The organism is Paenibacillus sp. FSL P2-0121, from assembly GCF_037975345.1.
GTDB classification, from domain to species: Bacteria; Bacillota; Bacilli; order Paenibacillales; family Paenibacillaceae; genus Paenibacillus_AQ; species Paenibacillus_AQ odorifer.
Map to the genome: position 1 here is coordinate 57,672 of NZ_CP150245.1, position 115,343 is coordinate 173,014.

Genomic DNA, 115,343 nt, shown 5'->3' on the forward strand with positions numbered 1-115,343 from the left:
CCGATACTCAAATCGCAAGCATTAAGGAACAGTTGGGCGATACCTATAAGAAGACATTGAAAGATGCTGATGTTACAGAGAAAGATATTCGTACTTATATGGAGCGTGTGCTGACAGTTTATCAGGATATGCTGCTTAAAGTGACTGATGATGAAGTTGTCAAAGAATTCGAAGCGACTAAAGGCGACTTTACGGTTGCCACACTGCGTCATGTGCTAATTGGTCTGACAGATGCAGACAACAAAGAGCGTACCAGCGAAGAAGCGCTTAAAATAGCGAAAGAAGTTAAGGCGAAGCTGGATGGCGGTGCTGATTTCGCAGCCATCGCTAAGGAATATTCTGACGATACTGGCTCTAAAGAGGCAGGCGGAGAATATAAAGATAAAGCTGTAGGCACTTATGTGGAGGAGTTTAAGAAGGCTGCTCAGACCTTGCCTCTAAATACCATCAGTGATCCTGTAGAAACTTCTTACGGTTACCACATCATCAAGGTGGAGTCCCGTACAGACAAGACTTTTGACCAGTTAACGGATGAGCAAAAAGAAGGCATTAAGAGCTCAATTGTATCCAAGAACCTAGAAACGTTCATGGAAAAGGATCTGGAAGCCATTATTGAGAACATCAATCTGCCAAAAAGCTCTGCTGCCGCAGATGAAACCGGAACAAATAGTGGAACAGAAGCCACTACAGCTCCAAGCGCATCCCCAAGTGCTTCTCCAAGTGCTACAGATGCCGCTGAATAAACATCGGTAAATATGGACAAGCTTACCTTAGAAAAGCCATCTTCACTTAAAGTGAAGATGGCTTTTTATTTCGCAGAAACGGTTGTAGAACTACCTTTATCTTGATGCAGATATTAATACATGTCAGCTTATGTATAAGGATCTGGGAAGAGATGAATACTATGGTCAGATATTACGATAAATCACTGGGATTATCCTTTCCCATAATGGACAGTAGTAAGACCATACTTCTTAAGAAAGCGGGGCACATGTGAAATGAAAGCTACTGGAATTGTTCGCCGTATTGATGACCTCGGACGCGTGGTTATTCCCAAAGAAATTAGACGTACTCTTCGTATTAGAGAAGGAGACCCACTGGAAATATTCGTCGATCGGGACGGTGAAGTCATTCTCAAGAAATATTCTCCGATTGGTGAGTTGGGTGACTTTGCAAAAGAGTACGCGGAGTCATTGTTCGAAGGTACTGGACACATTACGATGATTGCTGATCGTGACACCTTCATTGCCCTTGCAGGCGGCTCCAAAAAAGATTATTTGGAGAAACAGGTAGGAGTGCTGCTGGAGAAAGTCATGGACAGCCGTAAGACTGTGTTAGAAACCAATGAAGGCAGTTATGAAATTGCTAAAGATCATCCGGATTTGGTGTCCTCATATGTAGCCTCACCGATCATTTCCGGTGGAGATCCTATTGGTTGTGTAGTGATGGTGAGCAAGGATGATTCGGCGAAGATGGCGCAAATGGAAATAAAAATGGCCGAAACGGCTGCCGCTTTCCTGGGCAAACAAATGGAGCAGTAATCTTAATTTAGACCCCGCTTTCCTTTTGGTAAGATATACAAAGGGCAAACGGGGTTTTGTCGTTTACACAAAACCGTTTCTACTTGTGGGCATACATACGTTATAATATAGAAATTCATCCCATCAAAGTTGTAGAAGCAGGTATTATATGAAATCTAATACACAAACATCACGATTGCTGCAAGGCGCATTTATCCTTAGTGCCGCGGCCATTATCTCAAAGCTTATTGGCACACTTCAAAAAATTCCGCTGCAAAATCTAGGCGGAGATGCTGTATTTGGTATATACAACACAGTGTATCCCTTGTATACAATGCTGTTAACGGTAGCTATGCTAGGTCTGCCTGCGGCGATCTCCAAATTTGTCGCCGAAGCTTCGGCTGGGAGACGCGATGAAGAAGGCCGCCGGATTCTACTATTATCCGCGCTAATTACAGGCATCAGCGGCTTGATTATCGGCGCCATCACCTATGCAGGTGCACCCATCATTGCCGAATGGGTAGGTAACTCACATGTAATGCCTGCCTTGCGGACAAGCGCCTGGGGTCTGGCTGTTGTCCCTGTCATGTCGGCCATACGCGGGTACTTTCAGGGGCTGCATAATATGGTTCCTACAGCCGTGTCACAGATTGTAGAGCAGTCTGTACGGGTTACAGTGATGATTATTCTTCTGTTATATCTCACTTCGCAGGGAGCAGGAGCCGAGAGCATCGCTGCTGGCGCGCTGCTTGGTTCTGCCGGAGGGGGAGCCGCAGGGCTTGTAATTATGCTGCTGTACTTGAGACGTCACCGCCGGAGGGTAAAACAGGAAACTGCTGCTGAAGTAGCTGCTGCTGTCGAAAGTCAGCGTGTAAGAGCGCTGGATGCAGGACATGGGCTAGGTTCCAAACAAGGGTTTATGGGCATTAAAGCAGGTACACTGCTGGCTTATGGAATTCCCGTAATGCTAGGTGCACTGGCTATGCCTCTTATCGGTCTTGTAGATGTATTCACTGTGCCTCGACTGCTGTCGTCTGACGGAAGTGAAGTAGCTGCGATGGCCCAGTTTGGTGTGTACAATCGGGGTTTGCCACTTGTGCAGATTATAACGATGATTGCCACCTCACTGTCTGTTGTGTTCATTCCAGCTTTGGCGGAAGCGAAGTACAAGGGAGATATGAAGCTGATTGAGACCCGCTGCAGCTTGTCGCTGCGTTGGTTCTGGCTGTTAGGTCTAGCGGCCTCAGCCGGCCTTGCAGTGCTTGCTGAGCCGATTAATATGGCTCTTTACGGCGATACCGCTGGCAGCAGCACAATGACTTGGCTGGCTTTTACCGCTGTTGGCGGTACAGTCAGCATCATCTCTGCTGCGCTCCTCCAGGGCCTCGGCTACGTGCGCGCCCCGGCCCTGCACCTTTTGGCCGCCGCGCTGCTCAAGGCGGCCCTGAACCTGCTGCTGGTTCCGCAGCAGGGCATTACCGGCGCGGCCATCGCTGGCGTGGCCGCGCATTCGTTCGCAGCAGCGCTTAACGTGCTGCTGCTGTACCGCCAGGGCCATCTGCGGCTTCGCCTCGCAGATGCCCTGGCACGGCCCGCGCTGCTCACAGCGGGCCTGGCTCTTGCCGCCGCAGCTGCCAGCTGGGGCACTGGCGCCGCGGCTACGGCCGCTGGCATCGGCGGCGGACGCACCGCCAGCTTGGCGCAGAGCCTGCTCGGGGTACTCGCAGGCTGCGTTGTCTTTGCCGTAGGCGCGGTGGTGCTGCGGCTGCTCAGCGAAAGCGAGCTTCGCCAGCTTCCGGGCATCGGCCCGTCTCTGGCGGACAAGTTCAAAAAGCTGCGTTTATTTCCATAATTAACCCGCTTAAAAGGAGGAACAGATATGAGTGCAACATTAACAGTTGTTGGTCTCGGGTCAGGTAATCCCGATCGGCTGACACTAGGAATTATAAAAAAACTGAAGGCAGCATCCGTTGTCTACGTTCGTACCCAAGAGCATCCAGTTATGGCTGCTCTCAACGAGCTTGAAATCGCCACGCAATCCTTTGATGGACTGTATGAAACATTAGCTTCGTTTCCTGAGGTCTATGCTGCAATTACTTCAAAATTGATTGAAGAGGCTCGCTCCGCCGCAGAGGGTACAGATATTGTCTATGCGGTTCCGGGGCATCCCATGGTTGCAGAGTCAGCTGTTTCACAGCTGCGTCAGCGTTGCCCGGAAGAAGGAATAGAACTGCAAATATTAGGCGGGGAGAGTTTTCTGGACGAGGCGTTTGTGCGACTGGGGTTCGACCCTATTGAAGGCTTCCAGTTATTAGATGCTTCAGGCATTCGCAGCGCTCAGCTTCAACCTGAATTGCATACTCTGATTGGCCAGGTTTATGACAGCTTTACAGCTTCGGAGACAAAGTTATGTCTGATGGAGCTGTATCCGCCCGAATATGAAGTGGTGGTGGGTCATGCCCTTGGCGTGGAGAACGAAGAAAACATTGTGACTGTTCCTCTATACGAATTGGATCGGCTTGAGGGTTATGGTAATTTGTCTCTGGTCTATGTACCTGCGAATCGTGAGGAGAAGCTAAGAAATCGTACTTTCGCTCGCTTGCATGAGATTGTCGATATTTTGCGTAGTCCGGACGGTTGTCCGTGGGATCGGGAGCAGACTCATGAATCTTTGCGTAAAAATCTAATCGAAGAAACCTACGAAGTGCTGGAGACGATTGATGAGGATGACCCAGACCATATGAAAGAGGAGCTGGGCGACCTTTTGCTGCAGATCATGCTGCACTCCCAAATGGAAGAGGAGCTGGGCACGTTTAACGTATTTGACGTCATAGAAGGACTGAATGATAAGCTTATCTTCCGCCATCCCCATGTATTTGGTGACAAGAATGCGAATGACGCTGAAGAAGCTCTGATCAATTGGGAGGGCATGAAGGCAGAGGAGAAGCGGCGTAAAGGCGTGAAGCCAGAGGAATTATCCGCCCTCAGTGGGGTTCCGCGTGATTTGCCCGCTCTTATGAAGGCGTACAAGCTTCAGAAAAAAGCATCCAAGGTGGGCTTTGATTGGGACAACGCTACGGATTGCTTAGCTAAGGTTCGTGAAGAAATAGAAGAGCTGCAAGAAGCCATCGATACTGATGCAGCCGCCGAGGATCAAATTCTGGAGCTGGGCGACCTGTTATTTGCTGTTACCAATGTTGCCCGATTTATTGGCGCAGATCCGGAAGAAGCTTTAACCCGGACCAACCGCAAATTTGTGCGTCGGTTTCAGTATATCGAGCAAAGTCTGCGAGCCAAGGGTATGAGTGTAGAAGATAGTAGCTTGGAAGAGATGGAAGAGTTGTGGCAGGAGGCAAAGACTGAGGAACGAAAAGTATAGTAATTTTCTCAGACTATGTACGGTATACGGACCTTAAGATGAGGCAATGCTGTGAAAGTAGCATTCATCTCTGATTTAGATTATGGCGAGTAGTTTAATAGTGCTATAGAATAGATTCTGCGACGATTTCTGAGAAATAACTGTTTCTTTTTTTAAAAAACGACGATTCGTGGCAGGATTTTAAGATGACATCAAGAATATCATAAAGACGAAATGACGACTTGCCCCATAATATGGCGGTGAATCTCGTTTCATTTATTTTTTCGTATCCTAGGAGGAACTTTAAATTATGAACAAGACAGATTTGGTAAACAACATTTCCGAGAAAAACGGATTGGCAAAAAAAGATGTAGAAGCAGTATTGAACGGATTCTTGGGTGAGATCACAGAAGCTTTGGCAAAAGGCGATAAAGTTCAACTGATCGGTTTCGGTACATTCGAAACTCGTAAACGTGCAGGACGTACTGGTCGCAACCCGCAAACGGGCACAACGATTGAAATTCCAGAATCAACTGTACCGGCATTTAAAGCTGGTAACAAGCTTAAAGAAGCCGTTAACTAATGCGTCTTGACAAATTCCTGAAAGTGTCCCGATTAATCAAGCGCCGTACAGTGGCCAAGGATGTGTCCGAACAAGGCCGGGTGCTGATTAACGGGCGGGAATCTAAGCCAAGTAGTGCAGTTAAGATCGGTGACGAGATTACTGTGCAATTTGGACAAAAGCTTGTAACGGTCAAAGTCGAAAAGCTAGTCGAAACGACACGCAAGGACGAAGCCGCTGGTATGTATACTCTACTTCGGGAAGAGCCTGTTGCCAAAAGCACCGGCTTGGACTGGTAGGAGTAACATAGTTAATAGTAAAAAAGAAGGCACAACTTTACATATTGTAGAGTTGTGCCTTCTTTTTTCTTTTTTTATCTCTCTTATTTTAGTGGATTGGAATGTTCTATAACTTCTTCTACTGCCATAGATTAGAGGTAAGAAGGAGGGGTACATGCTATGATCGAGCCAGGAAAGGTAAATAAACAGCATGATCTGCACATGCGCAGTCGTAAACAGCTAGAGTTGACGGGCGTGCAAAATGTGGAGAGCTTTGATAGCGAGGAATTTTTGCTTCGTACAGAACTCGGCCATCTCACCATTCGCGGGAATCATTTACATATCAAAAATTTAAGTCTGGAGAATGGACTGTTGTCCTTGGAGGGCAATGTACATTCCCTGATTTATCTAGATCCCGGATCGCAGGGCAAAAATAAAGGTCTACTCGGTAAGCTATTTAAATGAATCCTGCAGTTCAGTGGCTGACGCTGTTCTACATGATATTGGCCGGGGTGACAATGGGACTGGCCTATGACAGCTACCGGGTGCTGTCGCTCAAGTTCAATTTTCCCAAATGGCTGAATGCCATGCTTGACCTGCTGTATTGGCTTTGTGCTGCTTTGTTTGTTTTTAGAATGCTCTATGCCGGAAATCAGGGGCAATTGCGATTTTATGTCTTTTTAGGTTTATTTCTAGGAATATGGATCTATTTTTTGATCTTCAGTGTTACGGTGCGGCGTTTTGTGTTAATGTTAATTCAATCGGTTCAGTATATGTGCAGATTGCTATGGAGACTTGTGGAGATTCTAATAGGTAAACCTCTTCGCTGGCTTTGGCGCCTTATTATAGGGTTGCTAGTGCTGCTAGGTCGTATTCTATTATTCATCCTTAAGCTTCTGCTGCGTCTAACGAAGCCAATTTGGGTATTACCAGTAAGGTGGATTTCTCCATGGTTATCTCGGCTTAAGCATAGCGCCTGGATCGTGAAGATTACTGGATGGATTACCAAATGGCGGAAACGCTGACCTTTGAATTAGGGGGTACGCTGCATGAACAGATTCACTGCGGAAGAGAAAAGTAATCCCAGCAAAAATTCGGCCGCAGGCGCGAAGAGAAGAAGAGTCATGTGGATTCTCTTTGTGGCAGTATTTTTTGGCTGGGCGGGTTATACTTACTTCAATCAAAGTGCGGCAATTACGGACAAGGGCGAGCAACTCGCCAAGAAACAAAAGACTAGTGAGAGTGTCACAGCATCTTTGAATCAACTGAAATATGAAGTGTCCAGACTTAATGATGATGAGTATATTGGCCAATTAGCGCGTAAATGGTACAATATCTATCCTCAAGGGGAAACTCCTATTCGAACAGAGCAATCAGAGCAATAATACTGGCTAAAAGAGGCTTTTACTCTGTTGCCTTGCTTTGCTCTTTACTGTATAATCAAATCACCGCAGACAGGATGACCTTAATATTCGTCTGTATATTTTTAAGGGAGGATCATTTTATTCTATGGCAATTGAAGTGGGCACCAAGTTAGAAGGCAAAGTGACAGGCATCACGCATTTCGGAGCATTTGTGGATCTGTCAGGAGGTGTCACAGGTCTCGTTCACATCTCGGAAATCGCCGATAATTACGTCAAGGATGTTAACGATCATCTGAAGATTAGTGATGTAGTAACCGTCAAGGTGATCAACGTCGATAAGGACGGCAAGATCGGACTTTCCATTAAGCAGGCTGTTGACAAGCCAGCATCGGAAGTACGTCCGCCTAGAGCTCCAAGACCAGAACGTCCTAGCGGCGGAGACCGTTTCGGCGGCGGTGGCGGCAGTGGTGGAGGCGGCGGTGGATTCAATCGTGAACGGGGTGGGCGTCCATTTAAGCCTGCAGCCGGTAAACCTTCATTCGAGGATAAAATGTCGCGATTCCTGAAAGACAGCGAAGAACGGATATCTTCGATTAAGAAGAACACAGAAGGAAAGCGCGGAGGCCGTGGAGCCAAACGCGTATAATCCAATACCTGTACATCATAAATAACCGCAAGGGCATTTCGCCCTTGCGGTTTTTTTGTCGTGTCATATAAACTTGCCGACAGCATCCATGTCATTCTCACATAACTCTAGGGCAATCGCTGGCGAATGACCGCCAGGCTTGCGCCTAAAACTGCACTGGAAACAAGCTTAAGGAGAAGCAACCTACTGCGCCGCAAGGGATCGATCTATTTTTTTAGGAATAATGAACAAAGGCTTTTTTGTCGGAAATTTCTTATGACTGTCCCTCCATTTCTGACAAACTTTCTCAAATGACCCGCTATATAATGAGAACCATAAATTCTTAAACGGGTGGTGTAGGGAAATGAGTAAAAGCAATGTGGTGAATTTGCCAGAGTGGACAAGAGTGGGAAGCGAAGATAAGAAGCAGAGACAAGCCTTAGGCACGCGTATTATAGCTTGGGGTCAGAAGCAGCGATATATTCAGCTTATTACAGCGAAGAAGTGGATGCTTCTGTTAAGCTTTATGGGGTTTCTGCTAGGTAGAGCTATGATTCTGGACGAGCTGTCCCCTTTTGCTGTCGCATATTTTGCCGTCATTGTGTTTATGCGTCGAGACTCTATGTTACCTGTAGCAGGTGCTATTATAGCTGGAAGTCTCTTCACTCCGTTTCCGGGTGCCTTGGTTACTACGGCTGAACTAATTATATTTTTTCTTGTTTATAGAGGGCTTGAAAGTTTCGAACGAATAGATTTGTCTTATGCACCCCTTATGGTATTCGTATCCTCGTTTATGGTTGGCCTGTTCAAGATTGTTCTCGGACCGTCTCTTTCCTGGTACCCCTTTATGATGACAACTCTGGATGCTTTACTTGGGTTTGTTCTTACCCTTGTGTTCATTCAGGCACTTCCTCTACTAACTTACAAACAAAAGAGCAGATCGCTGAGGAACGAGGAGGTTTTATGCCTTATTATTCTGTTAGCCTCCGTAATGACAGGCCTTGTGGGCTGGACCCTTAATGGTTGGTCATTAGAGCATATATTGTCTCGTTATTTAATTCTGCTCTTTGCCATGGCGGGGGGCGCTCCCCTCGGTGCAGCTGTTGGGGTGGTGACGGGGTTGATCCTCAGCCTGGCCGATATCAGTGCTATCTATCAGATGAGTCTGCTTGCTTTTTCCGGAATGCTAGCGGGAATGATGCAGGGTGGGCGAAAGGGTGCGGTATCTATTGGCATGTTGCTAGGATCAACGATCCTTTCCGTCTATTTTACGGGTCCGGGTGATATGATGGCCTCAACATGGGAGACCTGCGCAGCAATAGTGCTGTTTCTAATAACGCCTAAGGCGATGATATCGGCGATTGCAAAATATGTACCGGGCACGTCAGATCATAGCCGATCTCAACATGAATATGCCCGCAGGGTCAGGGATCTGACTGCAGAACGGGTCACTCAATTCTCACAGGTATTCCAACAGCTCTCCAGTAGCTTTGGTCAGATTCCACGTGCCGGAGAAGTGGGCAAATCGGATCGTGAAATGGAAGATTTTATGAATACGGTCACAGAAGGCGCCTGTGCTGGATGCATTCGCCGTACCCACTGCTGGGATGCAAAATTCTATCAGACATATAGATACATGACAGATATGATGACAACTGTTGAGGAATGCCCTGATATTACGGCTGCTCAGCTGCCACCGGAATGGAGCCGTATTTGTGGCAAAACCGGAGAAGTGCTTGAGGTCATGAAGGGACAATATGATCTCTACCAACATGATATGCGGTGGAAAAGACAAATATACGATAGTCGCCAATTTGTTGCCGAGCAGTTGTCAGGCGTGTCACAGGTTATGGAAGACTTGGCCAAGGAAATTAAGCGTGAAGGACAGGCCATGTATCGGCAGGAAGCGCAAATCCGCGAGGCTCTTGAGAAATTAGGACTGTCTATTCATGGCATTGAAATTTTAAGTCTGGACCCAGGACGCGTAGAAATAGAAGTAGTGCACGCTTATAATCGCGGTTTTGATGAATGCCGTAAAATGATTGCCCCACTCCTCTCCGACATTCTGGATGAGAATATTGCTGTCATGAGTGAGACGGCGGTTCATCCCCGGGAAGGACTCTCGATGGTTACCTTTGGTTCAGCCAAAGCCTTTGAGGTAAACACGGGTGTGGCAGTTGTTTCAAAAGGTGGAGATATGCTGTCTGGCGATAGCTTCAGCACCGTAGAGCTTGGAAATGGCACTTTTGCAGTATCCATTAGTGATGGTATGGGGAATGGTGAGCGGGCAAGGATGGAGAGCAGTGCCGCACTCGGCATGTTAGAAAAGCTGCTGCAATCCGGAATGGATGAGAAGCTGGCTGTAAAGTCGGTCAACTCAATTCTTTTATTACGCTCCCCTGATGAATTCTATGCTACTGTGGACATGGCTTTAATCGATCAATATTCTGCGCAGACAACGTTTATGAAGATTGCTTCAGCACCAAGCTTCATCCGGAGGGGGAGTGAGGTCATTCCAATAACCTCTAGCAATCTGCCGATAGGAATCATTAAAGATATTGATGTGGATTTAATCAGTATGCAGCTTCGCCCCGGCGATATTTTAATTATGATGACCGATGGTATTTATGATGCGCCTGGATATGCCGTTAATAAGGAGATATGGATGAAACGGATGATCCAAGAGCTTGAGGGTGATGATCCTCAGGATTTAGCGGACAGCCTGTTGGAGAAAGTGATCCGTTATCAGGGCAATGAGATCCTTGATGACATGACTATTGTCGTCAGCCGTCTTGATCATTTCCATCCGGAATGGTCCAGCCTGCATATGCCGGGCATCGGCCGTATGGAGCGTCCGCGTACGGTAAGTTAGTTATTTTAGGTTTAGTAGGTTTTAATGTTGGGTACGCGCGAAGCGTCGTATTGCTTGTATAGTTTAAGGCACGTGCAAGATATCGTGCTGCTTGGGGGCACGCGCGAAGCGTCGTGTTGCTTGTGAGTTTGTAGCACGCGTAAGGCGTCGTGCTAATGGAGGCAGTCGAGGCGAGTCCGTGATGTGTAACTCGCCGGCCTCTACTATTCTCGTTTCAATGGTCGGTTGACTTGGGGCGGAATCTGTAGATCTAAACTGTTTACTAGTGAAGGTATGGAACGGAGAGAAAGTTTGGAGCTGTAGAAGCGGAGCGTTCGCCTTTGTCCTCGGATTCCAACCGCGTGAGGCGGTTCTAATCAAGGAATCTGAGGACAACAGCGATCGAAAGCCCAAACATTTCTCGCAGTTCCACTATTCACTACCCCCCCCTATTTGATCGAAATTCCCCCACTTAATATCGACCGTTTGAAATCTCTCATTTCTGGATATGCTAGAAACAGAGGTTCAAACAAAGGGGGAGTTGAGGGTTATGAAGCAAATTATGCTCATTACTGACGGTTGTTCGAATGTAGGAGAAAGTCCGGTGTTGGCAGCGGCGCATGCCCTGCAGGAGGGAATCACCGTAAATGTGGTCGGTGTAGTTGATTATGGTACGATCGGTGAAATCGGCAGCCGGGAGATTGCCGACATTGCCAAGGCCGGGGGAGGCCTTAGCCGAATAGTCGGAACACCACAACTGGCGCAGACGATTCAGATGATGACACGCAAGACCGTGGTTCAGACGATCCAGCAGGCGGTTAATAAAGAGGTAAAAAAGATACTAGGCGACGGCTCACTGGATCAGCTGCCTCCTGTTCAACGTTCACAGGTTGTTACAGTTGTAGATGAACTGACAGAAACAACGCCGCTGCGCATTGCACTTCTTATCGATGCTAGTGCCAGTATGAAGCCTAAACTGGGTGCTGTGGAAGATGCAATCCGCGATTTGGCACTCAGTTTAGAAGCACGGGAAGGCAAGAGTGAGATCGCTGTGTTTCATTTTCCCGGAAATAACAGCAGTGAAGATGCCAAGCTTGACCTGGATTGGACGCATGACATGTCAGGTATTCGTACGCTATTCTCTAAATTACACATGAGAGGCGCAACACCGACTGGCCCAGCTATTTTCAAGGTGCTTGAACATTATCGTTATGATACACTGGATGAACATCGTGGACGCCGACTAAGCGATGACCACGACGAAAGAGAAGGGATGATTGGTGGGTATGTCGTCTAATCCGTCCTATCCTACTGGTACCTTAATTAACGGCAAATGGCGGGGTAACCGTTATGTCGTTGAGCGGATGCTGGGAAGGGGCGCGAACGGAACCGTATATCTTGTGCAAAGAGAAGGCAGACGGGAAAGGTACGCGCTAAAAATCGGATACGATACACTTGAACTTCAATCGGAGATCAATGTACTGACCTCGCTGCAATCGCGACGAAAGCGGAATGAACATCGGGCTCGTCGTGAGAATCCATTGTCTTCTTATTTTTTGGAAGCGGATGATTTTGCGAATGGGGATAATATCCCCTTCTATGTGATGAGGTATGTTGAAGGCAAACCGCTGCATCATTTTTTATCGAAAAACGGTCCCGATTGGTTAGGCCTGGTAGGTCTTGGTCTGCTTGAAAAGCTGCGCACACTTCATGAATGTGGATTTGTGTTCGGTGATTTGAAGCCCGAGAACGTCATGGTATCTAAATACGGTGAAGTGGAACTGATCGACTTTGGGGGCACAAGCCCTATTGGTCGTAGCGTGAAGCAGTTTACCGAATGGCATGATCGTGGTTTCTGGAATGCGGGCAGTCGAATCAGCGATGAGGGTTACGATCTTTTCGCATTTGCTGTGCTGTGTCTTCGTTTGCTCAATGAAGAAGGGCTCAAAAAGGCAGCCTTACAGCTGCCGCAGACGAGAAGTGTGGACGAATTATTTAAGCTGGCTAGAAATTTACCCAATAAGAAACTATCCTCCTGGATTTGTATGGCGTTAAAAGGGGGGTTCTCAGGCTCTGCGGATGCTACTGAGGTCTGGCGAAACCATATTTATAACTCGCGCAGAAAGCGCCCGGATAGTATGGACACCCCCCGGTGGTTAAAAAATGCATTCGCATTGTCTTTGTTTTTGCTCGCCTTTACGATTTATTGGGTATTCCGTTTTTGAACTCATACATATAGTTGGAGAGAGAGGGGGGCGCATATGGAGCAAATGAATGGACTGGTGGAGTCTGTATTGGAGTCAGCAGCCGAGCATGAGCTGTGGGCGCCCCATGACACCATTGTAGTCGCAGTTTCCGGCGGCCCGGATTCTGTGGCTCTTTTGCATGTTTTACATGAAATATCTTTAAAATTTATACCGCTTACCTTAATATGTGCTCATGTGAATCATGGATTTAGGCCGGAGTCAAAGGAAGAGGCAGAGCTCGTACGTGGTATGGCTGAAGAACTGGGACTGCCCTTTGAGTTTGCGGAATTCGATATTCCCTCCTTGGCTAAAGAGAGTGGACTTGGTCCTGAGGGTACTGCACGTGAGAAGCGGTACGAATTTCTGATTGATACGGCTCACCGATATGGGGCGCGTTCTGTTGCTCTGGCTCATCATGCTGATGATCAGGCAGAAACTGTAATTATGCGTCTATTACGCGGAAGTGGCTTATCTGGACTGTCGGGTATCAAGTGGAAAAGAACAGAAAAAAAGGTGGAACTCATTCGCCCATTCCTACGTATTAACAAAACAGCACTTTTAGGGTTATGCCAAAATGAAGGTTTCACTTATGCTGAGGATGCCACCAATCTGCTGACGAAATATAAGCGGAATGCCATTCGTTTGGAAGTTCTTCCTTTTCTGGAAAAGTATAATGGCAGAGTGAGGCAATCCCTCGTACAGCTTGCGGAAATTGCGGGAGCTGAAGATGAGTATATGGAGACGTCTGCGGCAAAATGCTTTGAAGAGCTAGTTTCGGAAGGGGATGGGAAATACACCTTTAACAGAGCTTCATTTGCTGCCATACCCTCCGCTTTACAACGGCGTTTGATTAAACTAATATTAAATTATCTGTCGGCGGATTTATCTGCCCTTGATTTCCCCAAGATTGAAGCTGTACGTCGGGGAACGCTGCAGAGCTATCCCACCACCTGGAGCTTGGATTTGGGTGGAGGCCTGACTTGTGTGCGGCAATATGATAGTATCTTGTTCTCGTCCAAGCCCACGACGCCACAGGCAAGCTATACATATCGTCTGTTTTTACCGGACTCTGAGCTTAAATTGGAGGAAATAGGTAAGGTGATGTCGATGGCGGTACTGGAGAGAGAAAACTTTTTTGTACAGGGGGAGGATTATGGGAAGATGTCGGCTTGGTTTGACCGTGATGAACTGGTCTTTCCACTGACGATACGATCCCGATTGCCTGGAGATACCATAAGGATCATGGGATTAAACGGAAGCAAAAAGGTAAAAGATATTTATATTGATGATAAAATACCTGCTTCCGAACGGTCATTGATTCCCCTCGTTTGTGATGGTTTGGGCAATATTGTCTGGATTCCGGGCGTAAGACGCTCGATGCATGCCGCAGTAGGGCGGCACACGACCTCCGTACTTCTATTGTCTCTGGCAGAGCTGGATGACCACGAAGTCACGTAATGGTCGAAGTAAGTCTTTCATAGTATAACTTAGGAGGTTTCGCAAGTTGCAAAACGATATTCAAGAAGTATTGATCACCGAAGAGGAACTTCAGCAGAAAATTAAGGAACTCGGTCGAACACTGAGCGAAGAATACGCAGGTCGTACCCCTTTAGTAATTTGTGTACTAAAAGGTGCGTTTATATTTATGGCAGATTTGGTTAAAGCCATTACAGTACCTGTTGAGATGGATTTCATGGCAGTGTCCAGCTATGGAGCATCCACCAAGTCCTCTGGAGTAGTCAAAATTATTAAGGATTTGGATGTATCGGTAGAAGGCCGCGATATCTTGATCGTTGAAGATATTATTGACAGTGGTCTTACACTCAGCTATTTAATTGAGTTGCTCCGCAACCGGAATGCTGCTACTATCTCTGTGGTTACCTTGTTTGATAAACCATCAGGCCGCACTGTTAATCTTGAAGCCAGCTACACAGGCTTCGTGTTACCTGACGAATTTGTAGTAGGTTACGGATTGGATTATGCCGAGCGGTATCGGAACCTCCCATATGTTGGAGTACTGAAACCTGAGATTTATTCCAATTGAACTAAGGACTGCCTCGATCATACGGATCGGATACCCACAACTTCCTTTATTTGAGGTGTCCCAAGAGGCTATGGTACAATAACTTGAGTGTTGTGAGAGGAGGTAGGGGATGAATCGGTTCATCCGGAATTCTGGTTTTTATTTGATTTTATTTTTAGTCGTGGTGGGTATTGTCCAGTTTGTGAGCAATGGAAATGAAGCCGCCGATTTCCCTAGATACGACGAGTTACGGCAGGAGATCAAGAACAACAATGTGAAGGATTTGACGGTTCAGTTTGAGGGTAATGCCTTTCTGGTCACAGGCGAGTATAGAGAGCTGCCTGCCGATACTAAATCGAAAAGCTTCTCCACATATATTCCTCCTACAGATGCCGCTATCAATGAACTGATTCAAGCCAGTGATGTTAATGGGATTGAATTAACTCAGAAGAAAATGGAAGGTACCAGCATTTGGCTGACATTCCTTTCTTCAATTATCCCACTGGTAATTATGTTCATCTTGTTCTTCTTCCTGTTTAACCAGGCGCAAGGTGGCGGCGGTAAAGTCATGAATTTCGGCAAGAGCAAGGCTCGGTTATATAATGAGGAGAAGAAGAAAATCAGCTTTGAGGATGTTGCAGGGGCGGACGAAGAGAAGCAAGAGCTTGTCGAAGTCGTTGAGTTCCTAAAAGATCCACGCAAATTTGCAGCTGTCGGCGCACGTATTCCTAAGGGCGTATTGCTTGTAGGTCCTCCGGGAACAGGTAAAACATTGCTTGCCCGTGCGGTAGCAGGTGAAGCTGGCGTTCCTTTCTTTAGTATTTCCGGTTCTGACTTTGTGGAAATGTTCGTGGGTGTCGGTGCTTCTCGGGTACGTGATTTGTTCGAGAATGCTAAGAAGAATGCTCCATGTATTATCTTCATTGATGAAATTGATGCTGTGGGTCGTCAGCGTGGCGCCGGTCTTGGTGGCGGACATGACGAGCGTGAACAGACGCTTAACCAATTGCTGGTTGAGATGGATGGATTCGGTGGTAACGAAGGCATTATTATTGTAGCGGCGACTAACCGCGCTGATATACTTGATCCGGCATTGCTTCGTCCAGGACGTTTTGACCGTCAAATTACGGTTGACCGTCCTGATGTGAAAGGCCGTGAAGCTGTACTTAAGGTTCACGCTCGTAACAAACCGCTTACGAAAGATGTAAGACTGGATGTTGTTGCTAAACGCACAACCGGATTCACAGGTGCTGATCTGGAGAATCTGCTGAATGAGGCAGCTTTGCTAGCTGCACGTCGTAACCGTAAAGATATTTCCATGATTGAAGTGGATGAAGCTATTGACCGTGTTATCGTAGGTACTGAGAAACGCAGCCGTGTGATCAGTGACCGCGAGAAACGTATTGTAGCTTATCATGAAGCAGGCCATACTATTGCAGGTTACTTCCTTGAGCACGCCGATATGGTGCATAAAGTTACTATTATCCCACGCGGACGTGCAGGCGGATATGTTATTATGCTTCCGAAGGAAGATCGGATGATCGTTACCAAGCAGGAGCTTTTGGATAAGGTTACTGGATTACTTGGTGGACGTGTTGCTGAAGAATTGTTTATTGGTGAGATCGGTACGGGTGCATACAGTGACTTCCAACAGGCTACGCGCATCGTGCGTGCCATGATTATGGAGTACGGTATGAGCGATAAGCTTGGACCTATGCAGTTCGGATCTTCTCAAGGTCAAGTATTCTTGGGTCGTGATATTGGGCATGAACAGAATTACAGTGACTCCATTGCTTATGAGATTGATCAGGAAATGCAGAACTTTATTACTTCGAGTTACGAACGTTGTAAAGATCTGTTGATCAAACACTCCAAAGAAATGCACTTGATTGCCAATACATTACTTGAGAAAGAAACACTTGAGCTTGATCAGATCACACAACTGATTGAACAAGGATTCCTTTCCGAGGATGGTAAACCAGAGGGTGGCGAAGGTGTTGCCCATGAAGTTGGCGAGCCTGTCATCGACAATATCGGTGATGTGCGAGTTCGCATTCAAGGCAAGCCTGAGGATGAACAGTCCACACTTCCTGACCTGTCGAAGGATATCCCGAATAACCCTGATTCTGAGGGTAATGACGGTTCTGACGATGACAATAAAGGTGGGGGCACTAGCCTTACCTAATTGGGTCCACCATTCATATGATGTAAATTTATCCGGAGAACGTAACTGTTCTCCGGATTTTTTATTTTAATTTTTAAGGGATTCTATGCCTTAAAGCCTGTCCAGTTACATTGACAGGGGCTGGAACGTTGTGTACATTAGTGATTAATATTACTTACTATTTATATCAGCATGTTCATTTTTTCACCATGATGGCGCATGCCATTTGATAACATCATGTCGGCGAAAAGCCGCGAGGATTTAAGGGGGAGAACAATCGGTGGAAGCTCTGGCGCTTGAGCGCAAGCAGGAACAGAATCGAGAACTTCGTATACGTCTTGAACAGCTTAAAAAGGAACGAAACGCAATCATTTTAGCTCATTATTATCAACGTGATGAAATTCAGGAGGTTGCCGATTTCCGGGGCGACTCTTTTTTACTCGCTCAGAAGGCTGCAGAGACAGATGCAGAAGTTATTGTATTCTGCGGTGTTCATTTCATGGGGGAAAGTGCAAAAATTCTAGCCCCGAACAAAACCGTCCTTATTCCTGATGAACGTGCAGGCTGTCCAATGGCAGATATGGTCAATGTAGACGGTTTGCGTAAGCTAAAAGCTCAACATCCAAATGCTAAAGTAGTCACTTATATCAACTCGTCCGCCGAGATTAAAGCAGAAACCGATATTTGTTGTACCTCTGCTAATGCTGTGAAAGTAATCGAATCCCTTGACGCCGAAGAGATTATTTGGGTCCCAGATAAGAATCTTGGTCAATATGTACAAGATCAGACGGGCAAGAAGCTGATTATTTGGGAAGGCTATTGCAACACTCACGACATGTTGACCGTCAAAGATGTAGTAGAAATGAGAGCAAAATATCCAGATGCGGAATTTGTAGTTCATCCAGAGTGTCGTCCTGAAGTAGTCGCCATGGGTGACTATGTAGGCAGCACTACATCAATTCTGGAGTATTGCCGGAAATCGGATCGTAAGCAATTTATCGTTGGAACGGAAGATGGTACCGGATATCAGCTTCGTAAGGATAGTCCAGATAAAGAATTCCATTTTGCTACCAAATTTCTTGTTTGTCCTAATATGAAAGTTAATAATCTAAAAAAACTGGTGAAATGCCTGGAGACGATGAAGCCACAAATCTATGTACCGCCTGCTGTCGCCGACAAAGCCAGAACATCCCTAGAGCGCATGCTACAAGTCCGGTAGCATGCGCTACTCTTTCGTTGAAACAGGTGAAAAGCGGTCATGATTCCACAATATTTGGTTGATTTTGATCTTCGGGATATTCCTACGGTAAAGACAGATTGTATTGTTATTGGTTCAGGGATTGCCGGGTTATTCACAGCTATTAAAGCCAGTGAAGATCGGCGTGTCATAATGATCACAAAGAAATCAGTAATGGAAAGTAATACTCGCTATGCACAGGGGGGGATCGCAGCTGTTATAGCTGAGGATGATTCCCCTGCTTACCACCGGCAGGATACCTTAATGGCCGGAGCAGGTCTTTGCTCCTCAACAGCTGTCGATGCACTTGTTAATGAAGGGCCGGAAGGCGTTCATGAGTTAATTCGCTTAGGAACTCTGTTTGATAAGGAAGATGGGGTACTGGCTTTGACTCAGGAAGGTGCGCACAGCCACCGCCGTATTTTACATGCTAATGGGGATGCTACAGGTTATGAGATTGTTCGTGCATTGGCGGAACAGGTAGCCGAACATGAGAATATTGAGGTCTGGGATGATCATTATGTTATCGATCTCATCACTGAAGGTGGAGAATGTGTAGGCGCATTATTGCAACGGCCCGGTGGTGGAAGGTTGTTCCTGCAAGGGGATGCGACCATTCTGTGCTCTGGTGGAGCAGGACAATTATATCGATACACTACCAACCCAGAAGTAGCTACAGGAGATGGAGTAGCAATCGCCTATCGCGCTGGGGCTCATATACGAGATATGGAATTTATTCAATTTCATCCTACAGCACTTAGTTACCCGGGAGCTCCTAGATTTTTAATCTCCGAAGCTGTGCGTGGGGAAGGAGCAGTCTTGCGCAATATTAATGGAGAACGGTTCATGGAACGTTATCATGACCTGCTTGAGCTGGCTCCGCGGGATATTGTAGCACGAGCTATTGTAAGTGAAATGGAACATACTAAATCAACGTTCGTTTATTTGGATATTACACATGAATCTCCAGAGATGGTGAAGCATCGGTTTCCCACAATATATGAGACATGTATGGGCTATGGACTGGATATTACAAGTGATTGGATTCCAGTGGCTCCCGCTGCGCATTATATGATGGGGGGGATTAAGACCGATCTGAATGGAGAGAGCACCATCCCACGTCTGTTTGCTTGCGGAGAGGTTTCCTCCACAGGCCTGCATGGCGCTAACCGTTTAGCTAGTAATTCATTATCTGAGGCCATTGTATTCGGACAGCGTATTATTGATCGGATTCATGAGCTTTCCCCGCTGGACCGTGATGTTTTATCGGTTAACAGTAACGAGGGACGTGTAGATTCGCCAACTCAAGCTATTGTGGAACGTCGTTTGAAGCTACAGAAGGTAATGGTTCGATATGCCGGACTACGTCGTAACGAAGAGATGTTACTTAAAGGACTAGATGAATTAAAACGACAGCTGCCAATCTTTGGATCAGCATTGTCCAAACGTGAGGAATATGAATTTGCTAATATGCTGACCTGCTGTTTGCTTGTGACAGAGTCTGCTCTGGCACGGGAAGAGAGCCGTGGGGCGCATTACCGTGAGGATTATCCGCAGCGGGATGATGATCAGTGGCGTAAGCACCTGCTTCAAATTCGCGAACTGGGAATAGTGGAGGAATTAAGCGATGATGTTTAATGGTTACAATGAAGAGCTAGTACAATCCATCAAGGCTTGGTTGCGGGAAGATGTTGGTTCCGGAGATGTAACCACGCAGATGACGATTCCAGTGGGCCATGAGTCCAAAGGGATTATTCATGCCAAGGAAGACGGTATAATTTGTGGCATTCCAATTGCAGAGCTGGTCTTTGAAATTGTGGATCCGGCACTTAGTTTTACAGCCCTTGTCGAAGAAGGCCAAGCTGTAACTAAAGGGACAGTAATTATTGAGGTTGAGGGCAGCACACATGCGATTCTAACAGGTGAGCGGCTTGCGCTTAACTTGATGCAGCGTCTTTCGGGTGTGGCATCACGTACAGCTTCTTTCGTGCAGGTGTTGGAGGGATTACCAACTCGTCTAGTGGACACACGTAAGACAACACCAGGTCACCGGATGCTGGAGAAATATGCTGTTCGTATTGGTGGAGGCTTTAATCACCGTTTTGGGTTATATGATGCAGTTATGATCAAGGATAATCATATCAAAGGCGCAGGTGGTATTCGGCAGGCTGTAGGTCGTGCCCGGAAGAACATCCCGCATACGATGAGCATCGAAGTGGAGACCGAGAATTTAGAGCAAGTCGAAGAGGCGCTGGCAGCAGGTGCTGATATTATAATGCTCGATAACATGTCTAACAATATGATGAAGCAAGCCGTGGCTAGGATTAAATCGAAAGCTCCGCATGTTAAGACAGAGGCTTCTGGCAATGTATCGTTAGAAACCTTACGCGGGATTGCTGAAACGGGTGTGGATGTGATTTCTGTCGGGCGCCTTACGTACTCCTTCTCCAGTCTGGATATCAGTCTAGACCTTAATGCCAAGAAGGAAGGGCCTTTGTCATGATGCTTGCTGTCGATATCGGTAATACCAATATTGTTCTCGGTGTATATAGAAAACGCGAATTGCTGCATCATTTTCGGCTAAGTACTGCGCGTCAATCGACCGTGGATGAATATGGAGTAATGATACACAATCTTTTTCACATGTCAGGTATATCTGTCAAAGACGTTGAAGGTGTAATTATATCTTCGGTTGTTCCGCCACTAGTTAAGACTATTGAGGATATGTGTATTAAATATATAGGGAAAGACCCATTGATTGTTGGACCAGGGATTAAGACGGGGCTTAACTTACGTTATGAGAATCCGCGTGAAATTGGCGCAGACCGGATTGTTAATGCAGTTGCTGCGATTGAACAATACAAATGTCCACTTGTCGTTGTTGATTTTGGTACGGCTACGACTTTTGATTGCATTGATGCAGGTGCTAATTATCTTGGTGGCGCGATTGTCCCCGGTCTAGGCATTTCAACGGAGGCATTATACCAGCGGGCATCTAAGCTGCCGCGAATTGAATTGGAAAAGCCTAAAAAGGTCATCGGGCGTAATACGGTGCATGCGATGCAGGCCGGGATTATTTTTGGCTATGCGGGTCAGGTTGAGGGCATTGTTAAACGAATTAAAGTCGAGATGAACGCTCCCGAACTGAAGGTTATTTCGACCGGAGGCCTCGCCTCCCTAATTGCGGGTGAAACGGACTGTATCGATGAAGTAAATCCTATGTTAACGCTAGAAGGATTAAGAATTATTTACGATCGTAACCAATAAAGATAAAGAAGCCTAAAAGGCGAAGAGATAGGAGGGCTATGCACCCAATGGAAAAAAAGAAGGATCGACTAATCCGCGGCACGGCTCTTAATGGTAAAGTGAGAGCGTTTGCTGTCCGCACAACTGAATTGGTTGAAGAACTGAGACGCAGACACGATACGTATCCAACGGCTACAGCCGCAATGGGACGTACAGTTACCGCTGCAGCCATGATGGGCGCTATGCTCAAGGGTAGTGAGAAGCTGAGTATTATGGTTAAAGGGAATGGACCGATCGGACAAATCGTTGCAGAATCCAATGCATTGGGAGAAGTGCGTGGTTATGTGCATAATCCTCACATTCATTTACCGAGCAATAGCATGGGGAAGCTGGATGTAGCTGGAGCGGTGGGAACTGAAGGGTTCATTGATGTTATAAAAGATTTAGGTATGAAAGAGCCGTACAGAGGTAGTATTCCTATTATCTCCGGGGAGCTTGGCGATGATTTCACCTATTATTTTGCGGTTTCTGAGCAAACTCCAGCTGCGGTCGGCCTAGGTGTACTGGTAGATACCGATGAGTCAGTAATTGTGGCTGGAGGATTTATTGTTCAGCTTCTTCCTGGTCTGACTGATGCGGAGATCACAGAGATTGAAAAAGCTGTAGGGGCGATGCCTTCTGTAACAGCGCTTCTCGATCAGGGGCTGGAGCCAGAAGAAATGCTGCGCTACCTGTTGCCGGATGCAGTGGTTATGGATGAACTGGATATTAACTTTGCTTGTCAGTGTTCGCGTGAGCGGGTAGAGCAGACATTGGTTAGCTTAGGACGGGATGAACTGGAGAGATTAATTGCAGAAGATGAACAGGCTGAAGTCGTATGCCATTTTTGCAATGAGGCTTATGTTTTCAATAAGGACGATTTACAGGTCATTTTAGAACAAGCGAATTCGTAGGGTATTGGGATGATGACGAGACAGGAACGTGCACTTCGCAATACGGTTATTATTCTAGCTGTTGCAACTTTAATGCTCGGGGGTCTATTATTCTGGAGTTTGCGCGCCATGGCCCTTCTTAAAGGAGATACAACAGACAATGAATCACCGGATGTAGCGACTGCAGGCGGACAACCGATAACGGATCAGCAGTGGATGGATGAGCTCAAAAAAAAGCATGGAGAAGAAGTGTTAATCAGTATGCTTAACCATATTGTCGTGAACATGGAAGCTAAGGCATTAGGAATTACCGTGACAGACGATGAGGTTAAGCAGGAACTGGCACGCACTATAGTTGGGTACGAATCAGAAGCGCAATATTATGCTCAAATGCAATCTCAGCTCGGATTATCTCGTCAGGAAGTGTTCGCAGAGACAGCTTATCGTCTGTCCTTACAAGCGATAGCCACGGTGGGCATTACAATCAGTGATGCCGATATAGATGCTTATTTAGAGCAAAATGCCGAGCGCTTCATTCCAAAAAAGGAAATGCAGCTTTCTATGATCAAGGTCTCATCCTATGAGGAAGGCCAGCAGGTAATGGATCGCTTGGAACAGGGTGAGGATTTCGCTGATTTGGCTAGGGAAGTGTCTATTGATGATGAGAGTCGGCAGCACGGAGGCAGCTTAGGTAAAGTAGAGGAAGACGACCCTTTTTGGCCAGAGGGAATGTTAAAGACTGCCGCTGGATTGGATGTGGGTGATATAGCCGGTCCGATCGAGACAGGGGAAGACTTCGCCATTATCCGCTTGGAGAGTATTCACTCTCCAGAAATGCCGGATCAGAAAGAAATTCGGGCGCTTGTACGTCAAGAGCTGGCTTTGGAGCAAGCCCCTCCCTTGCAGCAGGTGGAAAGCGATTTACGCAATAAATATGAGGTATCAATAAATATTGACAACAGCCTGCAAGATTGATAATATGATATTAACGTAAACCCTACCGTTTTAGTCGGAAATAACTGACGGTGGTCAACAATTTAAACTCCATACACAGAAGCATAAAGTCATAATTTACGTTCTTATATCGCATTTATCATTCTAAGGAGGTTTTTGCTCATGGCTAAAGTCGTTAACAACGTAACAGAATTGATCGGAGGTACTCCGCTCGTTCGTTTGAATCGTCTGGCACAGGAAGGCTCCGCAGATATTTATTTGAAATTGGAATATCAGAACCCGGGATCAAGCGTAAAAGACCGGATTGCAATCAGCATCGTGGAAGAAGCTGAGCGTGAAGGTCTACTGAAACCGGGAGGTACGATTGTAGAAGCTACTAGTGGTAACACTGGTATCGGCCTGGCACTTGTAGCTGCTGCTAAAGGTTATAAAGCAGTTATCGTAATGCCGGAAACAATGAGCTTGGAGCGCCGTAATCTCCTTCGCGCATATGGAGCGGAATTGGTGCTGACCCCAGGATCGGAAGGTATGAATGGTGCGGTTAAGAAAGCAGACGAAATTCTGAAAGAGAACCCAAGCTATTTCCCGTCCGAGCAATTCAAGAATAAAGCGAACGTGAAGATTCACCGTGAGACTACTGGACCTGAAATTATTGACGCTATTGAATCCATCGGCGGTCCTTTGGATGCTTTTATTGCGGGTATCGGAACAGGCGGAACGATCACTGGTGCGGGTGAAGTGCTGAAAAGCCAATATCCTGATATTAAGATCTATGCTGTAGAACCTGCTGCTTCCCCAATCTTGGCTGGAGGCAAACCAGGCCCTCACAAAATCCAGGGTATCGGAGCTAACTTCATCCCTGAGATTTTGAACCAAGATATCTATGATGAAATCATCCACGTTGAGAATGATGAAGCTTTCGAAACTGCACGTCGTGTAGCTAAAGAAGAAGGCGTCTTGTCTGGTATTTCTTCAGGTGCTGCTGTATTTGCCGCTCTTAAAGTAGCTAAAGATTTAGGCCCTGGCAAAAAAGTAGTAGTCATTATCCCAAGTAACGGCGAACGTTACCTGAGCACACCACTTTACAATTTCGAAGCGTAATTGTTTGCAATAACGTAAATCTATAAGAGTCTTCATACCACTTTTTTGGTGGTGATGGAGACTCTTTTCGTTGATTTAAAAGGCATTTGGTACTTTGCATATATGGCAGGCTAGACGTGGTAATTTTATTATTGTTGAAAAAAGCTCTGGTTTTTGCAGAAAACGAAAAAATCATAATAATTTCCTATCGCTGAGGGCTTTTCAATAATGCCTTAAGTACAGTATACTGACAGGCAATATACTACTGACGATTGGACAAAACTAAGCAAATGCTTACGAAGCAAGTTTTATTGCGAAGTGATGTCTACGAAGTAATGGCTTCATAAAACTTTTAGGAGGATGGCTTTGGAAATCATAACAACCTGGAACGAGTGGGAACAATGGGCTGCTGAAGACTGGAGCATGTTTCCCTTGATTATAAAATCCCCCCGGTGCACCAACGAATTACCCGCGTCCTGGGAGAAAGCCTGGGAGTTAGCTTCCCAGTATTCTGTAGTTTTAGAAAGTGGTAAGGGTGGCCGTTATACGTACTTGGGCTTAAATCCTGTTTCGATATTGAAAGGCAAGGAGGATAACGCGGAAGTATTTAGCTTCCCTACTGAATCTTTGGAATCAGCATCAGTGAACGAGGAGAGGACACCTGAGGCAACAACACTGCATGGACAACCGCTGGAGCTACTGCAGCAATGGATGTCGGATTTTACGTCGCCTAAGTTAAAGGATGAAGATGTTCCTCCTTTCTCTGGTGGATGTATTGGATTCCTTGGTTATGATGTGGTTCGTTCTTTGGAACGGTTGCCTTCTTTTGCCCAAGATGATCCTGATTTTCCTGATTATCTTTTTATGAGGTTTGACGAGATATGGATTTATGATCACGAAGAGCATGTGCTGTATTGTGCTGTCCACGTTCCAGTTCCAGCAGACTGTGGGCTGGAGGATCTGCAAAATCTCTATCTTGGCAGTATAGAACAGGCTGGACAAATGGTAGAGCAGTGGCAGCTGATATCTTCAGCTGCAGGATTGGATGATGAGGCTGTGGGCAGCATTGAGGCCCTTACAGTTTCATCAGGAGAGTGGCCGGGCATGGCCTCGGCTTTTTCGCCTGAGAAGTTTCAGCAGGCAGTGGTGGACGTTCAGGAATACATCCGCCAAGGCGATGTCTTCCAAGTGAACCTCTCGCTGCGCCAGGAGGCGCAACTGAAGTCCTCGCCGGAGGATGTTTACGAGTGGCTGCGCAAGCTCAACCCGTCCCCGTACATGGGGCTCTTGCGGTCGCCCGGCTTCGCGCTGTCTAGCGCTTCACCGGAGCTGCTCGTCAAGCTGCACGGTGACAAAGTGAGCGCCCGGCCCATCGCCGGCACCCGGCGCCGGGGACTCACTCCCGCGGAGGATGCCGCCATGGAGGCGGAGCTTCGCGGGAGCGAAAAAGAGATCGCCGAGCATATCATGCTTGTCGATCTGGAACGCAACGACATCGGACGTGTCGCTGCATACGGTTCCGTCAGCGTGCCGGAGCTGATGACGGTGGAGCGCTACTCTCATGTGATGCATCTCGTTTCGCAGGTAGAGGGCCAGATTGCGCCGGATAAAGACGCTTATGCGGTTATTGCAGCTTTATTCCCGGGGGGAACCATCACAGGGGCTCCCAAGGTAAGGACAATGGAGATTATCGAAGAACTGGAGCCGGTTCGACGGGGACCCTATACAGGTTCGATGGGTTTTATTGACTATAACGGCAATATGGAATTAAATATTATTATAAGAACGCTGGCTGTAAAAGACGGGGTCGGATATATTCAGACAGGTGCCGGCATAGTGATCGATTCTGATCCCTACCGTGAATACCGTGAATGCCATAATAAAGCCAAAGCGGTAGTGAAGGCAGTACTCTGTAGTGAACTGCAGCAGGAATTGCCAGCTACCAGCGGAGCCGAAGGGGGAGTAGCACTGTGATCTTGGTCATCGATAATTATGATTCCTTTACGTATAACCTCGTACAGTATTTAGGTGAGCTTGGGGAAGAGGTTAAAGTGCACCGCAATGATGAAATTACCATCGAAGAGATTGAAAAACTGGCACCTGACCATATTCTGATTTCACCAGGCCCATGTACACCAAATGAAGCGGGAATTAGTCTGGAATTGTTGCATCATTTCAAGGGGATCATTCCGATCTTCGGCGTATGCCTTGGACATCAAGCGATTGGACAAGCATTTGGTGGCAATGTCATCCGTGCTGAGCGTTTGATGCATGGGAAGACATCGCCTATTTACCATAACGGGACCTCAGTTTTTGAAGGTCTGGAGTCTCCATTTACAGCTACCCGATATCATTCACTGATTGTAGAGCGGGAGAGTCTCCCAGATTGCTTGGAGATTACGGCTGAGACTGAAGAGGGGGAGATTATGGCATTGCGCCATAAAGAATATCCTATTGAAGGTGTGCAGTTCCACCCGGAATCTATTATTACGGATCATGGTCATACGATGCTGCGTAATTTCTTGAAACGGAGAGCCGGAGAAACGGCATGAAATATATAGGATTCAACAATGGTGTCATTGACGCCCGAGAAGCCGTGGTTTCTGCCTTGGATCACGGCTTTTTGTACGGCATTGGCTTGTTCGAAACCTTTCGGACCTATGGGGGAGTTCCCTTTTTGCTGGAGCGTCATTTGAAGCGTATGGCAGAGGGGTGCAAGGAACTGGGCATTCCATTTGAGGCAGAAGCGGCACATCTACTTGACTGGATTAAGCGCGTCATGGACAAAAATGAATTAAAAGAAGCTTATATACGCTATACCGTAACAGCCGGTGAGGATATTCTCGGATTACCTGCTGGTGATTATCAAAAGCCCAATCATTTGTTGTACATCAAAGCGCTGCCGAAAGTACCAGATAAGCTTTACAGTGAAGGCAAAGAGCTGCAGCTGTTGTCCTTGCGCCGTAATACTCCTGAGGGAACAGTGCGATTCAAGTCGCTGCATTATATGAATAACATTCTGGCTAAGCGTGAGCTTAGAGGGTATGCTTCTGCGGCAAATGGTGCTGAAGGACTAATGCTGACGGCAGAAGAATTTATTGCGGAGGGCATTGTCAGCAACATCTTTTTTATTAAAAACAACAGGCTCTATACCCCAGATCTCACCACAGGCATTCTTCCGGGAATTACCCGGGAAATGGTGCTGGAGCTGGCTCTTAGTGCAGGCCTTAGTGTTGAAGAAGGAACATATCACTGGGAGCAGTTGAAAGCTGCTGATGAAGTGTTTCTTACCAATTCCGTACAAGAAATTGTTCCTGTTACCGGGGTGTGGCACGGAGATGCAAGATTTACTATAGGTACTGGCCAGTGTGGAACAATTACTGCTGGCTTGATTTCATTATATAGAGATAGGACGGCGATTGCGAAATGAGACCAGTCCTCTTTAAGCGGACATACCGTTGTGGAAATACAGACTTGGAGTTAGGAAATCGAACATTGATTATGGGCATCCTTAATGTTACCCCTGATTCTTTTTCAGATGGAGGACTTTGGGATCATCCGGACAAAGCCGTTGAGCATGCGCTGCGTATGGCTGCAGAGGGTGCTGATATTATTGATATCGGCGGTGAATCTACTCGTCCTGGTCATCAACCGGTGGGACTTGAAGAGGAGTTAGCCCGTGTATTGCCTGTGATCGAGAGTATTCATAAGGCGGCACCTTATCTTCCGTTATCCATCGATACCTATAAAGCTGAGGTAGCCCGCCAAGCTTTAGGTGCGGGTGCTCATATCATTAATGATATATGGGGTTGTAAGGCTGATCCGGAAATGGCGGCAGTGGCCGCTGCTGCTGACTGTCCTATTATTTTGATGCATAACCGGCAGGACCGTAATTATACGAATCTGAGTGCGGATATGTCGGCTGACCTTAAGGAAAGTATTGATCTTGCGTTAGCCGCAGGTGTTAAGCCGGCCAATATCATATTGGATCCAGGTATCGGCTTTGCTAAGGAATATAATGAAAACCTGCAGGCAATGATGCTTTTAGACGGGTTGACTGAGTTAGGCTATCCGTTGTTACTGGCGACATCCCGCAAAAAATTCATCCGCACGGTACTTGATTTGCCGTCTGATGATGTTGTGGAAGGCACCGCAGCTACAGTAGCTTTTGGCATTGCTCAGGGTTGCCAGATCATCCGTGTACATGATGTATCTCTAATTAAACGAACGGTTAAGATGTGTGATGCGATGTTGTATGCTGCACCTCCAGTGGTGCGTGAATAGCTATATTTTACGAAAAAGGGCGGATTAATCATGGATAAAATGACAATGCATCGCATGGAATATTACGGATACCACGGTGTATTTGAGGAAGAGCGTAAGCTGGGACAACGTTTTTACATTGATTTAGAGCTAGAGCTTGATTTGCAGGGTGCGGGCTTGAATGATGATTTGAGTCAAACTGTGAATTATGCTGAAGTTCATGAATTAGTCAAAAATATTGTCGAAATAAAGTCTTTTAAGTTGATCGAAGCTTTGGCAGAATATATTGCATCCTCCGTACTGGACACTTATACTGTTATCAATGCAGTAACGGTTAAGGTAACTAAACCTCATCCGCCTTTCGACATTCATTTTCAGGGAGTGACTGTAGAGCTGCGCAGAACTAGAAAGTGAGAACAAGGTCCATGAATATACATTCCACCTCTGAAGAATCAGAGGCTTATATTGCTTTAGGGGCTAATTTGGGTGACCGCGAGGGCACACTGTCAGAGGCTTTGAACAGACTGGACGCTCATGATGAAATATCGGTGGTCCGCTGCTCCAAAGTTTACGAGACAGAGCCAGTAGGTTATTTAGATCAGCCGCAGTTTCTCAATATGGCAGCAGCTTTGCGAACGACACTTGCGCCCGAGTCCTTGCTGGAAGTGATGTTGGGGATTGAAACGCAGTTGGGTCGTATCCGGGATATCCGCTATGGACCGAGAACGGTAGATTTGGATTTGTTGTGGGTTGAGGGTCAGGTACTCGATACACCACATTTAACGTTACCGCATCCACGCATGTTAGAGCGTGCTTTTGTATTGTTTCCGCTCAGTGACATCGTTCCACAGAATGAACAATCTTCCGGACTTCGCAAGCTGATTACAGCAGCGCTTCAAGACATAGACGGGAAGGAAGGAATTCGGTTGTGGACAACAAGCGTTTGGGACGGAGGGTCAGGGCATTCCGTAAGCTAAAAGGGTATACTCAACAGGATCTTGCGGATCTTGCCGGAATTTCCTTGGCTGTGCTTGGTGCAGTCGAGAGGGGTAACAGACGATTAGAAGATCAAATTTTAGATAAAATTGCGAATGTTCTAGGGGTTACAACAGAAGAGCTTGTGGATCCCAACTCATAATTTCCAAGAATTAAAAGGCAGGAAGTGATACGAATGCTGAAGATTGGCGATATTGAGATGAAAAATCAGGTTGTTCTGGCACCTATGGCTGGCGTGTGCAATCCGGCTTTTCGTCTGATCGCTAAGGAATTTGGTACAGGTCTGGTCTGTGCGGAAATGGTAAGCGATAAGGCCATTATTCACGGAAATACACGTACTCGCGAAATGTTGTTTGTAGATGAACGGGAGAAACCGCTTAGTTTGCAGATTTTTGGCGGGGATAGAGCATCACTGGTGCAAGCAGCTAAAGTCGTTGATAAAGAAACCAATGCTGATATTATCGATATCAATATGGGATGCCCAGTGCCAAAAGTGACTAAATGTGATGCGGGAGCCCGCTGGCTTTTGAATCCCGACAAAATCTATGAAATGGTCTCTGCGGTTGTCGATGTTGTCGATAAACCGGTAACCGTGAAAATGCGGATTGGCTGGGATAGCGAGCATATTTTTGTCGAAGATAATGCGCGTGCGGTTGAACGTGCCGGGGGTAAGGCTGTCAGCGTACACGGTCGTACCCGCGAGCAGCTTTACACAGGCCATGCGGACTGGAACTACATCAAGATGGCAAAAGAAGCAGTTTCCATTCCCGTTATTGGCAACGGGGATGTTAATACACCTGAAGATGCTCGGGCTATGTTGGATCAGACTGGCTGCGATGGTGTAATGATCGGGCGTGGAGCACTCGGTAATCCTTGGATGTTGTATCGTACCATTCAATATTTGAGCACCGGCGAGCTTATGCCTGAACCTGGTTTGGATGAGAAGATTAAGGTTGCTATTCTTCATATGGATCGTCTGGTAGCTCTTAAGGGAGAAGCTGTAGCTGTCCGTGAGATGCGTAAGCATATGGCTTGGTATTTAAAAGGCTTGAAGGCTGCCGCTAGAGTGAAGGATGTCCTTATGACAGAAACAAAACGCGATGGAATGGTGAGGATATTGAATGATTTTGTCGTTCAATTAAAGCATGAAGAAGAGAGCAAGGGCATTGAAATGTCTTCTTCTGCTGTATAATCGCCTTTTTTCTGCTGATATTTGAACACATCTGACTTTATATGTGGTGTCATTGACATTTTGTAGCGGTTCCAATATAATTTCACAGTATAAAATCGCCGTTACAGTAAGAGCAATGCAGCAGGGAGGGTTCTTATCCTTCTAGATTAGCATATAGTATGGTGTTTTCAATAATTGTATACGACAGGAGAATCGGTTGAGATGAGCGATAAAGAAGTCATCCTTACGCCGGACGGGCTAAAACGTCTGGAAGATGAGCTGGAGACCCTCAAATCCGTAAAACGCCGTGAGGTTGCTGAACGGATTAAGGTAGCGATTGGCTACGGAGATATCAGTGAGAACTCGGAGTATGAAGACGCGAAGAATGAGCAAGCTTTTATCGAAGGACGCGTTCTCACTTTGGAGAAGATGCTTCGCAACGCGCGTATCATCAATAGCGACGAGATCGTTACTGACGTAGTAAGTATTGGTGTTACTGTAAGTGTCGAGGATTTGGAATATGGGGACACTATGGAGTATACGATCGTAGGTACAGCAGAATCTGATCCACTGAATAACAAGATTTCCAACGAAAGTCCGGTAGGCAAAGCTATTATCGGAAAAAAAATAGGTACGGTAGTTGATGTTTCTACACCTGCAGGAGTTATTCAATATAAAATTCTCGATATCAGAATGAAGTAATATACAGACCTTAATGTCTGTAAATAGATGTGCTGCCATATGTATTAGTCATTTCACTGTACATAGGTAGATAAGGGAACATGTTTGGGAAAGCTTCCTTAGGGAAGCTTTTTTCAAATCATCCAGAAACGATAGGTAAAACAAACTGCTTATATTTTGAGCTGGAACGGGACTGTCCTCTAACTATGGAGACGGAGCCGTTTCTTCTTGTGTATATGATATTACTGAGTTATAAGGGGATGAATCGCATGACCGAGGAAATGAACAATGTGGACAATGCAGAGAACGAACTTAGTGAGCTTTTGCAGATCCGCCGTGCCAAACTGGACGAGCTAAGAGGACTTGGTATTGATCCTTTTGGCAAAAAATACGAGCGCACAGCTAACGCTGGCGATATCGTAGCTAAGTATGATGGACTTTCCAAAGAGGAATTGGACGAGCTTTCTGTTGAAGTGAGCATTGCTGGGCGTATTATGGCAAAACGCGTTATGGGTAAAGCCAGCTTTGCGCATATCCAGGACCTTAGCGGAAGAATTCAGCTTTATGTTCGTCAAGACAGCATTCCTGAAACTCAATACACGGCGTTTAATGTTCTCGATCTGGGAGATATTATCGGCGTTCGTGGAACAGTATTCAAAACCAAAACAGGCGAGACCTCCATCAAAGTGCATAATCTCGAAGTCTTGTCCAAGTCCCTGCTGCCACTTCCTGAAAAATATCATGGTCTTAAAGATGTAGAACTGCGTTATCGCCAGCGCTATGTTGATTTGATTATTAATCCGGAAGTTCAACAGACCTTTATTGCCCGTTCAAGAATTATTCAATCGATGCGTCGCTATTTGGATTCACTTGGTTATCTTGAAGTTGAAACACCTACACTTCATACGATCGCCGGCGGAGCAGCTGCGCGTCCGTTTATTACTTACCACAACACACTTGAAATGCAGCTGTATATGCGGATTGCTATCGAGCTTCACTTGAAACGCCTTATCGTTGGTGGTTTGGAAAAAGTGTACGAAATCGGCCGTGTCTACCGTAACGAGGGAATGTCGACTCGTCATAATCCAGAGTTCACTATGATTGAGTTGTACGAAGCATATGCCGACTACAAGGACATCATGAATCTCACGGAGAATATGATTGCACATATTGCCCAAGAGGTATTAGGTACACAACTGCTGGATTACCAAGGCAAAGAGGTAAATCTGTCTCCAGGATGGCTTCGTGTAACTATGGTTGATGCTGTTAAAGAAGTAACCGGTGTTGATTTCAGCGTTCACATGACAGATGACGAAGCACAAGCTTTGGCAAAAGAACATCGTGTGCCTGTTGAGAAACATATGACGTTCGGTCATATCCTTAACGCTTTCTTCGAGCAATTTGTAGAGGAAACTCTAATTCAGCCAACCTTTGTAATGGGACACCCAGTTGAGATTTCACCACTTGCGAAGAAAAACGATGAGGATCCACGCTTTACCGATCGTTTTGAGCTGTTTATTGTGGGTCGTGAGCACGCTAATGCATTTAGTGAATTGAATGATCCGATTGACCAACGTCAACGCTTTGAGGCACAGATCCAGGAGAAAGAGCAAGGTAATGACGAAGCTCATGAGATGGATGATGATTTCATCCGCGCCCTGGAATATGGTATGCCGCCTACTGGCGGACTGGGAATCGGCGTAGACCGTTTGATCATGCTGCTTACCAATTCTGCATCGATTCGCGATGTATTGCTGTTTCCACATATGCGTAACCGTACTGAATAGTATCTATAGAACACAGGGCTTAAGGGAGCTGTCTAAGGGCAGTTCTCTCAGCTACTGTTGATTAGAAGCGGTGCTTTCACTTCATTGCTCCTATAGAATGTAGAGATTTAATATTAGTTTCAAAAAAACTCTTGCAATGAAACTCCATACATGATATATTCTAATTCCGGCCAAGAAATACACATGCCGAGCTCGAAAAAGAAGTTAAAAAAAGAGCTTGACATTAAATAGCCGAACATGATATAGTATAAGAGTTGCTGCTGAGACATTAAACGGCGCCAACGAGAACTTGATCTTTGAAAACTGAACAACGAGTGAGTAGGAAATCACGCAAGTGAAATCCAAATTAGAGAATTAATTTTCTCGTCAGATGTTTCAAAATGAGCATATCGCTCTTTTCAATACTAATTGGAGAGTTTGATCCTGGCTCAGGACGAACGCTGGCGGCGTGCCTAATACATGCAAGTCGAGCGGAGTTGTTTTGAAAGCTTGCTTTCAAAACAACTTAGCGGCGGACGGGTGAGTAACACGTAGGCAACCTGCCCTTCAGACTGGGATAACTACCGGAAACGGTAGCTAATACCGGATAATTTCTTTTTTCTCCTGAGAGAAGAATGAAAGACGGAGCAATCTGTCACTGAGGGATGGGCCTGCGGCGCATTAGCTAGTTGGTGGGGTAACGGCCCACCAAGGCGACGATGCGTAGCCGACCTGAGAGGGTGAACGGCCACACTGGGACTGAGACACGGCCCAGACTCCTACGGGAGGCAGCAGTAGGGAATCTTCCGCAATGGGCGAAAGCCTGACGGAGCAACGCCGCGTGAGTGATGAAGGTTTTCGGATCGTAAAGCTCTGTTGCCAGGGAAGAACGTCCGGTAGAGTAACTGCTACCGGAGTGACGGTACCTGAGAAGAAAGCCCCGGCTAACTACGTGCCAGCAGCCGCGGTAATACGTAGGGGGCAAGCGTTGTCCGGAATTATTGGGCGTAAAGCGCGCGCAGGCGGCTATTTAAGTCTGGTGTTTAAACCTTGGGCTCAACCTGAGGTCGCACTGGAAACTGGGTGGCTTGAGTACAGAAGAGGAAAGTGGAATTCCACGTGTAGCGGTGAAATGCGTAGATATGTGGAGGAACACCAGTGGCGAAGGCGACTTTCTGGGCTGTAACTGACGCTGAGGCGCGAAAGCGTGGGGAGCAAACAGGATTAGATACCCTGGTAGTCCACGCCGTAAACGATGAGTGCTAGGTGTTAGGGGTTTCGATACCCTTGGTGCCGAAGTTAACACAGTAAGCACTCCGCCTGGGGAGTACGGTCGCAAGACTGAAACTCAAAGGAATTGACGGGGACCCGCACAAGCAGTGGAGTATGTGGTTTAATTCGAAGCAACGCGAAGAACCTTACCAGGTCTTGACATCCCTCTGAATCCGCTAGAGATAGCGGCGGCCTTCGGGACAGAGGAGACAGGTGGTGCATGGTTGTCGTCAGCTCGTGTCGTGAGATGTTGGGTTAAGTCCCGCAACGAGCGCAACCCTTAACTTTAGTTGCCAGCAAGTAATGTTGGGCACTCTAGAGTGACTGCCGGTGACAAACCGGAGGAAGGTGGGGATGACGTCAAATCATCATGCCCCTTATGACCTGGGCTACACACGTACTACAATGGCCGGTACAACGGGAAGCGAAGCCGCGAGGTGGAGCCAATCCCATCAAAGCCGGTCTCAGTTCGGATTGCAGGCTGCAACTCGCCTGCATGAAGTCGGAATTGCTAGTAATCGCGGATCAGCATGCCGCGGTGAATACGTTCCCGGGTCTTGTACACACCGCCCGTCACACCACGAGAGTTTACAACACCCGAAGTCGGTGGGGTAACCCGCAAGGGAGCCAGCCGCCGAAGGTGGGGTAGATGATTGGGGTGAAGTCGTAACAAGGTAGCCGTATCGGAAGGTGCGGCTGGATCACCTCCTTTCTATGGAGAATCGTTCTCTGCAATGAGGACATTCAAATCGGAAGCTCAGCTTCCAAAACTCAGGTTTAGGCCTGTTACTCACTCGTTGCTCAGTTTTGAGAGTTTAAGCTCTCAGTAAGACTTGATCCTTGAAAACTGGATACCGAAACGAATTTGCGTTTTAGAACATCTTTTAGCAACTTGTGCAAACAAGTAAATGTTATTAGTGAGATGATTCCAAAGAGAATGTCATCGTATGATATTTTCCTGCGGAAAAATCAAGGTTAAGCTAATAAGAGCACACGGAGGATGCCTAGGCGCCAGGAGCCGACGAAGGACGTGGCGAACAACGAAACTGCCTCGGGGAGCTGTAAGCAAGCTTTGATCCGGGGGTGTCCGAATGGGGAAACCCAGCTGTGGTAATTCGCAGTTACTCATTTCTGAATACATAGGAAATGTAGAGGCAGACCAGGGGAACTGAAACATCTAAGTACCCTGAGGAAGAGAAAACAATAGTGATTCCGTCAGTAGCGGCGAGCGAACGCGGAACAGCCTAAACCTAAGAGCTTGCTCTTAGGGGTTGTGGGACGTCTCACATGGAGTTACAAAGGAATATGGTAGGTGAAGAGGTCTGGAAAGGCCCGCGATAGAGGTAAAAGCCCTGTAACCTAAACTGTGTTCTCTCCGAGACGGATCCCGAGTAGTGCGGGGCACGTGAAACCCCGTATGAATCCAGCAGGACCATCTGCTAAGGCTAAATACTACCTGGCGACCGATAGTGAAACAGTACCGTGAGGGAAAGGTGAAAAGCACCCCGGAAGGGGAGTGAAATAGAACCTGAAACCGTGTGCTTACAAAAAGTCAGAGCCCTATTAATGGGTGATGGCGTGCCTTTTGTAGAATGAACCGGCGAGTTACGTTTAACATGCAAGGTTAAGCCGAGAAGGTGGAGCCGCAGCGAAAGCGAGTCTGAATAGGGCGAATGAGTATGTGGACGTAGACCCGAAACCGTGTGATCTACCCCTGTCCAGGGTGAAGGTGCGGTAACACGCACTGGAGGCCCGAACCCACGTACGTTGAAAAGTGCGGGGATGAGGTGGGGGTAGCGGAGAAATTCCAATCGAACTCGGAGATAGCTGGTTCTCCCCGAAATAGCTTTAGGGCTAGCCTCGGTATAAGAGTAGTGGAGGTAGAGCACTGATTGGGTGCGGGGTCCGCAAGGATTACCAAGCTCAGTCAAACTCCGAATGCCATATACTTATTGCCGGGAGTCAGACAGTGAGTGCTAAGATCCATTGTCAAAAGGGAAACAGCCCAGACCATCAGCTAAGGTCCCCAAGTGTGTGTTAAGTGGGAAAGGATGTGGAGTTGCACAGACAACCAGGATGTTGGCTTAGAAGCAGCCACCATTGAAAGAGTGCGTAATAGCTCACTGGTCGAGTGACTCTGCGCCGAAAATGTAACGGGGCTAAACACACCACCGAAGCTATGGCTAGATACGTATGTATCTGGGGTAGGGGAGCGTTGTGTAGGGGTTGAAGGTGTACTGAAAAGAGCGCTGGACACTACACAAGTGAGAATGCCGGTATGAGTAACGAAAAGATCAGTGAGAATCTGATCCGCCGAAAGCCCAAGGTTTCCTGAGGAAGGCTCGTCCGCTCAGGGTAAGTCGGGACCTAAGGCGAGGCCGAAAGGCGTAGTCGAAGGACAACAGTTTGAAATTACTGTACCACCGTAATCCGCTATGAGCGATGGGGTGACGCAGGAGGGTAGTGACGCGGACTGATGGATGTCCGTCTAAGCAGTGAGGCTGATGTGTAGGCAAATCCGCACATCGTTAAGGCTGGGCTGTGATGGGGAGCGAAAATTATAGTAGCGAAGGTCATGATCTCACACTGCCAAGAAAAGCCTCTAGCCAGGAGAAGGTGCCCGTACCGCAAACCGACACAGGTAGGCGAGAAGAGAATTCTAAGGCGCGCGGAAGAACTCTCGTTAAGGAACTCGGCAAAATGACCCCGTAACTTCGGGAGAAGGGGTGCCCCGGTAGTGTGAATAGCACGAGGGGGCCGCAGTGAAAAGGCCCAAGCGACTGTTTAGCAAAAACACAGGTCTGTGCGAAGCCGCAAGGCGAAGTATACGGGCTGACGCCTGCCCGGTGCTGGAAGGTTAAGGGGAGTGGTTAGGGGTAACCCGAAGCTATGAACCGAAGCCCCAGTAAACGGCGGCCGTAACTATAACGGTCCTAAGGTAGCGAAATTCCTTGTCAGGTAAATTCTGACCCGCACGAATGGCGTAACGACTTGGGCGCTGTCTCAACGAGAGATCCGGTGAAATTTTAATACCTGTGAAGATGCAGGTTACCCGCGACAAGACGGAAAGACCCCATGGAGCTTTACTGCAGCTTGATATTGAATTTGGGTACGATCTGTACAGGATAGGTGGGAGCCGTAGAAATCGGAGCGCAAGCTTCGGTGGAGGCGCCGTTGGGATACCACCCTGATCGTATCTAGGTTCTAACCTAGTACCCTTACCGGGTACGGGGACCGTGTCAGGCGGGCAGTTTGACTGGGGCGGTCGCCTCCTAAAGAGTAACGGAGGCGTTCCAAGGTTCCCTCAGAATGGTTGGAAATCATTCGCAGAGTGCAAAGGCATAAGGGAGCTTGACTGCGAGACCTACAAGTCGAGCAGGGACGAAAGTCGGACTTAGTGATCCGGTGGTACCGCATGGAAGGGCCATCGCTCAACGGATAAAAGCTACCCTGGGGATAACAGGCTTATCTCCCCCAAGAGTCCACATCGACGGGGAGGTTTGGCACCTCGATGTCGGCTCATCGCATCCTGGGGCTGAAGTAGGTCCCAAGGGTTGGGCTGTTCGCCCATTAAAGCGGTACGCGAGCTGGGTTCAGAACGTCGTGAGACAGTTCGGTCCCTATCTGTCGTGGGCGCAGGAAATTTGAGAGGAGCTGTCCTTAGTACGAGAGGACCGGGATGGACGTACCGCTGGTGCACCAGTTGTTCCGCCAGGAGCATGGCTGGGTAGCTACGTACGGACGGGATAAGCGCTGAAAGCATCTAAGCGTGAAGCCCCCCTCAAGATGAGATTTCCCAATTAGTAAGACCCCTTGAAGACGACGAGGTAGATAGGTTGGAGGTGGAAGTGCAGCAATGCATGGAGCTGACCAATACTAATCGGTCGAGGGCTTATCCTATACGTAGAATGCAGATTCGTTTCGGATTCAGTTTTCAGGAATCAAGCTCAGATTTATATAGTCCAAGTGACTGTGTGATGATGAATTTGTTTTCAGCATTTGGCGATGCTGAGACCTGAATAATGCATTTGTACCGCAAATGCCCGTTTGGTGGCGATAGCGGAGGGGTTCCACACGTACCCATCCCGAACACGACCGTTAAGCCCTCCAGCGCCGATGGTACTTGGACCGAAGGGTCCTGGGAGAGTAGGACGTTGCCAAGCACGCAAGACCACTGTTGAGTAATCGACAGTGGTCTTTTTGTTATGTAAATAGAGAATTCATTGGGCTATATTTTGAGATACTAAGATGGAGATAAGCGTGGTTTAAAAGGTGAACAGAGGCGAACTGTAAATTTTTAACACACTAAATTGTCCTCTCAGCACGGACTAACGTCCAATAATTCGCTTACTCGGCGGCCGTTTTTTGAATACCTACTCTGATGATGTAATGTTCTTGACAGTCCAAATGCCCTTTGCTAAGATGGCAATAATATATTTTTGGATAAGCATCTCAAACCTTAATTGAAGATCTACACTTGTTCAGCCCCCAGATGTACAGAATTGTCTGTCGTGAATGGACTGGAGTCAAAGGTTCTTCTTTCATAAAGTTTGTAGGCGGGTATAATTTAAAACAACCGAGGAGGAATGACCCAGGTGTGGAAAGATAAGTTTGGTAAAGAAGGTCTAACTTTTGATGATGTGCTGCTGGTTCCGCGTAAATCTGAGGTACTGCCTAAAGAAGTGGATTTGACCACAGTTCTAAGTAAGAATGTGAAGTTGAATATTCCACTTATGAGTGCAGGTATGGACACAGTCACAGAAGCAGCCATGGCCATTGCAATTGCTCGTGAGGGTGGCATCGGGATTATACACAAGAATATGCCTGTAGAGCAGCAAGCGGAAGAAGTAGATCGTGTGAAGCGTTCCGAGAGCGGAGTTATTACGAATCCATTCTCACTTACGGCAGAACATATGGTATCTGATGCAGAGCTTTTAATGGGTAAATATCGCATTTCCGGAGTGCCGATTGTAGACAGTGACAATAAACTTGTCGGTATTCTGACTAATAGAGACTTACGCTTTATTCATGATTTCAATATTCAAATTAAAGAAGTTATGACACATGAGAATCTTGTAACAGCTGCTGTGGGTACAACCCTTCAGGAAGCAGAAGGTATCCTGCAACGTCATAAGATCGAGAAGCTTCCCCTTGTGGACGAGAATAATATTCTTAAGGGTCTCATCACCATTAAGGATATTGAAAAAGCTATTCAATTCCCTAACGGAGCCAAAGATGCACATGGCCGTCTACTTGTTGGAGCAGCTGTTGGTATCTCTAAAGACACCTTCGAACGTACTGCAGCATTAGTAAAAGCTGGTGTGGACTTGATCGTCGTCGATTCTGCACATGGTCACCACATTAATATAATTGAAGCGGTTCGCCAAATTCGTGAGTTGTATCCTGATCTTACGATTGTTGCTGGTAACGTGGCTACAGGTGAAGCAACCCGTGAACTTATTGAAGCTGGTGCATCTGTAGTTAAAGTAGGTATTGGACCAGGATCGATCTGTACAACACGTGTTATCGCTGGTATCGGCGTACCTCAGGTTACAGCCATTTATGATTGTGCGACAGTTGCTCGTGAGTACGGAATTCCTATTATCGCTGATGGCGGTATTAAGTATTCTGGGGAGATCACTAAGGCTATCGCCGCGGGTGCTCATGCTGTAATGATGGGAAGTATGTTTGCAGGTACTGAAGAAAGCCCAGGGGAATCTGAGCTTTATCAAGGCCGTAAATTTAAAGTATATCGTGGTATGGGCAGCATGAGTGCCATGAAACAAGGCAGTAAAGACCGTTATTTCCAAGATGATGATAAAAAGCTCGTTCCTGAAGGAATTGAGGGACGTATTGCTTTTAAAGGGCCTCTTTCTGACACTGTTCATCAATTGATCGGCGGATTGCGCTCAGGTATGGGCTATTGCGGTACAAAGTCATTGGAAGAACTGCGTAACGATACTTCTTTCATTCGCATCACAAGTGCTGGACTTCGTGAGAGCCACCCGCATGATGTGCAAATTACAAAAGAAGCACCAAACTATTCCGTATAATGGACTAAGCGTATTATTTTTTGGACAGACAGGACTATTTCGTCCTGTCTGTCTTTTTTTGCGGGTACCCCTGTGTTAGAATAGAACAAGCTATTGATATGAGATTTAAAGGAGAGTCGTAATCATTGAAGCACAAACGAAAATTTAATGGTAAGCAAATTGTAATTAAGACAGCGACTGTAGGTCTGCTTTTAAATATGTTAATGAACCCAGTAATTCCAGCATTGGCTGAAGCGGGCAAAACTCCGGTTACAACCGAAGGTGCCGCAACTACTACTGAAACTGCACCCAAGACCAACGCAGTTAAGATCCCTTCTGTGGAATCTCTTAACTTGGAATTGAGTTCTGCTATTCTAATAGAACCAACTACAGGCCAAGTACTTATGGCTCTAAATCCAGATACACCACTCCCACCTGCGAGTATGACCAAGATGATGACTGAATATCTTGTATCTGATGCCGTGAAAAAAGGAGACATCTCTTGGGATCAGAAAGTTATCATTCAAGAGAATGCTTCCAAACAGGTCGGATCACGAATTTTTCTGGCAGCTGGAGATGAACATACGGTTAAAGAGCTATACATAGCGATGGCCGTAGGATCGGCGAATGATGCCACAGTTGCTTTGGCAGAATTGGTATCGGGTTCAGAAGAACAATTCGTAGAACTAATGAATCAGACTGCACAGAAGATGGGCATGAAAAATACCTATTTTATTAACTCAACTGGACTTGATCGGGCAGACATGCCGAAGAAATTCCGTCCTGATCTTGATAAAGAGACTGTAATGTCAGCTAGAGATGCAGCTACTCTTGCTAAATTTATAGTTACTGACCACCCGGACTTCACTGAATTTACAACGATTCAGTCTTATAAATTCCGTGATCGGGATACAGCGCCGATCATTAACTACAACTGGATGCTGGAAGCTAACAAAAGTATCCCCAACTTTAAGGCATATGCTTATCCAGGTCTAGATGGACTGAAGACTGGCCATACCACAAATGCAGGTAACTGCTTTACTGGTACTGCTGTGCGTGATGGAATGCGTCTAATCAGTGTTGTTATGGGTGCTAACTCGGAGGCACATCGATTCACAGAAACAAAAAAAGTGCTCGACTACGGATTTAACAACTTTGAAATCAAACAGGTTGTAGCTCCGAAGGCTGTTATTGCTGGCACGGAAACAGTTCCGGTACTGAAAGGCAAGAATAAAGATGTTTCTATAGTTACTGATGAAGGAGTTTCTTTCATTGTTCCTAAGGGAACGGTTTCTCCTGAAGTTACTACAACTGTTGTAACAAATGACCCTGCAACTTTGGTTGCTCCTATAGCTCAATCCTCTAAAGTAGGTAAAGTTACCTATTCCTACAAGGCTGAAGGCATGCAAGCAGCACAGGAGAAAACAGTTAATCTGATCACAGTAGAGGAAGCTGAGAAGGCTGGCTGGTTCAAGTTGTTCCTTAGAGCGATTGGCGATTTCTTCGGTGATTTATTTTCAGGGATCAAGAACTTGTTCTAATGCAGTTTGGTGTCGAAATCAGCAGTAAATCCGAGTAAATGGGTTGTAGATTTCCCTTCATTGGGGTAAAATTACAAGTTAGATTAAGATAGATCATTCGGGGGGTTAGGACATGGAAACAGGTACATCGCGAGTTAAAAGAGGCATGGCAGAAATGCAAAAAGGCGGCGTCATTATGGACGTCATGAATGCAGAGCAAGCAAAAATTGCTGAGGCTGCTGGTGCAGTTGCTGTTATGGCTCTGGAACGCGTACCTTCTGACATTCGTGCAGCTGGCGGTGTAGCACGGATGGCCGATCCTACAATTGTAGAAGAGGTTCTCAAGGTGGTAAGTATCCCTGTTATGGCTAAGGCTCGTATCGGCCATTATGTAGAAGCGAAAGTTCTAGAATCTTTGGGTGTTGATTACTTGGATGAGAGTGAAGTTCTTACTCCTGCTGATGAAGTATTCCATATTGATAAACATGAGTTCACCGTTCCTTTTGTATGTGGAGCGAAGGACTTGGGAGAAGCACTGAGACGTATTAACGAAGGTGCCTCCATGATCCGTACAAAAGGTGAACCAGGAACAGGCAACATTGTTGAGGCCGTGCGTCACATGCGCTTTATCAACAGTCAAATCCGTAAAGTAACGAATTTGTCCAAGGACGAGCTATATAATGAAGCAAAGAACCTGGGAGTTTCCTACGAGCTGTTGCTCGAAGTACATGAGCTTGGCAAACTGCCGGTTGTTAACTTTGCCGCTGGGGGTGTAGCTACTCCTGCAGATGCTGCTCTTATGATGCATTTGGGTGCTGATGGTGTATTCGTAGGCTCGGGTATTTTTAAATCGGACAATCCTGAGAAATTTGCGCGTGCGATTGTTGAAGCCACTACACACTATACTGATTACAAACTGATTGCTGAAGTATCCAAGAACCTTGGTGCACCAATGAAGGGGATTGATATTGCAACTCTCACCCCGGCTGAACGTATGTCGGAGCGTGGCCGTTAATAGAGAGAAGGTTGTAGGATGAAGATAGGAGTATTGGCGCTGCAAGGCGCTGTTACGGAGCATATTGTTAGTATAGAGAAGGCCGGTGCAGAAGGCATGCCTATCAAGCGTGTGGAGCAGCTAGAAGAGGTTGAAGGCCTGATTATCCCCGGCGGAGAAAGTACAACGATTGGAAAGCTAATGCGGAAATATGGCTTCATAGAAGCCATCCGTGATTTTTCTGATCAGGGTAAGCCTATTTTTGGCACATGTGCTGGTATGATCGTGCTGGCCAAAAAAATTGCCGGTGGTGAACCGGGGCATTTGGAGCTAATGGATATTACCGTAGCCCGGAATGCATTCGGCCGCCAACGGGAAAGCTTTGAATGTGATCTGGAGGTTAAAGGCATTGATGAGCCGGTTCGTGCTGTGTTTATACGTGCACCGCTTATCAACGAGGTAGGACCGGGAGTTGATGTGCTTACAGTCTATAATGATGAGATTGTAACCGCGCGCGAAGGCAACTTGCTGGTGTCTTCTTTTCATCCAGAACTGACCGATGATTTCAGACTGCACCAATATTTTGCCGATATGGTAGAGGCGAATAGGGAAGTCCAACAACAAAATCGCATATAAAGAACATCCTGACTCTTTCAAAGCTGTAATCAGCATTTTGAAAGAGTTTAGGCTGTTTTCAGGAGGGAAACTTTGTGTTAGATGTAAAAATACTACGTAGTGATTACGCAAGAGTGGAAGAGGCTTTAGAAAAACGGGGCAAATCACTGGACTTAATTGCTGATTTTCCACAACTTGATTTGCGCCGACGTGAATTACTGCAAGAAACCGAAGGTCTTAAGAACCGTCGTAATACAGTTTCAGGTGAAGTAGCGAAAAAGAAAAAGAACGGCGAGCCAGCAGATGATCTAATTACAGAAATGCGTACAGTATCTGACCGAATTAAAGAGCTTGATGATGAAGTACGTGAACTGGAAGCTCAGATTGCTGATCTTACTATGAATATCCCTAATATTCCTCATGATTCAGTTCCAGTAGGGAAATCCGAGGATGATAACGTTGAATTACGCCGCTGGTCGGAGCCCAAAGAGTTCGGATTCACTCCGAAATCACATTGGGAGCTTGCGCAGCAGCTTGATATTATTGATTTTGAAGCTGCAGCAAAGGTTACAGGATCCCGGTTTGTTTTCTATAAAGGACTTGGAGCACGTCTAGAACGGGCGCTGATTAACTTTATGATGGATCTTCACAGTGGTGAGCATAACTATGAGGAAATGCTGCCGCCTTACATTGTAAACAAAGACAGCTTGTATGGTACAGGACAACTGCCTAAATTCGAAGAGGATCTGTTCAAGCTGCGGGATACCGAATACTATTTGATTCCTACAGCTGAAGTACCGGTAACGAACTACTATCGCGAAGAGATTTTGACGGCAGCTGACCTGCCTAAATACCATGTAGCTTACAGCTCTTGTTTCCGTTCTGAGGCGGGCTCGGCGGGCCGTGATACTCGCGGTTTGATTCGCCAGCATCAATTCAACAAGGTAGAGTTGGTGAAGCTCACCACCCCTGAATCCTCTTATGAGGAATTAGAAAAAATGACAGCAGACGCTGAAAGTGTGCTGCAGCTGTTGGGACTGCCTTATCGTGTACTTGGGTTATGTACGGCTGATATGGGCTTTACATCGGCTAAGACGTACGATTTGGAAGTGTGGTTGCCTGAGAGTGGGATGTACCGTGAGATCTCCTCTTGCTCAAATACAGAAGACTTCCAAGCACGCCGGGCAAATATTCGTTTCCGTAAGGATCCAAAATCGAAGCCTGAATTTGTTCATACGCTGAACGGCTCTGCTTTGGCGGTTGGACGTACGGTTGCTGCAATTCTTGAGAATTATCAGCAAGAGGATGGCAGTGTTCTGATTCCAGAATGCCTACAACCTTATATGCGCAATGTAAAATCGATACAACCAAAAACTATTTAAAGATATAGTTGCTTTTTCTTTGCATTGTATGGTACAATCCTAATGCATGTGAAATTTAAATGCATTTGGAGAGGTACCGAAGCGGTCATAACGGGGCGGTCTTGAAAACCGTTAGGGTGCAAGCCCACATGGGTTCGAATCCCATCCTCTCCGCCATTCCTTTATGAACTTAAAGAATAATTAGATAGAAACCGTTCCCTCTGGGGGACGGTTTTTTGTTTTGTTTGGTAGACCCAGTTCTATTGAGAATAAAAAGCTTCATTTCTCCGCAATGTATTAGAGAAGGAGGATGATCATAATCATGGATAGATCATTAGAAGTTGATCAGCATAAGCTTGTCTCAGCCTGGCAGGAGCGCTTGCCGGCGTTGATGGATGATGGGGATAGTTTCAGTGTGCTGGCGGATAATGGGGATCCGAATAGCTTGCTGATTCATTTTAATGCGGCAGGTCATCAAGGCTATTCGCTGGATTTTCGCTGCAAGTATGTAGATAGCAGAGAAGTGGCAGTGGATCTGCTGGATGTGGAACAGAGCGGTCTCCATATTGATGAGCGTAGTGATGCCGTACAGCAGCTGGCACAGCAATACTCACGGCAAATTCATGAATGTGCTCAGGCTCTTCAGAACTTGACCAATCCTTAGGAGGAATGAAAATGTCGAAACCAAAAAGTATCCCTGTTCCTGGGGCAGAGCCAACAAGTGGTGAGCGGAGAAAAGACCATACTCCTTCAGGCCCAGAACCACTTTCAGGTTCTAAAAAGGTGAAACAAGCGAACCATGTTGACCACCATAATCCACAAGGTTAACAAATAAAAACGTTAAGAATTTTAAAGAAGTGTTTCTTGATTTTTACAAATGGTTTATCATAGGAGGGGGAGAGATTTCTTTTACAATGGGAGAGGAGAACAATAATGAACAAAAAGTGGGGTTTGTCGGCCGCTGCATTGCTGCTTACAGCAGCAGTAATTCTGCCGGGATGTGCAAGTAAACAGGAGGCGCCAAAAGAGGCCTTAAAATCAGCCGCTACTAAAGCGACTACAATGTCATCTTATGAGATGAAGAGTAAATTCACGATCAACGATCTTACGATCGAGACTTCTGACGCTGAATCTGCTGCAATGACTACACAGGTACTTAGTATGCTTAAGAATGCTGATATTACCATTGATGGGGTATATCAAGCAGAGCCAATGCAGACAGAACTAACTATGGTTCTGAATCTGAAAGGCGATATGAGCATGAGCTTTAATGTTCCTATGGTAATGACTGCCGAGAAGTTGTATGTTAAGATTCCATCTATTCCTTTCGTACCGATTCCTGAGACAATCCTCAATAAGTTTGTAGAGGTTGATCTGAAGGCGTTGGCAGAGCAGGAGGGTGCAGAATTTAACCCAAGTACGATGGATACTCAAAAAATGCAGAAGCTGTCTAATGAAGTGGTGGACACTGTCCTAGCTGAATATGACGAAGAAAAATATTTTAACGAGATTGATCCCAAAGATGCTAATTTACCAGAAGGTGTGGAAGCTAAACAAGTCGTTCAGTTCCAAGTGACTAACGATAATGTTAAAGAAGCAATCACTATCTTGGTGAATAATGCCCTGCCAAAAATCATTGATATCGTAAGCAAGGAAGAATACAAGGATATGCTGCAGATTAAAGATGCAGATCTAGCTAAGGCTAAAGAAGAACTGACATCAGGTGAAGCTAGAACTGAATTGGATAAGGGCTTAGCTGATCTTGATAAGTACCTTACCATCAACCAGTTCCACTATAATACTGCGATCAATAAGGACGGATACGCTGTGTATCAGGATTTATTGATGGATGTTAAAGTAAATGATCCGGAAGATGGCACAAAAGTGGCCTTCTCAGTAAATGGAACGGGCCAATACAGCAAGATCAACGAAAAGCCGGTATTCAAGATTGGTATCCCTCAAGGTGATGATGTAATTACAATGGATCAACTTGGAGAAGAATTCGGTGGTTTGGGAACTTATTAATCCCAGTTCGCAAGATAAAGACCCGCATGAGGCGTATATTATACGCCCATGCGGGTCTTTTTTTAGGAAAAAAGTAGCGCTGATTCCTGCGACAATGCAGAATCCTATTTCTGTTCCTCTGTCAGCACATCTTCAGTTAAGATTGCGTAGGTTTGGTGATCCTGCCACTGTCCATTTATTTTAAGATACTGACGGGCAACCCCTTCAGGTTTAAACCCACTCTTCTCCAGGACTCTTCGGGAAGCTTCATTATGCAATAAAATAGCTGCCTGAACTCTATGTAGACCTAAGGCTCGGAAAGCATAGCCAAGGACTAATCCGACCGCTGCTGTCATATAACCTTGTCCTTGCATCCGATGATCCATTAAATATCCTAAATCAGCATATTGTGCTACACCTCGTGAGACGTTGGACAATGTGATCTGACCGATTAGCTGTCCATCCAGCAGATAAATGCCGAACATATAAGCTCTGTCCTGTAGGGCGTCCTCAATACGCTGATTGATGATCTGTTGCTGACTCTCCAGGGTAAAGAAGTGCTCATCACGTTTTGGCTCAAACGGTTCGTGGGTTACCCGGTTATTTAAACGAAGCTCCAGCAGGCTCTGTGCATCCTTAAGCTCAAGTGGAGAAATATAGATCCCTTGAGAGGTATGATATAGAGTAAGGGTCATTTAGGAGTCCTCCTTTTGTTTAATTGGCTTTTTACGTAAACGGCGAAAGAAGGAGGTGAGTAGATCTGCACATTCTTCTTGTAAAACATCCTGTATTACCTCAGTTCTATGATTAAATCGCGGCTCTTCAAGCAAGTTCATGAGGGTCCCGGCACATCCAGCTTTAGGGTCAGGCGTTCCATATACCGTGAGAGGCACTCTGGACTGCACTATTGCTCCTGCACACATCGGACAAGGTTCTAGGGTGACGTACAGCTGGCAATCCAGCAGACGCCAAGAATTCATGACATTGCTGGCCTCGCGAATGGCTACCATCTCTGCATGGGCTGTCGAATCCATTGTCGTTTCTCGTAAATTGTATCCACGTCCTATAATTTCACCATGTCGAACAATGACAGCGCCAATAGGAACCTCACCTAATGCCTCAGCTTTACGTGCTTCTGCGATCGCCTGCCTCATCCAATATTCATGAACCGCTTGTATATCTTCTGGCGATTCATTGGCTTTAATATTCAAGATCATCTTCCCTTCTTCTGTAACCATTATACAACGAACAAATATTCGTTCTTAACAAAATGTGCATAACTCTGTGGATAACAGCCTACTTATACACATTTTTGTACACACCGGACTTTAATAATTTGTTTATATGTGCATAAGATGTGGATGGTTTCTTATATATTGTAGAGAAACACCTTTTGAATTTCAATATTTGGTGAATTAATAGGCTTGTTTTAAATGTCCTTTTCAAATGAGGGGGCAAAAGGTATGATGTTTATTATAGGCTCCGCAAGGATTTACCAGTGGATAAGAGGTGAATAACAGTTTGTCCATAAAGACAAAACTATCTGCTATTATTTTTGGAGCGGTACTGCTAATTTTAGCATTGAATCTGACATTTAACCTTTATGCCGCTCAGAATAATCTAAGAAATGAAAACGTAAATAATATGCAGATCACCGCTATGCAAATGGCTGTTTCTGTAGAACAAAGTAACTATAGCTCTAACTATGTAGAATATCAAATCGCGCATAACTTAAGAATGGCTGCCATCTTTGCCTCTAAGGAATTGGGTCCGGATTATAAGAATATAACCAACGCTCAACTTAAGGCCCTAACTTCCAAGTTGGGCGTGTCTAATATTTCAATTCTGGTAAAGACTGATAATGATATCGTGGTGACAAGGGCATCAAATCCGATTGATATTGGAATGTCCACTCAAGGTTGGGGGTACTGGTACCTTGCCCTTTTGGAGTTATTTGATAATCAGGAAGTCACTGTGGGGCAAGGTCAGTCATTGGATCATTTTTGGTCAGGCCCATTTGAATATTCAACCTACAATCCCGATTTCATTGAGAAGTGGGGTTATTATCATGATGAAGCAAGCAACTACATCATTAATCCTGTTATTCTCAATACTGCGGCAAGTGAATATATCGAAATCACCAACCCCGATCAAATTGTAGAGCGAACCAAAGAAGTTAATCCAGGGATTTTAGAGCTTACAGGATTTAATCCAACAACATTTGGTTTAGCAAGTATGGCGGGTGATGGAAGCGATGCATTTAAAAAGAAACTTGGCAACCGCCCAATTAAGTTCGGTACCTATACTTATGGTAATGTGGAGCAAGATAAAGCAGCTATTCTATTAGCTCAGCAGAAGCAGAAGCCAGTTACACTGGAGACGAAGGTACATGGGAAAAGAGTGCTCAAAAGCTTCATTCCTATTCAGAATCCTAAAATGGAGCCTTACGTAATCGGTGTAGTTTTGGATTATTCTGTGATTTCATCCGTAGTTCATGAACAATTAGCCAATTATTTGACTACGTCTCTGTTATTGCTAGCATTATTTTTGCTATGTAGTTACATACTTTCAGGTTTTATTACTCGTCCAATTCAGGCTATACTTGCCAAAGTCAATGACGTAGCGCGAGGTAAGTTCGAACCTCCATTAAAGGTAACCTCTCGTGATGAGTTAGGTCAATTAGCCTTGCGGATTAACGCTATGACTTCTCATCTTATGCAACGCACCAATCGTCTTAAGCAGACGCTGGAAGAGAACCGGGCGGTTAAGGAGCATTTGGAATCCGTAATTAACGGTACGTCGGATGCGATTCATACGTTGGATATGGAGGGACGAATCACTAGCACTAACAGAGCCTTTGAGGAGCTGTACGGATGGAGTGCAACAGAAGTGATAGGCAATATGCCATATCTTGTACCCGCGACAGCGCTTAAGCAAGAGGAAGAGCGGCTTGACGCGTTAAGAAATGGTGCAGTTCTGCCGCCGATCGAGACAGTGAGACTTAAACGGGACGGATCATTAGTTGAAGTTAGCGTTAGTACCTCGATAATTCGAGATGAAGAGGGTTATCCCCATTCCTTTATTCACGTTTCTCGTGATATGACGGAACGCAATCGAATGGAGGAGCTGCTTAGACGCTCTGAGAAACTAACTACAGTCGGCCAATTGGCCGCAGGAGTAGCTCATGAGATTCGTAACCCTCTTACCACGTTAAAAGGATTTCTACAGCTTCAACAGGAGAAGGAGCTCTTGGTTCCGCTTCATGTAGAGCTGATGTTATCCGAGCTGGAGCGGATTAATCTTATCGTCAGTGAATTTTTAATCCTGGCTAAGCCGCAAGCCGTTCATTTTCAGGAGAAAGATCTTCGCTACATATTAGGTGATGTAGTTTCTCTATTGGATAGTCAGGCTCATCTACATGATATTCAATTTAGTACGAAATTCTCTGAACAACCTGCTACTGTACATTGTGAAGAGAACCAGCTGAAGCAGGTATTTATTAATATTGTTAAAAATGCAATTGAGGCTATGCCTGAGGGTGGCGTCATTTCAATGGAACTGTGGAACTCTGTGGATTGCGTCTTTATTGTAATCAAAGATCAGGGTGAAGGGATTCCAGAGGACGTGCTGCCTAAGCTGGGTGAACCGTTCTTCACGAATAAGGAATCGGGGACTGGGCTTGGGTTAATGATTAGCCAGCGTATTATTCAGGCTCATAAGGGTCATTTGGAAATACAAAGTGAAGTTGGCCGGGGGACAACCGTTATGATTAAGCTGCCTGCAGCTGGAGGGGTTACACCTTGGCTTAACATTAAGGATGAACGGAGTGAAGAACAACGTGAGAATTAATAAATTCATCAGTGAGACAGGATACTGTTCACGCCGAGAAGCAGACAAGCTTGTGGATGCCGGCAGAGTTACGATCAACGGAGAGCCTGCTGTGCTGGGCAGTCAGGCTGTTCCGGGCGATGATGTGCGAATAGATGGTATAGCGCTTGAAACCTCAAGCCAGACGGTCTACATTGCTCTAAACAAGCCGGTTGGGATTACATCAACCACAGAACAGCATATCAAGGGGAATATTGTCGATTTTGTAGGTCATCATGAGCGTATATTCCCGATTGGTCGTCTCGATAAGGATTCGGAAGGATTAATCTTGCTTACTAATGATGGTGATATCGTTAATAAAATTTTGCGGGCGGAAGGCCGGCATGAAAAAGAATATGTGGTTACCGTGGACAGACCCATTACGCCTTCATTTATTACCGGCATGTCGAGCGGTGTGAAAATATTAGGTGAGAAGACGCTGCCCTGTGAGGTCACGCGTATTACGGAGCGTGTCTTCCGTATTATTTTGACAGAGGGCAAAAATCGCCAGATTCGTCGTATGTGCAGCGCTTTTGGCTATGAGGTGCGAAAGCTGCAACGCATTCGGATTATGAATATTCGCCTGGGGGCATTGCAAACGGGAGAATGGCGGGAGCTGTCTGCTGATGAGAAGAAAGAGCTTGGAGCTACGCTGAACTACGAGTTACTGTAGGAATGTTATTACAATGTTACAGGTCCATATAGAATGTAGTACTCGCAACAAAAAAAGAGCTGTCCGGGGTCTAAGACCTTTGGACAGCTCTTTTTATTACCTTACGAAATCACTTATTCAGCAGAGGGAACAATCCCTGTAAACTCTTTGGATTCTTGATATTTGCGAATAATGGAAACCTCTACCCGGCGATTCTTGCTTCGGCCGGTAGCTGTGTCATTATCCGAAATAGGATGATACTCGCCGTATCCAATCGCACTAAATTTGCGCGGATTTAGATTCGTGTTCTGCAGCAAAATCTTCATGAACTGAAGTGCCCGATCCGCACTCAGATCCCAGTTGGATGAATAGTTGCTATTGGAAATCGGAATATCGTCGGTGTGCCCTTGCACTACTACATCATAATCCGGGAATTGCTGCAGCATCGTTGAGATGGATTTAGCTAATTGCCGCGAATCATCCTTAACAATGGCTTGGCCAGAGGCGAACAATGCGTTATCACTGATCGTAATCATTAGCTGAGATTGATTAAGCTTCGTACTGAGCAGATCAGTTAGGCCGTTGCTCTTAATATATTGATCGAATTGTTTCTTAAGCTTCTCTAAATCCTCTTGTTCCTTTTGTCGTAGCTTTGCCATTTCTGCTTCTTCAGCTTTCTTGGAAGTAGAGCTACCCATCTTATCATTTTTCCCTAGATCTTCTTGAGTTTTACTAGGCATTGCTGCCCGCTCTTCAAGAATACCTGTACCGCCATTAAGTGCGGAACTGAAGGCTTGACTCATCTCTTCAAATTTCTTGGCATCCGTTGCGCTCATAGAATACATAACGATGAACAGAGCCACCAGAAGAGTCATGAGGTCGGAATAAGGTAACAGCCACGATTCATCGGCATGTTCTTCATGCTCTTCGTGTCTAGTCTTTTTGCTCACCTGATCCACCGTCCTTCTCATTTAACTTAACGCGTTGCGAAGGTGTTAGGAATACAGCAAGCTTCTGATTGATGGCAATAGTAGATACACCGGACTGTATGGACAAAAGACCTTCGACCATCATCATTCGAACTTCGATTTCTTGTTTGGAGAGACGTTTCAGTTTATTAGCAATAGGATGCCATAATACGTAACCTGTAAAGATACCAAGCAAAGTGGCGATGAAGGCAGCCCCGATTGCCGCAGCCAATTTGTTCATATCACTCATATCAGCCAGAGCGGCGATGAGGCCGATAACCGCCCCGAGCACCCCAAGGGTAGGAGCATACATACCTGCCTGTGAGAAGATGAGCGCTCCTGCTTTATGTCTATCCTCTGTGGCGTGGATATCCTCCATGAGGACATCGCGGACAAAATCCTGATCATTTCCATCAATGATCATCCGCATGCCATTCCTGAGGAAGTTATCTTCTATTTCATCGACCTTTGATTCTAGAGCCAACAGACCTTCACGCCGTGTGATAGAAGCCCATTCCATAAACATAGTGATTAATTCGGGTTTACTGATTAATTTCTTTTTGATAAAGATCATTTTGAACAGACTTGGAATCTTTTTGACCTCGTTGAAAGGAAAGGCCATGAAAATAGACGCTGCCGTACCCACCAAGATAATAACGTAAGCAGCAGGTGTGGCCAAAGCATGAAGTGGAGCGTGCTTGAGGATCATGCCCCAGATTACAGCAACCAAACCAAAAATTAAACCAATTATTGTTGAAATTTCCATTTTGCACCTCGTCCGTGAGATTTAAGATGTGTTCCGACAATGCCGCGTATATCATCCTTGAAACAGCGGCAGGGCACTCTGTGCGAAACCGAATTAACGTATATTCTTATTTATCGACATCATTCGGTTTTTTGTGAAGTCATTTTTTCGGCTATAATGGATAAGGTAAGTAATTATTCATCTGTGAAGAAAACGGAGTGATATACGTGGGTGTAAAGCATGGTAGAGATTACGGTGAAATTCTAACAGATTTGACCGAAGCCGTCGGACGAATTTCCGATGGATATTTATTTTTTGAGATGGATCCGGACGAGTGGCAGGAACTACCCCAAGAATCAAAGCTGGAGGTATGGGAAGCATTGGCTGAGGATCTTTTCTTCGCGTTGGGTAATGAACCTATGATTGAAGTGGGGAGCGGTGTAATTATTTACGATAAGGACACGCATCGCATTAATATTTTAGTTGGCGAAGAGGATTTGGCTTCAGTGGTTTTGATTTAGGCAGAGGAGACGTCTGGACGTAATTTGCCCGTAGTTAGTAGCCCGTGTTAAAATTGATAAAGCCGAGTTATAATCGCTGGGATTTGTGAATACATTAAATCGAAAATATCGCCTTTATCCTGGCACATCCCTTGGACCTCAGAAGCTAAGGGATGTTTTGTTTAACGCCTAAGTCATGTAAAGGGAACTGCGCACTTTACTGCAATTTTTTGTAAGGGAGGAAACGAATTGTTATTTACGGAAGAGGAACTGCGTGAGGAGATCACCAAGCTGGAGGGGTGGAAGCTGGATAATAATGTTATGGTGCGAAAATATATGTTCAGCCAATATATGAAGGGCATTGCGTTCGTTGATGAAGTAGCCACGATTTCAGAAGCCTTCGATCATCATCCACATATTACGATTGATTATAAAACAGTTACCCTGCGACTTGAATCTAATGAAGAAGATGGGATTACGGCTCTAGATCTTCGAGCGGCGCATGAATTTAATGAAGCCTTTGAAAAAAATCATTAGTTTAGCCAAAATCATAAAATAAACGCCCGTGCATAGATAGTCACCTATCTCATACACGGGCGTTTTTAGTTGCTTGATGGGTTACTTTTTCTCTGAGAGCCAGAGTGCGACGTTGGCGATCTCTTCAGGGGCTAGCTTCTCCTTAAAGGAAGGCATTTGACCACGTCCTTTGGTGACGATGCTGTAGATTTCCTCAGCGTCATGCTGGCCGCCTTCATTCTGAAGACTTGGTCCAACTCCACCTTGAAGCTGATCGCCGTGACAGGTGATACAGCTGGCTTTCACGGTTGCTTCTGCCTTTGCTGCGTCCAGTTGAACTACCGGCATCGTGGGCTTATTTTCTTCCGCTACCTCTTCTTTACCCGGAAGTGTAAACATGAGTACTACCGCAAAGGCACAGGCGGCAAAAAACAAACCGCTCATGATCCATTTCTGCATCCCAATTCGTCCCTTCTATGTAAGCTGCTCCCTACATTATAGCTTATGGTGAAGCGTTATCATAGGGTTTGTGACAAAAAAATGAACGTGAATACAATCATTCTTATGAAATATATGGTATTTAATATCATTTGTCATAGACCATGCAATAAAAAGGTTTGTCTCCTGTAGGTGTGCGGCGTTCATACGTATCTGTAATCGTAAATCCACATTTTTGATAAGTTCGGATGGCGCGTTGGTTCCAGGTCAGGACTTCCAGATCTATCTCACGATCAGGATAACGATTCAAGGCTGTCTGGACGATTGCATCTACGAATAGTTTGCCTAAACCATGGCCGCATAGATCGGGGCGCATCCCAACTCCTAAACGAACGACTCCTTCCATCGGGAACAACTGTGCGAATCCGCACAAAACCTCTTGTTCATTTAATATGGAGATATATTGTTCCTCCCGGAGCTGCGGATCACCAAACTCGATGCCAAGAGCCTGCATCTGCTCCCACGGCATCCAGCCATAAATATTATATGGAGGCGTATAGCTCCACTTACAAATAGCTTTTCCGTGAATTGCCTCCATAGGAACTACATGAAAAGTTACCGACGGATTTATCATAAAGTCAACGATCTCCTTTCACGAGGACATTGCTATATTACTAATTATATACAAAATGGGGGAGGTTCGACTCAGAAACTTTATATGAGAGGAATGTTTTACAAATTATGAGAGGGGTAAATAAGTAATAAGACAAAAAAACAAGCTCTCCTCCAAGAGTTACCTTGGAAAAGAGCCTATGTACGTTACTTATTGAACATCATCATTGTCTTCCGATTCAGCAGCAACCGATTGGTAAGCGTCTGTGCTCATAATGCGCTTAGCACCAACGTAGCGTTTCACGTAGTAGCTATCACTCAGAGAGCTAATCGTAACACCGCGTGAGGTAGAAGCGTGTGCGAACTTACCTTCACCGACATAAATGCCGACATGGGAGACACCTTTGCCACTTGTATTGAAGAATACAAGATCTCCGGCTCTTATATCATCACGGGAGATTGCTGTGCCCATTTGATATTGGGAACCTGATTGGTGTGGAAGGTTAATGCCAATCTTATCAAACACATACATTGTAAATCCGGAGCAATCAAATCCGTTAGTGGATATACCGCCGGATACGTATTTAGTACCGATGGCCTTGTCAATCACTTTATCCATTTTGGAATCTGCGAAAGCGCTTCCTGCTCCGATGGTGAGGATGATGGAAAAGCTTAGTACTGCTGCTGCTAACTTCTTCTTCAAAAGTGTATACCCCTTCCAAATGCCTACGAGGTTAGCTTAAGGGTTCGGTTGAAGGTCCCCTATGACCCCTCTATATAATGGAGGTCAATTCACCCAAAGTTGGTTCCCCCGTTTTCCTAATAGTTAGGAAACTCGGCTCATACTGTTGATTAGGATTAGCTTGTAATCAATACATGACAAAACCTTTGTAAATAACAACTTAATGATTACAAAAATGTTACTAAAATCTCACTGCGCTAATTGTAACAAACAGAAAGCCGCTTGGCAATCGTTTTTAACATATTAATGCAGAAAAATTGGCATTTTTACGGTAGAAAGGCATATGTAAGCGTTAATAATGACCTAATTTTTAATATAATTGCAATTTTTATCAAATAAACGTGTTTCAATTGGGCTCTATTAGTGTAAAAATATATTATGGAAAAAAGAAAAACCCGAATTTGATTACGGGAATAATCAGATTCAGGTTCATACAGTTGTAATTATGAGGTTATAGTTGTGAGGAAGGTTTCAATCGAAGGCTACAGCTTGATAAGCTGAAGTACTCATTACTCTTTTAGCGCCAACATAACGATTGGCCCAGTAGGCCTGACTGAGTGAAGTGATGGTCACTCCACGCGAAGAGGACGATTGTGCGAATTTTCCGTTTCCAACATAAATGCCGACATGGGATACTCCATTGCCAAGTGTGTTAAAGAACACTAGATCACCAGAACGCAGATTGCTTTTGGATACAGCAGTTCCAACGCTATATTGAGCTTTTGATGTACGAGGTAAAGTAAGACCCACATTCTTGAATACATATTTTGTAAATCCAGAGCAATCAAATCCGGCAGTGCTTGTACCTCCGGTTTTATAGGCAACTCCAATAGTCTTTGAGATTACAGTGTCCATCTTAGAGTCGGCAAAGGCGCTTCCTCCACCAATAGATAATGCCATTACAAGTCCTAGCGCCGCAGCGACGCATTTTTTTCTTAAATTATGTCTTTTCAAAAGATGTACTCCTTCCAAGGCCTGCGAGGTTAGCTTAAGGGTTCGGTAGAAGATTCCCTATGATCCCTGTAAAGCGAGATCAATTCACCCAAAATATGGTTCCCCCACTTCCCGGTGCAAAGGAATTAGGCGTGTTAAGCACCAAGAGAATGACGTTTCGACAGTTACACTTACGATAAATACATTTAGTTATGTAGGAATCGTTTCAATTGATTACAAAATTGTTACTAATAGCACAGGACTTATTGTAACAGAGCTTTTATGATTTTGCAAATACTCTTAAGTTATCCGTAATGAGAAAAAGTCCCAGCTCCTGAATACAGGAATTGGGACCTTTTTATTATGTCAAATAAGGTTAATTTATTGTGGAAATGCTTTGCTACACCATAGATGATATTGTGCAGAGATTCCCCACATTTTTAAGAGCGTAGAAGGTAGTGGTGAGATTTGCCGTATTATAAGTGCCGGCAGGCCGGGACAGAACAGACCCGTCAGTCCGCACACTAGCAGTAAGAGCAAGCCTCCCGCACCAAGTACAATGGAAACACCTATAGCAGGAATCAGTGACCGCAAGCAGATGAACAGTGAGGAGAACATTCCTGTACCGCCGGTGTAACCAAACTGCATATATAGAAGAAACAGGCGCACGATAAAAATATATATAAGCCATGCCAATACGTATGGTACTAAATGAAGTAACAAAGTGTAGTTAAACAAAGAGGATAAGAACAGCCCGTACATTTTTGGAGCAAGCCAGTAAAGCGGCAGCAGGGTCAGCACCCATTCGATTAGGCTAAAGACTAAGACAGGTAGTCCATAGATCTTCATGCCGGGGAAAAAGAACAGCCCGCGCTCGCCCTTTCGCTCCTGGTGCAGCTCATGCAGCAATCCTGCCCTTATGAAAGGAGAAAGCAGAAGTCGCAAGACAACAAGTCCTAGAAGCATCCATAACCAAGTGCGTATCGCAGGGTCAGTATTCAAGCTGAACTGTCCCTCGATATAATACAACAGTCTGCCCATACCGCTGCCGCCGGCGTCTTTATCTGGATAGCGCAGTAGAATTGGAATAATAGCAGATCGGATGAAACCATACATAAAGTAGCCCCAGAGCAGTCGGTAGATGAAGAGCAGAATTAAAATATAAAATTGCTCCTTCATGCTTTGCCAGCCGCGGGTTATCGATGTTCTCACAATCATTCACCTCACCAGACAAGAGTTCCGAGCACGGTTTCAAGTAGTTTAGTTACACTTAACGTCCAGCGAGAGAGCGTCTTGGGCTCTATTTCCGCCAGCCTAAAGTTGTTTAAATGTTTGCTCTCCAATAAGATGGAATGCTCAGGGTCAATCTCAGCAGAGAGAAGAGGCTTATCGCTTAACAATTGAAACGTAGTCTCTGCTCCTTCACCGTTCCAGACCCGCTGCACCGAAGAGCTGTCGGCGAATGTGAATTTCACGGGAACATCAACGTAATGGCTCCCTTTATTTGAAATCTTCACTAATGATTCGTAGCTTTGAGCATCGCCGCTGTTATTTTTTTTAAAAGTAATCGTATCTACTGAGAAGTCAGGCGCACCATCACCATAAATGTAATCATCGAAATAGGCCTGCCATGATTTTTTGGTTACCTTCTCAACGACTTTCTGAAAATCTGACGTAGCGGGATGCTGGAAACGGAACTTACGAGCGTAGGAGGACATGATGTTGTTCATTGCTTTGGTACCTATCTGGCGTTCGATATCTTTAAGTACAAGCTTGCCGCGGATATAAACATTTCGGCTATAGGAATCCGCCCCTGCATATTTCCACGTTTCCAGATTTAACGGCTCAGGTATAGTCACCAGGCTGGCCTGTAAAGGCAAATTAGACTTGATACCGTATTCTTGTTCCATAAGTCTGTCTTCGGCATAGGAAGTAAAGCTTTCATCCAGCCAAGCCTCTTCGAATTCATTACTGGCTACCATACCGTAGAAGTATTGATGGCCGATCTCATGAATGACGGTTCTTTCAAGTGAGGTATCTGGAGAAGAATCTGCGGCCCCAAAGGCTGTAATAAGTGTAGGATATTCCATTCCTCCAGCGCCGTTTCCCTCCTTAGGTGGGACGATAATAGACAGCGTAGAGTAGGGATAAGGGCCATACCATTTGCTGAAGTAGGTCAGGGCAGCCTTGGCAGCTTGAAGGTAACGCTCTTGTAAGTCTTTGTGCAGTGGGTCGAGATACACCTTAATTCGTACTCCAGGCACTTCCGGCGTAGAGAAAGCCTCCTCTGCTACTGTAAAATCAGGGGATGCAGCCCAAGCGAAGTCGTGGACATCATCGGCGTAGAACTGATATATTTTTTGATCTTGTTTGAGCTTGGCATTTTTTACAGGAAATCCGGTCGCAGCCACCGTATAGTTGGAAGGAACGGCAATCGTTACATTAAAGATGCCAAAATCACTGTAAAACTCAGAGGTCCCGTGATACTGATGCAGGTCCCAGCCTTCTTCTTTAACTCCGCGTGTGCCCTTAGGCTCGTATACACTAAGCTTAGGGAACCATTGCCCAGCCATAACGAAGTTACCTGAAGCACCCATGCGAGCAAAGATTTTGGGCAGCTGGACTTCATACTGAAGCTTAAGTGTTACACTTTCCCCACCATTAACAGGCTGAGGAAGATGTACCTTTAGAAGCGTCTTATCGTTGATATTGCCGTCATCAGGTTGAACATATTGCACTCTTTGCATTAGCGAAGTTCCCTCTGTCGTGCGCAGATCGGTCAGCGTCATATTTCCGAAGCCGTTCTCAGGCATGCTGTCGCCTCTGAGCGTCCCCCCGGATTCCTTCATAAAGGTGGTATCTGATGAGGCGAATGCATTTGGATACATGTGAAAATATAAATCACTTACTGGCTTTACTCCGGGGTGTGTCCAGGTTACTGTCTCAGAAGCTTTTAAGGTTTCTGTGTCAGGAACAAGCTGGACATCAATGTGATACTCGACTACCCGCTGGCTTAAAGCCTCCTCTGCCGGGACGGGTGCGCTCTCAGGCAATACCTGCTGTGGTACGGCAGCAGGCGCTGTGCCGCTGGAGGACTTGGCCTCTTTTGAAGCAAAGCTAGTAACAGAAGCTGTTGAGCTATCCCCTGAAAAGGCCCATATTCCTCCTCCCAGCAGCGCGAGGATGGCCAGGGTCGCAAAGATGATGTACTTTAATGACAGTGACTTCATAGTGTGATTCCTCCCGTGACAAGCATCTACGGGATGTATATGTTTGCAATCGCCGCATTATTAGCTAAAATTAAATTATTCGTAAGAGGAAGGGTGTGCACTCGTGGACAACATACAACCGGAGGGCAAGAAACAGATTGCCTTAAATATTGTGAACGCTAAAAGTAAACATAAAGGCTTTGGAGCAGGCTCTATAGATCTCAACAACGTTTCACCTGTCATTATTGATGGTGATGTGGCGGTTATTGATATCGGTGCCATGCATGCCAAGAGCAAGGTGGAAAAAGGAATTAAATTTTCCATGAATCGTGAAGATGTACCGAATGGAAGACAGGTTTGGGTGGTATGGGTAGCGGTAGACCGTACATTGGAAGCTCAATTTTATGGTGGAATCACAGCCTGTGAAATGTGGATTGATACAGAAGCGCGCCGCGGATGGAAAATTCTTGCCGAGCATGTCAATAAGCTGGATGCAGCTCTTAAACGCAAGATCGATGTGGCAGGGCTTGGAGCCATTGAGAAGTCGGCGCTCAAATCCCTTCTGATCTCTCATAATGAAGCATGGTGGAATGCATCCTCAGATGAGCTTAAAGCTGCACTGACTGAATAGTATAGGAGCCTCCAGAAGGGTTATCCGATATAGAAAAAGCTTCGACCTCCGGAAATAGGAGCGTCGAAGCTTTTTTAATTTATGATTTGCTTGTGCTGCTAAGCTTGCGTTTGAGCTGACTCACTCTGGCTTGGCTAATCCCGAGGATTTCTGCAAGTTCTTTTTGGTTGGCATAGGGATGATCTTCAATAGCTTGTTCCAGACGTTGGCACATTTCCTCTGTCTTCGACTTTCGGATGCTGGTGTTGTGCTCAGGTGCCTCAACAACAAAATCCTCACGTGACTCTGGCAATTGAGACATGCGTTCAGGATCGACAATTTCTTTTAGACAGCTGCTACAAATAAACTGCTCTTTATAGTAGGTGACATGGTCGTGGCTTCTGCAAAATGTACACTCTGTCGAGGTGTACTTCCTAAGGACGATGATTTTTTCGTCTAAAACAAAAAATTCGATAGGATCACCAATGTCGATATTACGCGTCATACGGATTTCTGCGGGAACCACAATTCTCCCAAGACTGTCTAAACTCCGGATCATGCCTGTATCCTTCATCCCATGTCCCTCATTTACATCATTATATTTTGGTTTCTAATAACTATTATAGCAGTAATTGAGAGTTAAGAGAATGGGGTAAGCATAATAAATAAAACGGTTACATCCCTTATGTGATAAGTGATATTTGAATTTGGAAATCCTGTTGTTACTACAATATATAACTTATAAAAAAAGAAAAACCCCTTCAATATAAATGAAGGAGCTAATTCAACCACCAGCGTTTAATGTTCTTCCATAGGGAACGATTCTCTTCAGCAGGATCTACCTTGCTTTGTGTGTCATCGACAGCAGGAGCGGCGCCAGTTCCATGCAATTCGCAGTATTCGGTGGGCTCAGTTCCACTAATAAAGGTTTCCAGTTCTTTGTCGGGACATGCTGCTGTAGCAAGTTTACCGGATTGCGGATTGACGTATACGCTGACCACTCCATCTGGAATGGGGAAAATTTTTGGAGGGACATTTTCCAGCGCTTTTTCAGTAAATTGGGCGAAAATGGGAGCTGCACGCCGTCCGTCGGTAGTTGCGATGTCGCGCCCCTTGTCGTATCCAACCCAGACTGCCGTTGATAGCTCCGGGGTGAATCCTACCATCCAGCCATCTGTATCCGTAGTGCCGGTCTTGCCGGCTACCGGACGTTTGAATATGGAAGCCACACGATTGCCCGTCCCCCCAGTCTCGAATACCCCCTCCATTAAACGAGTCAGGACATAGGCAGCTGAAGGTTCTACGACGGTTACTCCTTTGGGTTGAGGTGCTTCATACAGGACCATGCCATTTGAATCGGTTATTTTTAGAATGGCTGTGGTCGGCATTTTCTGACCGCTGTTTCCAATTACAGCAAAAGCCGCAGCCATTTCAAGCGGACTGATCGGTGAAGTGCCTAGTGCCAGCGAAGGTACGCTTTGAAGTGGACTGTCAATGCCCATCTTCGCAGCCATTTCGCTCACTTTATCCGCGCCGATCTTCATAATTGTATTAACAGCATAGATATTGTCCGATGCTGCGATAGCTTGCCGCATATTAATTTCACCCAGATACTTATCCCCAAAGTTTCGGGGCTGATACGTTTTGCGGTTGTTATCATAATGAAACATCGTTGGCTGACTATTGAAGACCGAAAGTCCTGTCATCTCTTTGGAAGAGAGTGCGGCCAAATACATAATCGGCTTAAAGGAGGAACCCGGCTGGCGTGTGGTGGCCAAAGCATGATTGTACTGGTTGGTACGATAATTTTTTCCGCCGACCATTGCTTTGATGTAACCGGTGCGAGGATCGATGGATACAAGCGCAGTCTCCAGATCACTAGTTTGATCCATCTCTTTGTCAACGGCATTTTCTGCGGCATGCTGCATGTCAGGGTCTAGGGTGGTATAGACATTTAGTCCGCCTTGCTCCAGCTCATCATTACTGATGTGGAGCGATTCTATAGCCAAATTGCGGATATAATCCCGGAAATAAGGCGCAGCTACAAGCGTATCCTTTTGCCCTTGCGGCTTGAAGTTTAAGTTCTCTTGGACGGCTTGTCCCGCTTCTTCCTGAGTGATATTACCTAAATTCGCCATGACGGTCAGGATGATTCTCTGGCGCTTTTTAGCATTGTCCATGTGGTTGTATGGTGAATAATAGGTAGGTCCCTTTGGAATTCCAGCCAGCATGGTACTCTCTGCCAGGTCTAAATCCGCTGCAGATTTACCAAAATACATCCGTGAGGCTGCTTCAATGCCGTAAGCACCGTGGCCATAATAGATATTATTTAAATACATGTTCAGGATTTCATCTTTGCTGTATTTCATCTCCAGCTGCATCGTATAGACAGCTTCTTTAGCCTTGCGCGTCCACGTTTTTTCATGGGATAGGTAGAGGTTACGTGCGAGCTGTTGAGTTAGCGTACTAGCACCCTGCGACCGGTTCCCCTCTTCCAGATTGACAAGAACAGCTCGTGCCATCCCTTTCAGATCAAATCCGGAATGCTCATAAAATTTACGATCCTCGACTGCTAGTGTAGCTTCAATGAGCAGGGGAGAAATTTGACTTAATTTGACGGGTTCACGGCTGCGGCCGTCTGAGGTAAAGGTGGCAAGAACATTGCCCCGGGAGTCAAACAGCTTGGAGCGCACATCATCGCTAATCGGTGGAAGATCTTTTTGATATAGATAACCGAGCAGAGCTCCGGTGGTTAATACAAATAATATGATCAAGGCTGCCAGCAGCCGAAATAAACGCCGGAAGCGGCTTTTTCGTTTCGGTGGATTCGTTGATTCGCGTGTCATGGCACCAGACTCCTTTCTTTCATATTATGGGGAAGGATCTGGAAGGATATTCATTAGGGATATGGAGGGTAACAAATTGTTTCTATTTTGTGATTGTTTAAGGTAGATAGGGTATCCTCTCTGGCGGTATAACAGAGTAGGGATTGTGAGTAAGGGTATATACATATTAGGAGGTGTCATCATGAAATGGACGAAAAGGATTCATAAGACGACAATAACCGCCCTCTCGGCGACGCTTATTATGGTTTCAGGCTGGAGTGCACCTGTAACTTCTGTACATGCTGCGGCTGCACCAGCACCAGCGACTTGCGGCACGGGAGATCACGGCTTGCTACAGGCCCTGCAAAACAAGCATTCAGGCGATGTATCCACACCGCTTAGCTTTTCTGATGTTCAGTTTTTGAATGGGAATATTGGACGGGCAGCAGGTAATGGATTTATGATTGGTACCTCTGACGGAGGTTGCCATTTTCAAGAGATCTATCAAGGACAATGGGGCTTCAAACAATTCGATTTTCCCGATAATGTACATGGCTTTGCTCTTGCTTCTGTAGAGGAGGGGCAGGCTCAATATTTAATTGGTACCTCTAACGGTGGCTCGGAGTGGAAGAGACTTTCGACCAAAGCCGTCAGCTTTGAAAGAATAAATTTTATCGATAGTAAGAAAGGTTTTGCTTATGAGAGAGCCGCAACGTATTACACCAAAGACGGGGGGCTGAGCTGGAGTAAGATTTCCACCCCACCCAATACACGAGGCGCTTATTTTAGTGACCGGAATACCGGCTGGGCGGTTGTAATCGTGCCGGGAAGCGGATATCGGGTAATGAAGACCACAGATGGAGGGGGAACTTGGAGCCTTTCACTGAAGGCGGCTTTTGCCGAGCCCGAGTTTGGACAAATCTCCGCTAAGGGAGATCAGGTCGCTGTAGTGCTCTATGGCGGTACGGGGATGAGTCAGACCTCCTACTCGCTATATGAAAGTGAGAACAGGGGGAAAAGTTGGAATCGTGTGATCGCTCAGGAAACTGCGGGCGGCGGACCTGCGCCAGGCAGTGGCAAGGCTGAATTCAATAAAGGGCCAGCCGCTGGCAAACCCGGGAACCTGCAGCTTGTGGGAAACAGCACATCTTTTTTAGTGGGATTTTCCCCAGCAGCAGAGAAAGTGGCAGTTGGACGCTCTTATAACGGCGGTAAGCAATGGACTAATCTTCCGGAGCTCGCTGGTTATGACGGGGTAATCTCCTTCACTAGTAATAAAGAGGGCTGGCTCGCCATCCGTGAGCTTGATTACTCTTCCTTGTATGTGACCAAAGACGGCGGAGCTTCATGGGAACGCAGGTTTTCTTTAAAAGTGATGACCCAATAATTCTCTTCAATAAAAAATATAAGGGTCCGAAGTATTGTAAACATCGCAAATAGACAGCAGAGCAGCGATTCTCCGGATACTTGGAGAATCGCTGCTCTTTCGTTGGTTTCTTGCTCGCTTCAATAGTACCCTTATCAGTGCCCTAATCAGATCCCTCATCCTCGGAGGGTTACGGACCCAGATGACGTTATTTGCAAATTTTCGGCCTTTGGGATAGGGTTTCGGACTCCAGTAACACTATTCCCTAGAAAGAGGTTCAAATGGGTTGTTTTTTATGCCAATAGCGACTAAGGGGTCCGTTATCACACCGAATATGGAATCATCCTGCGTTTAGGGTCATCTATGTCCGATAGGTGCTTGGTAGGTGCAAATATTATCGAAGTAAATGATATACATAGAGAATGGACGTTCAAAGTGTGCTTTTAATCATCAATATGGTAATATTTTATGTGCTTATGAAGATATGCTTGATTCTGTATTGAAATGCTTCTTTGAACTGGATTATAGTGTACAATGGGAAAGCGAAATAGGCCTTTGATTAATATAAAAATGTTTAAGCTTTGCCATTAGACGTTTTTCTTATGCAGAATGCAGAGGCTTGCAGAATGGAGGAACGTGTGATGCCTGAAATACAGTCTGACAAATATGATGTCTCTATTACGCTCGTGAGCCTTCAAGATGGTCAGCGAAATGTTATGGAAGCGAATGGAGAAGTAACATCCAAGGGACCGCATCTATATATTCAATATGAAGAATTAGAGCAGGGTCCTCGCGGAGAGGAAGTTTCTGTTCGTACAACGATAAAGATTGCAGGCAATCAACTGAAGCTAATTCGCCATGGCGGGATTCAGTCGGAGCAGAGCTTTGAAGCTGGACGGCGTCTGCCAGGATTCTACCGCTCGCCATATACGCAGTTCAATCTTTCTACGGAAACGAACAAGCTGGAAGTTGTGCGCGAAGGGCGTTCTTTAACGGTTGCCTGGGAATATGATTTGTACGTTTACGAGGAATTGACAGGAAAGTTCGCTATTAGTTTGCATATACAGGAGGAACCGAAATTATGACACATAGTAAGAATCCGTTAGAGCTTGTAAATGAACGGGTAAAAGAAGCCATCGCCGATGCGATTGTGAATGCTGGGCTGGTTGCACCGGAAGAGGTTCCGGATATTGTACTTGAAGTGCCAAGAGATAAGGCGCATGGTGATTTGGCTACGAACGCTGCTATGCAGCTTACCAAAATTGCTAAACGTAATCCACGCCAGATTGCTGAAGCTATTATTGAGCATTTGGATACGAGCCGAGCTTCTATTGAGAAAGCGGAGATTGCAGGACCAGGCTTTATTAACTTTACCCTGTCTAAGAACTACCTGTACCCAATCATCAGCCTTGTTGCTGAGCAGGGGGATGACTATGGCCGTATTAATCTGGGTCAAGGTCAGAAGGTTGAAATGGAGTTCGTCAGTGCCAATCCAACAGGTAGCCTACATTTAGGGCATGCCCGTGGTGCTGCTGTCGGTGATGCGCTGTGTAATGTGCTTGATTATGCAGGTTATGAAGTGACCCGGGAATATTATATTAATGATGCCGGTAACCAAGTGGCTAATCTGTGTAAATCCATTGAAACCAGATACCTTCAGGAGCTGGGACAAGAGGCAGAAATGCCGGAAGATGGTTACCATGGTGAGGATATTAAGGGTTTTGCGAAGGAGCTTGTGGCAGAAAAGGGCGATACCTTGCTCGAGATGAGCCCTAGTGAGCGCGCTGCTTTTTTCCGGACCTATGGACTTAATAAAGAGTTGGATAAAATTAAACGTGATCTAGGTCTTTTCCGTGTAAACTTCGATATCTGGTTCAGTGAAACTTCGCTGTATGAGAACGGAGAAGTACTGCGCTCGCTGGACGAGCTCCGTGATCGTGGAGAAGTGTACGAGCAAGATGGGGCAACCTGGCTGCAAACGACAAAATACGGGGATGATAAAGACCGTGTCTTGATCAAAAATGATGGCACATATACCTACCTTACCCCGGATATTGCTTATCACAGCGATAAGTATGGCCGCGGTTACGATAAAATGATTAACATTTGGGGCGCTGATCACCATGGTTATATTCCGCGGATGAAGGCGGCAATGTCAGCCCTTGGCAATGATCCTGAGAAGCTAGTGGTTCTGATTGCTCAGATGGTCAGCCTGTTCCAGAATGGTGAAAAGGTCAAAATGTCCAAACGTACCGGCAAAGCGGTTACGATGGAAGATTTGATGGAGGAAGTAGGAATCGATGCGATTCGTTATTTCTTCACCATGCGCAGCATGGATTCTCATCTTGATTTCGATATGGATTTGGCGATCTCTACTTCTAATGAAAATCCTGTATTCTATGTTCAATATGCGCATGCGCGTATTTGCAGTATTTTCCGTCAGGCAGAGGAGCAAGGGATTTCTATCCCTGATTACGCGGAAATTGACTTCTCCAAGCTGACAGCAGTGCATGAATATGACCTGCTGCGCAAAATTGGTGAGCTCCCGGCAGAAATCGCTGTTGCGGCTGAAGGTTATGCTCCACATCGCCTCATCCGTTATGTATATGAGCTGGCTGCGATGTTCCACAGTTATTACAAAGCTGAACGTGTAATTACTGAGGATGCTGCTCAAACCGTGGCGCGTCTTGCACTGCTGGGCGCAACGCGTACTACTATTGCCAATGTACTGCGTCTTGTCGGAGTTTCTGCACCGGATCGCATGTAAATCAACAGCAAACGACAAAAAATCCGCCTTCCGGTTTCCTGGGGGGCGGATTTTTCTTTGCTGCCGTTCTCCGCACCGGTATCAGCTGCGCTAACGTCAGAGTGACCCACCCGGTGCCCGGGCGGGGTCTACACGTTCGCGGAGACCGAACGCTTCGCCCTTACTCCTGCTCTCAGCAGGCGTAAGGCATCGGCAGAGCCGCCGCCTAGGGATGCGCGGCGCTGCCCCTTACGCAGCCGCACCGGGGACGCGGTGCGGCGCAAGAGCAGCTTCAGCTCCCTTGGCGTGAGGCCCGGTCGCAGTGCGAGCAGCAGTGCGGCGGCTCCCGTGACATGCGAGGTCGCCATGGAGGTGCCGCTCATTTCTTTGTAGCCCTCCTTCAGCCAGCAGGAGGGCACGCCTTCGCCGGGCGCGTATACATCGATATATGAACCGCGATTGCTGAAGCCGGCAACCCGGTGTCTTTTATCGATGGCGCCCACGGCTATCGTCTCGGGATAACGTGCGGGATAGTCCCCGCCACGTTTGCCGTCATTCCCAGAGGAGGCAATGACGGCGATTCCGGCCCGATACGCTTTTATAACCACATTGTGGAGCGCCTTGCTTCTAGTCTTCATTCCAAAGCTCATATTAATGACGTCGATTCGGTTCTGCACACACCAATCAATACCTAGCACAATATCGGATACATAGGCTGATCCACTATGATCAAAAGCCTTGACTGGATATAGCAGCGCTCGCGGCGCCACTCCCATCATTCCGCGATTCCCCCCTGCTGCCGCTAAGGTTCCGGCGATATGAGTTCCGTGCCCATTATCATCCAGCGGCAGCATTCCGCGGTGTAGTAGGTTGACTCCAGTGGCTAATGAATGCTTCAGATCGGGATGACGGTAATCCGCGCCGGTGTCAATGACGCCGATTTTGACGTGAACTCCGGTTGATTTAGACCATGCCTGAGGAGCATGAATCGCTTTCACCCCCCATGGGAGCGCTGCGATTCCGCTTTTTTCGTTAGCTATGGAATGGATTTGGATTTGCAGATCGTCCTCGACATTTAGAAGGTCTGCAAATCGGTTCATCAGCTTTCCGGCGGCAGCGGGCACGAAGAAGGCCCGAATCAGCGGAGATACCTGTACTTGCCGCAGCTCGGGCTGCTTTGCTTTTAGAGCCTTCCATTGTGAGAAAGCTCCGGCATACTGGCGGGGATCGTTGAAGGTAAGAATACGCCGCTCACCATTTTTGGGGGCAACCGATATTTCTTCAAGAAGCATGTTCCAAAATTTGTAATAGTCCATAGGTTTCGCTGTCCCTCCTCGGTGCCCTGCTGCCATATTGTATGAGCGGAGGGAGGGGTCCGAATGGGAACTTGCCCTTTTTTAAGGAAATGGGCTGCCCAGCGTGTCAAAAGACGGCGCTTTACATAAAATAAACAGAAGAGATTAAAACTCTCTTTGTAACATCCCGTAAGGAGCCGATCCTTGGCGTGGATACAGTCATGCGCGGAGGTCTTCCTCCGCCTTTTTAAATCCCATTTCTAAAAACTTTGGGTGCGGCGAACCTTGCTACAATTACATATCAACTCTTCTTGATGAAGACAGGTTTCCTGTATGGATAATAAGCAGGAGGCTTTTTCTGTTGGACGGTTCTTGCATTTGACTTGCATTTTGTTGTTAAATAGGTTTTACTTAGTTTTGTTAATGGATATTATTGAAATAAACCGTAATGTGAACAATGCGTGAGAGGAAGTGTCCTTTAGTGAGTACGCCACTCAATTTAAAGCTAGACCCTGAGAAAGTTAAAGAAATGCCAATGGTGGATCTTGCCTTTCTGGTGCTTAAAGCAGCCAATACACCGTATTATTACCGTGATCTGATGGTCGAGGTAGCCAAGTTACGCGGCATGACCGATCAAGAAAGCCAAGATACTATTGCCCAGTTATATACCGAGATTAACATTGACGGGCGTTTTGCCTGTGTCGGAACCAACCTTTGGGGACTGAAACGCTGGTATCCTCTTGAGCGCTCCGATGATCCGGTTGGTAACACTAAACGGGTGCGCATCATCAACGATGAAGACGATGATTTGGAAGATGACGATTTTGCTGATGAAGAAGAAAACTACACAGCTGAAGAAGAGGATTTCGACGCTATCGATGAAGATCGCGACGACCTCTATTCTGACGACGACAGCGAAGAAGAAGTCGACGAAGATGTCGTGATCGATGAAGATGACATAGACGAAGACGATACGGACGAAGACGATGCAGAAGATGGCGACGATGAAGATTCCGAGGATGACAAGTAAGATCAATAATCTGAAGAGTCTTGTCTGTGGCATAATTCCTCCCTTGACAGTGGGGGATCGTCAGAGTAAACTATTGCATGGGCTTATCATGTAAGTTAATAAACGTGTTTTCTAAAATAAAAAGTGCCCCGGTTCTACGGGTGTCACTTTTTTGTTTTTTTAGATGCAAAGTAGCTGTAGATTAATGGAATTTGAGGGATGACGGTTTATGTTTTCCCCGGTGAATTAAACTTTTGATTTCCCCTGTTTTGATGATAGTAAAACGGGTTACGATAAACACCATGTGCCGCTTTTATGTTTGGACTTTATTTAGGAGGGTTTTACAGTGACAAAGTATATTTTTGTAACGGGTGGCGTTGTGTCTTCCCTGGGTAAAGGCATTACCGCCGCTTCGCTGGGCAGGCTGCTCAAGAACAGAGGTCTAAAGGTAACGATTCAGAAATTTGATCCGTATCTTAACGTAGACCCTGGAACAATGAGCCCTTACCAGCACGGAGAAGTCTTCGTAACGGATGACGGTGCAGAGACTGACCTTGACCTTGGGCACTATGAACGGTTTATTGATATCAATCTGTCGAAGAACAGCAATGTGACGACAGGTAAGATCTATTCATCCGTAATCAGCAAGGAACGTCGTGGAGAGTACTTGGGTGGAACTGTACAAGTTATCCCGCATATTACGAATGAGATCAAAGAACGCGTGTTCCGCGCGGGCCGCGAGACCAACTCTGATGTTGTTATCACAGAGATCGGCGGTACTGTAGGGGATATTGAAAGTCTTCCGTTCCTGGAAGCGATTCGTCAAATCAAGAGTGATATTGGCCGGGAAAATGTGATGTATATCCACGTAACCTTGATTCCTTATATCAAGGCTGCTGGAGAAGTGAAGACGAAGCCGACACAGCATAGCGTTAAAGAGCTGCGCAGTATCGGTATTCAACCGAATGTCATCGTATGCCGTACGGAATATGAGCTTTCCGCAGATATGAAAGCCAAAATCGCACTCTTTTGCGATATTGATGCTAATGCTGTTGTGGAATGCCGCGATGCTTCGACGTTATATGAAGTTCCATTGAACCTTCGTGATGAAGGATTGGACGAGATTGTTGTTAATCATTTGAAGCTTACAACACCTGCGCCAGATATGCGCGAATGGGAAAGTATGCTTAGCCGGATTCAGAAATTAGAGAAGACAGTAGAAATCGCAATTGTAGGTAAGTACGTAGCACTGCATGACGCTTATTTGAGCGTTGTTGAATCACTTTCACACGCAGGTTTTGCTGCGAATGCAGAGGTTAAGATCCGCTGGGTGAATGCAGAGGAAATTACGGATGAGAACGTGGACGAAATGCTGCGTGGTATTGGCGGTATTCTTGTTCCTGGTGGTTTCGGTGATCGGGGAATCGAAGGTAAAATCTCCGCTATTCGTTATGCCCGTGAGCAATTGATACCTTTCTTTGGCATTTGCCTTGGAATGCAGGTTTCTGTAATTGAATATGGCCGTTCTGTTCTTGGACTACAAGGTGCAAACAGCTCCGAAATCGATCCAAATACACAATATCCATTGATTGATTTGCTTCCTGAGCAAAAAGATATTGAAGATATGGGCGGCACTATGCGTCTTGGGTTGTATCCTTGTAAGATTATTCCGGACTCTCTGGCAATGTCTTGCTATGATGATGAACTGGTATATGAGCGTCACCGTCACCGGTATGAGTTCAACAATGCTTACCGTGACGAAATTGAAAAAGCAGGACTGGTTATCTCCGGAACTTCTCCGGATGGCCGTCTAGTAGAGATCGTAGAGCTTCCAGAGCATCCGTGGTTCCTCTCGGTTCAATTCCACCCGGAATTCACTTCACGTCCGAACCGCCCGCAACCGCTATTCCGTGAATTTGTCAAAGCCTCTTTGACCCATTCCGAGCAGCAATAATTTATACACAGACAGAAAGAACCCTCGGTTCTTAAATAATCGAAGAGAGCCTTCATCCGAAGGCTCTCTTTTTGTATTACCCTTTAATAGAAATATTGTAACTGACATTTATTTCATTTTAGACTCTTTATTTACCCATTTTATCCAATTAGCAGGATTTGGACAGTAAAGCACGAATAATAGGTTTCGTATGGAGTAGTTTCTAAAGGGGCCGGTCGCTGTGGAGAGCGCGGTATAGTCAATCTGCCTTAATTTCTGGGAGGGTATCGTATGGAAAAGAAGAAAGTATTAATTGTCGATGATCAGAATGGGATCCGGATTCTTCTTATGGAAGTGTTCAATAGTGAGGGATATACAACATTTCAAGCGGCTAACGGAAAATTGGCATTAGACATTGTTCGCAGCGAGTCACCCGATTTGGTCTTACTCGATATGAAAATACCGGGAATGGATGGACTCGAGATTCTGAAGCATCTAAAGGAGATCAATCCGTCCATTAAGGTCATTATGATGACGGCATATGGTGAACTGGACATGATTAAGGAGGCGACCAAGCTAGGGGCGTTAATGCATTTTACAAAGCCGTTCGACATAGACGAAATGCGCGTAGCGGTAAACATGCATCTTCATAACAAGTCTGTGGATCAATGCAGTTAGAACGGTGATTTCTGTATCGGTCCTATTTCGCGTGGTGACTCCGAAGAGGATGAGTGTAATTGTTATATGGGCTGGATAAAAATCGTCCCACCGGGACATTTTTTTGTTTACCCTATTTAGTATTTGACACAGGATGTGCTATAATAAGCCTGTATGTGATGTCGGTTTAAAAACATAGCCAACCAACATTCTTAGGAGGATGAAACCATGCCATTAGTATCTATGACAGACATGTTGAACAAAGCACTTGAAGGAAAATATGCAGTAGGTCAGTACAACATTAACAACTTGGAGTGGACTCAAGCTATTCTTGGTGCCGCTGAACAAGAAAAATCACCAGTAATCCTTGGTGTATCTGAAGGCGCAGCACGCCACATGGGCGGCTTCACTACTGTTGTTAAAATGGTTGAAGGTCTAATTATTGACATGAATATCACTGTTCCTGTAGCTATCCACCTTGACCATGGATCTAGCTTTGATAAATGTAAAGCAGCAATTGATGCTGGATTTACATCCGTAATGATCGACGGTTCCCATCACCCAATCGATGAGAACATCGATATGACTAAAAAAGTCGTTGAATATGCTCACGCTAAAGGCGTTTCTGTAGAAGCTGAAGTAGGTACTGTTGGTGGACAAGAAGACGACGTTATCGGCGGCATCATGTATGCTAAGCTTGATGAGTGCGTACGTATTGTGAAAGAAACAGGTATCGACACCCTGGCTCCTGCACTTGGTTCCGTTCATGGACCTTACCATGGCGAGCCTAACCTCGGATTCAAAGAAATGGAAGAAATCCGTGACGCTACTAACATCCCAATGGTTCTTCATGGTGGTACAGGTATTCCTGAACATGACATCAAGAAAGCCATCTCCCTGGGTACTTCCAAAATCAACGTGAACACTGAGAACCAAATCGTGTTCGCAAAAGTGGTTCGCGAAGTTCTAGCTGCTAAACCTGATGCTTACGATCCACGTACATTCATCGCACCAGGCCGTGATGCAATCAAAGAAACCGTTATTGGTAAAATTCGCGAATTTGGATCCAACAACAAAGCCTAATCATTGTAGCTTCCGCCTCAGGTGGACAAGCAATTTGTTAAAGGATAGGGCTATTACTCTGTCCAGTTGAATAGTTTGATGAGGAAAGCACACCGCTTAGCCGGTGTCTTTCCATTTTCATCACTAAAAGTCCACAGCACGTATTGCCCACCCAGCTGCAATACACGTAGGGGGAAATTGATAAATCTATGGAAAAATTAATGATTGGCGGTGGACGTCCGCTAGAGGGCGTTGTAACCATCAGTGGAGCAAAGAATAGTGCCATCGCGCTTATTCCTGCGGCAATTTTGGCCGAATCTGAAGTTGTTCTGGATAATTTACCGTCCCTTAGTGATGTAGCCGTATACTCCGAAATCTTGCAAGAGCTTGGCGCTAATGTATCCTGGTCAGGCAATCAGATGAGAATTGACCCTTCACGTATTGTATCTATTCCAATGCCCAATGGGCCGGTTAAGAAACTTAGAGCTTCGTATTATATGATGGGAGCTCTGCTTGGAAGATTCAAAGAAGCGACAATAGGTCTTCCTGGTGGCTGTAATTTTGAACCTCGTCCAATTGATCAACATATCAAGGGATTCGAGGCTTTGGGAGCAACAGTTACCAACGAACATGGTTCTATCCACTTATATGCAAAAGAGCTACGCGGTGCGAAGATTTATCTGGACGTATCAAGCGTAGGTGCCACTATAAACATCATGCTGGCGGCTTCACGAGCCAAAGGCTCTACAATTATTGAAAATGCGGCTAAAGAGCCTGAGATTATAGATGTAGCTACCCTATTGAACTCTATGGGCGCTGTTATTAAAGGCGCTGGTACAGAAACCATCCGGATCGAAGGGGTCTCGGAAATGCACGGTTGCCGTCATTCCATTATTCCCGATCGGATTCAAGCAGGAACTTATATGATTGCCGCTGCGGCTACGCGCGGTAATGTGTTGATAGATAATGTTATTCCTAAGCACTTGGAAGCCTTAACAGCCAAGCTTTTAGAGATGGGTGTGGATATTGAAGAGCTTGATGAAAGTATCCGAGTTATAGGTAGAGCTAATTATGAACATGCAGATGTTAAAGCACTGACCTATCCTGGATTTCCTACAGATTTACAATCTCCTATGACAAGTATGCTGACACAGGCAGAAGGGGTTAGTGTGCTTAGCGATTTCGTCTACAGCAACCGCTTCAAGCATGTGCCAGAGTTGGTAAGAATGGGCGCAAAGATTCGTGTTGAAGGCCGATCTGCAATTATTGAGGGCAGTAAACTTAATGCTGCTAAAGTAAAGGCAGCTGATCTGCGTGCGGGTGCAGCCCTTGTCATTGCCGGGTTAACAGTAGAAGATGGTATTACTGAAGTGACCGGCGTAGAGTATATTGATCGTGGTTATGATAATTTAGTGAGCAACCTTCGGCAACTTGGTGCTCATGTTTGGCGTGAGAATGAATAATATTAGGATATCCCGCTTGGAAGGAGTATTAATTTGCGGCCAAACCGCATATTTCCTTCCATTTGGGGTAATACTAACCTAATGAGCATTTTAATAGAATCATATTTTTGCCTAGTAGATAGACTAGGAAGAACTCATTTAAAAATTGAATAGGTGGTTATTACATGGATCTTCAAATTTCCGATCTGGAAGAAATGAAGCTGACCGAGTTATATAAGCTGGCCAAGAAATACCAGATTCCTTATTACGGACAGCTGAAGAAACGGGAACTGATCTTTGCGATCCTTCGGGCACAGGCAGAGCAGAGCGGTCTCATGTTTATGGAAGGCGTACTAGAAATTTTGCCTGAGGGCTATGGATTTCTTAGGCCGATTAACTATTTGCCCAGTGCTGAAGATATTTACATCTCAGCTTCACAAATTCGTAAGTTTGATCTCAGAAGCGGAGATCTTGTGTCTGGTAAATGTCGGACACCAAAAGAAAATGAACGATATTTTGGCCTGCTTCAAGTCAATGCAGTTAATGGCGAGAACCCTGCTAGTGCAGCGGAGCGTCTTCATTTTCCAGCATTAACACCACTTTATCCGCAAGACAAGCTACCGCTTGAAACATCCCCTACTCATTTGTCTACCCGAATAATGGATTTGCTCGCTCCTGTAGGTTTGGGGCAGCGGGGTTTGATTGTCGCACCTCCAAAAGCAGGAAAAACGCTCCTCTTAAAAGAAATTGCCAATAGTATTTCCACTAATAATCCTGAGATTGAGCTCTTTGTATTGCTGATTGATGAACGTCCTGAAGAAGTAACCGATATGCAGCGTTCTGTAAAAGGCGAAGTGGTTGCATCGACGTTTGATGAGCTTCCAGAGAATCATATTAAAGTGGCTGAGCTTGTGTTACAAAGGGCACTCCGTTTAGTTGAGCACAAGAAGGATGTAGTTATTCTTTTGGATAGCATTACGCGTCTGGCGCGTGCTTATAATCTGGTGGTTCCACCATCTGGACGTACACTTAGCGGGGGGATTGACCCGGCGGCTTTTCACCGGCCGAAGCGGTTTTTTGGTTCTGCACGGAATGTGGAAGAAGGCGGCTCATTAACTATTTTGGCAACAGCATTAATAGATACTGGCTCGCGTATGGATGATATTATATATGAAGAATTTAAGGGTACCGGTAATATGGAGCTTCATTTGGACCGCAAATTGGCGGAACGCCGGATATTCCCAGCTATCGATATTCGTCGTTCAGGTACACGTCGCGAAGAAGTGCTCTTGAGCAAAGAAGAACTGGATACGATTTGGGCGATTCGCAAAAATATGAACGAGTCCTACGATTTTGTGGAGGGATTCATCAAAAAGCTGCGTGATACGAAGACTAATGCTGAGTTCTTGGCATCCTTTGACGTTGCTGGGGCAAAAACAACACCAAACGGGACTGCAAGTAACGGGGGTACCTCCAACAGTGGTACAGCTGCTCGTCGTACCACGCGGGCGAAGACACCTTCAGTACCTACAACTTGAGAATCGATAATAAGAGGAGACTAACATGTATTTGGTATATGCCGACGGGCAAGGAAACGTATATGATCATCCCGAACTGTACGGGCTAGCCCGTAGTGGGGATATGATTGTTGAAATGCTGGAGGAAGAATTAATTCCATTACCAGAAGGTGCTACGCTCGTGGGCTTGCCTAGTACACGTGCTGTGGGTATGAATCCTGAGACGGGTGAAATGATGTCTTTGCCGGAAGGTTCGCAGGCTGTCGGAGCGCTGCTGCCGCAAGGCTACACTCGTCTATGTCTTCCTGGTTATGTGAAGACAGATAAGTCTTATAAGCTTCCTCTGTTTGGGTATTCGGCTGTAGTGTGGAAGGATGGCGGGTTCTATGTTGCGGCAGACCCTACCGATAATCCAGAGAAATGGAATCCACTTAATTGTGACAAAGAAGATCTTGAAGTCAGTGTTGGTGAGATGACAGCCAAATATCCTGATAACCGCCTCTATGAGCATCTTTCTAACTGTGCGCTTGGCTATGAATGCCTGACTTCCTCCAATACCTTTTTAGGGCGTTGGGAGGGCGGTGTGCCCGTCTCTTATTCATGTAATGCTGGATGTTTTGGCTGTATTTCTGAGCAACCTGATGATAGCGGCTTTGTATCTCCGCAGACTCGGATGAATTTCCGGCCTACGGTCAACGAAATTTCACAAGTTATGTTGGAGCATTTAAAGACGCCTGAATCGATTATCAGCTTTGGACAAGGCTGTGAAGGGGAACCTTCCACGCAGGCAAAACTTATTATAGAAGCTATTCGTGAAGTGCGCTCGATTACTGATATGGGCTATATCAATATCAACACCAATGCGGGATTAAGCGATCATATGCGAGGAATCGTTGATGCTGGGCTCGATTTGATGCGCGTCAGCACTATCAGTGCCCTTGATGACCATTATAATGCTTATTACAAACCACGCGGTTATACATTGGCCAATGTAGAAAAATCTTTGAAATACGCTGCTTCGCAAGGGGTTTACACATCGATCAATTATCTGATCTTCCCTGGAGTGACTGATCGCGAAGAAGAGATTGAAGCGATGCTGGAGTTTGTAAGACGTACTGATCTTAAGCTTATTCAGATGCGCAATCTAAACATTGACCCGGAGAGTTATTTAGAGTTGATTCCTCCTGCCCAGGGTGAAATCCTTGGGATGAAGACGATGCTTGATATTTTCCGCGATGAACTGCCGGATGTAGTTATAGGCTCTTATACACATGTGCCACCAGCAGATATGGCGCGGGCTAAGCGGCGGGGAATCAATATTTAAGCAGCTAAAATGTAAAAATGAAACATATTGCCCAATTTGATATTTCGTGCTAAAATACCACAGTGTAATCATATAACTCTGGGTCCGCATGAGGCTTAGGGCATGAGAGGTGAAATTCAAAATGCAAGAAGCAATTCAACCAAAGTATAATGTAACTAAGGTAACCTGCGCATGTGGCAACACTTTCGAAGCTGGCTCTGTTAAACAAGAGCTTCGTGTCGAAATTTGCTCCAACTGCCATCCGTTCTTCACTGGCAAGCAGAAGTTCTTGGATGCCGGCGGTCGCGTTGATAAATTTAAGAAGAAATATGGTATCTAATTTGAACAGTCGCTTTGCGGCTTAACGGTTAGATTGAGCCCCCAGTTGTATAGCTGAGGGGCTCATTTTATGTCTTGGAGTTGATTTTTGTCCGAGCGTGAGCTATACTTATCTTCGCCGTGCTAGACGGGGAGGTAGCGGTGCCCTGTAACTCGCAATCCGCTGTAGCGAGGTTGAATTCCTGTTAGAGGTGCTATCGATGTGAGGCCTTGGTTCCTACGGGCTGTGTTGACAGTTGGGTCCTCCGCAATGAGTGCTTATGAACCTGGTCAGGTCCGGAAGGAAGCAGCCATAAGTAAGATTACTCTTGTGCCGGAGGGTGGCCTAACTCGAGCAGTCATGTAGGGTTGCCGCTTGGATCGTAGCCATCAATAACAGGTGCACGGTTTATAATTCTGTTTATCATAGCATCTTTGCCACAAGCAAAGATGCTTTTTGTTTTTGGTCAATAGCCGATGAATATAGTATAATAAATTTGCGACAAATGCCGGGAAAGCGGCAGCTTAAGAGAGGGTAATGCATAGTGGAACATATCGCGCTGTACCGTGCTTGGCGGCCGCAGTCGTTTCAAGACATGGTTGGACAACAGCACATTATCCAAACGCTGCAGAACGCAATTCGTGAACAGCGGGTTTCGCATGCCTATCTGTTCAGCGGTCCGCGGGGAACTGGTAAGACAAGTGCTGCTAAAGTCTTAGCTAAAGCGGTTAACTGTGAACGTGGGCCAGGTCCGGAACCTTGTAACGAATGTCCATCCTGCCTGCGAATCGCTGCGGGTAATGTAATGGATGTGCAGGAAATAGATGCGGCATCAAACCGGGGCGTAGAGGAGATTCGTGATCTGCGTGAGAAGGTGAAGTATGCACCTACCGAGGTGCGCCGTAAAGTGTATATCATTGATGAAGTGCATATGCTGACGACAGAAGCTTTTAATGCTCTATTAAAGACTTTGGAGGAACCGCCGTCACATGCGATGTTTATTCTTGCGACAACGGAACCTCACAAATTGCCGGCGACAATAATTTCCCGTTGTCAGCGTTTTGACTTCCGTAGAGTGGCGTTAGAAGAACAGACCGCCCATCTGACTGCTATTTGTGAGAAGGAAGGGATTACAGCGGATAACAACGCATTGCAGTATATTGCCCGTCTATCTGATGGTGGTATGCGTGATGCATTGAGCTTGCTGGATCAGATTTCATCCTTTACAGATGGTAATGTTACGTACGAGCAAGTGTTAGGAATGACAGGAGGAATTCCCTCCGAGCAATTTGCACGTCTTGCCACTGCCATATTAGAAGGTGATATGGGTCTTCTTCTGGAGCTCGTTGAGCAGCTTATGCATGAAGGTAAAAGTGCAGATAAATGCCTAGAGAATCTCATGTATTATTTCCGTGATTTATTGATGATTAAGATGGTACCCGAGGCCGATCAATTAACAGAGCGGGTGCTGAATCCTGCTGAATTTAAAGATATGGCCACCGCATTTTCTCGGGAGCGTCTATTTCAGATTGTAGATACAATCAATAAATACCTAGGTGAAATGAAATACGCAACACATCCTCAGACACTGTTTGAAGTGGCGCTGATGAAGCTTTGCAGCTTGCAGCAAGAGGTAAGTCAGAGTGCCGCATTTGCTCCGTTAGGTGAAACAAATGCCGGAGTAAGCGCGAATCATTCGAGCATTGACTCTGGTGAACTGGATCTTCTCAAAAGACAGATCGCAGCACTGGAGAAGAAGCTGGAACAGGCAATGCAATCCGGTGGTATTTCCGGAGGAGGGCGTGATGGTGCTCCTGCACCGAAATCGCACGCGGTTCCAACACCGCGGGTTTCTTCAGCCTCCAAAATGCCTCCTAACGTAGATAGGTTTATTGCTGGTAAGGATAGTCCCGATTTTGCAGCTATCTATAAACAGTGGAGCCTTGTCCTGCAGGGAGTAAAAGAGGAAAAGGTAACGGTTCATGCATGGTTTGTAGACGGTGAGCCAGTATCAATTATGGAGGATGCGGTGCTTGTTGCATTCAAGAACACGATTCACCGCGATACTACTGAGAAGCCGGCAAACAGACAGGTTATTGAGAGTGTGCTTGCAGCGCGTCTAGGAAAACCTTATAGACTTGTAACCATGATGCTTCGTGACTGGAATGAAGCTGCCCAGAAGTCTGTGGGACAGACTGGCAAAGAAGAACTGCAATTGGAGCATGAACACGATACTGCAGAAGCTAAACCTGAACCTTGGATTGATGAGGCTATCCAGCTTTTTGGAGAAGACCTTGTTGTCATAAAAGAGTAATATAAACTTACTAGCGCTAATTGCGCATTCCAAAGGAGAGACGATGTATGAATAATATGAACCAAATGATGAAGCAAGTTAAGAAAATGCAGGAGCAAATGCTTAAAGCTCAAGAGGAACTCGGAGGCAAGGTTATTGAGGGTTCATCAGGTGGCGGCGTAGTTACTGTTCAAGTAAACGGCCACAAAAAATTGCTGTCTATTCAAATTAAACCGGAAGCCGTTGATCCGGAAGATGTTGAAATGCTGCAAGATCTTGTAATCACTGCTGTAAATGATGCATTGACTCAAGCTGAAGAGCTTGCTAACAATGACATGGGTAAATTCACTGGTGGAATGAAGATCCCAGGCTTGTTCTAATAGCCCACTCCACTTCAGTCTAAAGGAGAATTATTAATTTGTATTATCCCGAACCGCTAGCTAAGCTGATCGATGCTTTTACGCGTTTGCCCGGGATTGGACCGAAGACAGCCGCCCGGTTAGCTTTTCATGTGCTTAACATGAAAGAGGATGAAGTCATTGATTTTGCAAAAGCGCTAGTAAGCGTCAAACGCAATCTTCACTATTGCTCGGTCTGCTGTAATATTACGGATACGGACCCATGTAAGATATGTCAGGACAAAACTAGAGATCCTTCAGTGATATGTGTGATTCAAGACTCTAAGGATTTGGTGGCTATAGAACGAACCAAGGAGTTTAATGGATATTACCATGTTCTTCAGGGTGCTATTTCACCTATGGAAGGTATCGGCCCTGATGATATTCGCCTGAAAGAATTATTAACCCGTCTGAGTGATGAGAGAGTAAGCGAGCTTATAATGGCGACTAACCCCAACATTGAGGGAGAAGCAACGGCGATGTACATTTCTCGTCTTGTTCGGCCGTTTGAGATTAAAATCACCAGGATAGCTCATGGCTTGCCTGTAGGTGGCGATCTTGAATACGCTGATGAAGTTACTTTGTCCAAAGCGTTGGAAGGCCGTCGCGAGCTATTCTAGCAGCTCTATAGTGGTATTTTTCAAAAAGGAAGCCCTCGGGTTTCCTTTTTTTTGTTCTAAGTTTGTCCCTATCCCGATATGAATGAGAATAACGAGATGTGTATTTTGCATCAGAATTATTCTGAGGAGGAATTGAAATGGGATGGTGGAGAGAGCTGTGGTGGGGAGTGGATAAGGAACAAGGCGCAAAGGAAAGTGAGGGATGGGAAACCCTCTTAGAGGTCCGTAAGGCGCATTCAGAGTGGGAGAGGGCGTACCTGATGTTCGACGAGGCGTTGGGACAGGATCAGATAGATTACGCGATATATATTTTGGAGGCTGCAGAACGTAAATATCAGATACATCTCAAACATGCAAAAAGCTTGGGGTTGAACAGCAGTCAAATATAAGGGCTTATAAATAAATGTATAAGGGGGATCTACATGCTTAGAATGATAGCTATGGGCGTATTGATATTATCCGTTATCTTATTAGGTTTAGTTGTATTTAGAAAAAAGCTGGGTTTTGGGTGGCTAAGTTTATTTGGGGTTCATTTGGTATTGGCTGCACTCGGGATATATGTAGTGAACTTCTCAGGTTTGCTCACGCAGGTGTATATCCCTTTGAACCCTGCAACTATAGGCGCAGTAACGGTTCTTGGGCTTCCTGGCGTGGTTATGTTGCTCGGATTAAGAATAATTTTATTTTAATGCTTGACGTGGCTTTGAAAAATATGATACATTAAGTCTCGCCCGTTTGGACAAGCTGTTGATTAACAACTTGCTGAAATGGTCAAGCAAAAAAAGAAATTAAAAAAATGCTTGACGAAAACAAAGGCGCTGTGATATATTATAAAGGTCGCTGCTGACAAGCAACGACGACGAAAGATGAGACATTGATCTTTGAAAACTGAACAACGAGTGAGTAGGAAATCACGTAAGTGAAATCCAAAATTAGAGAATTAATTTTCTCGTCAGATGTTTCAAAATGAGCATATCGCTCTTTTCAATACTAATTGGAGAGTTTGATCCTGGCTCAGGACGAACGCTGGCGGCGTGCCTAATACATGCAAGTCGAGCGGAGTTGTTTTGAAAGCTTGCTTTCAAAACAACTTAGCGGCGGACGGGTGAGTAACACGTAGGCAACCTGCCCTTCAGACTGGGATAACTACCGGAAACGGTAGCTAATACCGGATAATTTCTTTTTTCTCCTGAGAGAAGAATGAAAGACGGAGCAATCTGTCACTGAGGGATGGGCCTGCGGCGCATTAGCTAGTTGGTGGGGTAACGGCCCACCAAGGCGACGATGCGTAGCCGACCTGAGAGGGTGAACGGCCACACTGGGACTGAGACACGGCCCAGACTCCTACGGGAGGCAGCAGTAGGGAATCTTCCGCAATGGGCGAAAGCCTGACGGAGCAACGCCGCGTGAGTGATGAAGGTTTTCGGATCGTAAAGCTCTGTTGCCAGGGAAGAACGTCCGGTAGAGTAACTGCTACCGGAGTGACGGTACCTGAGAAGAAAGCCCCGGCTAACTACGTGCCAGCAGCCGCGGTAATACGTAGGGGGCAAGCGTTGTCCGGAATTATTGGGCGTAAAGCGCGCGCAGGCGGCTATTTAAGTCTGGTGTTTAAACCTTGGGCTCAACCTGAGGTCGCACTGGAAACTGGGTGGCTTGAGTACAGAAGAGGAAAGTGGAATTCCACGTGTAGCGGTGAAATGCGTAGATATGTGGAGGAACACCAGTGGCGAAGGCGACTTTCTGGGCTGTAACTGACGCTGAGGCGCGAAAGCGTGGGGAGCAAACAGGATTAGATACCCTGGTAGTCCACGCCGTAAACGATGAGTGCTAGGTGTTAGGGGTTTCGATACCCTTGGTGCCGAAGTTAACACAGTAAGCACTCCGCCTGGGGAGTACGGTCGCAAGACTGAAACTCAAAGGAATTGACGGGGACCCGCACAAGCAGTGGAGTATGTGGTTTAATTCGAAGCAACGCGAAGAACCTTACCAGGTCTTGACATCCCTCTGAATCCGCTAGAGATAGCGGCGGCCTTCGGGACAGAGGAGACAGGTGGTGCATGGTTGTCGTCAGCTCGTGTCGTGAGATGTTGGGTTAAGTCCCGCAACGAGCGCAACCCTTAACTTTAGTTGCCAGCAAGTAATGTTGGGCACTCTAGAGTGACTGCCGGTGACAAACCGGAGGAAGGTGGGGATGACGTCAAATCATCATGCCCCTTATGACCTGGGCTACACACGTACTACAATGGCCGGTACAACGGGAAGCGAAGCCGCGAGGTGGAGCCAATCCCATCAAAGCCGGTCTCAGTTCGGATTGCAGGCTGCAACTCGCCTGCATGAAGTCGGAATTGCTAGTAATCGCGGATCAGCATGCCGCGGTGAATACGTTCCCGGGTCTTGTACACACCGCCCGTCACACCACGAGAGTTTACAACACCCGAAGTCGGTGGGGTAACCCGCAAGGGAGCCAGCCGCCGAAGGTGGGGTAGATGATTGGGGTGAAGTCGTAACAAGGTAGCCGTATCGGAAGGTGCGGCTGGATCACCTCCTTTCTATGGAGAATCGTTCTCTGCAATGAGGACATTCAAATCGGAAGCTCAGCTTCCACAATAGAACCTTCGGGTTCGAACACTCACTCGTGTTCAGTTTTGAAAGAGCAAGTCTCTTTCGTATGCGTTTGGTGGCGATAGCGGAGGGGTTCCACACGTACCCATCCCGAACACGACCGTTAAGCCCTCCAGCGCCGATGGTACTTGGACCGAAGGGTCCTGGGAGAGTAGGACGTTGCCAAGCGGACAACCAATTCATTGGTTGATTCACAATGTTATATATGTTATATGGGCTTTTAGCTCAGTTGGTTAGAGCGCACCTCTGATAAGGGTGAGGTCGGTGGTTCGAGTCCACCAAGGCCCACCATATAACATTATAGAGTAATTTTATGGGGCCATAGCTCAGCTGGGAGAGCGCCTGCCTTGCAAGCAGGAGGTCAGCGGTTCGATCCCGCTTGGCTCCACCATAAATTTTTAAATGAATAACTTTTTCAACTTGATCCTTGAAAACTGGATACCGAAACGAATTTGCGTTTTAGAACATCTTTTAGCATCTTGTGTAAACAAGTAAATGTTATTAGTGAGATTTTTCTTCGGAAGAATCAAGGTTAAGCTAATAAGAGCACACGGAGGATGCCTAGGCGCCAGGAGCCGACGAAGGACGTGGCGAACAACGAAACTGCCTCGGGGAGCTGTAAGCAAGCTTTGATCCGGGGGTGTCCGAATGGGGAAACCCAGCTGTGGTAATTCGCAGTTACTCATTTCTGAATACATAGGAAATGTAGAGGCAGACCAGGGGAACTGAAACATCTAAGTACCCTGAGGAAGAGAAAACAATAGTGATTCCGTCAGTAGCGGCGAGCGAACGCGGAACAGCCTAAACCTAAGAGCTTGCTCTTAGGGGTTGTGGGACGTCTCACATGGAGTTACAAAGGAATATGGTAGGTGAAGAGGTCTGGAAAGGCCCGCGATAGAGGTAAAAGCCCTGTAACCTAAACTGTATTCTCTCCGAGACGGATCCCGAGTAGTGCGGGGCACGTGAAACCCCGTATGAATCCAGCAGGACCATCTGCTAAGGCTAAATACTACCTGGCGACCGATAGTGAAACAGTACCGTGAGGGAAAGGTGAAAAGCACCCCGGAAGGGGAGTGAAATAGAACCTGAAACCGTGTGCTTACAAAAAGTCAGAGCCCTATTAATGGGTGATGGCGTGCCTTTTGTAGAATGAACCGGCGAGTTACGTTTAACATGCAAGGTTAAGCCGAGAAGGTGGAGCCGCAGCGAAAGCGAGTCTGAATAGGGCGAATTAGTATGTGGACGTAGACCCGAAACCGTGTGATCTACCCCTGTCCAGGGTGAAGGTGCGGTAACACGCACTGGAGGCCCGAACCCACGTACGTTGAAAAGTGCGGGGATGAGGTGGGGGTAGCGGAGAAATTCCAATCGAACTCGGAGATAGCTGGTTCTCCCCGAAATAGCTTTAGGGCTAGCCTCGGTATAAGAGTAGTGGAGGTAGAGCACTGATTGGGTGCGGGGTCCGCAAGGATTACCAAGCTCAGTCAAACTCCGAATGCCATATACTTATTGCCGGGAGTCAGACAGTGAGTGCTAAGATCCATTGTCAAAAGGGAAACAGCCCAGACCATCAGCTAAGGTCCCCAAGTGTGTGTTAAGTGGGAAAGGATGTGGAGTTGCACAGACAACCAGGATGTTGGCTTAGAAGCAGCCACCATTGAAAGAGTGCGTAATAGCTCACTGGTCGAGTGACTCTGCGCCGAAAATGTAACGGGGCTAAACACACCACCGAAGCTATGGCTAGATACGTATGTATCTGGGGTAGGGGAGCGTTGTGTAGGGGTTGAAGGTGTACTGAAAAGAGCGCTGGACACTACACAAGTGAGAATGCCGGTATGAGTAACGAAAAGATCAGTGAGAATCTGATCCGCCGAAAGCCCAAGGTTTCCTGAGGAAGGCTCGTCCGCTCAGGGTAAGTCGGGACCTAAGGCGAGGCCGAAAGGCGTAGTCGAAGGACAACAGTTTGAAATTACTGTACCACCGTAATCCGCTATGAGCGATGGGGTGACGCAGGAGGGTAGTGACGCGGACTGATGGATGTCCGTCTAAGCAGTGAGGCTGATGTGTAGGCAAATCCGCACATCGATAAGGCTGGGCTGTGATGGGGAGCGAAAATTATAGTAGCGAAGGTCATGATCTCACACTGCCAAGAAAAGCCTCTAGCCAGGAGAAGGTGCCCGTACCGCAAACCGACACAGGTAGGCGAGAAGAGAATTCTAAGGCGCGCGGAAGAACTCTCGTTAAGGAACTCGGCAAAATGACCCCGTAACTTCGGGAGAAGGGGTGCCCCGGTAGTGTGAATAGCACGAGGGGGCCGCAGTGAAAAGGCCCAAGCGACTGTTTAGCAAAAACACAGGTCTGTGCGAAGCCGCAAGGCGAAGTATACGGGCTGACGCCTGCCCGGTGCTGGAAGGTTAAGGGGAGTGGTTAGGGGTAACCCGAAGCTATGAACCGAAGCCCCAGTAAACGGCGGCCGTAACTATAACGGTCCTAAGGTAGCGAAATTCCTTGTCAGGTAAATTCTGACCCGCACGAATGGCGTAACGACTTGGGCGCTGTCTCAACGAGAGATCCGGTGAAATTTTAATACCTGTGAAGATGCAGGTTACCCGCGACAAGACGGAAAGACCCCATGGAGCTTTACTGCAGCTTGATATTGAATTTGGGTACGATCTGTACAGGATAGGTGGGAGCCGTAGAAATCGGAGCGCAAGCTTCGGTGGAGGCGCCGTTGGGATACCACCCTGATCGTATCTAGGTTCTAACCTAGTACCCTTACCGGGTACGGGGACCGTGTCAGGCGGGCAGTTTGACTGGGGCGGTCGCCTCCTAAAGAGTAACGGAGGCGTTCCAAGGTTCCCTCAGAATGGTTGGAAATCATTCGCAGAGTGCAAAGGCATAAGGGAGCTTGACTGCGAGACCTACAAGTCGAGCAGGGACGAAAGTCGGACTTAGTGATCCGGTGGTACCGCATGGAAGGGCCATCGCTCAACGGATAAAAGCTACCCTGGGGATAACAGGCTTATCTCCCCCAAGAGTCCACATCGACGGGGAGGTTTGGCACCTCGATGTCGGCTCATCGCATCCTGGGGCTGAAGTAGGTCCCAAGGGTTGGGCTGTTCGCCCATTAAAGCGGTACGCGAGCTGGGTTCAGAACGTCGTGAGACAGTTCGGTCCCTATCTGTCGTGGGCGCAGGAAATTTGAGAGGAGCTGTCCTTAGTACGAGAGGACCGGGATGGACGTACCGCTGGTGCACCAGTTGTTCCGCCAGGAGCATGGCTGGGTAGCTACGTACGGACGGGATAAGCGCTGAAAGCATCTAAGCGTGAAGCCCCCCTCAAGATGAGATTTCCCAATTAGTAAGACCCCTTGAAGACGACGAGGTAGATAGGTTGGAGGTGGAAGTGCAGCAATGCATGGAGCTGACCAATACTAATCGGTCGAGGGCTTATCCTATACGTAGAATGCAAATTCGTTTCGGATTCAGTTTTCAGGGAGTCAAATTCCTGTTTGGATTGCTGTGGTACTGATATCGTTTGGAGAGATACCCAAGTGGCTATAAGGGGACCCTCTGCTAAGGGGTTAGACTGCGTAAGCGGTGCGTGGGTTCGAATCCCACTCTCTCCGCCATTTTCAATCCATAGCAATACTAATTATTGTGGCGGTGTAGCTCAGCTGGCTAGAGCGTACGGTTCATACCCGTGAGGTCGGGGGTTCGATCCCCTTCGCCGCTACCATAATACCTGGAGGCTTAGCTCAGCTGGGAGAGCATCTGCCTTACAAGCAGAGGGTCGGGGGTTCGATCCCCTCAGCCTCCACCATTTTCATCTTTTAGAATTGCTTTTACACCGTGCCGGTGTAGCTCAACTGGTAGAGCAACTGACTTGTAATCAGTAGGTTGGGGGTTCAAGTCCTCTCGCCGGCACCATTTTTAATTAATGCGGAACCGTGGTGTAGTTGGCCTAACATGCCTGCCTGTCACGCAGGAGACCGCGGGTTCGAATCCCGTCGGTTCCGCCATTTTTTCCACAAAATGAGTGGGAAGTGTAAGACTTTTCCGCTTAATTGTCATGTAATCTTATGGCTCGGTAGCTCAGTCGGTAGAGCAGAGGACTGAAAATCCTCGTGTCGGCGGTTCGATTCCGTCCCGAGCCACCTTTTTTGGGGGATTAGCGAAGTGGCCAAACGCATCAGACTGTAAATCTGCTCACGTACGTGTTCGGTGGTTCGAATCCATCATCCCCCACCATTTATGAGCCATTAGCTCAGTTGGTAGAGCACCTGACTTTTAATCAGGGTGTCGAAGGTTCGAGTCCTTCATGGCTCATCCCAAACAGAAAGTCACCACCTTAGGGTGGTGGCTTTTTTTGTGTTTTTATGTCGTATTATAGTAGCGCGCTGCTGTAGTGATTAACATAATATTAGAGAATATGCTAAAATAGGCGAAAAGAGCAAAAGTGGTGGAGTATGGTGACTATGGATAGCGAAACATTGCGGAAAAAGTTAGAGCAGCTCACCGGAAAGAAAACCGGAATCAAGCAGTTAGGGAGGCAACATTCAGCTTCTCTTTTTAGCCTGGGATTGGAAGCACAAGAACAGCCGGTAATCCATGAAGGTCATCTTTGGGCACCATTATATGAGACTGATGGACGTGTAACCGCTGTCTGGGTGGAATTGGATGGACTTAACTCTTTGGAAATACAATTAGTGAATTATGCAGTTCGAAACTTTGCAATTGCACTAAAAGCTACTGGGGTTAGAGAAGAAGGGGAAGCGGAGGCTCGGCAGCTGGGTATCTGGTTGAACACCGAACTGGAGCAAGAGAAAAATGACTCTGAGATACCCGATGAGATGGCTCTAAAGGGACGTTTATTCGGAGATATGGTTCCATTCCTACTTAGCAGTGAGAATGCACATAGCCCGCAGATCACTTATCGTTCCTTAATGAAGCTGCTGCGCAGCTATTTTGAGAATGAAATTCTGCTTATACCTCTTCAAGAAAAAGAATGGTTAATATTGGCCCGGAAGGAACTACTCACGGGCGGAGATGATAAGGATGAGGAAGAAGAGAGTGTAGATGAAATTCTGGCTCAGACCAGTATGGGCTTACACGAACTGATAGCCAGCGAATGGGTAGGTGTATTCCATTTGGCTGTAGCTCCGGCTATCGTTCCTGTTAAGGGATTGACGGGATCCGTGGCCTTGCTGAGGGAGACTATTGTACTCGGACGTATTTTCCAAGTGGGTGAATATATTCATTTACCTTGGGAGCTGCATTTGGAACGTTTGGTTAACAGCATTCCTGATGCACGGCGTAAACAGTTACTTGGACAGATTGGCGACTATTCTACCGTACTATCGGATAAAGAGATGCTGATGACCCTGGAGACGTTTTTTGAGATGGATTGTAATGTAAGTGAAACAGCCAAGAAGCTATATATTCATCGCAACACGCTTTTATACCGTCTGGACAAGATAAAACAGGAGACGGGTGCCGATGTGCGTAGCTTTGGGGACGCTGCTATTGTGAAGCTTACTATGCTTTTGTATAAAGTGACGAAAAGGAAATAGGTTTTTTGTGAACGTTACAAATAGCCACCGTGTCCCGTCTAGGGTAATATAAATGTACAAGGAAAAAAGAATTTTTCAATTAATCAATAATTAACTCGAGGGGGAAATACAATGGCAGGCGTACGTTTAGAGCATATTTTCAAAAAATACCCGGGTTCAGATAAAGCAACAGTAATGGATATCAATCTTGATATTAAAGATAAGGAATTTCTAGTATTGGTTGGACCATCCGGTTGCGGTAAATCCACAACTTTGCGTATGATCGCTGGTCTGGAAGAAATCTCCGAAGGTAAAATGTACATTGGCGATCGTGTAGTCAACGACGTTGCACCTAAAGACCGAGATATCGCGATGGTATTCCAATCCTACGCCCTGTATCCGCATATGAGCGTATACCAAAACATGGCTTTCGGTTTGAAACTTCGTAAAGTGAAGAAAGATGAAATCGACAAGAAAGTACGTGAAGCTGCTAGAATTCTCGATATCGAGCATTTGCTAGATCGTAAACCAAAAGCACTTTCCGGTGGTCAACGCCAACGTGTCGCTTTGGGACGCGCTATCGTACGTGATCCACAAGTCTTCTTGATGGATGAGCCTCTTTCCAACTTGGATGCTAAACTTCGTGGTCAAATGCGCGCTGAAATCACTAAACTGGTTAAACGCCTTGAAACCACTTGTATCTACGTAACGCATGACCAAACAGAAGCTATGACAATGGGTGACCGTATCGTAGTTATGTATGATGGTATCATTCAACAAGCTGCTTCCCCTGAAGAGTTGTACAATGAACCAACTAACCTGTTCGTAGCTGGATTTATCGGATCCCCTACAATGAACTTTATCAATGGTACTTTGTCCGAAGCAAACGGTTCTATCCGTTTCCGCGCTGAGAACCTTGATGTTGAAGTACCAGGCGGAAAAGCTCAAATCATCCGCAGCAAAGGCTACATTGGCAAAGAAGTAATTATGGGCGTTCGTCCAGAAGATATCCATGAAGAGCCAGTATTCTTGGAAGCTTCCCCGAACACAATCTTTACTTCATTGGTTGATGTAACTGAAAACCTTGGTCACGAAATGCTCCTTTACTTGAGCGGCCTTGGTAAATCTACTGTAATCGCTCGTGTAGATGGACGTTCCACTACTCGCGAAGGCAGCAAGCCAAAATTGGCTATCGATATGAACAAAGTTCACTTCTTCGATAAAGAATCCGAAGTTAACATTCTGTTGGGATAAGATCGCAGGATCTTTTCTCTCTTGATAAAGCCACCCGAAAGGGTGGCTTTATTGTTTAATTAGGGTCGTAATGGATAGGCGTTAAGATTGCATTCACAAGCGTTATCAATTAAGATAGCAGGAGAATTACCTCCGGAATTGTAATGAGATCGCTGTCAACCGGACGCAGTAAGCGGACATATACCGCAGGTGACGAAAGGACGAATTTACATGGCTAAGAAAGTAAAAGTATCTGAATTGGTACAACATTTTCAATTAGAGGTTATTTCCGGCCAGGAAGGTCTAAAACGACCTATTACGGTCGATGACCTGAATCGCCCTGGACTAGAGATTGCTGGTTATTTCGAATATTATCCGGAAGAACGTGTTCAATTATTAGGTAAGACAGAACTCGCATTCTTCTCCATGCTGCCTGAAGCTGAACGTAAAAGTAGGCTTCGTGGAATCTGTAATGACAATACCCCTTGTATCGTAATTACCCGTAGTTTGGATGTGCCACAGGAGTTAATTGATATAAGTAATGAAAAGGGACTTCCTGTGCTTCGTAGCTCGATGGCTACGACTATTTTCTCCAGCCGTTTGACGAGCTTCTTAGAAGGGAGATTAGCCCCTACAGCAACGATTCATGGTGTACTCTGTGATGTATATGGTGTAGGTATGCTGATTACTGGTAGTAGTGGTATTGGTAAGAGTGAGACAGCCCTTGAACTTGTAAAACGTGGACATAGACTGATCGCTGATGATGCCGTGGAAATCCGCCAGACTTCAGATAACCAGCTGCATGGTACAGCCCCTGAGTTGATCCGTCACTTGTTGGAAATTCGCGGAGTAGGTATCATTAACGTAATGACACTTTTTGGTGCGGGTGCTATCCGTAATCATAAACGGATTACACTTGTCGTTAGATTAGAGGCTTGGCAGCAAGACAAGCAGTATGACCGGCTTGGACTTGATGAGGAAACAACGCGGATTATTGATACCGATGTTCCACTTGTAACCATTCCTGTACGTCCAGGACGTAACCTTGCCGTTATTATTGAGGTTGCTGCGATGAACTATCGCCTGAAGCAAATGGGCTTTAATGCAGCCCTGCAGTTTACGAATAAGTTAACTGCGACCATATCTGAGGATATGGACGATCTCGATTAGGAGTGTGAGACAATGTTCCCATTAGCAATAGATCCTATTGTATTCTCAATTGGATCACTGCCTGTACACTGGTACGGGTTAATACTAGGGGTCGGTGCACTCGCGGGATTATTTCTTGCGATCCGCGAGGGCAAACGGTTCGGAATCCCGCAAGAATTCTTTATGGATATGCTGCTACTGGGTGTACCCTCGGCAATTATAGGGGCACGGATTTATTTTGTAGCTTTTAAATGGGACGATTATAAGCATAATCTGATAGACGTCTTTAAGATCTGGAATGGCGGCATCGCCATTTACGGCGCATTAATAGGAGCGATTATTTGCGGAATTATTTATTTCCGTTATAAGGGTTACCCTTTTTGGCGTATTGTTGATATTTGTGCACCTGGACTACTGGCGGGTCAAATGATTGGCCGCTGGGGAAACTTTGTCAACCAAGAGGCATACGGCAGCGTAGTTGAGGAATCTTTTTTACGGGATAAACTGCATTTACCTGACTTCATCGTTAATCAAATGTACATAGGAGATGCTTTTCATCATCCGACCTTCCTGTATGAATCTCTTTGGAGCTTACTAGGGATTGCGTTATTGATGGTTCTCCGTCGTCAGAAGTTTGTACGTGCTGGAGAAATCTTCATGTCTTACTTTATATGGTATTCCATCGGTCGGTTCTTCATCGAGGCTGTGCGTACTGACAGTTTAGCTTTTAACGGAAGTGCAGGACTGGCTTCGTTTATAAACGGCTTATGGAGTCCGATGGAATGGTTAGGTTTTGAACAAGGATATCTGGATCCTGCCTATGGTAATATTCGTATTTCTCAGCTGCTTTCTCTACTTATTATTGTGGCAGCTATATTGCTGATCGTTATTCGCAGAGTAACCGGAGAGCCTAAAGCACATTATTCTGACCCTATCGTATGTACTAAACCGATCCAAGCAGATACTGTAGTGCCAGAAAGCGCAGTAAATACACCGCAGAAAACTCGTCAAGGAACACAACCTGAGCAAGGACAGCCAGCGGATGGAGATAAGAAGGAGCAGTAAAACTTATGATAGAATGCGTTCTTTTTGATCTGGATGGAACGATTGTCGATACGAATGAGCTAATCATTAGCTCATTTATGTACGCGCTGAAGGACAATGGTCTGGCTCCACTGACCAGAGAAGAGATAATTCCGCATATGGGAACAACCCTTCAGCAACAGATGAGAGTATTCTCTGGACTAGAGGATGTAAATGGTACGTTAGAAAAGTCCTATCGTTCTTATAATAATGAGCATCATGATGAGTTAGTGCGTTCCTTTCCGCTTGTAAAGGAGACCATTGAGGAGCTCTCGCGTCGTGGGATCAAACTTGGGATTGTAACTACTAAGATCCGTCCAACAACGATCAAGACCCTGGAAAGGTTCGATTTACTTAAGTACATGGATACGATTGTGACTGTGAACGATGTTACTGAACCAAAGCCACATCCGGAGCCCGTACTGACAGCGGTCCACAACCTTGGTGTTGATCCTCGCAAAACCTTAATGATAGGTGACAGTGCAGTTGATATTCAATCAGCCAAAGCTGCCGGTGTATACGCTGCTGGAGTATCTTGGTCTTTGAAGGGCGAGGATACGCTCCGCAAGTATGATCCGGACTTTATCATCCATAACATGAAGGATATTATAGAAATTATGGAGCGAGGAACGAATGAATCGTGAGAAACGTAACCCGTTATCCAGTAGAAGGTCATAACTCACTTTGGTATATTTACCGTACGGTCAGCCCTTGGAAGGGTGTCCGCAACTTTATTTTTATTCAGATTGCCCGCTATTGTCCGATTCTACCGTTAAAGAATTGGATCTATCGACGGATGCTGGGGATGAAGGTTGGTAAACACACGGCTTTTGGTCTTATGGCAATGGTGGATGTGTTTTTTCCGGAGAAAATAACGGTAGGTGAGAATTCTATTATTGGTTATAACACGACGATTCTGGCGCATGAGTATCTGATCAAGGAATATCGTCTGGGCGAAGTGGTGATCGGTGAAAATGTATTGATCGGCGCGAATACAACGATTCTTCCCGGTGTAACCATTGGAGATTGGGCAGTTATAGCTGCTGGCTCCGTGGTGCACAAAAATGTGGCGGCTGGCTCTTTTGTCGGAGGCAATCCTCTGCGAGAGCTGCGCCCCTCTTCAACGGAAGAACATTCGGAACAAGTGTAAACGATGCTTTTTTAACCCTGCAGTTACATATTGCGTTTTTTTAGCGCAGGTTCTGCAGGGTTTCTTGCGTCTTAGAGAAGATTATTAAGGAAACTTTAAGTTCTTCTTAAGTTTTTAGAACAGATACATTCGATATAATTAGCGTTAGTGATAAGGCGAATCCCACGCTAGGCATTCAGCTTCAAATATCAGAATGTAAAATCAGCAGGTGCAGGCTTCCTGGTATTTTCAGTTTCCACATTCCGCTTAGCGTCTCTATGAACAACCATCATAGTAGAGAAGAGGAATATAATATGAACACTGCGAGACAGGAAAGGCTGCCCCAGCTGGATATTTTCAGAGCATTAGCGATCTTAGGCGTATTGCATGTGCATTCCTCATCTTTTGCCGCTGGAGAGCAGGCACTGCATTCCCCTTATTATTACTGGCTGAACTGGATCAACATTTTCTTTAAATTCGGTACGCCCTCATTTATTTTTCTGAGCAGCTTTGTATTGTTTTATAATTATTATGGGCGTCCTGTGACACGCAGCTTGATTATTAATTTCTACCGTCGTCGATTAAAGTATATTTTATTACCTTATCTGCTAGCCTCTATGGGCTATTACGCACTAACCTTATATGTGAACGGACGATTGACCCAGAACCTCGGTGGCAACCTGTACAGCTTTATTAGAGCGTTATTCTCAGGTTCCGCATATGCGCATTTGTATTTTGTATTTATCAGCATTCAGTTTTATTTGCTTTTTCCAGTACTGCTTAAGCTACTCCAGAGTTCCCGCTTTTTAATTAAATGGGCGGTTCCGCTCGGATTGGCACTTCAGTGGGGGTTTATTTTCTGGAATAAATACGAACTGCACATTGTTGAAAAAGGGAGCCTGGCGATCTCTTATCTGGCTTATTATATGATGGGTGCTTATATCGCAATTCACTTTGAGAAGGTGAAGACTTGGCTGATGAAGCCATGGAGGGGGCTAACTGCCAAGCAAAAAGGATGGACTGCCCTGTTAGTGAGCGGGTGGTTAATTGCAGCCTTTATCCATGTGCAGCTATGGTATGTGGCCCGCCATTTTGGGGTGTGGACGGATTCGCTGTGGTACGAGCTATTATGGAATGTCCATACGATGTTATCAGCATTGGTTCTGTTGTATGCTACATTCCTGATCTATCGTAAGGCCTCTCGCGGGATTGTTGCTTTTTTAACACGTTTGGGTGAACTCTCATTTGCGATATATTTGATTCATCCGCTATTGCTGGCGGTATATCGCAGGTTCCGATATCAGATTCCCCTAGAGTCGCTAACATATGTTTTGTTCATCTACGGAGGGCTTGTGGTCGCACTGGGAGGGAGCTGGCTTATTGTGCAGTTTGCTTTCCGGCGAGTTCCGGGTTCATGGATTATTTTTGGAAGCGTGCCTCGCTCTTTGGAATCCAGTCCGGAGGAAAAGTCAGGTTATATCTCTGAGGAACGGGCAAAGGGGTTCGTGCAGCAGGAGAAATAGCGTTAGAAGAAGGTCTGATACACGCACACGCTAAAACGTGGGGAAGTAGCCTTCATAATATTTGATTAAAAAGGCATCATTTCGATGCGGAGCTTAACAGGAGGAAAGATTATGAGACAAAAAGAAAGAATTCCGCAGCTGGATATTTTTCGGGCGATTGCTATTTTTGCAGTGCTGGCTATTCATGCTACTTCACGAACGTTGGCGGAGACACTAGGTACAAACATGTTTCATCCGTTCTTATTTATTAATAAATTCAGCCAGTTCGCCGTACCTTCATTCATATTTTTGAGTGGGTTCGTGCTCTTCTATAACTATATTGACCGTCCGCTGGGTGGCAAAACGCTAGGAAAGTTCTACACTAGAAGGCTGCTTTATATTATTGTGCCTTATGTAGTATTTTCACTGCTGTATTTTGCGTTAAAAATGAATGCCGGGAATACTTGGGGCTTACCTCCGGGGGAGATGGCTTCTAAGCTATGGAAGTATTTATGGACAGGAACGGCATATACGCATCTGTATTATATTATTATCATTATTCAGTTTTACGTGTTATTTCCGCTTATTTTGTGGTGTTTGCAAAAGGTTCGTCATCTGGCGGCTTGGGCGCCACTGATCGGGTTATTACTACAGTGGGGTTTTGTGCTGCTGAATAAATACATGACCAATCACGGGTATTGGCAGTTATCCAAGGGGAGTCTGGCGATCACTTATTTCTCGTATTTCCTGCTGGGTGCTGGGATTGCAGTGTATTACTCTTCTTTGAAAAAATGGTTAGTGCCTTCACGTGAAGGCTGGCGCGCCGGTAAAGGTCCGGTTTGGATTACGTTGTGGTTGTTATGGATTGTAGCAGGGGTTGTTCATGTTGAGCTATGGTTTAACAATTACACGAAAAAAACTGTCATCAACAGCTTATGGTATGAGGGTTTCTCTAATTTACATGCGCTGCTCTCTTGTGTGGTGCTGTTGCAAATCTCCTTCTTGCTCTATGGGGCGGGTCGTAGCTTGCTGACAAGACTTTTGGTATCTGTGGGAGCATGCTCCTTCGGAATTTATCTATTGCACCCTATGCTGCTGTATTTCTATAGAAAATTACCGTTTCACGGGGGTTCTCTTGCGTACATCGCAGCGATTGTAGGAGGATGGCTTGTTGCGCTGCTGGTTTCATGGCTGGCAGTGGCTCTCGTCTTCCGGTATGTGCCTGCGTCTTGGATTATTTTCGGATCAGGCGCACCAAAGAAAGCAAAAACAGGCTCCATAAGCGCATAGTCTACTGCTAGGTAATATAAAAGCGCCGGTCTCCCGTATATGCGGGTTGACCGGCGCTTTTATATTTTGTCTATTCTCCAGCTTGTTCCCGCTGAAACTCCGCAATAGCTTGATACTGGCTTTCCAGACTACGGTAGACGGAAATATAAATCGGCAGCAGCTGCTTGTACACTTTGGTATGTTCATCAATCGGATCATGCTGGTAAGTTGAACCGATCATGTCGAATACAACATCGAAGGAGTCCACACGGCCCGTTGCGTAAAGACCAAGCACTACTGCTCCGAGGCAGGAGCTTTCGATACTCTCCGGAATGATGACCTCTTGATCAAAAATATCAGACATCATCTGCCGCCAGACTGAGGAGCGGGCGAAGCCGCCTGTAGCCAAAATTTTGCTAGGACGCCCGATTTGCTCTTCCATAGCCAGCAGAACCATATACATATTGAAGATTACGCCTTCTAGTACCGAGCGAATCATATGCTCCTTATGGTGATTCATAGAAAGGCCGAAGAAGGAGCCACGAGCATCAGGATTCCACAGCGGTGCCCGTTCACCAGTTAAGTAAGGATGGAACAGAAGACCACCGCTACCTGCCGGAACTTGTTCCGCGATGCGCGTTAGAACCTCGTAAGGGTCAATGCCAAGACGTTTGGCGGTTTCGACTTCAGAAGCAGCGAACTCATCCCGTACCCAGCGGAACAACATACCGCCGTTATTAACGGGCCCTCCGATCACCCAATGTTTTGGGGTTAAGTTATAACAGAAGGTCCGTCCTTTAGGGTCGGTAAGCGGGTGATCCACTACGGTGCGAATCGCTCCGCTTGTTCCAATCGTAGCAGCCACTACACCGGGTTTAATCGCGCCTACGCCAAGGTTGGACAAGACACCATCACTGGCTCCTACGACAAAAGGTGTCGTGGGGAGCAGTAACAGCTCCTCTGCTAGACCGGGAAGCAGGCCTTGCATGATCTCTGTGGTGGGAACAAGCCGTGAGAGTTGATCTGGTGAAATATGGGCTATCTCCAGGGCCTCTTTATCCCACTCCAAAAGTTCAAGGTTGAGCATGCCTGTAGAAGAGGCAATGGAATGATCGATGATGTATTCGCCGAACAGCCGAGCGAATATGTATTCTTTTATAGAAATGAATTTATAGGCTTGTTGGAACAACTCAGGCTGCTCATCCCGAAGCCACATTAGCTTGGTAATCGGTGACATAGGATGAATAGGCGTTCCTGTGCGCAAGTACAACTCATGTCCGTTAAACTCGTTCTTCAGGCGAAGTGCAGACCCGGCACTACGGTTGTCAGCCCAAGTGATGCAGGCAGTAAGTGGTTTACCCAGCTGATCAATTGCAATGACACTGTGCATGGCTGAACTGAAAGAGACGAATAGGATCTTATCTGGAGATACGGCGCTTTGCCGCATGACATTAGAGAGGGTATGAAAGACTGCACGTAGGATTTGCTCTGGGTCCTGCTCCGCTATAGAAGGGGAGGGTTGATGCAAGGGATAACCCATATTCGCTTGTGCAACTATGGCTCCATTCTCCTCGAAGAGAACTGCCTTTGTACTTGTAGTACCAATATCAACGCCAATCATATAGGATTTAGTCAAGCGTTAGCCCTTCTTTCTAGGTGAAAGTATATTTTTAGAACACCAATTACAAAATTATGAAGTACAATCGTATTAGCTCATTATAGTATTCGATAAGCGGGGAGGCAAAAATAAAGAAAATGCCAAACGCTCAACTAAGGGTTTGATTGACGAAAAAGCAGTGAACATGATACGATATTGAAAATACTTTAATTTGCTACCACTTTACCATAGTAAAGTAAACATAAACAGTATCTAATGATAACTGACGAGGTGAACAATGAAGATGTCCAAACCAAAGGGATTTGAGAAGCCGTCTGGCGTTCGGGACTATCTGCCCCGGGCCGTAACGAAATTGCGCAAAATTGAGAACGATGTACTGCATTGCATGAGTCGCTGGGGATATCAGCAAATGATGACTCCAACGTTGGAATATTACGATACAGTTGGCGTGGCTAGCTCTACGTCCGACCAGAAGCTCTATAAATTACTTAACAATCGTGGTCAGGCTTTGGTGCTTCGATCAGAAATGACTGCCCCGGTTGCCCGTGTTGTTGCCTCTCTATTAAAGGATGAGCCACTGCCATTGCGTCTGTCATATCACGCGAATGTATTCCGTGCCATTGAGGAAGAAGCGGGGCGGGAAGCGGAGTTCTTCCAGACAGGTGTAGAGCTGGTAGGTGATGATTCACCTGAAGCTGATGCGGAGGTAGTTGCGCTTGCTATTTCTTCGCTGCAAGCCGCGGGTGTGAAGTCTTTTAAGATCGCTATGGGGCATGTAGGCTTTCTAAATGGGTTATTTCAAGAGGCACTTCCTGAACTGCCTGAGGCTCAAGAGGAGCTGAAAAGTCATTTGCTGGGCCGTGACTATGTTTCTTTCCGGGAGACTTTACGGCGGCTGGATCTTACAGAAGCGCAGAAGAACGAACTGGATGGGCTGCTGCGTCTGCGCGGAGGCAAGGAGATTTGTGGACAGGCGCTAGAGCTGAGCAATCATCCGCTCGCGCGTCATTCGATTGATCATTTGTGCAAGGTGTGGGAGGTGCTGGTCTCTTACGGCGTATCACAGCATGTACTGATTGATCTGACGATGATCGGGGACTTTTCCTATTATACTGGCATGACTTTTGAAGGTTATGCAGCGGAATTAGGATTTCCGGTATGCAGTGGTGGTAGATACGACAATCTGCTGCAACAGTTTGGGCGTCCGATCCCATCCACAGGATTTTCCTTAAAAACGAATCGCATCCTGGATGGTGTAACTGGAGTGGTCGAAGAGGAAGAGCTGCCTATTTTGATCCAATATGATGCGATTCGCAGAAAAGAAGGCTTGGAAGAGGCAACACGCCTGCGGTCAGAGGGTCATGCAGTCGTTACTAGACTTGCTGCAGGTCCAGAAGAGCTTGAAACGGTGAAGCGTTTGGATACGGACACGGTTGAAGCAGAGGGTGTACGGTACGGTGAGATCTATACATTCGTATCTTTTGTAAGTGAGCATGGCTGAGGATATCGCTAGTACAAAAAGCGATTAACATAAATTTTGCATGGAGATGGAAAAGGAGGCAACTTAACAATGGCACAGATATTGAAGGTGGCTATGCCAAAAGGCCGGATTTACGAAAAGGCTGCTGAGCTGTTCCGCCAGGCAGGTCTTCCGATTCCACCGGACGGTGAGGCATCACGCAAGCTTGTTATTCCGCTGCCTGAGGCAGGGATGGAGTTTATATTGGCGAAACCAGTAGATGTACCTACATATGTAGAATATGGCGTGGCGGATATTGGTATCGTGGGCAAGGATGTTTTGCTGGAGGAAGATCGTGATGTATACGAGCTGCTTGATCTTGGCATTGCCCGCTGCCGGATGTCGATCATCGGATTGCCGAACTGGCAGCCGGGAATTCAGCAGCGTGTAGCGACGAAATATCCGAATGTAGCTTCAAGGTATTTTAGGGAGCAGGGCCAACAGGTCGAGGTAGTGAAGCTGAATGGATCCATCGAGCTTGCACCACTGATTGGTCTGGCCGATCGTATTGTGGATATGGTAGAGACCGGGCAAACGCTGCGGGACAACGGATTAATCGAAATGAAGAGTATATTCGAAATTACAAGCCGCCTGGTGGCAAATCGTGTGAGCTATCGGATGAAAAATGAAGAGATACAGCAACTGTGTGACCGACTACAGGCAGTTATAGGGCAACCTAATTTGCGGTAGGCGGCAACAGATGTTAGGGGTAAAGGGAGGAACCAGCGATGAAGGTTGTGTCGAGCAAGGACTTTAAGCTAGAGCGGGAAGTGGAGTATGGTACGCCAGAGCAAAATCAGGCGGTAAAGGAAATTGTGGCCGCCATTAAAAAAGAAGGAGACACAGCGCTTCTTCGCTATACGGAGCAATTTGACCGGGTTGCACTTACGCCGAATCAACTGCGGGTAACGCCGGAAGAGCTTCAGGCAGCGTATGGCCGAGTAGAGCAATCTTTCGTATCTGCCATTCAAGCAGCTGCAGCCAATATCCGGGCGTTCCATGCCAGACAGAAACGGAATTCATGGATGGATTTGCAGCCGGATGGCACGATTCTGGGGCAGATTATTCGTCCGCTGAAGCGGGTAGGGGTATATGTACCTGGTGGCAAAGCAGCTTATCCCTCCTCGGTGCTGATGAACGTGATCCCAGCACAGATCGCGGGTGTGCCGGAGATCGTCATGGTGACTCCGCCATCCACCGGCGGTAAAGAAGGGATTGATCCTTACATCCTGGTTGCTGCTGCAGAAGCAGGTGTGAATGAAATCTACCGTGTGGGCGGAGCGCAGGCGGTAGCTGCTTTGGCTTTTGGGACGGAGAGCATAGCGCCGGTAGATAAAATATGTGGGCCCGGCAACATATACGTTGCGCTGGCTAAACGCGAGGTATATGGCGCCGTGGATATCGACAGTATCGCGGGTCCAAGCGAAATTGTCGTGCTGGCAGATGAGACCGCTGAGCCGGCTTATGTCGCAGCGGATCTGCTCTCGCAGGCCGAGCATGACGAGATGGCCTCGGCGATTCTGGTCACGCCATCGCAGAGCCTGGCGGATAACGTGGCGGCCGAAGTGGAGCGTCAGCTGCAAGAGCTGCCGCGTCAGGCGATCGCCCGTTCTTCGGTAGAGAATTACGGCGCGATCATTGTTGTGGAATCTATGGAGGAAGGGATCTCCGTAGTGAATAGACTGGCACCAGAGCATCTGGAGATTGTTGTCGAAGATCCTATGGGCCTCGTAGGCAGCATTGAGAATGCTGGAGCCATCTTCCTGGGAGCGTATAGCTCCGAGCCCGTGGGTGATTATTTTGCAGGGCCAAATCATATTATCCCAACCAATGGGACCGCACGTTTCTCGTCACCAGTGGATGTGGATGATTTTATTAAAAAATCAAGTCTGATCTATTACAGTAAGGAAGCACTCTTGCGTGATGGGAAGACCATTATAGAGCTGGCACGTCGCGAAGGCTTAGAAGGCCACGCACGAGCCATTGAGATTCGACTCAAGAACGAAGGAAAAGGTGGAGACGGATATGGAGAACAATAACGAACAGGCCCTGCGCCAAGCTGGATTAAGCCGTAAAACAAACGAGACGGATATAAAGTTGTCTCTTAACGTAGATGGAAGTGGAGTTTCAGAGCTGGAGACGGATGTTCCTTTTCTGAATCATATGTTGGATCTGTTCACGAAGCACGGACAATTTGACCTGTCTGTACAGGCGCGTGGAGACATCGAGATTGATGACCACCACACGGTTGAAGACATTGGGATCTGCCTAGGGCAGGCACTGCACGAAGCACTGGGTGATAAAAAAGGAATCAAACGTTATGCGAGTGTTTTTGTACCGATGGATGAGGCGTTGGCGCAGGTTGTGATCGATATCAGCAATCGCCCGCACTTTGAATATCGTGCAACCTATCCTTCACAGCAGGTGGGCAGCTTTTCGACGGAGCTTGTTCAGGAGTTCCTGTGGAAGTTCGCGCTCGAAGCACGGATTACGTTACATGTTATCGTACACTACGGTTCTAACACACACCACATGATTGAGGCTGTATTCAAAGCGCTTGGACGGGCGCTGGATGAAGCAACTTTGATTGATCCCCGTGTGAAGGGTGTGCCTTCTACGAAGGGAGTGCTGTAGGATGACTGTTGCAATCGTCGATTATGGCATGGGCAACCTGCACAGTGTGAGTAAGGCGGTAGAACGTCTCGGTTATGAGTGTGTAGTGACGGGTGATGCCGAGCAAATTCTCGCTGCTGATAGTGTCATTCTGCCAGGTGTCGGTGCATTTGGCGATGCGATGGGGCATTTGCGGGAGAATGGTTTGGATCTTGTCGTCAAACAGGTAGCCGCTGGAGAGCAGCCTCTGCTTGGGATCTGTCTTGGCATGCAGCTGTTGTTTAGCACCGGTGAAGAGCATGGCAGCCATGAGGGGCTAGATATTCTCTCGGGTTCAGTGGTGCGGTTCGCTCCTAGAGATGGCTATAAGGTGCCGCATATGGGGTGGAACAAGCTCAGCTTTAGACAGCCGGAGAATCCGCTTTTTGTTGGCCTTGAGGAGGGGCATGTGTATTTTGTCCACTCTTATCACGCGCTTGTAGCAAAAGAGAGTGATCTGCTGGCTGTCACGGATTATGGTTACCCAGTCACGGCTATTGTCGGGCAAGATAATGTGTTCGGTATGCAGTTCCATCCGGAAAAAAGCGGAGAGCTGGGAATCAAGCTGTTGGGTAATTTTTTGAAGATTAAGAGAGAGCGGGCGTAAGCCACGCTATAAATATAATGTAACGAAAGTGGGGAGCGCCAAATGTCTTCTTTTATTGTATATCCGGCGATTGATATCCGGGATGGAAAATGCGTCAGGCTGCAGCAGGGGGATTACAATCAGGAAACGATATACAATGATAGTCCACTAAAGGTGGCAAAATCATGGGAAGAGCAAGGTGGAAAGTTCATTCATTTGGTGGACTTAGATGGTGCGAAAGCGGGTCATCCTGTGAACGATGCGATTATCGGTGCTATTGCTGCTAATGCTAACGTTCCTGTGCAGGTGGGTGGCGGTCTTCGCAATCTTGCGGACGTAGAGAAATTGCTCGGACTTGGCGTTAGCCGCATTATTATCGGTACTGCTGCGATTAATGATCATGCTTTTACCGAAGAGGTATTGGCAAAATACGGCGATAAAGTCGCGATCGGCATTGATGCGCGCAACGGTTATGTTGCGACACACGGCTGGCTGAACACCTCTGAAGTACGTGCTGAAGCTCTTGCCAAGGAATTGGCGGCAAAAGGAGCCGAGACATTCATTTACACCGACATCTCCCGCGACGGGATGATGCAGGGACCGAACGTGGACGGTATCCTGTCCATGGCGCAGGCCAGCGGTAAAACTGTGATCGCGTCCGGCGGAGTCACCAGTCTTGATGATCTGTTGCGTCTGAACGTGCACAGCGGCAGCGGTGTAGGCGGAGCTATTGTTGGCAAGGCGTTATATACGGGCAATATTGATCTTTCTGGAGCTTTGCGAGCGCTTGGGCAGAAATAGCGTTGGGCGAGCGCGCTAATTGATGAGCGGATGAACAAAAAGACGACATGAGCTAGCCAAGGAATAGTGGATCAATGAAACAGACAGAACCAACGGTTAAAGAAATAGACTTAACAGTAACGTAGTGAACAAAAATCACTAAATCACCAAACTAATTAATAAACGAGCGAATGAACAAAAAGACAATAGATGAACTATTAAATGAGCAGTGGGTTAAAGAAATAGACGTAACAGTAAATGAGTAACTAATAATAATTAAATGAACGCCCAGAGAAGCAAACTAGCAAAAGTTAAACGAACAAACGAACAAACGAACAAACGAACAAACGAACAAACGAACAAACCAGCAAACCAGCAAAAGGGCTTAATAACAAAGCAACAAACCAACAAAAGAGCTAAAACAAACCAGCTGGCCAATAAAGCAACAAACCCAACTAGCTAATGTGTTTTCACTTTGCAAAAATCTCATCTCATTACGAATGGCATAACGACTTGAGCGCTGTTTCAACGAGGGATCCGGTGAAATTTTAATACCTGTGAAAATGGAGGTTACCCGCTAGCTAAAACCCGCTGCACAATCTGCTACAATAGGCGTAATGAGGCGGCGGGAAGGGTATTTTTCCTCGGATGATGATTTAAGTGTACTTTATACAGCTATTTTTCACATTTAGAGCTGATTAGCTAATTTAGTTGTATTTCGTGCAGCTATAACTCAGAGATGAGTTGCTTTATAAGCTTATCCCCAGATTTAGTTGTACGAAATGCAGTTAAAAGAGTAGCTTGCAAAAAGGTTGATAAAATAACTGCACGTTGTGCAACTAAATACTCGTGGGCTTGCAGGTGGCGTGAGCCCTTCCGACCACATAAGGGCCAAAACCGCGGAACATGAAGGTGTTATGGGTCAAGGAAGCGGCTACGAAGGGGTTAGCGATCATAGCACATGTTCAGCCGTGTGGGCTATGGTTCAGCCGGATGGACTATGATCCGCCATGCCTTCAATCGAGGTTTCCAAAGGGCAGGGGCCTTTGGGCTCCCCCTGGGCTAAGAGGGCTTTAGGGGGACGGACACACTTTAGGTGCTTGAAACGCTTTTTAAAGAAAGGGGGATTTCATAATGTTAGCAAAACGTATCATCCCCTGTCTTGACGTTAAGGATGGACGGGTAGTCAAAGGCGTTAACTTTGTGAATCTGCGTGATGCTGGAGATCCGGTAGAGCTAGCGGCGCTGTATGACCGCGAGGGCGCAGATGAGCTTGTGTTTCTCGATATATCGGCTTCCGTAGAAGGTAGAGCAACGATGATCGAGGTTGTGCGGCAGACCGCTGGTGAGATTGCCATTCCTTTTACAGTGGGTGGAGGGATCTCTACAACTGATGATATGAAAAGGATTCTTCGTGCAGGCGCAGACAAAATCGGCATTAATACGGCAGCCATCACTAATCCTCAGTTAATTTTGGACGGTGCTCGCCGATTTGGCTCCCAGTGTATTGTAGTAGCGATAGATGCTAAATATAATGAGGCTTTTGGTGAATGGGAAGTGTACACTCATGGCGGGCGTAAGCCCACCGGCATCCGTGCTCTGGCTTGGGCTAAAGAGGCTGAGAAGCTGGGCGCAGGTGAGATTTTGCTCACTAGCATGGATGCAGATGGCACAAAAGACGGCTTCGACCTGAAGCTAACCTCGGCAGTATGCGATTTGCTCAGTATTCCTGTGATTGCTTCTGGCGGCGCTGGGAAGAAGGAGCATTTTTACGATGTATTTACGGAAGGGAAAGCCGATGCGGGACTTGCGGCGACCATTTTTCACTATAAAGAGATTGCAATTAATGATTTAAAGGCAGATTTGAAGCAAAAAGGGGTAGAAATCCGATGAGCGAAACACAAAACAATACCACATTAAGCCAAAAAGAAGCTCTGGCAGGCATTCTCTGGAATGAAGCGGGTCTGGTGCCTGCCGTTGTTCAGGATGCTAGCAGTTTAGAGGTACTGATGGTTGCTTATATGAACTCCGAATCGTTACAGCTCTCACTGGAGAGTGGCCAGACTTGGTTTTGGAGCCGCTCGCGCAGCGAACTTTGGCATAAAGGCGGAACCTCAGGCAACACACAAGCTATTACCTCCATATCCTATGATTGTGATAGCGACACACTACTCGTGAAGGTTGTTCCTGAAGGACCAGCTTGCCATACTGGAGCTACGTCATGCTTTTTCCGTGAGATTCCTTTGAATAACCCAACAACGGATGCTTCGAAATCAGTGTCTAGTCTGACGGATGGTGAGCGTTTTGCTGTTCTTGGTGAGCTGGAGCGTGTGATTGCTGAACGGGAAGTGGAACGCCCGGAAGGCGCGTATACCACTTATCTGTTTGATAAAGGCGTGGATAAGATCCTCAAAAAGGTAGGCGAGGAAGCTTCCGAGACCATAATTGCCGCCAAAAATAAAGATAACGCCGAGCTGCGCCTTGAGGTCAGTGATCTGATCTATCATCTGTTGGTATTGCTGCAAGAGCGCAAGCTTCCACTGGATGAGATTATGGAAGAGTTGAGTACCCGTCACGAACGCCCACGCCGGGATCAGTACTAAGGGAGGACTGAGTGATGCATATTGATTACCACACGCATCATGAACGCTGTGGCCATGCCGTGGGTAAGCTTGAGGAGTATGTACAGCGCGGGATAGAGCTTGGACTTCAGCAGCTGGGATTATCCGACCACTTGCCGCTCATCCACGTAGATCCCGCCAGCTATTATCCAGAAATGGCTATGCCAATGGCTGAGCTGCCTCGTTATGTGGAGGAATGTCTAACCTTAAAGGAGCGTTACCGTGGAGTCATAGATCTGCGGGTGGGGCTGGAAGCCGATTATATCGAAGGCTATGAAGAGCAAATTCGCGAGATTTTGTCGCCGTATCCATGGGATTATCTTATAGGTTCTGTACATTTTCTTGGGGAGTGGGATATTACGGATCACCGCCAGGTTCATGGTTGGGAAAGCAGAGATGCGCTAGAGGTGTATCGTCTTTATTACGATGCGGTAAAGAAGTCGGCGTTATCGGGATTATATGATATTATAGGACATATGGATGTTATTAAACGGTTCGGTTATGGTCCACAAACACCGGAGGGCAAGGCTGAGGTGAGGGCGCTAGAGCTAGAGACCTTAAAGGTTATAGCGGATAGCGGAATCGCCATGGAGCTGAATGCTTCCGGACTTACGAAGCCTTGCGCTGAGATGTTCCCGGCGGAGCATCTGCTACAGGAGGCCCTAAAGCTCGGCATACCGCTGACATTAGGCTCTGATGCACATGATCCTACCAAGCTGGGGGACGGGCTGCAAGAGGCGCGTAGTATGCTTTGGCACACTGGTTTTCGTGAGCTGGCTATATTTGAGGGACGCCGCCGTACCACTGTTCAGTTCAAACTATAATAATTTATAATCCGCAGGAGGGTATTATGCATCATCAACAATTACGTATTTTTTCCGGTTCGTCGAATCCAAAGTTAGCGGCTGATATTGCGGAGCGACTTGGTGTTGAATTGGGGCAGATAAAGCTGACCCGCTTCATGAGCGGCGAGATTTACGTGCATTACGAAGAAAGCATCCGGAACTGCGACGTATTTTTGGTGCAATCCCTTTCGCATCCCATTAATGAGATGTTCGTGGAGCTGCTGGTGATGATAGATGCTGCCAAACGGGCTTCAGCTCGTACAGTGAACATTATTGTGCCGTATTATGGATATGCTCGGCAGGAGCGGAAGTCCGCACCCCGTGAGCCGATCTCGGCTAAGATGGTGGCTGATGTGCTGACGACCGCTGGAGCAACCCGCGTAATCACCATCGATTTGCACGCAGCGGCGATTCAAGGCTTTTTCAACATTCCGGTCGATCATCTGACTGCACTCGATTTGATCAGCAGCCATTTGAAAGCCAAGGCAATGTCTGATCTGGTCATTGTTTCCCCGGATGCAGGGCGTGCGTCTATGGCTGAGAAGCTGGCGAATAAGCTGGATTCACCTTTTGCCATTATGATCAAGAAGCGCCCAGCCCATAATGAATCGGTAATCACTCATGTCATTGGTGATGTCGAGGGACGGACACCTATCATTATTGAGGATCTGATCGATACTGGGACGACCATTGTGAATGTGGTAGAAGGTCTGAAGGAGAGAGGTGCGAAGGACAGTATTGTCTGCGCGACGCACGGATTATTCTCAGGGCCCGCGCTACAGCGGCTTGACCATCCTTCTATTCAGGAAGTGGTTACGACAGATTCTATTGCACTACCTGATGACCATTCAAGTCGGTTTACAGTATTATCTGTTGCACCGATGCTTGCTCAGGCCACACACATCATCCTCGAGGGTGGTTCGATCGATAAGCTATTTAGAGACGCGGGAATTTAATTCCCCGTCTTTTTTATTTTTTGTCAAAAAAGATGTTGTAAGCAGAGTGGTAGAGTCTTTCTCAACTTGAGATTCTCGCTGTCACATGTGGTATACTGTGTGGAGATACCCGCGCCCAATAAGGGAACGGAATAGCGATTAAGGATGGAGCTCCGGCATACCCCATAGGGCGCCGCCCTCCTATTTTTCGTTAGTATAAGGAAGCTTCTTATAAGGGAGGTGCCTTGCTTCCATGATTGAGAGAACTTCAGAGTATGAACTGGGGAATGATAATGTGATTCCTGTAACTCTGAATGCCAATTTTTTCTTTGAAAGAGCCGTTCGGTCCTTGGATCGCTTTCAATATGATAAGGCATTAAAGAATTTTCGCAAAGCTGTAGAGTACGAGCCGGAGAATCCGGTCAATCATTGCAACGTGGCTGGCGTATTATCAGAAATGGGTAATTATGAAGCGTCCAACGACATTTTAACCCATGTACTGGAGAATATTGATCCGGCAATGACGGAATGTTATTTCTATATGGCTAACAACTTCGCCAATATGGAAAGCTATGAGGAGGCAGAACGCTCACTCGTCACTTATCTCGAAGAAGATGTGAACGGTGAATTTCTGGCCGAATCGGAAGAATTGATGGAGCTGCTGCAATATGAGCTGGACCGTCCTGCTCCACTTATCCGGATTAGAAGCCGGGAAGGTGTAATAGAGCATGAGCGAGCCCGAGCACTGTTGGAGGAGGGCAAGTTTACACAAGCCGTCACTTTGCTTGAAGAGATTGTGAGCAATACGCCTGACTTCCTGGCGGCACATAACAACCTAGCCCTAGCGTATTTTTATATGGGTCGTTTTACCAAAGCTAAGGAATGTATTATGCGGGTGCTGGAGCTGGATTCCGGGAATTTGCATGCACTCTGTAACTTAGCGATCTTCCTTCAGTATGAAGGTGACCGCGGGCAACTGGATGGATTGTTACACCTTCTGGAGACCACCATTCCGTTTCATCAGGAGCATCTGTTCAAAATGGCCACCACCATGGGGATTCTGGGACGCCATAGAACCGCCTATGGCCATTTTAGACGTCTGTTGAAGGATGAAGAGGTCGGTGGCGACGCCAGTCTCTATCATTACTGTGCGGCAGCTGCCAGCAATAGTGGCCTGTATACAGAAGCCCAACGCTGCTGGCAGAAGGCGGCTAAGCTCGATCCGGAATCGGCTGTGCCGAGATTTTTTCTGGCTCAGCTGCAGCAGGCGCAGGGGGAAGGTAAAACGCTGTCGCTGGTCAGCTACAACTATCAGCTTCCTTTTCAGGAGCAGCTGAAGCTGTGGAAGGACAACAAGGGCAGCTTTACCGAAGAGGTGCGGAACAATCCGCTGCTTCGCTCTTCCTTCTTCTGGGCGCTCCGCTACGGGGATGCCAATACGAAGCTTCAGGTTACAGAAGCTCTGCGGTGGATCGAAGATGAAGAGATGTCCGAAATTCTGCAAGGACTTCTAAAGCAGCAGCCCTTGCAGGAAGAAAAGCTGCAAGAAGCGGCACTTCTTAGTCTGCAGCGGCTGATTGGAAGTGTTCCTGAAGAGAATGTGCTTCAGGAAGTCAAAGAAACCTCTTCCCCGCGTCTGAAGGGACTGCCGGAATGGAGAGAGGATTGGCAGAAAGTTATCGACCAGACCCTTAGTATGATGGATCGAAGATATGATGCAATCCACAAAAAAGATGCTGAATTACTGTGGAAGCAATTTCTGAGCAGCCTTTATCCGGATGTTCCGTTTATCCGTCATGCGAATGGCTGGTGTGCTGCCTTAGAATATCTAATTGCTAAAACGCATAACCTGCCGGTCACCTACCGTGAAGTAGCCCAGCGTTACAATGTTTCCGTTTCTATGGTCAGTCGTTATGCTCGGCGCATAGATGAGGAATGTAGTTTCGAGGGAAGTGTGAGCGACAGCCTTCCGCCATTTACCGAGAATATCTAAATCGATCATGTAGTATTTCGTAGAAACGGAGCCCTTTTTATATGTCTTGCGTAACGCTAATGTTCCTTATAGGGGCACCGAAGGCGGCTATGCTTGCCAAAAAAGGGCCCGTTTCTTCTAAATAAACCCTATTGTGAGGAGGCCACTGTTATGTACAAAACGATTGTAATCGGAACAGGCCCAGCCGGGCTTACTGCTGCAATTTATTTGGCACGTGCCAACCTAAACCCACTTGTGATTGAAGGTATGCAACCAGGTGGACAACTGACAACGACAACAGAAGTCGAGAACTTCCCAGGCTTTCCTGAAGGAATTCTAGGCCCGGATTTAATGGACAACATGCGCAAGCAGGCTGAACGTTTTGGGGCTGAATTTAAGAATGGTTGGGTGGATTCAGTTGATTTTTCACAGCGTCCATTTAAAGTGACTGTAGATGGATTGGGAGTATTAGAGGCGGAGTCAGTGATCATCTCAACCGGCGCATCTGCCAGATATTTAGGAATCCCCGGGGAGCAGGAGAATGTGGGCCGTGGGGTCAGCACTTGTGCTACTTGTGACGGATTCTTTTTCCGTGGCAAAAAGATTATTGTCGTCGGTGGTGGAGATTCTGCGATGGAAGAAGCCAGCTTTTTAACCCGATTCGCTTCCAATGTAACATTGGTTCACCGTCGTGATGAGCTTAGAGCTTCGAAGATTATGCAGGCTCGCGCACGGGATAACAGTAAGGTATCGTGGGCTCTTAACCGTACACCGCTTGAGGTTACAACCGACGAGTCTGGCGTTAAGGGGCTGACGGTTCGCAACAATGAGACGGGAATTGATGAACTCATCGAAGCGGACGGAGTGTTTGTCGCGATCGGGCACACGCCGAACACCGGATTTTTAGGGGGGCAAATTACGACCGATACCAACGGCTACATTGTGGTCAACCCTGGAACGACAGAAACGAACATCCCGGGCGTATTCGCTTGTGGCGACGTGCAGGATACCCGTTATCGTCAGGCAATTTCCGCAGCGGGATCTGGCTGTATGGCAGCAATGGATGCTGAGAAGTACCTAGAGGGCACGATGGTGCATGACTGGAGCGAAACACTGGATAGTTAATTTTGCGAGAAATCGTAGTCGATGACATATAAGCAGGTTATCCTTTTTCTAAAGGGTTGCCTGCTTTTTTCAATATTGGCGGGGCCGTGTCCAGATATTAAATATGTTGTTTATTTATTACCGCTCGGAAGTTAAAATAACTGTAACAATGTCTTTATAAAAAGACTTGCGCATTTTAAAAATACGTTTACAATGAAGATATAATGTTAACGTGAACAATTTACACAAACCCTATTATAAACAATAATTTTAAGTTTAAAATATTTATTAAGAAATCGACCGATTGAATAAATGTTCACGTTAAACTTTGTGTAACTCCCATTCGAACTTAAAGGAGAGCAGCAAACCTCATGAGTAAAAAATTCATGGATGAGAACTTCCTATTGTCGAGCGAGACCGCAATTAAGCTGTTTCATCATCATGCGAAAGACATGCCCATTATCGATTATCATTGCCACCTCAGTCCAAAAGAAATTTATGAGAACAAAACGTTCAACAATATCACCGAAGCTTGGCTGTATGGCGACCATTATAAATGGAGAGTGATGCGCGCTAACGGTATAGAAGAGAAATTCATTACTGGCGATGCCAGTGATTATGATAAATTTTTAGCTTGGGCTAGAACGGTTCCGATGATTATCGGGAATCCGCTATACCATTGGACGCATCTGGAGCTGCAACGTTTCTTCGGTGTATATGAGTTGCTGAATGAAGCTAACGCACCAAAAATTTGGGATGAAGTGAATAGACAGTTACAGGGTGAAGGATACGGAGCAAGAGATTTGATCATTAAATCGAAGGTGACTACGGTTTGTACTACCGATGATCCTGTAGATAATCTGGAATATCATGAGAAAATCAGTAATCTGAGTGGATTCAATGCTAGCGTTGTGCCGGGATTCCGGCCAGATAAAGCGCTTGAAATCAACCGTCCTACCTTCCAGCCTTGGGTAGCTCAGCTAAGCGAAGTTTCGGGAATGGCTGTTAAGAATTACGGACAGTTTCTTGCAGCATTGGAGAGCAGAGTGAGATTCTTCCACGCCAGAGCCGGCCGTGTATCTGACCATGCTTTGGATGCGGTAATGTTTGAGCCTACTACCTTGGAGGAAGCTACAGCTATATTCGCTAAAGCACTTTATGAAGGCACTGTAAGTGAGAGTGAAGAAAAGAAATATAAAGGATTCACGCTAGTATTCCTCGGCAAATTGTATAACGAGCTGGATTGGGCGATGCAATTCCATATTCATGCGCTACGGAATAACAACAGCGTAATGTTCGGACGTCTCGGACCTGACACGGGTTATGATTCTATCAATGACGGCGTGATTGCTAAGCCTTTGGCGGGTCTGCTCGATGCGCTGGATCGTGAGAATGCGTTGCCTAAGACCATTTTGTACTCATTGAACCCTAATGATAATCATGTTATTGCCAGTCTAATGGGTAGCTTCCAGGGCGGCGGTATTCCAGGGAAGATTCAATTCGGAACCGCATGGTGGTACAACGATAATAAAGACGGCATGCTGGAACAGATGAAGACACTTGCTAATCTAGGCGTACTTAGCCAATTTGTTGGGATGTTAACAGACTCCAGAAGCTTTTTATCGTATACCAGACATGAGTACTTTAGAAGAATCTTGTGTGATCTAGTAGGCTCTTGGGTAGAAGCTGGAGAAGCCCCGGATGATATGGAGTTACTGGGCAGTATGATTGAGAACATCTGTTACAATAACGCTGATCATTATTTTAATTTCTCGAAACAGGCATTGGTGACTAGGTAATCGTTATGATATCCTTACATGGAAGAGCCAAACCCGTTTAATAAGGAAGGTTGACCCATGGCACCTACAATCAAGGATATCGCCAAATTGGCGAATGTATCGCATACAACTGTATCGAGAGCACTTAACAATAGTCCACTAATTAAAGAGGTCACACGTAAAAAAATTGCCGAGATCGCTGCGCAAGTGGGTTACGTCCCTAATTACAATGCCAAAAGCCTTGTGATGCAGCGATCCTATACCATTGGTCTGTTCTTCACGAGTATTGCCAACGGCACAACTTCTGGTTTCTTCTCTGATACGATTCGTGGTGTAAATAGGGTCATAGATGTAGAGTACAATCTGTTCATCCGTGGGATCGACGATTATGCGGATTACTCCTCTATTCATCGCAAACGTTTTGATGGAATTATTCTAATGAGCCAGAGTGAAGCCGATAATAAATTCATTTACCATGTTGTCCAGCAAGGCATTCCAATCGTTGTGCTGAACCGGCAAATTGATGACCGTTCCATTATCAACATCATCTCGAACGACCGGGAAGGTGCTTATAATGCAGGCAAATACCTGATCGAAAACGGGCATCAAGACATTGCAATTATTGAAGGTGTCGAGGGCTTTAAATCCACACAGGAACGCAGAGATGGCTTTATAAAAGCTTTGATTGACCATAATATCCCTGTTCGTAATGACTACATGATAAGCGGTAGTTATGATATGCAAAGTGGATATGAGGCGATGGGCAAGCTGCTGGATCTCGAGAAGCCACCGACTGCTGTATTTTGCTCCAATGATGATATGGCGATCGGGGCTATGAAAGGCGTGTTTGAGCGAGGGCTGCAGGTGCCAAATGATATCTCTGTTGTTGGTTTTGACGACATTGGGTTTTCACTTTTTGCCAATCCTTCACTCACCACGGTCAAACGTCCTATTGAGAAGATTAGTGAGCAAGGCGCTCGCCAGCTGTTAAGCTTGGTCAAGGAACCCTCAGAAAAAGACGGGCGGATCTCGATCGAGACAGAGCTTATTGCCAGAGAATCAGTCAGGAAATTGCAGAAGTAGAGGCTGCGCATAGCAGCCTAATCCTTTACCTTCGTAAAGGATTGCTATCTAAAATTTTCACGTGTGCATATATTTAATTTATTAGTAATATAAATATGATTTTATATAGTTTATTTAATAAGTTTATCGTGTGCATTTACTATTAGGAGGCGTTAATATGAAAAGATTAAATAGTGATAATTGGACAGCTTACAAGCAGTATCCTGAGAAGGTTCTACAATTTGGCGAAGGCAATTTCATGCGCGCCTTTGTAGATTGGCAGATTCATACCATGAATCAAAAAACGGATTTCAATGGTGGAGTGGTTGTTGTACAGCCATTGGCTAACGGACTGGCAGAAATGCTGAATGATCAGGATGGGCTGTATACCCTTTATCTGCAAGGCATTAAAGACGGAGCGGCTGTAAAAGAACACGAGGTAATTAATTGTATTACGCGGACGCTTAATCCCTATTCACAGCATGAGGAGTATATGAAGCTGGCTGAGAACCCAGAGCTGCGCTTTATCGTGTCTAATACTACTGAAGCGGGAATTGCTTTTGAAGCTGGCGACAAGTTAACCGATACGCCGCAGAGTAGTTTCCCAGGCAAGCTGACGGCCTTATTGTACAAACGTTATC

General features: G+C 46.3%; 99 protein-coding genes, 11 tRNA genes, 6 rRNA genes, 1 other RNA gene and 2 riboswitches (2 of these 119 cut by a window edge). Of the genes, 103 read left to right on the plus strand and 14 right to left on the minus strand.

What is annotated here, in order from left to right; genetic code table 11:
• The 45 genes from MKY54_RS00265 to MKY54_RS00485 form a co-directional block, all read left to right on the plus strand.
• Positions 1–743, plus strand: partial view of a peptidylprolyl isomerase gene (locus tag MKY54_RS00265; protein WP_076282728.1) — the 3' portion only. It extends 310 nt beyond the left edge of the window; only the last 743 of its 1,053 coding nucleotides appear in the window; its start codon lies off the left edge, out of view; its stop codon occupies positions 741–743.
• Between the two features lie 255 nt (positions 744–998).
• Entirely contained in the window at positions 999–1,541 is a 543-nt protein-coding gene (spoVT, locus tag MKY54_RS00270) for a stage V sporulation protein T (protein WP_036678783.1), read from the plus strand.
• A gap of 148 nt (positions 1,542–1,689) precedes the next feature.
• The gene (locus MKY54_RS00275; RefSeq protein WP_076282729.1) at positions 1,690–3,372 is read left to right on the plus strand and encodes a polysaccharide biosynthesis protein; all 1,683 of its coding nucleotides are present in this window, start codon (positions 1,690–1,692) and stop codon (positions 3,370–3,372) included.
• Between the two features lie 27 nt (positions 3,373–3,399).
• Positions 3,400–4,899 (plus strand): nucleoside triphosphate pyrophosphohydrolase, encoded by a 1,500-nt coding sequence (mazG, locus tag MKY54_RS00280; RefSeq protein ID WP_076282730.1) that lies wholly within the window; start codon positions 3,400–3,402, stop codon positions 4,897–4,899.
• A gap of 289 nt (positions 4,900–5,188) precedes the next feature.
• Entirely contained in the window at positions 5,189–5,461 is a 273-nt protein-coding gene (locus MKY54_RS00285; RefSeq protein WP_036678778.1) for an HU family DNA-binding protein, read from the plus strand.
• Positions 5,461–5,739 carry an RNA-binding S4 domain-containing protein gene (locus MKY54_RS00290; protein WP_076130073.1) on the plus strand — a complete coding sequence of 93 codons (279 nt, stop codon included), beginning with the start codon at positions 5,461–5,463 and terminating at the stop codon, positions 5,737–5,739. Before MKY54_RS00285 ends, MKY54_RS00290 begins: the two co-directional genes overlap by 1 nt.
• A 159-nt stretch (positions 5,740–5,898) precedes the next feature.
• The gene (gene yabP / locus MKY54_RS00295) at positions 5,899–6,183 is read left to right on the plus strand and encodes a sporulation protein YabP (protein ID WP_036678773.1); all 285 of its coding nucleotides are present in this window, start codon (positions 5,899–5,901) and stop codon (positions 6,181–6,183) included.
• Entirely contained in the window at positions 6,180–6,743 is a 564-nt protein-coding gene (yabQ, locus tag MKY54_RS00300) for a spore cortex biosynthesis protein YabQ (protein WP_076186815.1), read from the plus strand. The genes yabP and yabQ overlap by 4 nt, the downstream gene beginning before the upstream one ends.
• A gap of 24 nt (positions 6,744–6,767) precedes the next feature.
• Positions 6,768–7,103 (plus strand): septum formation initiator family protein, encoded by a 336-nt coding sequence (locus tag MKY54_RS00305; protein ID WP_076130075.1) that lies wholly within the window; start codon positions 6,768–6,770, stop codon positions 7,101–7,103.
• Positions 7,104–7,227: 124 nt separating this feature from the next.
• Positions 7,228–7,728, plus strand: a complete 501-nt coding sequence (locus MKY54_RS00310) for a S1 domain-containing RNA-binding protein (protein WP_036678766.1) — start codon at positions 7,228–7,230, stop codon at positions 7,726–7,728.
• Between the two features lie 343 nt (positions 7,729–8,071).
• Positions 8,072–10,579 carry a stage II sporulation protein E gene (gene spoIIE, locus MKY54_RS00315; RefSeq protein ID WP_076130076.1) on the plus strand — a complete coding sequence of 836 codons (2,508 nt, stop codon included), beginning with the start codon at positions 8,072–8,074 and terminating at the stop codon, positions 10,577–10,579.
• 529 nt (positions 10,580–11,108) lie between these two features.
• Complete coding sequence (locus MKY54_RS00320) at positions 11,109–11,855, plus strand: VWA domain-containing protein (protein ID WP_038568031.1); 747 nt, start codon at positions 11,109–11,111, stop codon at positions 11,853–11,855.
• Positions 11,839–12,783: a serine/threonine protein kinase gene (locus MKY54_RS00325; RefSeq protein WP_094902328.1), complete on the plus strand. Its 945-nt coding sequence runs from the start codon at positions 11,839–11,841 to the stop codon at positions 12,781–12,783. The genes MKY54_RS00320 and MKY54_RS00325 overlap by 17 nt, the downstream gene beginning before the upstream one ends.
• Positions 12,784–12,819: 36 nt before the next feature.
• The gene (gene tilS, locus MKY54_RS00330; protein WP_076303348.1) at positions 12,820–14,262 is read left to right on the plus strand and encodes a tRNA lysidine(34) synthetase TilS; all 1,443 of its coding nucleotides are present in this window, start codon (positions 12,820–12,822) and stop codon (positions 14,260–14,262) included.
• A 46-nt stretch (positions 14,263–14,308) separates the two neighbouring features.
• The gene (gene hpt, locus MKY54_RS00335) at positions 14,309–14,848 is read left to right on the plus strand and encodes a hypoxanthine phosphoribosyltransferase (protein ID WP_036678757.1); all 540 of its coding nucleotides are present in this window, start codon (positions 14,309–14,311) and stop codon (positions 14,846–14,848) included.
• Positions 14,849–14,957: 109 nt separating this feature from the next.
• On the plus strand, positions 14,958–17,012 hold the full coding sequence (ftsH, locus tag MKY54_RS00340; RefSeq protein ID WP_038568034.1) for an ATP-dependent zinc metalloprotease FtsH: 2,055 nt from the start codon (positions 14,958–14,960) through the stop codon (positions 17,010–17,012).
• Positions 17,013–17,271: 259 nt separating this feature from the next.
• Positions 17,272–18,210, plus strand: a complete 939-nt coding sequence (nadA, locus tag MKY54_RS00345; RefSeq protein ID WP_036678753.1) for a quinolinate synthase NadA — start codon at positions 17,272–17,274, stop codon at positions 18,208–18,210.
• Positions 18,211–18,249: 39 nt separating this feature from the next.
• Complete coding sequence (nadB, locus tag MKY54_RS00350) at positions 18,250–19,866, plus strand: L-aspartate oxidase (RefSeq protein WP_076130078.1); 1,617 nt, start codon at positions 18,250–18,252, stop codon at positions 19,864–19,866.
• Complete coding sequence (gene nadC, locus MKY54_RS00355; RefSeq protein ID WP_076186819.1) at positions 19,856–20,731, plus strand: carboxylating nicotinate-nucleotide diphosphorylase; 876 nt, start codon at positions 19,856–19,858, stop codon at positions 20,729–20,731. The genes nadB and nadC overlap by 11 nt, the downstream gene beginning before the upstream one ends.
• Entirely contained in the window at positions 20,728–21,495 is a 768-nt protein-coding gene (locus tag MKY54_RS00360; protein ID WP_036678745.1) for a type III pantothenate kinase, read from the plus strand. The genes nadC and MKY54_RS00360 overlap by 4 nt, the downstream gene beginning before the upstream one ends.
• Positions 21,496–21,542: 47 nt before the next feature.
• Entirely contained in the window at positions 21,543–22,427 is an 885-nt protein-coding gene (gene hslO / locus MKY54_RS00365; protein ID WP_036678742.1) for an Hsp33 family molecular chaperone HslO, read from the plus strand.
• 9 nt (positions 22,428–22,436) lie between these two features.
• Positions 22,437–23,381: a peptidylprolyl isomerase gene (locus tag MKY54_RS00370; RefSeq protein ID WP_081390648.1), complete on the plus strand. Its 945-nt coding sequence runs from the start codon at positions 22,437–22,439 to the stop codon at positions 23,379–23,381.
• Between the two features lie 141 nt (positions 23,382–23,522).
• Positions 23,523–24,461, plus strand: a complete 939-nt coding sequence (cysK, locus tag MKY54_RS00375; protein WP_036678737.1) for a cysteine synthase A — start codon at positions 23,523–23,525, stop codon at positions 24,459–24,461.
• Between the two features lie 402 nt (positions 24,462–24,863).
• Positions 24,864–26,414: an anthranilate synthase component I family protein gene (locus tag MKY54_RS00380; RefSeq protein ID WP_339191094.1), complete on the plus strand. Its 1,551-nt coding sequence runs from the start codon at positions 24,864–24,866 to the stop codon at positions 26,412–26,414.
• A complete protein-coding gene (gene pabA, locus MKY54_RS00385) occupies positions 26,411–26,992 on the plus strand; it encodes an aminodeoxychorismate/anthranilate synthase component II (RefSeq protein ID WP_036678733.1) in 582 nt (193 codons plus the stop codon). The genes MKY54_RS00380 and pabA overlap by 4 nt, the downstream gene beginning before the upstream one ends.
• Complete coding sequence (locus MKY54_RS00390; protein WP_076280237.1) at positions 26,989–27,870, plus strand: aminotransferase class IV; 882 nt, start codon at positions 26,989–26,991, stop codon at positions 27,868–27,870. Before pabA ends, MKY54_RS00390 begins: the two co-directional genes overlap by 4 nt.
• Positions 27,867–28,724, plus strand: coding sequence for a dihydropteroate synthase (folP, locus tag MKY54_RS00395; protein ID WP_339189069.1), 858 nt, complete (start codon positions 27,867–27,869; stop codon positions 28,722–28,724). Before MKY54_RS00390 ends, folP begins: the two co-directional genes overlap by 4 nt.
• A 30-nt stretch (positions 28,725–28,754) precedes the next feature.
• Complete coding sequence (gene folB, locus MKY54_RS00400; RefSeq protein ID WP_036678726.1) at positions 28,755–29,117, plus strand: dihydroneopterin aldolase; 363 nt, start codon at positions 28,755–28,757, stop codon at positions 29,115–29,117.
• 11 nt (positions 29,118–29,128) lie between these two features.
• The gene (gene folK, locus MKY54_RS00405; protein WP_036678725.1) at positions 29,129–29,680 is read left to right on the plus strand and encodes a 2-amino-4-hydroxy-6-hydroxymethyldihydropteridine diphosphokinase; all 552 of its coding nucleotides are present in this window, start codon (positions 29,129–29,131) and stop codon (positions 29,678–29,680) included.
• Positions 29,632–29,841, plus strand: coding sequence for a helix-turn-helix transcriptional regulator (locus MKY54_RS00410; protein WP_076099929.1), 210 nt, complete (start codon positions 29,632–29,634; stop codon positions 29,839–29,841). Before folK ends, MKY54_RS00410 begins: the two co-directional genes overlap by 49 nt.
• A 33-nt stretch (positions 29,842–29,874) precedes the next feature.
• Positions 29,875–30,891, plus strand: a complete 1,017-nt coding sequence (dusB, locus tag MKY54_RS00415; protein ID WP_076130084.1) for a tRNA dihydrouridine synthase DusB — start codon at positions 29,875–29,877, stop codon at positions 30,889–30,891.
• A 201-nt stretch (positions 30,892–31,092) separates the two neighbouring features.
• Complete coding sequence (greA, locus tag MKY54_RS00420; RefSeq protein ID WP_036678719.1) at positions 31,093–31,572, plus strand: transcription elongation factor GreA; 480 nt, start codon at positions 31,093–31,095, stop codon at positions 31,570–31,572.
• A 248-nt stretch (positions 31,573–31,820) separates the two neighbouring features.
• Complete coding sequence (lysS, locus tag MKY54_RS00425; protein WP_339189072.1) at positions 31,821–33,338, plus strand: lysine--tRNA ligase; 1,518 nt, start codon at positions 31,821–31,823, stop codon at positions 33,336–33,338.
• Positions 33,339–33,743: 405 nt separating this feature from the next.
• A 16S ribosomal RNA gene (locus tag MKY54_RS00430) occupies positions 33,744–35,301 on the plus strand.
• A gap of 261 nt (positions 35,302–35,562) precedes the next feature.
• Positions 35,563–38,489, plus strand: a 23S ribosomal RNA gene (locus MKY54_RS00435).
• Between the two features lie 146 nt (positions 38,490–38,635).
• Positions 38,636–38,752: ribosomal RNA gene (gene rrf / locus MKY54_RS00440) — 5S ribosomal RNA — on the plus strand.
• The 16S, 23S and 5S rRNA genes sit together here, the layout of an rRNA operon.
• Positions 38,753–39,184: 432 nt before the next feature.
• Positions 39,185–40,642: an IMP dehydrogenase gene (gene guaB, locus MKY54_RS00445; RefSeq protein ID WP_036679982.1), complete on the plus strand. Its 1,458-nt coding sequence runs from the start codon at positions 39,185–39,187 to the stop codon at positions 40,640–40,642.
• Positions 40,643–40,767: 125 nt separating this feature from the next.
• On the plus strand, positions 40,768–42,162 hold the full coding sequence (locus MKY54_RS00450; RefSeq protein WP_036679981.1) for a D-alanyl-D-alanine carboxypeptidase family protein: 1,395 nt from the start codon (positions 40,768–40,770) through the stop codon (positions 42,160–42,162).
• A 112-nt stretch (positions 42,163–42,274) separates the two neighbouring features.
• Positions 42,275–43,156, plus strand: coding sequence for a pyridoxal 5'-phosphate synthase lyase subunit PdxS (gene pdxS / locus MKY54_RS00455; RefSeq protein WP_036679980.1), 882 nt, complete (start codon positions 42,275–42,277; stop codon positions 43,154–43,156).
• Positions 43,157–43,174: 18 nt separating this feature from the next.
• Positions 43,175–43,771: a pyridoxal 5'-phosphate synthase glutaminase subunit PdxT gene (gene pdxT / locus MKY54_RS00460; RefSeq protein ID WP_339189075.1), complete on the plus strand. Its 597-nt coding sequence runs from the start codon at positions 43,175–43,177 to the stop codon at positions 43,769–43,771.
• 74 nt (positions 43,772–43,845) lie between these two features.
• Complete coding sequence (gene serS, locus MKY54_RS00465) at positions 43,846–45,132, plus strand: serine--tRNA ligase (protein ID WP_038568043.1); 1,287 nt, start codon at positions 43,846–43,848, stop codon at positions 45,130–45,132.
• 67 nt (positions 45,133–45,199) lie between these two features.
• Positions 45,200–45,288 (plus strand) — tRNA-Ser (locus tag MKY54_RS00470).
• Between the two features lie 145 nt (positions 45,289–45,433).
• The gene (locus tag MKY54_RS00475) at positions 45,434–45,775 is read left to right on the plus strand and encodes a hypothetical protein (RefSeq protein ID WP_036679977.1); all 342 of its coding nucleotides are present in this window, start codon (positions 45,434–45,436) and stop codon (positions 45,773–45,775) included.
• An 11-nt stretch (positions 45,776–45,786) separates the two neighbouring features.
• On the plus strand, positions 45,787–45,939 hold the full coding sequence (locus MKY54_RS00480; RefSeq protein ID WP_076138623.1) for a small acid-soluble spore protein P: 153 nt from the start codon (positions 45,787–45,789) through the stop codon (positions 45,937–45,939).
• 105 nt (positions 45,940–46,044) lie between these two features.
• Positions 46,045–47,136 (plus strand): hypothetical protein, encoded by a 1,092-nt coding sequence (locus MKY54_RS00485; RefSeq protein WP_076130388.1) that lies wholly within the window; start codon positions 46,045–46,047, stop codon positions 47,134–47,136.
• Positions 47,137–47,240: 104 nt separating this feature from the next.
• Here the strand turns inward: MKY54_RS00485 and MKY54_RS00490 are convergent, their stop codons facing one another.
• Positions 47,241–47,810 (minus strand): GNAT family protein, encoded by a 570-nt coding sequence (locus MKY54_RS00490; RefSeq protein ID WP_076187218.1) that lies wholly within the window; start codon positions 47,808–47,810, stop codon positions 47,241–47,243.
• On the minus strand, positions 47,811–48,332 hold the full coding sequence (gene tadA / locus MKY54_RS00495; protein ID WP_076130386.1) for a tRNA adenosine(34) deaminase TadA: 522 nt from the start codon (positions 48,330–48,332) through the stop codon (positions 47,811–47,813).
• 304 nt (positions 48,333–48,636) lie between these two features.
• Here tadA and MKY54_RS00500 point away from each other — a divergent pair, with 304 nt between their 5' ends.
• Together MKY54_RS00500 and rluF are read left to right on the plus strand one after the other, a co-directional pair.
• A complete protein-coding gene (locus MKY54_RS00500; protein ID WP_076280415.1) occupies positions 48,637–50,964 on the plus strand; it encodes a sensor histidine kinase in 2,328 nt (775 codons plus the stop codon).
• Positions 50,954–51,655: a 23S rRNA pseudouridine(2604) synthase RluF gene (gene rluF / locus MKY54_RS00505; protein ID WP_036679985.1), complete on the plus strand. Its 702-nt coding sequence runs from the start codon at positions 50,954–50,956 to the stop codon at positions 51,653–51,655. Before MKY54_RS00500 ends, rluF begins: the two co-directional genes overlap by 11 nt.
• Before the next feature lie 113 nt (positions 51,656–51,768).
• Here the strand turns inward: rluF and motB are convergent, their stop codons facing one another.
• Positions 51,769–52,584 (minus strand): flagellar motor protein MotB, encoded by an 816-nt coding sequence (motB, locus tag MKY54_RS00510; protein WP_076130384.1) that lies wholly within the window; start codon positions 52,582–52,584, stop codon positions 51,769–51,771.
• Positions 52,568–53,368, minus strand: coding sequence for a flagellar motor stator protein MotA (gene motA, locus MKY54_RS00515; protein WP_036679967.1), 801 nt, complete (start codon positions 53,366–53,368; stop codon positions 52,568–52,570). The genes motB and motA overlap by 17 nt, the downstream gene beginning before the upstream one ends.
• A gap of 206 nt (positions 53,369–53,574) precedes the next feature.
• Between motA and MKY54_RS00520 the strand changes: the two genes are divergently transcribed.
• Positions 53,575–53,868: a hypothetical protein gene (locus tag MKY54_RS00520; RefSeq protein ID WP_036679966.1), complete on the plus strand. Its 294-nt coding sequence runs from the start codon at positions 53,575–53,577 to the stop codon at positions 53,866–53,868.
• 228 nt (positions 53,869–54,096) lie between these two features.
• Positions 54,097–54,384: a 4a-hydroxytetrahydrobiopterin dehydratase gene (locus MKY54_RS00525; protein ID WP_076130383.1), complete on the plus strand. Its 288-nt coding sequence runs from the start codon at positions 54,097–54,099 to the stop codon at positions 54,382–54,384.
• 81 nt (positions 54,385–54,465) lie between these two features.
• Here MKY54_RS00525 and MKY54_RS00530 read toward each other — a convergent pair whose 3' ends face one another.
• The 6 genes from MKY54_RS00530 to MKY54_RS00555 form a co-directional block, all read right to left on the minus strand.
• A complete protein-coding gene (locus MKY54_RS00530) occupies positions 54,466–54,822 on the minus strand; it encodes a cytochrome c (protein ID WP_036679962.1) in 357 nt (118 codons plus the stop codon).
• Positions 54,823–54,949: 127 nt separating this feature from the next.
• The gene (locus MKY54_RS00535; protein ID WP_076130382.1) at positions 54,950–55,435 is read right to left on the minus strand and encodes a GNAT family N-acetyltransferase; all 486 of its coding nucleotides are present in this window, start codon (positions 55,433–55,435) and stop codon (positions 54,950–54,952) included.
• A gap of 189 nt (positions 55,436–55,624) precedes the next feature.
• On the minus strand, positions 55,625–56,077 hold the full coding sequence (locus MKY54_RS00540; RefSeq protein WP_232061490.1) for a C40 family peptidase: 453 nt from the start codon (positions 56,075–56,077) through the stop codon (positions 55,625–55,627).
• Between the two features lie 44 nt (positions 56,078–56,121).
• A riboswitch (cyclic di-AMP (ydaO/yuaA leader) is annotated at positions 56,122–56,264 on the minus strand.
• A gap of 362 nt (positions 56,265–56,626) precedes the next feature.
• Positions 56,627–57,055 (minus strand): C40 family peptidase, encoded by a 429-nt coding sequence (locus tag MKY54_RS00545; protein ID WP_076130394.1) that lies wholly within the window; start codon positions 57,053–57,055, stop codon positions 56,627–56,629.
• 57 nt (positions 57,056–57,112) lie between these two features.
• A riboswitch (cyclic di-AMP (ydaO/yuaA leader) is annotated at positions 57,113–57,251 on the minus strand.
• A gap of 218 nt (positions 57,252–57,469) precedes the next feature.
• Positions 57,470–58,300, minus strand: a complete 831-nt coding sequence (locus tag MKY54_RS00550; protein ID WP_076130393.1) for a hypothetical protein — start codon at positions 58,298–58,300, stop codon at positions 57,470–57,472.
• An 11-nt stretch (positions 58,301–58,311) separates the two neighbouring features.
• On the minus strand, positions 58,312–60,318 hold the full coding sequence (locus tag MKY54_RS00555) for a M1 family metallopeptidase (protein WP_339189082.1): 2,007 nt from the start codon (positions 60,316–60,318) through the stop codon (positions 58,312–58,314).
• A gap of 103 nt (positions 60,319–60,421) precedes the next feature.
• Here MKY54_RS00555 and MKY54_RS00560 point away from each other — a divergent pair, with 103 nt between their 5' ends.
• Complete coding sequence (locus tag MKY54_RS00560; protein ID WP_036679953.1) at positions 60,422–60,928, plus strand: YwhD family protein; 507 nt, start codon at positions 60,422–60,424, stop codon at positions 60,926–60,928.
• Positions 60,929–61,007: 79 nt separating this feature from the next.
• Here MKY54_RS00560 and MKY54_RS00565 read toward each other — a convergent pair whose 3' ends face one another.
• Both MKY54_RS00565 and MKY54_RS00570 read right to left on the minus strand, forming a co-directional pair.
• Positions 61,008–61,481 carry an AbrB/MazE/SpoVT family DNA-binding domain-containing protein gene (locus MKY54_RS00565; RefSeq protein WP_038568063.1) on the minus strand — a complete coding sequence of 158 codons (474 nt, stop codon included), beginning with the start codon at positions 61,479–61,481 and terminating at the stop codon, positions 61,008–61,010.
• A gap of 205 nt (positions 61,482–61,686) precedes the next feature.
• Complete coding sequence (locus tag MKY54_RS00570; RefSeq protein WP_339189084.1) at positions 61,687–63,753, minus strand: PBP1A family penicillin-binding protein; 2,067 nt, start codon at positions 63,751–63,753, stop codon at positions 61,687–61,689.
• Between the two features lie 181 nt (positions 63,754–63,934).
• Between MKY54_RS00570 and MKY54_RS00575 the strand changes: the two genes are divergently transcribed.
• The 3 genes from MKY54_RS00575 (at position 63,935) to argS (ending at position 67,865) form a co-directional block, all read left to right on the plus strand.
• Positions 63,935–65,119 (plus strand): hypothetical protein, encoded by a 1,185-nt coding sequence (locus MKY54_RS00575; RefSeq protein ID WP_339189086.1) that lies wholly within the window; start codon positions 63,935–63,937, stop codon positions 65,117–65,119.
• Between the two features lie 620 nt (positions 65,120–65,739).
• Positions 65,740–66,183 carry a DUF1934 domain-containing protein gene (locus MKY54_RS00580; RefSeq protein ID WP_036679946.1) on the plus strand — a complete coding sequence of 148 codons (444 nt, stop codon included), beginning with the start codon at positions 65,740–65,742 and terminating at the stop codon, positions 66,181–66,183.
• Positions 66,180–67,865, plus strand: a complete 1,686-nt coding sequence (gene argS / locus MKY54_RS00585) for an arginine--tRNA ligase (RefSeq protein WP_036679944.1) — start codon at positions 66,180–66,182, stop codon at positions 67,863–67,865. The genes MKY54_RS00580 and argS overlap by 4 nt, the downstream gene beginning before the upstream one ends.
• 128 nt (positions 67,866–67,993) lie before the next feature.
• Here argS and MKY54_RS00590 read toward each other — a convergent pair whose 3' ends face one another.
• Complete coding sequence (locus MKY54_RS00590; RefSeq protein ID WP_036679942.1) at positions 67,994–69,160, minus strand: S8 family peptidase; 1,167 nt, start codon at positions 69,158–69,160, stop codon at positions 67,994–67,996.
• A 460-nt stretch (positions 69,161–69,620) separates the two neighbouring features.
• Between MKY54_RS00590 and rpoE the strand changes: the two genes are divergently transcribed.
• The 35 genes from rpoE to MKY54_RS00765 all read left to right on the plus strand — a co-directional run bounded on the left by rpoE (position 69,621) and on the right by MKY54_RS00765 (position 97,251).
• On the plus strand, positions 69,621–70,169 hold the full coding sequence (rpoE, locus tag MKY54_RS00595) for a DNA-directed RNA polymerase subunit delta (protein ID WP_036679939.1): 549 nt from the start codon (positions 69,621–69,623) through the stop codon (positions 70,167–70,169).
• Positions 70,170–70,494: 325 nt separating this feature from the next.
• On the plus strand, positions 70,495–72,102 hold the full coding sequence (locus MKY54_RS00600; protein WP_076130377.1) for a CTP synthase: 1,608 nt from the start codon (positions 70,495–70,497) through the stop codon (positions 72,100–72,102).
• Between the two features lie 270 nt (positions 72,103–72,372).
• Complete coding sequence (locus MKY54_RS00605) at positions 72,373–72,759, plus strand: response regulator (RefSeq protein WP_036679935.1); 387 nt, start codon at positions 72,373–72,375, stop codon at positions 72,757–72,759.
• 207 nt (positions 72,760–72,966) lie between these two features.
• Positions 72,967–73,821, plus strand: a complete 855-nt coding sequence (gene fba / locus MKY54_RS00610) for a class II fructose-1,6-bisphosphate aldolase (RefSeq protein ID WP_036679934.1) — start codon at positions 72,967–72,969, stop codon at positions 73,819–73,821.
• A 188-nt stretch (positions 73,822–74,009) separates the two neighbouring features.
• A complete protein-coding gene (locus tag MKY54_RS00615; RefSeq protein ID WP_036679932.1) occupies positions 74,010–75,263 on the plus strand; it encodes a UDP-N-acetylglucosamine 1-carboxyvinyltransferase in 1,254 nt (417 codons plus the stop codon).
• A gap of 164 nt (positions 75,264–75,427) precedes the next feature.
• On the plus strand, positions 75,428–76,780 hold the full coding sequence (gene rho / locus MKY54_RS00620) for a transcription termination factor Rho (protein WP_036679930.1): 1,353 nt from the start codon (positions 75,428–75,430) through the stop codon (positions 76,778–76,780).
• A gap of 25 nt (positions 76,781–76,805) precedes the next feature.
• Positions 76,806–78,083 carry a radical SAM protein gene (locus MKY54_RS00625; protein ID WP_038568079.1) on the plus strand — a complete coding sequence of 426 codons (1,278 nt, stop codon included), beginning with the start codon at positions 76,806–76,808 and terminating at the stop codon, positions 78,081–78,083.
• A 121-nt stretch (positions 78,084–78,204) separates the two neighbouring features.
• On the plus strand, positions 78,205–78,402 hold the full coding sequence (gene rpmE / locus MKY54_RS00630; RefSeq protein WP_036679927.1) for a 50S ribosomal protein L31: 198 nt from the start codon (positions 78,205–78,207) through the stop codon (positions 78,400–78,402).
• Positions 78,403–78,519: 117 nt separating this feature from the next.
• Positions 78,520–78,788: signal recognition particle sRNA large type (ffs, locus tag MKY54_RS00635), an RNA gene on the plus strand.
• Between the two features lie 137 nt (positions 78,789–78,925).
• Positions 78,926–80,695, plus strand: coding sequence for a DNA polymerase III subunit gamma/tau (gene dnaX / locus MKY54_RS00640; RefSeq protein WP_339189088.1), 1,770 nt, complete (start codon positions 78,926–78,928; stop codon positions 80,693–80,695).
• Between the two features lie 47 nt (positions 80,696–80,742).
• Positions 80,743–81,054: a YbaB/EbfC family nucleoid-associated protein gene (locus MKY54_RS00645; protein WP_036679924.1), complete on the plus strand. Its 312-nt coding sequence runs from the start codon at positions 80,743–80,745 to the stop codon at positions 81,052–81,054.
• Positions 81,055–81,092: 38 nt separating this feature from the next.
• Positions 81,093–81,692, plus strand: coding sequence for a recombination mediator RecR (gene recR, locus MKY54_RS00650; protein ID WP_036679922.1), 600 nt, complete (start codon positions 81,093–81,095; stop codon positions 81,690–81,692).
• A 137-nt stretch (positions 81,693–81,829) separates the two neighbouring features.
• The gene (locus MKY54_RS00655; protein ID WP_076130375.1) at positions 81,830–82,081 is read left to right on the plus strand and encodes a DUF2508 family protein; all 252 of its coding nucleotides are present in this window, start codon (positions 81,830–81,832) and stop codon (positions 82,079–82,081) included.
• Positions 82,082–82,114: 33 nt separating this feature from the next.
• Positions 82,115–82,381, plus strand: a complete 267-nt coding sequence (locus MKY54_RS00660; RefSeq protein ID WP_038568084.1) for a pro-sigmaK processing inhibitor BofA family protein — start codon at positions 82,115–82,117, stop codon at positions 82,379–82,381.
• Between the two features lie 302 nt (positions 82,382–82,683).
• Positions 82,684–84,241, plus strand: a 16S ribosomal RNA gene (locus tag MKY54_RS00665).
• Positions 84,242–84,365: 124 nt separating this feature from the next.
• Positions 84,366–84,482: ribosomal RNA gene (rrf, locus tag MKY54_RS00670) — 5S ribosomal RNA — on the plus strand.
• Positions 84,483–84,528: 46 nt separating this feature from the next.
• A tRNA-Ile gene (locus MKY54_RS00675) sits at positions 84,529–84,605 on the plus strand.
• Positions 84,606–84,629: 24 nt separating this feature from the next.
• Positions 84,630–84,705 (plus strand) — tRNA-Ala (locus tag MKY54_RS00680).
• A 139-nt stretch (positions 84,706–84,844) separates the two neighbouring features.
• Positions 84,845–87,771, plus strand: a 23S ribosomal RNA gene (locus tag MKY54_RS00685).
• Positions 87,772–87,853: 82 nt separating this feature from the next.
• Positions 87,854–87,945 (plus strand) — tRNA-Ser (locus MKY54_RS00690).
• A 30-nt stretch (positions 87,946–87,975) separates the two neighbouring features.
• Positions 87,976–88,052, plus strand: a tRNA-Met gene (locus MKY54_RS00695).
• A gap of 8 nt (positions 88,053–88,060) precedes the next feature.
• A tRNA-Val gene (locus tag MKY54_RS00700) sits at positions 88,061–88,136 on the plus strand.
• Positions 88,137–88,167: 31 nt separating this feature from the next.
• Positions 88,168–88,243, plus strand: a tRNA-Thr gene (locus MKY54_RS00705).
• Positions 88,244–88,257: 14 nt separating this feature from the next.
• A tRNA-Asp gene (locus tag MKY54_RS00710) sits at positions 88,258–88,335 on the plus strand.
• Between the two features lie 62 nt (positions 88,336–88,397).
• Positions 88,398–88,470, plus strand: a tRNA-Phe gene (locus tag MKY54_RS00715).
• Positions 88,471–88,478: 8 nt separating this feature from the next.
• Positions 88,479–88,564, plus strand: a tRNA-Tyr gene (locus tag MKY54_RS00720).
• 5 nt (positions 88,565–88,569) lie between these two features.
• Positions 88,570–88,642 (plus strand) — tRNA-Lys (locus tag MKY54_RS00725).
• A 149-nt stretch (positions 88,643–88,791) separates the two neighbouring features.
• The gene (locus MKY54_RS00730; protein ID WP_339189091.1) at positions 88,792–89,886 is read left to right on the plus strand and encodes a helix-turn-helix domain-containing protein; all 1,095 of its coding nucleotides are present in this window, start codon (positions 88,792–88,794) and stop codon (positions 89,884–89,886) included.
• Between the two features lie 111 nt (positions 89,887–89,997).
• Entirely contained in the window at positions 89,998–91,119 is a 1,122-nt protein-coding gene (gene ugpC / locus MKY54_RS00735; protein WP_076126826.1) for a sn-glycerol-3-phosphate ABC transporter ATP-binding protein UgpC, read from the plus strand.
• Between the two features lie 210 nt (positions 91,120–91,329).
• The gene (gene hprK / locus MKY54_RS00740; protein ID WP_036687047.1) at positions 91,330–92,268 is read left to right on the plus strand and encodes an HPr(Ser) kinase/phosphatase; all 939 of its coding nucleotides are present in this window, start codon (positions 91,330–91,332) and stop codon (positions 92,266–92,268) included.
• A 12-nt stretch (positions 92,269–92,280) separates the two neighbouring features.
• Positions 92,281–93,312 (plus strand): prolipoprotein diacylglyceryl transferase, encoded by a 1,032-nt coding sequence (gene lgt / locus MKY54_RS00745; protein ID WP_076126827.1) that lies wholly within the window; start codon positions 92,281–92,283, stop codon positions 93,310–93,312.
• A 5-nt stretch (positions 93,313–93,317) separates the two neighbouring features.
• Positions 93,318–93,974, plus strand: coding sequence for a pyrophosphatase PpaX (ppaX, locus tag MKY54_RS00750; protein ID WP_076126829.1), 657 nt, complete (start codon positions 93,318–93,320; stop codon positions 93,972–93,974).
• Positions 93,971–94,480, plus strand: a complete 510-nt coding sequence (locus tag MKY54_RS00755) for an acyltransferase (RefSeq protein WP_172628771.1) — start codon at positions 93,971–93,973, stop codon at positions 94,478–94,480. Before ppaX ends, MKY54_RS00755 begins: the two co-directional genes overlap by 4 nt.
• Positions 94,481–94,773: 293 nt before the next feature.
• The gene (locus MKY54_RS00760; protein WP_076179137.1) at positions 94,774–95,982 is read left to right on the plus strand and encodes an acyltransferase; all 1,209 of its coding nucleotides are present in this window, start codon (positions 94,774–94,776) and stop codon (positions 95,980–95,982) included.
• A 111-nt stretch (positions 95,983–96,093) separates the two neighbouring features.
• Positions 96,094–97,251 (plus strand): acyltransferase, encoded by a 1,158-nt coding sequence (locus MKY54_RS00765; protein WP_339189093.1) that lies wholly within the window; start codon positions 96,094–96,096, stop codon positions 97,249–97,251.
• Positions 97,252–97,321: 70 nt separating this feature from the next.
• Here MKY54_RS00765 and gntK read toward each other — a convergent pair whose 3' ends face one another.
• On the minus strand, positions 97,322–98,851 hold the full coding sequence (gene gntK / locus MKY54_RS00770) for a gluconokinase (RefSeq protein ID WP_076303380.1): 1,530 nt from the start codon (positions 98,849–98,851) through the stop codon (positions 97,322–97,324).
• Between the two features lie 280 nt (positions 98,852–99,131).
• Between gntK and MKY54_RS00775 the strand changes: the two genes are divergently transcribed.
• The 15 genes from MKY54_RS00775 to MKY54_RS00845 form a co-directional block, all read left to right on the plus strand.
• Positions 99,132–100,349 (plus strand): ATP phosphoribosyltransferase regulatory subunit, encoded by a 1,218-nt coding sequence (locus tag MKY54_RS00775; protein WP_036687060.1) that lies wholly within the window; start codon positions 99,132–99,134, stop codon positions 100,347–100,349.
• Between the two features lie 69 nt (positions 100,350–100,418).
• Positions 100,419–101,057 (plus strand): ATP phosphoribosyltransferase, encoded by a 639-nt coding sequence (gene hisG, locus MKY54_RS00780; protein WP_036687062.1) that lies wholly within the window; start codon positions 100,419–100,421, stop codon positions 101,055–101,057.
• Between the two features lie 38 nt (positions 101,058–101,095).
• On the plus strand, positions 101,096–102,406 hold the full coding sequence (gene hisD / locus MKY54_RS00785; protein ID WP_076126836.1) for a histidinol dehydrogenase: 1,311 nt from the start codon (positions 101,096–101,098) through the stop codon (positions 102,404–102,406).
• Positions 102,393–103,001, plus strand: coding sequence for an imidazoleglycerol-phosphate dehydratase HisB (hisB, locus tag MKY54_RS00790; RefSeq protein ID WP_036687073.1), 609 nt, complete (start codon positions 102,393–102,395; stop codon positions 102,999–103,001). Before hisD ends, hisB begins: the two co-directional genes overlap by 14 nt.
• A gap of 1 nt (position 103,002) precedes the next feature.
• Complete coding sequence (gene hisH / locus MKY54_RS00795; protein ID WP_076126837.1) at positions 103,003–103,626, plus strand: imidazole glycerol phosphate synthase subunit HisH; 624 nt, start codon at positions 103,003–103,005, stop codon at positions 103,624–103,626.
• A gap of 42 nt (positions 103,627–103,668) precedes the next feature.
• Positions 103,669–104,406 (plus strand): 1-(5-phosphoribosyl)-5-[(5-phosphoribosylamino)methylideneamino]imidazole-4-carboxamide isomerase, encoded by a 738-nt coding sequence (gene hisA / locus MKY54_RS00800; RefSeq protein ID WP_339189097.1) that lies wholly within the window; start codon positions 103,669–103,671, stop codon positions 104,404–104,406.
• Positions 104,407–105,519: 1,113 nt separating this feature from the next.
• Entirely contained in the window at positions 105,520–106,278 is a 759-nt protein-coding gene (gene hisF, locus MKY54_RS00805) for an imidazole glycerol phosphate synthase subunit HisF (RefSeq protein WP_036687077.1), read from the plus strand.
• On the plus strand, positions 106,275–106,988 hold the full coding sequence (gene hisIE / locus MKY54_RS00810) for a bifunctional phosphoribosyl-AMP cyclohydrolase/phosphoribosyl-ATP diphosphatase HisIE (protein ID WP_076307320.1): 714 nt from the start codon (positions 106,275–106,277) through the stop codon (positions 106,986–106,988). The genes hisF and hisIE overlap by 4 nt, the downstream gene beginning before the upstream one ends.
• A 14-nt stretch (positions 106,989–107,002) precedes the next feature.
• Entirely contained in the window at positions 107,003–107,830 is an 828-nt protein-coding gene (gene hisJ, locus MKY54_RS00815) for a histidinol-phosphatase HisJ (protein WP_076307319.1), read from the plus strand.
• A 26-nt stretch (positions 107,831–107,856) separates the two neighbouring features.
• Positions 107,857–108,807, plus strand: a complete 951-nt coding sequence (locus MKY54_RS00820; protein WP_036687083.1) for a ribose-phosphate pyrophosphokinase — start codon at positions 107,857–107,859, stop codon at positions 108,805–108,807.
• Between the two features lie 232 nt (positions 108,808–109,039).
• On the plus strand, positions 109,040–110,779 hold the full coding sequence (locus tag MKY54_RS00825) for a tetratricopeptide repeat protein (RefSeq protein ID WP_076277720.1): 1,740 nt from the start codon (positions 109,040–109,042) through the stop codon (positions 110,777–110,779).
• 150 nt (positions 110,780–110,929) lie between these two features.
• Positions 110,930–111,883 carry a thioredoxin-disulfide reductase gene (gene trxB, locus MKY54_RS00830; protein WP_036687084.1) on the plus strand — a complete coding sequence of 318 codons (954 nt, stop codon included), beginning with the start codon at positions 110,930–110,932 and terminating at the stop codon, positions 111,881–111,883.
• Positions 111,884–112,233: 350 nt separating this feature from the next.
• Positions 112,234–113,661 carry a glucuronate isomerase gene (gene uxaC / locus MKY54_RS00835; RefSeq protein WP_076192647.1) on the plus strand — a complete coding sequence of 476 codons (1,428 nt, stop codon included), beginning with the start codon at positions 112,234–112,236 and terminating at the stop codon, positions 113,659–113,661.
• Positions 113,662–113,718: 57 nt separating this feature from the next.
• On the plus strand, positions 113,719–114,723 hold the full coding sequence (locus MKY54_RS00840) for a LacI family DNA-binding transcriptional regulator (RefSeq protein ID WP_076126848.1): 1,005 nt from the start codon (positions 113,719–113,721) through the stop codon (positions 114,721–114,723).
• A 157-nt stretch (positions 114,724–114,880) separates the two neighbouring features.
• Positions 114,881–115,343: the 5' portion of a tagaturonate reductase gene (locus MKY54_RS00845; RefSeq protein WP_076303373.1), read on the plus strand. 1,007 nt of this gene lie beyond the right edge of the window; 463 of the gene's 1,470 nt are visible here — the first part of the coding sequence; the start codon lies at positions 114,881–114,883; the stop codon falls past the right edge of the window.

Coding starts and splice junctions, on each gene's coding strand:
- spoVT (WP_036678783.1), top strand. CDS start 999: ATGAAAGCTACTGGAATTGTTCGCCGTATTGATGACCTCGGACGCGTG.
- MKY54_RS00275 (WP_076282729.1), top strand. CDS start 1,690: ATGAAATCTAATACACAAACATCACGATTGCTGCAAGGCGCATTTATC.
- mazG (WP_076282730.1), top strand. CDS start 3,400: ATGAGTGCAACATTAACAGTTGTTGGTCTCGGGTCAGGTAATCCCGAT.
- MKY54_RS00285 (WP_036678778.1), top strand. CDS start 5,189: ATGAACAAGACAGATTTGGTAAACAACATTTCCGAGAAAAACGGATTG.
- MKY54_RS00290 (WP_076130073.1), top strand. CDS start 5,461: ATGCGTCTTGACAAATTCCTGAAAGTGTCCCGATTAATCAAGCGCCGT.
- yabP (WP_036678773.1), top strand. CDS start 5,899: ATGATCGAGCCAGGAAAGGTAAATAAACAGCATGATCTGCACATGCGC.
- yabQ (WP_076186815.1), top strand. CDS start 6,180: ATGAATCCTGCAGTTCAGTGGCTGACGCTGTTCTACATGATATTGGCC.
- MKY54_RS00305 (WP_076130075.1), top strand. CDS start 6,768: ATGAACAGATTCACTGCGGAAGAGAAAAGTAATCCCAGCAAAAATTCG.
- MKY54_RS00310 (WP_036678766.1), top strand. CDS start 7,228: ATGGCAATTGAAGTGGGCACCAAGTTAGAAGGCAAAGTGACAGGCATC.
- spoIIE (WP_076130076.1), top strand. CDS start 8,072: ATGAGTAAAAGCAATGTGGTGAATTTGCCAGAGTGGACAAGAGTGGGA.
- MKY54_RS00320 (WP_038568031.1), top strand. CDS start 11,109: ATGAAGCAAATTATGCTCATTACTGACGGTTGTTCGAATGTAGGAGAA.
- tilS (WP_076303348.1), top strand. CDS start 12,820: ATGGAGCAAATGAATGGACTGGTGGAGTCTGTATTGGAGTCAGCAGCC.
- ftsH (WP_038568034.1), top strand. CDS start 14,958: ATGAATCGGTTCATCCGGAATTCTGGTTTTTATTTGATTTTATTTTTA.
- nadB (WP_076130078.1), top strand. CDS start 18,250: ATGATTCCACAATATTTGGTTGATTTTGATCTTCGGGATATTCCTACG.
- nadC (WP_076186819.1), top strand. CDS start 19,856: ATGATGTTTAATGGTTACAATGAAGAGCTAGTACAATCCATCAAGGCT.
- MKY54_RS00360 (WP_036678745.1), top strand. CDS start 20,728: ATGATGCTTGCTGTCGATATCGGTAATACCAATATTGTTCTCGGTGTA.
- hslO (WP_036678742.1), top strand. CDS start 21,543: ATGGAAAAAAAGAAGGATCGACTAATCCGCGGCACGGCTCTTAATGGT.
- MKY54_RS00370 (WP_081390648.1), top strand. CDS start 22,437: ATGATGACGAGACAGGAACGTGCACTTCGCAATACGGTTATTATTCTA.
- cysK (WP_036678737.1), top strand. CDS start 23,523: ATGGCTAAAGTCGTTAACAACGTAACAGAATTGATCGGAGGTACTCCG.
- MKY54_RS00380 (WP_339191094.1), top strand. CDS start 24,864: ATGTTTCCCTTGATTATAAAATCCCCCCGGTGCACCAACGAATTACCC.
- MKY54_RS00390 (WP_076280237.1), top strand. CDS start 26,989: ATGAAATATATAGGATTCAACAATGGTGTCATTGACGCCCGAGAAGCC.
- folP (WP_339189069.1), top strand. CDS start 27,867: ATGAGACCAGTCCTCTTTAAGCGGACATACCGTTGTGGAAATACAGAC.
- folB (WP_036678726.1), top strand. CDS start 28,755: ATGGATAAAATGACAATGCATCGCATGGAATATTACGGATACCACGGT.
- folK (WP_036678725.1), top strand. CDS start 29,129: ATGAATATACATTCCACCTCTGAAGAATCAGAGGCTTATATTGCTTTA.
- dusB (WP_076130084.1), top strand. CDS start 29,875: ATGCTGAAGATTGGCGATATTGAGATGAAAAATCAGGTTGTTCTGGCA.
- greA (WP_036678719.1), top strand. CDS start 31,093: ATGAGCGATAAAGAAGTCATCCTTACGCCGGACGGGCTAAAACGTCTG.
- lysS (WP_339189072.1), top strand. CDS start 31,821: ATGACCGAGGAAATGAACAATGTGGACAATGCAGAGAACGAACTTAGT.
- pdxS (WP_036679980.1), top strand. CDS start 42,275: ATGGAAACAGGTACATCGCGAGTTAAAAGAGGCATGGCAGAAATGCAA.
- pdxT (WP_339189075.1), top strand. CDS start 43,175: ATGAAGATAGGAGTATTGGCGCTGCAAGGCGCTGTTACGGAGCATATT.
- MKY54_RS00475 (WP_036679977.1), top strand. CDS start 45,434: ATGGATAGATCATTAGAAGTTGATCAGCATAAGCTTGTCTCAGCCTGG.
- MKY54_RS00480 (WP_076138623.1), top strand. CDS start 45,787: ATGTCGAAACCAAAAAGTATCCCTGTTCCTGGGGCAGAGCCAACAAGT.
- MKY54_RS00485 (WP_076130388.1), top strand. CDS start 46,045: ATGAACAAAAAGTGGGGTTTGTCGGCCGCTGCATTGCTGCTTACAGCA.
- MKY54_RS00490 (WP_076187218.1), bottom strand. CDS start 47,810: ATGACCCTTACTCTATATCATACCTCTCAAGGGATCTATATTTCTCCA.
- tadA (WP_076130386.1), bottom strand. CDS start 48,332: ATGATCTTGAATATTAAAGCCAATGAATCGCCAGAAGATATACAAGCG.
- motA (WP_036679967.1), bottom strand. CDS start 53,368: ATGGAAATTTCAACAATAATTGGTTTAATTTTTGGTTTGGTTGCTGTA.
- MKY54_RS00530 (WP_036679962.1), bottom strand. CDS start 54,822: ATGCAGAAATGGATCATGAGCGGTTTGTTTTTTGCCGCCTGTGCCTTT.
- MKY54_RS00535 (WP_076130382.1), bottom strand. CDS start 55,435: ATGATAAATCCGTCGGTAACTTTTCATGTAGTTCCTATGGAGGCAATT.
- MKY54_RS00545 (WP_076130394.1), bottom strand. CDS start 57,055: ATGGCATTATCTATTGGTGGAGGAAGCGCCTTTGCCGACTCTAAGATG.
- MKY54_RS00555 (WP_339189082.1), bottom strand. CDS start 60,318: ATGAAGTCACTGTCATTAAAGTACATCATCTTTGCGACCCTGGCCATC.
- MKY54_RS00565 (WP_038568063.1), bottom strand. CDS start 61,481: ATGAAGGATACAGGCATGATCCGGAGTTTAGACAGTCTTGGGAGAATT.
- MKY54_RS00570 (WP_339189084.1), bottom strand. CDS start 63,753: ATGACACGCGAATCAACGAATCCACCGAAACGAAAAAGCCGCTTCCGG.
- MKY54_RS00575 (WP_339189086.1), top strand. CDS start 63,935: ATGAAATGGACGAAAAGGATTCATAAGACGACAATAACCGCCCTCTCG.
- MKY54_RS00580 (WP_036679946.1), top strand. CDS start 65,740: ATGCCTGAAATACAGTCTGACAAATATGATGTCTCTATTACGCTCGTG.
- argS (WP_036679944.1), top strand. CDS start 66,180: ATGACACATAGTAAGAATCCGTTAGAGCTTGTAAATGAACGGGTAAAA.
- MKY54_RS00590 (WP_036679942.1), bottom strand. CDS start 69,160: ATGGACTATTACAAATTTTGGAACATGCTTCTTGAAGAAATATCGGTT.
- MKY54_RS00605 (WP_036679935.1), top strand. CDS start 72,373: ATGGAAAAGAAGAAAGTATTAATTGTCGATGATCAGAATGGGATCCGG.
- fba (WP_036679934.1), top strand. CDS start 72,967: ATGCCATTAGTATCTATGACAGACATGTTGAACAAAGCACTTGAAGGA.
- MKY54_RS00615 (WP_036679932.1), top strand. CDS start 74,010: ATGGAAAAATTAATGATTGGCGGTGGACGTCCGCTAGAGGGCGTTGTA.
- rho (WP_036679930.1), top strand. CDS start 75,428: ATGGATCTTCAAATTTCCGATCTGGAAGAAATGAAGCTGACCGAGTTA.
- MKY54_RS00625 (WP_038568079.1), top strand. CDS start 76,806: ATGTATTTGGTATATGCCGACGGGCAAGGAAACGTATATGATCATCCC.
- rpmE (WP_036679927.1), top strand. CDS start 78,205: ATGCAAGAAGCAATTCAACCAAAGTATAATGTAACTAAGGTAACCTGC.
- MKY54_RS00645 (WP_036679924.1), top strand. CDS start 80,743: ATGAATAATATGAACCAAATGATGAAGCAAGTTAAGAAAATGCAGGAG.
- MKY54_RS00655 (WP_076130375.1), top strand. CDS start 81,830: ATGGGATGGTGGAGAGAGCTGTGGTGGGGAGTGGATAAGGAACAAGGC.
- MKY54_RS00660 (WP_038568084.1), top strand. CDS start 82,115: ATGCTTAGAATGATAGCTATGGGCGTATTGATATTATCCGTTATCTTA.
- MKY54_RS00730 (WP_339189091.1), top strand. CDS start 88,792: ATGGATAGCGAAACATTGCGGAAAAAGTTAGAGCAGCTCACCGGAAAG.
- ugpC (WP_076126826.1), top strand. CDS start 89,998: ATGGCAGGCGTACGTTTAGAGCATATTTTCAAAAAATACCCGGGTTCA.
- hprK (WP_036687047.1), top strand. CDS start 91,330: ATGGCTAAGAAAGTAAAAGTATCTGAATTGGTACAACATTTTCAATTA.
- lgt (WP_076126827.1), top strand. CDS start 92,281: ATGTTCCCATTAGCAATAGATCCTATTGTATTCTCAATTGGATCACTG.
- ppaX (WP_076126829.1), top strand. CDS start 93,318: ATGATAGAATGCGTTCTTTTTGATCTGGATGGAACGATTGTCGATACG.
- MKY54_RS00760 (WP_076179137.1), top strand. CDS start 94,774: ATGAACACTGCGAGACAGGAAAGGCTGCCCCAGCTGGATATTTTCAGA.
- MKY54_RS00765 (WP_339189093.1), top strand. CDS start 96,094: ATGAGACAAAAAGAAAGAATTCCGCAGCTGGATATTTTTCGGGCGATT.
- gntK (WP_076303380.1), bottom strand. CDS start 98,851: ATGATTGGCGTTGATATTGGTACTACAAGTACAAAGGCAGTTCTCTTC.
- MKY54_RS00775 (WP_036687060.1), top strand. CDS start 99,132: ATGTCCAAACCAAAGGGATTTGAGAAGCCGTCTGGCGTTCGGGACTAT.
- hisG (WP_036687062.1), top strand. CDS start 100,419: ATGGCACAGATATTGAAGGTGGCTATGCCAAAAGGCCGGATTTACGAA.
- hisD (WP_076126836.1), top strand. CDS start 101,096: ATGAAGGTTGTGTCGAGCAAGGACTTTAAGCTAGAGCGGGAAGTGGAG.
- hisB (WP_036687073.1), top strand. CDS start 102,393: ATGGAGAACAATAACGAACAGGCCCTGCGCCAAGCTGGATTAAGCCGT.
- hisH (WP_076126837.1), top strand. CDS start 103,003: ATGACTGTTGCAATCGTCGATTATGGCATGGGCAACCTGCACAGTGTG.
- hisA (WP_339189097.1), top strand. CDS start 103,669: ATGTCTTCTTTTATTGTATATCCGGCGATTGATATCCGGGATGGAAAA.
- hisF (WP_036687077.1), top strand. CDS start 105,520: ATGTTAGCAAAACGTATCATCCCCTGTCTTGACGTTAAGGATGGACGG.
- hisIE (WP_076307320.1), top strand. CDS start 106,275: ATGAGCGAAACACAAAACAATACCACATTAAGCCAAAAAGAAGCTCTG.
- hisJ (WP_076307319.1), top strand. CDS start 107,003: ATGCATATTGATTACCACACGCATCATGAACGCTGTGGCCATGCCGTG.
- MKY54_RS00820 (WP_036687083.1), top strand. CDS start 107,857: ATGCATCATCAACAATTACGTATTTTTTCCGGTTCGTCGAATCCAAAG.
- MKY54_RS00825 (WP_076277720.1), top strand. CDS start 109,040: ATGATTGAGAGAACTTCAGAGTATGAACTGGGGAATGATAATGTGATT.
- trxB (WP_036687084.1), top strand. CDS start 110,930: ATGTACAAAACGATTGTAATCGGAACAGGCCCAGCCGGGCTTACTGCT.
- uxaC (WP_076192647.1), top strand. CDS start 112,234: ATGAGTAAAAAATTCATGGATGAGAACTTCCTATTGTCGAGCGAGACC.
- MKY54_RS00840 (WP_076126848.1), top strand. CDS start 113,719: ATGGCACCTACAATCAAGGATATCGCCAAATTGGCGAATGTATCGCAT.